This is a genomic window from Acetivibrio mesophilus, assembly GCF_004102745.1.
In the GTDB taxonomy this organism is placed as follows: Bacteria; Bacillota; Clostridia; order Acetivibrionales; family Acetivibrionaceae; genus Hungateiclostridium; species Hungateiclostridium mesophilum.
The window spans coordinates 1-115343 of sequence record NZ_RLII01000002.1; the positions used below are offsets into that span (position 1 = coordinate 1).

93 protein-coding genes, 3 tRNA genes, 1 pseudogene and 1 riboswitch are annotated in these 115343 nt (G+C 37.7%); of the genes and pseudogenes, 21 read left to right on the forward strand and 76 right to left on the reverse strand.

What is annotated here, in order from left to right; all coding sequences use genetic code 11:
- Positions 1-432: 432 nt before the first annotated feature.
- The 3 genes from EFD62_RS02295 to EFD62_RS02305 form a co-directional block, all read right to left on the reverse strand.
- Positions 433-1368, reverse strand: coding sequence for a hypothetical protein (locus EFD62_RS02295; RefSeq protein ID WP_128705686.1), 936 nt, complete (start codon positions 1366-1368; stop codon positions 433-435).
- Positions 1369-1389: 21 nt separating this feature from the next.
- Complete coding sequence (locus EFD62_RS02300; protein ID WP_069193801.1) at positions 1390-1986, reverse strand: papain-like cysteine protease family protein; 597 nt, start codon at positions 1984-1986, stop codon at positions 1390-1392.
- 882 nt (positions 1987-2868) lie between these two features.
- Positions 2869-4302, reverse strand: coding sequence for an IS66 family transposase (locus EFD62_RS02305; protein ID WP_069193802.1), 1434 nt, complete (start codon positions 4300-4302; stop codon positions 2869-2871).
- A 174-nt stretch (positions 4303-4476) separates the two neighbouring features.
- Here EFD62_RS02305 and EFD62_RS02310 point away from each other — a divergent pair, with 174 nt between their 5' ends.
- Entirely contained in the window at positions 4477-5901 is a 1425-nt protein-coding gene (locus EFD62_RS02310; protein ID WP_069193803.1) for a C25 family cysteine peptidase, read from the forward strand.
- Between the two features lie 300 nt (positions 5902-6201).
- A complete protein-coding gene (locus tag EFD62_RS02320; RefSeq protein ID WP_069193804.1) occupies positions 6202-6525 on the forward strand; it encodes a hypothetical protein in 324 nt (107 codons plus the stop codon).
- 127 nt (positions 6526-6652) lie between these two features.
- Here EFD62_RS02320 and EFD62_RS02325 read toward each other — a convergent pair whose 3' ends face one another.
- The 8 genes from EFD62_RS02325 to proC form a co-directional block, all read right to left on the reverse strand.
- Complete coding sequence (locus EFD62_RS02325) at positions 6653-7867, reverse strand: D-alanyl-D-alanine carboxypeptidase family protein (protein WP_083225105.1); 1215 nt, start codon at positions 7865-7867, stop codon at positions 6653-6655.
- Positions 7868-7962: 95 nt separating this feature from the next.
- Entirely contained in the window at positions 7963-9264 is a 1302-nt protein-coding gene (locus EFD62_RS02330; RefSeq protein ID WP_069193805.1) for a pyrimidine-nucleoside phosphorylase, read from the reverse strand.
- 31 nt (positions 9265-9295) lie between these two features.
- Positions 9296-10462, reverse strand: a complete 1167-nt coding sequence (locus tag EFD62_RS02335) for a phosphopentomutase (protein WP_128705688.1) — start codon at positions 10460-10462, stop codon at positions 9296-9298.
- A gap of 182 nt (positions 10463-10644) precedes the next feature.
- Positions 10645-11529 (reverse strand): site-specific tyrosine recombinase XerD, encoded by an 885-nt coding sequence (gene xerD / locus EFD62_RS02340; protein WP_069193807.1) that lies wholly within the window; start codon positions 11527-11529, stop codon positions 10645-10647.
- 357 nt (positions 11530-11886) lie between these two features.
- Complete coding sequence (gene spoIIM, locus EFD62_RS02345; protein ID WP_069193808.1) at positions 11887-12516, reverse strand: stage II sporulation protein M; 630 nt, start codon at positions 12514-12516, stop codon at positions 11887-11889.
- A 190-nt stretch (positions 12517-12706) separates the two neighbouring features.
- On the reverse strand, positions 12707-13255 hold the full coding sequence (locus EFD62_RS02350; RefSeq protein ID WP_069193809.1) for an NUDIX domain-containing protein: 549 nt from the start codon (positions 13253-13255) through the stop codon (positions 12707-12709).
- 27 nt (positions 13256-13282) lie between these two features.
- Positions 13283-13723 carry a ribonuclease HI gene (gene rnhA / locus EFD62_RS02355; protein WP_069193810.1) on the reverse strand — a complete coding sequence of 147 codons (441 nt, stop codon included), beginning with the start codon at positions 13721-13723 and terminating at the stop codon, positions 13283-13285.
- Positions 13724-13759: 36 nt separating this feature from the next.
- Entirely contained in the window at positions 13760-14575 is an 816-nt protein-coding gene (gene proC / locus EFD62_RS02360) for a pyrroline-5-carboxylate reductase (RefSeq protein WP_128705689.1), read from the reverse strand.
- A 139-nt stretch (positions 14576-14714) separates the two neighbouring features.
- On the opposite strand from proC, the gene EFD62_RS02365 reads away from it, so the two are divergent.
- Positions 14715-14790 (forward strand) — tRNA-Trp (locus EFD62_RS02365).
- A 325-nt stretch (positions 14791-15115) separates the two neighbouring features.
- Here EFD62_RS02365 and EFD62_RS02370 read toward each other — a convergent pair.
- The 8 genes from EFD62_RS02370 to EFD62_RS02400 form a co-directional block, all read right to left on the reverse strand.
- Positions 15116-16219 (reverse strand): GerAB/ArcD/ProY family transporter, encoded by a 1104-nt coding sequence (locus EFD62_RS02370; protein WP_128705690.1) that lies wholly within the window; start codon positions 16217-16219, stop codon positions 15116-15118.
- Between the two features lie 15 nt (positions 16220-16234).
- Entirely contained in the window at positions 16235-16411 is a 177-nt protein-coding gene (locus tag EFD62_RS17725; RefSeq protein WP_170176834.1) for a hypothetical protein, read from the reverse strand.
- A gap of 3 nt (positions 16412-16414) precedes the next feature.
- The gene (locus EFD62_RS02375; RefSeq protein ID WP_128705691.1) at positions 16415-17725 is read right to left on the reverse strand and encodes a Ger(x)C family spore germination protein; all 1311 of its coding nucleotides are present in this window, start codon (positions 17723-17725) and stop codon (positions 16415-16417) included.
- Positions 17715-18824: a GerAB/ArcD/ProY family transporter gene (locus EFD62_RS02380; protein ID WP_128705692.1), complete on the reverse strand. Its 1110-nt coding sequence runs from the start codon at positions 18822-18824 to the stop codon at positions 17715-17717. The genes EFD62_RS02375 and EFD62_RS02380 overlap by 11 nt, the downstream gene beginning before the upstream one ends.
- Before the next feature lie 33 nt (positions 18825-18857).
- Positions 18858-20627 (reverse strand): spore germination protein, encoded by a 1770-nt coding sequence (locus EFD62_RS02385; protein WP_069193815.1) that lies wholly within the window; start codon positions 20625-20627, stop codon positions 18858-18860.
- Positions 20628-20820: 193 nt separating this feature from the next.
- Entirely contained in the window at positions 20821-21690 is an 870-nt protein-coding gene (gene hflC, locus EFD62_RS02390; protein WP_069193816.1) for a protease modulator HflC, read from the reverse strand.
- A 1-nt stretch (position 21691) separates the two neighbouring features.
- A complete protein-coding gene (gene hflK, locus EFD62_RS02395) occupies positions 21692-22660 on the reverse strand; it encodes an FtsH protease activity modulator HflK (RefSeq protein ID WP_069193817.1) in 969 nt (322 codons plus the stop codon).
- A gap of 152 nt (positions 22661-22812) precedes the next feature.
- The gene (locus tag EFD62_RS02400; protein ID WP_128705693.1) at positions 22813-23625 is read right to left on the reverse strand and encodes a 3D domain-containing protein; all 813 of its coding nucleotides are present in this window, start codon (positions 23623-23625) and stop codon (positions 22813-22815) included.
- Between the two features lie 134 nt (positions 23626-23759).
- Here EFD62_RS02400 and EFD62_RS02405 point away from each other — a divergent pair.
- Positions 23760-23837: transfer RNA gene (locus EFD62_RS02405), tRNA-Pro, on the forward strand.
- Positions 23838-24121: 284 nt separating this feature from the next.
- Positions 24122-24679 (forward strand): DUF4352 domain-containing protein, encoded by a 558-nt coding sequence (locus EFD62_RS02410; protein ID WP_069193848.1) that lies wholly within the window; start codon positions 24122-24124, stop codon positions 24677-24679.
- Between the two features lie 46 nt (positions 24680-24725).
- Here the strand turns inward: EFD62_RS02410 and EFD62_RS02415 are convergent, their stop codons facing one another.
- The 7 genes from EFD62_RS02415 to EFD62_RS02445 form a co-directional block, all read right to left on the reverse strand.
- Complete coding sequence (locus EFD62_RS02415) at positions 24726-29147, reverse strand: coiled-coil domain-containing protein (protein ID WP_069196260.1); 4422 nt, start codon at positions 29145-29147, stop codon at positions 24726-24728.
- A 4-nt stretch (positions 29148-29151) separates the two neighbouring features.
- A complete protein-coding gene (locus tag EFD62_RS02420; protein ID WP_235832540.1) occupies positions 29152-29868 on the reverse strand; it encodes a DUF6063 family protein in 717 nt (238 codons plus the stop codon).
- Positions 29865-31442, reverse strand: coding sequence for a hypothetical protein (locus EFD62_RS02425; RefSeq protein WP_069193850.1), 1578 nt, complete (start codon positions 31440-31442; stop codon positions 29865-29867). The genes EFD62_RS02420 and EFD62_RS02425 overlap by 4 nt, the downstream gene beginning before the upstream one ends.
- Positions 31420-32466 (reverse strand): Wadjet anti-phage system protein JetD domain-containing protein, encoded by a 1047-nt coding sequence (locus EFD62_RS02430; RefSeq protein ID WP_069193851.1) that lies wholly within the window; start codon positions 32464-32466, stop codon positions 31420-31422. Before EFD62_RS02430 ends, EFD62_RS02425 begins: the two co-directional genes overlap by 23 nt.
- Positions 32467-32497: 31 nt before the next feature.
- The gene (locus tag EFD62_RS02435; protein WP_235832541.1) at positions 32498-34195 is read right to left on the reverse strand and encodes an RICIN domain-containing protein; all 1698 of its coding nucleotides are present in this window, start codon (positions 34193-34195) and stop codon (positions 32498-32500) included.
- Positions 34196-34346: 151 nt separating this feature from the next.
- Complete coding sequence (locus EFD62_RS02440; protein WP_069193852.1) at positions 34347-36800, reverse strand: glycosyl hydrolase; 2454 nt, start codon at positions 36798-36800, stop codon at positions 34347-34349.
- Positions 36801-37087: 287 nt separating this feature from the next.
- Positions 37088-37639 (reverse strand): zf-TFIIB domain-containing protein, encoded by a 552-nt coding sequence (locus EFD62_RS02445; protein ID WP_069193853.1) that lies wholly within the window; start codon positions 37637-37639, stop codon positions 37088-37090.
- A gap of 287 nt (positions 37640-37926) precedes the next feature.
- Between EFD62_RS02445 and EFD62_RS02450 the strand changes: the two genes are divergently transcribed.
- On the forward strand, positions 37927-38526 hold the full coding sequence (locus EFD62_RS02450) for a hypothetical protein (RefSeq protein ID WP_128705694.1): 600 nt from the start codon (positions 37927-37929) through the stop codon (positions 38524-38526).
- A 90-nt stretch (positions 38527-38616) separates the two neighbouring features.
- Here EFD62_RS02450 and EFD62_RS17730 read toward each other — a convergent pair whose 3' ends face one another.
- The 9 genes from EFD62_RS17730 to EFD62_RS17975 form a co-directional block, all read right to left on the reverse strand.
- The gene (locus EFD62_RS17730) at positions 38617-38784 is read right to left on the reverse strand and encodes a hypothetical protein (RefSeq protein ID WP_170176835.1); all 168 of its coding nucleotides are present in this window, start codon (positions 38782-38784) and stop codon (positions 38617-38619) included.
- A 222-nt stretch (positions 38785-39006) separates the two neighbouring features.
- Complete coding sequence (gene pilM / locus EFD62_RS02455; RefSeq protein WP_069193855.1) at positions 39007-40113, reverse strand: pilus assembly protein PilM; 1107 nt, start codon at positions 40111-40113, stop codon at positions 39007-39009.
- 261 nt (positions 40114-40374) lie between these two features.
- Positions 40375-41520: an aminotransferase class V-fold PLP-dependent enzyme gene (locus tag EFD62_RS02460; protein ID WP_128705695.1), complete on the reverse strand. Its 1146-nt coding sequence runs from the start codon at positions 41518-41520 to the stop codon at positions 40375-40377.
- A gap of 162 nt (positions 41521-41682) precedes the next feature.
- On the reverse strand, positions 41683-43059 hold the full coding sequence (hydG, locus tag EFD62_RS02465) for a [FeFe] hydrogenase H-cluster radical SAM maturase HydG (protein ID WP_069196262.1): 1377 nt from the start codon (positions 43057-43059) through the stop codon (positions 41683-41685).
- Positions 43060-43362: 303 nt separating this feature from the next.
- Positions 43363-43626 (reverse strand): TM1266 family iron-only hydrogenase system putative regulator, encoded by a 264-nt coding sequence (locus EFD62_RS02470; protein ID WP_069193857.1) that lies wholly within the window; start codon positions 43624-43626, stop codon positions 43363-43365.
- A gap of 113 nt (positions 43627-43739) precedes the next feature.
- Complete coding sequence (locus tag EFD62_RS02475; RefSeq protein ID WP_069193858.1) at positions 43740-43973, reverse strand: tautomerase family protein; 234 nt, start codon at positions 43971-43973, stop codon at positions 43740-43742.
- Positions 43974-44056: 83 nt separating this feature from the next.
- A complete protein-coding gene (locus tag EFD62_RS02480; protein ID WP_128705696.1) occupies positions 44057-45205 on the reverse strand; it encodes a YcxB family protein in 1149 nt (382 codons plus the stop codon).
- Positions 45206-45235: 30 nt separating this feature from the next.
- On the reverse strand, positions 45236-45763 hold the full coding sequence (locus EFD62_RS02485; RefSeq protein WP_162302499.1) for an AAA family ATPase: 528 nt from the start codon (positions 45761-45763) through the stop codon (positions 45236-45238).
- Positions 45764-45773: 10 nt separating this feature from the next.
- Entirely contained in the window at positions 45774-46430 is a 657-nt protein-coding gene (locus tag EFD62_RS17975) for a C39 family peptidase (protein ID WP_235832542.1), read from the reverse strand.
- Between the two features lie 192 nt (positions 46431-46622).
- Between EFD62_RS17975 and EFD62_RS02495 the strand changes: the two genes are divergently transcribed.
- Both EFD62_RS02495 and gltX read left to right on the forward strand, forming a co-directional pair.
- Positions 46623-46697: transfer RNA gene (locus tag EFD62_RS02495), tRNA-Glu, on the forward strand.
- Between the two features lie 80 nt (positions 46698-46777).
- Positions 46778-48418: a glutamate--tRNA ligase gene (gene gltX / locus EFD62_RS02500; protein WP_128705698.1), complete on the forward strand. Its 1641-nt coding sequence runs from the start codon at positions 46778-46780 to the stop codon at positions 48416-48418.
- 70 nt (positions 48419-48488) lie between these two features.
- Here the strand turns inward: gltX and EFD62_RS02505 are convergent, their stop codons facing one another.
- The 5 genes from EFD62_RS02505 to EFD62_RS02525 all read right to left on the reverse strand — a co-directional run bounded on the left by EFD62_RS02505 (position 48489) and on the right by EFD62_RS02525 (position 55982).
- On the reverse strand, positions 48489-49178 hold the full coding sequence (locus EFD62_RS02505) for an anaerobic ribonucleoside-triphosphate reductase activating protein (RefSeq protein WP_069193861.1): 690 nt from the start codon (positions 49176-49178) through the stop codon (positions 48489-48491).
- Positions 49175-51265: a ribonucleoside triphosphate reductase gene (locus tag EFD62_RS02510; protein ID WP_069193862.1), complete on the reverse strand. Its 2091-nt coding sequence runs from the start codon at positions 51263-51265 to the stop codon at positions 49175-49177. The genes EFD62_RS02505 and EFD62_RS02510 overlap by 4 nt, the downstream gene beginning before the upstream one ends.
- 210 nt (positions 51266-51475) lie before the next feature.
- A riboswitch (cobalamin riboswitch) is annotated at positions 51476-51666 on the reverse strand.
- A gap of 109 nt (positions 51667-51775) precedes the next feature.
- A complete protein-coding gene (locus EFD62_RS02515; protein ID WP_069193863.1) occupies positions 51776-54190 on the reverse strand; it encodes a homocysteine S-methyltransferase family protein in 2415 nt (804 codons plus the stop codon).
- The gene (locus EFD62_RS02520; protein ID WP_128705699.1) at positions 54183-54827 is read right to left on the reverse strand and encodes a vitamin B12 dependent-methionine synthase activation domain-containing protein; all 645 of its coding nucleotides are present in this window, start codon (positions 54825-54827) and stop codon (positions 54183-54185) included. Before EFD62_RS02520 ends, EFD62_RS02515 begins: the two co-directional genes overlap by 8 nt.
- 81 nt (positions 54828-54908) lie before the next feature.
- Complete coding sequence (locus tag EFD62_RS02525) at positions 54909-55982, reverse strand: YkvI family membrane protein (RefSeq protein ID WP_069193865.1); 1074 nt, start codon at positions 55980-55982, stop codon at positions 54909-54911.
- Positions 55983-56213: 231 nt separating this feature from the next.
- Between EFD62_RS02525 and EFD62_RS02530 the strand changes: the two genes are divergently transcribed.
- Entirely contained in the window at positions 56214-56399 is a 186-nt protein-coding gene (locus EFD62_RS02530; protein WP_069193866.1) for a DUF1657 domain-containing protein, read from the forward strand.
- Positions 56400-56415: 16 nt separating this feature from the next.
- Complete coding sequence (locus tag EFD62_RS02535) at positions 56416-56661, forward strand: spore coat protein (RefSeq protein WP_128705700.1); 246 nt, start codon at positions 56416-56418, stop codon at positions 56659-56661.
- A gap of 162 nt (positions 56662-56823) precedes the next feature.
- Here the strand turns inward: EFD62_RS02535 and EFD62_RS02540 are convergent, their stop codons facing one another.
- Together EFD62_RS02540 and EFD62_RS02545 are read right to left on the reverse strand one after the other, a co-directional pair.
- The gene (locus tag EFD62_RS02540; RefSeq protein WP_069193868.1) at positions 56824-57009 is read right to left on the reverse strand and encodes a hypothetical protein; all 186 of its coding nucleotides are present in this window, start codon (positions 57007-57009) and stop codon (positions 56824-56826) included.
- Between the two features lie 316 nt (positions 57010-57325).
- On the reverse strand, positions 57326-59074 hold the full coding sequence (locus EFD62_RS02545; RefSeq protein ID WP_069193869.1) for a glycosyl hydrolase family 28-related protein: 1749 nt from the start codon (positions 59072-59074) through the stop codon (positions 57326-57328).
- 218 nt (positions 59075-59292) lie between these two features.
- Here EFD62_RS02545 and EFD62_RS02550 point away from each other — a divergent pair, with 218 nt between their 5' ends.
- The 6 genes from EFD62_RS02550 (at position 59293) to EFD62_RS02575 (ending at position 69129) form a co-directional block, all read left to right on the forward strand.
- The gene (locus EFD62_RS02550; RefSeq protein WP_128705701.1) at positions 59293-60495 is read left to right on the forward strand and encodes an isoamylase early set domain-containing protein; all 1203 of its coding nucleotides are present in this window, start codon (positions 59293-59295) and stop codon (positions 60493-60495) included.
- Positions 60496-60530: 35 nt separating this feature from the next.
- A complete protein-coding gene (gene essC / locus EFD62_RS02555) occupies positions 60531-65213 on the forward strand; it encodes a type VII secretion protein EssC (protein WP_128705702.1) in 4683 nt (1560 codons plus the stop codon).
- Between the two features lie 130 nt (positions 65214-65343).
- Positions 65344-65646, forward strand: a complete 303-nt coding sequence (locus tag EFD62_RS02560) for a WXG100 family type VII secretion target (RefSeq protein WP_069193872.1) — start codon at positions 65344-65346, stop codon at positions 65644-65646.
- Positions 65647-65786: 140 nt separating this feature from the next.
- The gene (locus tag EFD62_RS02565; protein WP_069193873.1) at positions 65787-66035 is read left to right on the forward strand and encodes an EsaB/YukD family protein; all 249 of its coding nucleotides are present in this window, start codon (positions 65787-65789) and stop codon (positions 66033-66035) included.
- 60 nt (positions 66036-66095) lie between these two features.
- Positions 66096-66926 (forward strand): PP2C family protein-serine/threonine phosphatase, encoded by an 831-nt coding sequence (locus EFD62_RS02570; RefSeq protein ID WP_069193874.1) that lies wholly within the window; start codon positions 66096-66098, stop codon positions 66924-66926.
- A 97-nt stretch (positions 66927-67023) separates the two neighbouring features.
- Complete coding sequence (locus EFD62_RS02575; RefSeq protein ID WP_128705703.1) at positions 67024-69129, forward strand: DUF5050 domain-containing protein; 2106 nt, start codon at positions 67024-67026, stop codon at positions 69127-69129.
- 32 nt (positions 69130-69161) lie between these two features.
- Here EFD62_RS02575 and EFD62_RS02580 read toward each other — a convergent pair whose 3' ends face one another.
- From EFD62_RS02580 to EFD62_RS02635, 12 genes are all read right to left on the reverse strand, one after another.
- Positions 69162-69647 (reverse strand): hypothetical protein, encoded by a 486-nt coding sequence (locus EFD62_RS02580; protein ID WP_069193876.1) that lies wholly within the window; start codon positions 69645-69647, stop codon positions 69162-69164.
- An 18-nt stretch (positions 69648-69665) separates the two neighbouring features.
- Positions 69666-70079 carry a hypothetical protein gene (locus tag EFD62_RS02585; protein WP_069193877.1) on the reverse strand — a complete coding sequence of 138 codons (414 nt, stop codon included), beginning with the start codon at positions 70077-70079 and terminating at the stop codon, positions 69666-69668.
- A 56-nt stretch (positions 70080-70135) separates the two neighbouring features.
- Positions 70136-70354, reverse strand: a complete 219-nt coding sequence (locus EFD62_RS02590; protein WP_069193878.1) for a hypothetical protein — start codon at positions 70352-70354, stop codon at positions 70136-70138.
- A 55-nt stretch (positions 70355-70409) separates the two neighbouring features.
- Positions 70410-71294, reverse strand: a complete 885-nt coding sequence (locus tag EFD62_RS02595) for a hypothetical protein (protein ID WP_069193879.1) — start codon at positions 71292-71294, stop codon at positions 70410-70412.
- A complete protein-coding gene (locus tag EFD62_RS02600; protein ID WP_069193880.1) occupies positions 71288-72265 on the reverse strand; it encodes a hypothetical protein in 978 nt (325 codons plus the stop codon). Before EFD62_RS02600 ends, EFD62_RS02595 begins: the two co-directional genes overlap by 7 nt.
- Positions 72243-73700, reverse strand: a complete 1458-nt coding sequence (locus EFD62_RS02605) for an ATPase, T2SS/T4P/T4SS family (RefSeq protein WP_069193881.1) — start codon at positions 73698-73700, stop codon at positions 72243-72245. The genes EFD62_RS02600 and EFD62_RS02605 overlap by 23 nt, the downstream gene beginning before the upstream one ends.
- 20 nt (positions 73701-73720) lie before the next feature.
- Positions 73721-74557 carry an ATPase gene (locus EFD62_RS02610; protein ID WP_128705704.1) on the reverse strand — a complete coding sequence of 279 codons (837 nt, stop codon included), beginning with the start codon at positions 74555-74557 and terminating at the stop codon, positions 73721-73723.
- Positions 74527-75411 (reverse strand): CpaB family protein, encoded by an 885-nt coding sequence (locus EFD62_RS02615; protein ID WP_069196264.1) that lies wholly within the window; start codon positions 75409-75411, stop codon positions 74527-74529. The genes EFD62_RS02610 and EFD62_RS02615 overlap by 31 nt, the downstream gene beginning before the upstream one ends.
- 176 nt (positions 75412-75587) lie before the next feature.
- Entirely contained in the window at positions 75588-77000 is a 1413-nt protein-coding gene (locus EFD62_RS02620) for a P-loop NTPase family protein (protein WP_069193883.1), read from the reverse strand.
- A gap of 247 nt (positions 77001-77247) precedes the next feature.
- Positions 77248-79395: a glycoside hydrolase family 9 protein gene (locus EFD62_RS02625; protein ID WP_069196265.1), complete on the reverse strand. Its 2148-nt coding sequence runs from the start codon at positions 79393-79395 to the stop codon at positions 77248-77250.
- Between the two features lie 508 nt (positions 79396-79903).
- Complete coding sequence (locus tag EFD62_RS02630) at positions 79904-84754, reverse strand: glycoside hydrolase family 9 protein (RefSeq protein ID WP_128705705.1); 4851 nt, start codon at positions 84752-84754, stop codon at positions 79904-79906.
- 639 nt (positions 84755-85393) lie between these two features.
- Entirely contained in the window at positions 85394-86032 is a 639-nt protein-coding gene (locus EFD62_RS02635; RefSeq protein WP_069193885.1) for a TraR/DksA C4-type zinc finger protein, read from the reverse strand.
- 225 nt (positions 86033-86257) lie between these two features.
- Here EFD62_RS02635 and EFD62_RS02640 point away from each other — a divergent pair, with 225 nt between their 5' ends.
- Positions 86258-87064 (forward strand): S-methyl-5'-thioadenosine phosphorylase, encoded by an 807-nt coding sequence (locus EFD62_RS02640; RefSeq protein WP_069193886.1) that lies wholly within the window; start codon positions 86258-86260, stop codon positions 87062-87064.
- Between the two features lie 31 nt (positions 87065-87095).
- Complete coding sequence (mtnA, locus tag EFD62_RS02645; protein ID WP_069193887.1) at positions 87096-88124, forward strand: S-methyl-5-thioribose-1-phosphate isomerase; 1029 nt, start codon at positions 87096-87098, stop codon at positions 88122-88124.
- Between the two features lie 64 nt (positions 88125-88188).
- On the opposite strand, the gene EFD62_RS02650 is transcribed toward mtnA, so the two are convergent.
- Entirely contained in the window at positions 88189-88563 is a 375-nt protein-coding gene (locus EFD62_RS02650) for a metal-dependent transcriptional regulator (RefSeq protein ID WP_069193888.1), read from the reverse strand.
- A 305-nt stretch (positions 88564-88868) separates the two neighbouring features.
- Between EFD62_RS02650 and EFD62_RS02655 the strand changes: the two genes are divergently transcribed.
- The 3 genes from EFD62_RS02655 (at position 88869) to EFD62_RS02665 (ending at position 91493) form a co-directional block, all read left to right on the forward strand.
- A complete protein-coding gene (locus EFD62_RS02655) occupies positions 88869-89099 on the forward strand; it encodes a FeoA family protein (RefSeq protein WP_069193889.1) in 231 nt (76 codons plus the stop codon).
- Positions 89100-89166: 67 nt separating this feature from the next.
- Positions 89167-91332 carry a ferrous iron transport protein B gene (feoB, locus tag EFD62_RS02660; protein WP_128705706.1) on the forward strand — a complete coding sequence of 722 codons (2166 nt, stop codon included), beginning with the start codon at positions 89167-89169 and terminating at the stop codon, positions 91330-91332.
- Positions 91329-91493 carry a FeoB-associated Cys-rich membrane protein gene (locus EFD62_RS02665; protein WP_083225111.1) on the forward strand — a complete coding sequence of 55 codons (165 nt, stop codon included), beginning with the start codon at positions 91329-91331 and terminating at the stop codon, positions 91491-91493. The genes feoB and EFD62_RS02665 overlap by 4 nt, the downstream gene beginning before the upstream one ends.
- Positions 91494-91529: 36 nt before the next feature.
- On the opposite strand, the gene EFD62_RS02670 is transcribed toward EFD62_RS02665, so the two are convergent.
- The 21 genes and pseudogenes from EFD62_RS02670 to thiS form a co-directional block, all read right to left on the reverse strand.
- Entirely contained in the window at positions 91530-92822 is a 1293-nt protein-coding gene (locus EFD62_RS02670) for a replication-associated recombination protein A (protein WP_069193891.1), read from the reverse strand.
- Positions 92823-92856: 34 nt separating this feature from the next.
- Positions 92857-93288: an ACT domain-containing protein gene (locus tag EFD62_RS02675; protein WP_069193892.1), complete on the reverse strand. Its 432-nt coding sequence runs from the start codon at positions 93286-93288 to the stop codon at positions 92857-92859.
- A 54-nt stretch (positions 93289-93342) separates the two neighbouring features.
- The gene (locus tag EFD62_RS02680) at positions 93343-94644 is read right to left on the reverse strand and encodes a phenylacetate--CoA ligase family protein (protein ID WP_069193893.1); all 1302 of its coding nucleotides are present in this window, start codon (positions 94642-94644) and stop codon (positions 93343-93345) included.
- A 92-nt stretch (positions 94645-94736) separates the two neighbouring features.
- Entirely contained in the window at positions 94737-95312 is a 576-nt protein-coding gene (locus tag EFD62_RS02685; RefSeq protein ID WP_069193894.1) for an indolepyruvate oxidoreductase subunit beta, read from the reverse strand.
- A 2-nt stretch (positions 95313-95314) separates the two neighbouring features.
- Entirely contained in the window at positions 95315-97051 is a 1737-nt protein-coding gene (gene iorA / locus EFD62_RS02690; protein ID WP_069193895.1) for an indolepyruvate ferredoxin oxidoreductase subunit alpha, read from the reverse strand.
- A gap of 233 nt (positions 97052-97284) precedes the next feature.
- Positions 97285-98796: a sodium:solute symporter family protein gene (locus EFD62_RS02695; RefSeq protein WP_128705707.1), complete on the reverse strand. Its 1512-nt coding sequence runs from the start codon at positions 98794-98796 to the stop codon at positions 97285-97287.
- Between the two features lie 147 nt (positions 98797-98943).
- On the reverse strand, positions 98944-100569 hold the full coding sequence (locus tag EFD62_RS02700; protein ID WP_128705708.1) for an MBL fold metallo-hydrolase RNA specificity domain-containing protein: 1626 nt from the start codon (positions 100567-100569) through the stop codon (positions 98944-98946).
- Between the two features lie 102 nt (positions 100570-100671).
- Positions 100672-101739 carry a histidinol-phosphate transaminase gene (gene hisC, locus EFD62_RS02705; RefSeq protein WP_128705709.1) on the reverse strand — a complete coding sequence of 356 codons (1068 nt, stop codon included), beginning with the start codon at positions 101737-101739 and terminating at the stop codon, positions 100672-100674.
- Between the two features lie 223 nt (positions 101740-101962).
- Positions 101963-102940 carry a M42 family metallopeptidase gene (locus EFD62_RS02710; protein WP_128705710.1) on the reverse strand — a complete coding sequence of 326 codons (978 nt, stop codon included), beginning with the start codon at positions 102938-102940 and terminating at the stop codon, positions 101963-101965.
- Positions 102941-102988: 48 nt separating this feature from the next.
- Positions 102989-104026, reverse strand: coding sequence for a M42 family metallopeptidase (locus EFD62_RS02715; RefSeq protein ID WP_069193900.1), 1038 nt, complete (start codon positions 104024-104026; stop codon positions 102989-102991).
- Positions 104020-105066 carry a M42 family metallopeptidase gene (locus tag EFD62_RS02720; protein WP_128705711.1) on the reverse strand — a complete coding sequence of 349 codons (1047 nt, stop codon included), beginning with the start codon at positions 105064-105066 and terminating at the stop codon, positions 104020-104022. Before EFD62_RS02720 ends, EFD62_RS02715 begins: the two co-directional genes overlap by 7 nt.
- 184 nt (positions 105067-105250) lie before the next feature.
- Positions 105251-107587 carry a DNA internalization-related competence protein ComEC/Rec2 gene (locus EFD62_RS02725; RefSeq protein WP_069196266.1) on the reverse strand — a complete coding sequence of 779 codons (2337 nt, stop codon included), beginning with the start codon at positions 107585-107587 and terminating at the stop codon, positions 105251-105253.
- 72 nt (positions 107588-107659) lie between these two features.
- The gene (locus EFD62_RS02730) at positions 107660-108793 is read right to left on the reverse strand and encodes a C40 family peptidase (protein ID WP_069193902.1); all 1134 of its coding nucleotides are present in this window, start codon (positions 108791-108793) and stop codon (positions 107660-107662) included.
- A gap of 384 nt (positions 108794-109177) precedes the next feature.
- The gene (locus EFD62_RS02735) at positions 109178-109702 is read right to left on the reverse strand and encodes a GNAT family N-acetyltransferase (RefSeq protein WP_069193903.1); all 525 of its coding nucleotides are present in this window, start codon (positions 109700-109702) and stop codon (positions 109178-109180) included.
- A 474-nt stretch (positions 109703-110176) separates the two neighbouring features.
- Entirely contained in the window at positions 110177-111475 is a 1299-nt protein-coding gene (gene thiC, locus EFD62_RS02740; protein WP_069193904.1) for a phosphomethylpyrimidine synthase ThiC, read from the reverse strand.
- Positions 111476-111480: 5 nt separating this feature from the next.
- A complete protein-coding gene (gene thiE, locus EFD62_RS17980; protein WP_235832557.1) occupies positions 111481-112143 on the reverse strand; it encodes a thiamine phosphate synthase in 663 nt (220 codons plus the stop codon).
- 24 nt (positions 112144-112167) lie between these two features.
- Positions 112168-112584, reverse strand: a pseudogene (locus tag EFD62_RS17985) (thiamine phosphate synthase); the annotation flags it as partial.
- Positions 112538-113185 carry a sulfur carrier protein ThiS adenylyltransferase ThiF gene (gene thiF / locus EFD62_RS02750; RefSeq protein ID WP_069193906.1) on the reverse strand — a complete coding sequence of 216 codons (648 nt, stop codon included), beginning with the start codon at positions 113183-113185 and terminating at the stop codon, positions 112538-112540. The pseudogene EFD62_RS17985 and the gene thiF, both read right to left, overlap by 47 nt.
- Before the next feature lie 18 nt (positions 113186-113203).
- A complete protein-coding gene (gene thiH / locus EFD62_RS02755; RefSeq protein ID WP_069193907.1) occupies positions 113204-114307 on the reverse strand; it encodes a 2-iminoacetate synthase ThiH in 1104 nt (367 codons plus the stop codon).
- A 41-nt stretch (positions 114308-114348) separates the two neighbouring features.
- Positions 114349-115116 carry a thiazole synthase gene (locus EFD62_RS02760; RefSeq protein WP_069193908.1) on the reverse strand — a complete coding sequence of 256 codons (768 nt, stop codon included), beginning with the start codon at positions 115114-115116 and terminating at the stop codon, positions 114349-114351.
- Between the two features lie 5 nt (positions 115117-115121).
- On the reverse strand, positions 115122-115322 hold the full coding sequence (thiS, locus tag EFD62_RS02765) for a sulfur carrier protein ThiS (protein ID WP_069193909.1): 201 nt from the start codon (positions 115320-115322) through the stop codon (positions 115122-115124).
- Positions 115323-115343 lie beyond the last annotated feature (21 nt).

The following is a 115343-nucleotide window of genomic DNA, read 5'->3' on the forward strand; positions in this document are numbered from 1 at the left end:
TTGACCTGCTTTTTATTTGCTTTTTTTCCGGTAGTATTATGCGTATAGAATTTTATTTTGCTGTTTTCACTGGTATTAAGAGAATTTTAATTTGATTTTTGCTCCGATTTTAAAGTGCTGAACTACAGTAAAAAGACACACAAAAAGAAAAGACTAGAAAAGACCATTTGCAATTCCCCCAATGTTTGCAAAAAGTAGTAAAAGTGATTGAACTTATACTAACACTCTACACCTATTTTGTTGGTAATGCAAGGCCGTGGATACAATTACCTTATCATCTATTTCTTATTTGTTTAGTCTTATGTCTACTATACACATATTTAGAAAACCCGATGAAATCTTCTATTAATTGTGATAACACAGGCACCGCCTAGAGGTGGAGATGCCCTATGTAGAAACCAACTTTTCATAATATAATTAAACTTCAATTCATTAATTGATGCCTTTTTTAAAAAATACAACACCTGCAATAAATATAATAATAAAAAGACTACTTATTGAAATAATAATAGTGTTGTTATTATTATTTGTTAAATTACTATTCAAAGTGCCTCCTCCTGCTTTTACATCAACAGGATTAACCTGTGTTTCATCTTCTGCAAAACTTATCTCAAATATATTAAGTAAGTCACTCATAGAGTAAAGCTTTCCATTGTTAACACCAACAAGGTCTTCTCTCTTCGTAAACGGAACACCGTATTCTTCACTTCCGTCATTTATATATACCACATATGTAAAATAAGTTGGGAATATAACCATTTTGAGTTGAGTTACATTTTCTATATTATTTTCCTTGAGAAGACTTAACAAACTGTCGTCGTTTAAATAAGTTTGGATTCCATTTATATGGCATCGGTTTCCAACTACTGCCAGTTGCCATTTACCTTGATTCTTTTCTATTAATTCAATGGCTTCATCATTCAGTTTATCTTTATGTTCTATTTCACTTAACAATGGATTTTTTAAAATAGTACCCGTTGAAATTAAAGAGTCGTCATTTTTGTTAAATATCGGAACTTCCCACTCGTACTTATCTGTAATTAAACCAGAAAAAGCTTTATTTGATTTGTATTGATTAACTACATCATTACTTACATAATATACTTTATACATTTCATTAAAACCAATCTTAATGTCATCCTTTTTTATGTCTTTAAAATCCATACTTTTTAAACTTTCTGAAATTTCATCTATACTATTATCACATATAGCTAAAAGATCATCTTTTTCTGAATGTTTTAAAATAGAACCGCTCTCTTTTAAATCTTTTATCTTTTCACTTACATAAGAATCAGCAGAAACAATAGTTGTCAAGGAGAAAAGGATTGTAAATACTACTAGTAATAACCTAGATATACTTTTCATCATAATAACACCCTTTCTTATTTTTTATGACCAATTCCACCAATAAACTGAGTAACCCCAAAAATAATTAGGCATCCATCCGTTGCAAAAAGTAGTATAAGACATAGTATATTTATTACCATCGAATGGATCACAATAAACTACATTTTGATATCCTGTACCATCGCTATAACCTGTCACTAATATATTGTGAGCACTTGATAAATCATTATAAACCTGAGTCACCGCAAGGGGTTTTCCTTGTTCTATATATGCTTTTATTGTAGAATAGCTAAGCGAACCAGTGCCTGCAGTTAAATTAGCTTTTGAATGGTCATATGCTCCATATTTATTAGCATCTACTTGCTCTGAGCCGTTAGCACCTTGGTTTACTATCCCTCCCTTTACATGAATTACAATATCAGTTTGAGTTCTTGGATACGACGTTATGGGTTCATTATAATTTGCCCACCAATAACCATTTTGGCGAGCGACAGAAGCCCAGCACCAATTTGTTTTCTCTTGAACTTGTAAGGAACTAAACAATGTTTTTGACGCAGCAAAAACAGATACTGAAGAACATATTACTATGGAACATAGTAATATCAATGAAATTAGAATTCTCTTAGGATATTTCTCCATATTCTAGCCTCCTTTTATAAATTTGATAAATTACTCAATTAAATAATAACAAATACATTCGTTATTGTCAAGTGTTTCCACATGAAATATAAATTAAAATTTCCAGCAAATTCATGATAGCATTAGTTTAGCGATCGACGTAATAAGTATCCCTTCAGGGTCATGCCCTACATTAGCAATAAGCCTATTTTCTGCTGTGGATACAATTACCTTGGAGAATCTAATAACTTATACATTTTTTTGCGTATGTTCTCAGTAAAAGGAGCAATTGCATTTCTTGTTATATGGAATTTATAGTCACTAAATACAGACGATTAATTGATTGCATTGCTAGTAAAAGTTATAATAAAATACCTTATGTTAGCAAATATCATATCTATATGAAATTTTACCGAATGAAGTTATTGAATATATAATTTGTATCTGTAGGCTATTTATAAGCTTTTTCACAATTTAAGACTATAAGTTTAAAAATTAATTTTGTTGATTTACTATTACAAAGAGAGGGGGTGCTTATTTCTTAGTTAAAAAACGCTAGCATATCTGAAGAACTAATGCAATGAAGAAAGTCTGCTACAAAAGAAAAATGAATTATTAACTTGAGATTTGAAAATCTACAAAAATGATAGTGTAAAGTAGCATATGAAAAATGCGGCCTGGCACTATCGAGAAAAAATGCACCTTGAAAAGTGAAGAATATACCAAAATTCCGCATTTATTCCACGGTCCTCTTGACAATGAGCCTCTGCCGGCATGTTGCAGGCATCAGAGGCATCCCCCACACTGAACAAGGCAGAAGGGCTCTGAAGGTAGTTGATGCCGGCACGATACCCTAACATGCCGGGCACTCATTATCAAGAGGCTTTCGCGGCATAAACGCTGCTACGAGACTTGCTTGGATAAAATCAATTGTTGAGAAAGCTCAATTAGTTTCTGCCACTTGCCCGGCATATTAGGAATGGATTCAAGTTCCGGGATAGAATTCAGGGGCTGCCAGTAGGTGTATGAATGGGGACGAAGGAAATTGTAATAGGCCACAAAGAGTGCAACATGAGTATTTGAGCCTTCCCCGCTACCATAGCCATTAGTGACCTGATAGGAGAACTTGAAGGTTCTGTTGAGGCGTTCAATTATCTGCTTGAGCCAACGATATTCAGTAGAAACCGGATCATCATTGGTAAGACCGATAACCTGGAACAGATTGAAGTCCATGTTCTGCAACATGAATTGTTGTTGAGCAAGCTTGTAAGCAGTATAGCCGTCAGATGCAAACTTAAGAGCCATGCCTGGGAACTCTTTAAACTTGGCAAAGGCCATACGCATTGCAAGGATGCATGGACCTACATCACGGGTATTGGATATCTGGTATCCGAGTATGGACTTCTTAAGAGCATCCATGATAAACCAGACATAGTGACGAACACCTTTAACTTTGGTGTAGGTTTCATCAGCGGCCAGATAGTTGGTGGGCTTATAATCGTAGTTATCAACGAAAGGCTTCACAAAAGCTGCGGCTGTCTTGGCATAATTTGCTACGGTGACGTGAGAAATCTTTACCCCGTGAATTTCCTGAAGAGCTCTGGCGGTAGCCCGGGTAGAGAGACCAAGGTTAACGTTGTAAGTCAGGCAAAGCCCCATAATGTGAGAGGAGAAATTCCTGAAAGTCAGATTGGTAGAGCCTTTGGGCAAGCTAGACAAATCCGCTTTGAAGAAGTCAATGGTAAATTCTCTATAAATGTAGTGGAGTTTGAATTTGTGTTTATCCTGCTGATATTCAGCCTTTTCTTCTGGTGATAACCTGTTGAGGGCATCGAGGTAGAATGAGCAGCTCTTATTGACACACTTATGTATGTTAAAATGCTTACGATCCTTCTTTTTGGTCAGGGCATGACCACAATAGGGACATATGAGAGTAATTGACTTGAAATCAGTCTTTCCTTTGGCAAACCTGTTGTTACAGACTTTACACAACAGTTGGCCGCGACCGCCGGTATTATCGTAAAGGTAGTTATGAGGAGCTCCACAGTAGGGACAGATGCAATCAGAAGGAACAGGGTTCTTCCCACGTGACTTAACAGGCTTGAGGCTCTTGCCATGTTTGGCCTGGTATTCCTCCATCAAAAGTATGTAGTTCAGAGGCTCAACCTTCTTGATGACGGGTAGTTTGTCAACAGTAAGTTTGTTGTACTTAGGGCTTGTAATATCGTACTTAGGAAACTTTAACGGTATGTTTTTCGCAATGAAAACCCGCAATTGCTGGTTTTGAGAAAGTAAAAATTGATTATATGCTACTAAAAATGATATAATTGAGTTCAAACGATGACCAACCTTTCTGTGTTTTTTGTCTATGGTGAACTCAATTATACCAGAAAAAAGGGGGTCATTGTTTTTTTATATCAAAAAACTTTGAAACCCTTGATAAATAGCATATTCAATATATAACTAGTGTAATTTACTTTACACTAACACAAAAAATGCAGAGGTATTCAAATGAAAAAATTCAAGCTATTAACATCTGTTTCTTTAGTTTTATGCCTTGTTTTTCAACTTGCAGGATTTCATGTTCCACCCTTTGGAATTACTGACGTGTATGCAGCATCATCAGGAATTGTAGACGGAAATGACACCAGTATATATTATGCTGGAAATTGGAGTGAAGTTAGCAACCAAAACTATTATAACGGGTCAACGAAAGTTTCATCTAGGCTAGCTGACTTCGTTTACTTCACCTTCACCGGAACGGAATTTACCTGGATAGGAACAAAGGGCAATAATATGGGAATCGCACGTATTCATGTTGATAACATAACTCAACCAATAGTTGACTTATATTCCCCTACACAGTTGTATCAACAAGAACTATTCAAAATAACAGGTCTTCCCTATGGTGAGCATGAAGTACTTATTGATGTGATAGGAAACAAAAATCCAAGTTCATCGGGCTATAATGTGGATATAGATGCTTTTAAATTCGGAGGCATGCCCATATCTCAGGTAAACAACGGGTTCCTTGTGGTTGTAGCTAGTGGGCTTTATAATATTTCTTCAGTAAAAACAGCTATTGACGCTTATGTAGATGATACCATAAATATAGAGAATTATAATACAAAATTAATTACTGTTAATACTGTTCCAGATGCCACTGCCGACTATATCTGTGAGACTCCCTCAAAACTTAAGACAGTGATAAAAGACCATTATGATAAAGGCTATGTTGGTTTTGTATTAATTGGATCTAGTCCGTATATACCTACTCCATATGTGGTAGCGAATGGTGATGGTGCCGGAAGTGTATATCCTTCTGACCTCTTTTATGCGGATATGGACGACTGGGGTCAACAGGATAGTTACGGAAGATACAGTGAAGCTACAGTGGGCAACCTTTATAAATATGCTCCCGAAATGTTTTACGGTAGAATCTCTGCAGCAGGGTCAACAAATGGAAGTTTATACGCCGAGGCCATTAAAGTTATAGACTACCTCAATAAACTACATGACTTCCGGATAAATCAAGGGAATTTAACACCAGAACAAAATTCCAGATCTCTTGTTTTGAAGGATGATGATTGGAGCATGTTTAAAGAGAACAATACAATGTCTAATCTTGGCACAGAAATGTATACAGTTTATGATAACAGTCTCTCATCAAGTGAAACGCTTGTTTCAGAACTACAAAGAGGTTATAAGTTTATTTATGAGTGTTTTCATTCAAGTAATATAAAGCATTATATAGATGAATATTCAAATGACCAATGCTATACAGATACTTCTTTTGATTACAATGTAGTAAGAAGTATCAACCCTAAGGTAAACTACATAAACCTTTTTAACTGTTCATCATGCAAAAACATAGACAGTAACGATAATCCAATGGACAACCTGGGGGAAGCATATCTTTTGACAGCGATTATGTAATTAATGTAACAGGAAGCTATGATATATGGGGACTCATTCCTGACTATAAGTATTGGGATCAGATTGCAGGAAATGAGTCTATCGGTTCGGCAGTTCGAGATCTTCTGATAAGAGAAAGTCAAGTTACAAACCCGTATTGGTACCAGCTAGACATGCAAAGATGTGCTGTGCTCGGAGATCCGACAGCAAAATATTACGTGTCACAGCCGGATGACAAACCACCGTATATTCAAACGAACCTTTCTGCTTCAAAATATTATCCAAGAATTAACGTGGCAGCCAATACAGAATTAAACATTTATGCATACGATCCCGATAGCTCTTCCCACTGGGTTGCCTAATGGTTCTAATATTACTAAAAACGGTGGAAATATAAAATGGATACCTTCAAGCAATGATATTAATAATGTTTACACAATCACTATAAAGCTATTTAATACAGATTCATATAATAACCCTGTTAATAAGTATGAAGAAACCTTTACTGTGAAAGTGACCGACGGCTCAACACAGCAAATGACAACCGGCAAATCTGGCTTGATAATAGATAAAGAAGGAAACGAATTTGACAGGTTGCCAATTATTGAAGAGTTATTTAGAGAAAGATCAAATCGAGATAATTGAGCATGTAATAAATCTTGTGTTTGAATGACCAATCAACCTCCTTTTTGGCAAGAATTAATATGCCAAGAAGGAGGTTGTAATAATCCCATCACTCTACAACTTATGAATTATTTCATATATAATTCACTCACGTTCTTCCGACACTAAACCAGCTTGAGAGCATAGTTACAAACAACTTTCCAAAGGTAGCTTTTTCTATCTCCCTGTCAGAAACAAGATCCACCTTTGCGATTTCCCTTTCATCGATTTTATATACTACTTCGCCTATTTTCTCACCTTTGGACACTGGTGCCGTAAGAGACCCTTTTAACCGTACCTCCCGAATAACCTTGGCTTTCTCACCTCTGGCAAGAAGAAGCTTTACATCATCACTGTAAAGAGCCTTTGTCTTAGGAATCAATGCTTTCTTAACCTCTATTTCGTTAACTTCTTCCCCTTTTTTGTTCACCTGCGTAGATTCGTAATTGGCAAATCCGAAGTCTAAAAGCTTTCTGGTTTCTGCAAATCTGGTGTTTGAATCCGGTTCACCCAATACTACCGAAACGAGTCTCATGTTATTTCTTGTGGCGGTTGCCGAAAGACAGTGACCTGCTGCACGGGTAAAGCCTGTTTTTAGACCATCACACCCTTCGTAGAAATGAACAAGCTTATTGGTATTAACCAGTTCAAATTCTCCGTTTCTGAAGGAATCCATCCAGATGGAAGTGAACTCAAGAATTCTCGGATGATTTACAATAAGCTCCCTTGACATAATTGCAACATCATGTGCAGTGCTGTAATGGCCTTCGTCCGTAAGTCCGGTACAATCAAGGAAATTTGTATTCTCCATGCCGAGTTCCTTTGCCCTTTCGTTCATGAGCACTACAAATCCCTGCTCACTTCCAGCTACCAGTTCGGCCAACGAAACGGTTACATCATTGGATGAGTGGGTGGCAACTGCTTTTAGAGCATCCTTTACGGAATACTGTTCGCCCGGTTCTATATAGGCCTGAGAACCTCCCATTCCTGCAGCATACTCTGATGCTGTCACTATGTCATCCATGTTAATTTTTCCGGAATCAATTGCTTCCATTACCAATAGCATAGACATGACCTTGGTTACACTTGCTATGGGGAGCTTCTCATTGCTCCTGTTTTCCAAAAGGATCTGCCCAGTTGTGGCATCCATCAGAACAAAGCTTTTTGCTTGCAATTCAAATACATTAGTATTCGTCATTATATCGGCAACAGTTTCGACATCGTATACCGGCTCGTCATTAGCCGGGGCTGAAAGAACAGATATTGTCATTATGTTTAACAAAAAAACTGCTGCTATAACACAAATTAAACCCTTTTTCAACACTTAAAGACCCCTCCAAGCATTTATCATTAATAGATTTTTATGCTGGAAACAGCCTATATATACTTAATTTAAAAAAGTTTGTACGTTTCTTTAATTTAATCAATAATACAGTGAACATATTTAATAGGTTCGGGTTTATTATCTTTTATGACAAAAGCATTTTGGGAAAGCTCTTCTGCATCCCTGCAGTCGGAAATATTGGTATGAAGTATACACAGAGTATCTCCTTCATCAACCCAATCGCCAACTTTCTTTATCATTGTGATACCTGCAGAAAAATCTATACTGTCATCCCTAGTCTTTCTTCCTGCGCCAAGAAGCATTGCCGAAACACCTATGTCTTCTGCATCAATGGAATTTACATAACCTGCTGTTAAAGACTTAATTTCTATATGCTTTCTTGCCTGAGGCAGCAAATTCGGATTGTCTACCACCTCGGGATTGCCTCCCTGTATTCTAATTAACTCCTTTAGCTTTTCTACGGCCTCTCCGGATTCAATCAATTTGCGCATTTGAGTATAGGCTGATTCATAATCCGAAAATGCACCACCTAGAACTGCCATACGGGACGCAATTGTCAATGCTACGGTAGTCTCATCCTCGGCGCCGTATCCTTTCAATATCTCTATTGCTTCCTTTACCTCGTTGGCATTTCCTACTTCATGCCCTAAGGGCTGACTCATATCCGTCACAACAGCAACAGTTTTTCTCCCTAGAGACTCACCTATTTCTACCATGGTCTTTGCCAGAATTACAGCTTCGTCCACGGACTTCATAAAGGCTCCGGAGCCTACCTTGACATCTAGCACAATACAATCGCAACCGGACGCGATTTTCTTACTCATTATTGAGCTTGCTATAAGAGGTATGCTGTCTACCGTACCGGTAACATCCCTTAAGGCATATATTTTTTTGTCCGCAGGAGTAAGATTTGGCGATTGGCCTACTATAGCCATTTTATATCTGTTTACATTGTTTATAAAGTCCTCTTTTGAAATTTCGGTTTTAAAACCTTCTATAGACTCTAATTTATCAATTGTTCCACCAGTGTGGCCCAGTCCCCGGCCGGACATTTTTGCAACCGGTATTCCCACGCAGGCACAGAGTGGAATTATTACAAGGCTCATCTTATCTCCCACTCCGCCAGAAGAATGCTTATCAACCTTGATACCTTCAATCATAGACAGGTCAACTGTTTCACCTGAATTAACAATGGATAAAGTGAGATTTGCAATTTCCTCCTTATTCATTCCTTTAAAATATACAGCCATCAAAAATGCCGACATTTGATAGTCTGGTATGTCCCCCTTTGTATAACCTTGAATAATATAATCAATTTCAGCGGCAGACAAAGCCTCTGCATGCTTTTTTTTATTTATAAGATCAACCATTCTCATAATTTTGACCTCCAAAAATAATCATAATGCTCTACAGGATGCTATTAAGAAAGCTTTCTCCCATTAAGCTGTTGTTAATCCCAAGATAGTGGGCTATGGTCTTTGATACATCAGAAAAAGTACTTCTGGTACCTAAGTTTACATTGCTTTTAAATTTCTTTCCGTATACAAGCAAAGGTACATACTCCCTGGAATGATCGGTACTGTCCGTAAATGGATCACAGCCATGGTCAGCTGTTATAATAAGAAGATCATCCTCCGATAATTGCCCTAATATTTCGGGTACTCTTTGGTCAAACTCCTTTAAGGCGTTGGCATAACCTTCGATATTATTGCGATGTCCATAAAGCATATCAAAGTCCACAAGATTCGTAAAAAGAATACCTTCAAAATCATCCCTCATATACTCAAGGGTTCTGTCTACACCATCCATGTTATTGTGAATATGGACCGAATCGGTAATGCCGTTTTTATTAAATATATCTTCAATTTTGCCAACTGCTTTAACTCTGTATCCGCTTTCAACAGCATAGTCCAAAAGAGTCTTTCCTATAGGGTCAAGGGAGAAGTCTTTTCTCCTGTCAGTTCTTTTATAGCTTCCGGATTCACCGACGAAGGGTCTTGCTATTACTCGTCCTACAGCATGTTCTCCGGCAAGAATTTTTCTTGCTGTTTGGCACATCTCATAGAGCGCTTCTATCGGTATTACATCCTCGTGGGCTGCTATTTGAAACACACTGTCAGCCGATGTGTATACGATTGGATAGCCTGTCTTTACGTGCTCATCTCCTAACAACTTGATTATCTCTGTTCCTGATGCCGCAACATTTCCCAGAGTCTTTGTTCCTATACTTTCTTCAAATTTTTTCATTACATCCTCGGGGAATCCCTTTGGATATACAGGGAAAGGTTTATCCAATATTAGGCCGGCAATCTCCCAGTGCCCCGTTGTAGTGTCCTTACCGGCAGATTTTTCTGCCATTCTTCCATAGCAGCCGACAGGATTCTTTGAAGGCTTGTAGCCTATTATACCGTCAATATTCCCCAGCCCCAGCGATTCAAGATTTGGAAGACAGAAACCCGGTACATTTTTGGCGATGTTTCCCAAAGTGTTGCTGCCTATATCCCCGTATTTTCCTGCATCGGGGAGCTCTCCCATACCTACGCTATCCAAAACAATTATTATAGCTCTTTTCATAGATCAATTCTCCTTTGCGGTAAGAATAAAAGCTCGGGACATCGAGTCCCTTCGCTTTTGCCTCTTTCATTCACTCCAAGAGGCTAAAATAAGAAAGGCAGGATATTATTTATCCTACCTTCTTATTATATTACAAATATTAAGTTTAATAAATCATTCTTTATTTGCTTAAATCTGTTTAATCATGCTCTTGGATGAGTTTTTTTATAAATTTCCTTTATTCGGTTTTTCGCAAGTTGGGCATAGACCTGTGTGGAAGATATATCAGAATGTCCGAGCATTTCCTGGATTGACCTTAGGTCTGCACCATTCTCCAAAAGATGTGCGGCAAAGGAGTGCCGTAAAGTATGAGGCGTGATATCTTTGCTGATCTTTGCCTGATTCTTATACTGCTTTATTATCTTCCAGAATCCCTGTCTGGTGAGCCTTTTTCCGTTTACATTAACAAACAAAGCTGTTTCATCAGCTCTTTGTATCAAGAGATTTCTTGATTTCGACAAATATTCACTCAGAGCACTTACGGAGAGAGAACCGATGGGTATAATTCTTTCTCTCGAACCTTTATTGCATCTAATGAATTGCATTTCAAGGTTTACATCGCTCAAATCAAGGGAAATAAGCTCCGATACTCTTATTCCTGTTGCGTAGAGAAGCTCAAGCATTGCCTTGTCTCTGTATCCTTTTAGATCATCGCATTTTGGCTGATCCAAAAGAAGCTCCACTTCTTTTGTAGAGAGAATCTGCGGAAGTTTCTTTTCTACCTTCGGTGACTCCAGATTTTCAGTGGGATCCTGAGATATTATGCCTTTTTTAGTCAAATATTGATAAAAGGATCTTATCGATGCAAGATTACGTGATATAGTAGAAGTTGCCCTGCCTTTTTTTTGCAAGTGCAAAAGATACGCTATAACAGTAGTCTTATTTGTATTTGCGATAATTTGGATCTTCATATCTTTTAAATATGTAATGTACTGCTCTATGTCTCTTTTATATGATTGCAAGGTATTAAGAGACAATCGTTTATCATTTTTCAAAAAATCCAGAAAATCCAACACTAAATCTTCCATTGCATTCTACTCCTTCTTATTTACAAAATTTATTTTAATATAATACTTTAACAAATTTACAATTCATTAAATCACCCTATACATCACATCAGACAGTACCTATATTGAACATTTCGGTCAACTACATATTTACTTATCCTTTACATTATATAAAAATTTCTAGTTACAATGCAATATTTTCCCATGTTATGTAGAATAATTCGGTACATTGAATAATTTTCTTATTTTTTTTTTGTGCATAACTTACAATATAACAGTATTTATGCAATTATATAACCATTATCATAATTAATTGTCACCATTGAATACTATTCTATGTAGAAGATTTAGTCTATTGCTTTGTTTTTGTCTTAGCTCTCAAGAAATCATCATCCTCATAAAAACCGGTGAAATGTAGGCCTCTACGAGTATTCCTGCTAGCATAAAGCACGAGAAAAACAAAGTAACAAAGCAATAAGCAAAAAAGTTTGTTTTTAGGCTATCCTTTGACATTTGTTTAGTTGATTTGTTTTTGACAATGTTAAGTGAGAATTTGATGCCGTTTACGCCAAGCGCAATAATACATGGGACTATAATTACTTCCTTTGGGAGAATTGTCAGCAATGTAAATACCGCGCCTTTAAACCCCATAATGTAGATAATAAATCCCGATGTAAATCCGGTGATAAAGCCCCTTATACCAATTAGAAGATATATAAAAGGGATACCGATGATAGTTACTCCCAGAACCCATAGGGCGATCACCAATCTTGCGTTATCCATAATGGAGATTCTTAGTATTTCGTTGCTGTCAACCCATTGATGCTCGAAAAGTTCTAAGAATCCTTGAAAGTAATTTATCAGCTCATTTCTTTGAAGTGAGCTTAATCCATTAACAGTAAAAGCTCCTGCGGATATTCCTCCTATATACATCAGTAGAAGAAAAAAATAAGTATTTATGTTGTTTTTTATATGCGAAGTAAGAACCTCATGTATTTTCTTTATCATTTTATCCCCTCTTAGTGTTTATTTCATTACAGCTTTATTCAAAACCATCAGGCAATTGCCTCATACATTAAAGATTCTATGCTGTAAAATAAAAAAAAATTACAATACATCAAAATGTATTGTAAACTTTACTTAAGAACAACGCTTGTTTATTTGCTTATGATCTAATACAGCAATTTATATCCTTCTTTTATATCTTTATTTCTCCCTTTATTATTTTCTCTGCCAAAAGTATACCTATTATGGATTTGGCGTCGGTTATCTCTTGGTTTAGGATCATTTCCACCAAGTTATTTACCGGAACCTTTTTAGTGGAAATAAACTCATCCTCATCGGCACAGGCTTCTCCCTCATGAAGTCCAACAGCAGCATATATATGCAATACTTCATTGGTAAAACCCGGTGTAGTGTAGATGCTCGAAATATGCTTTAGTTTCGCAGCTTCAAGTCCTGTTTCCTCTTTTAATTCCCTTCTTGCACAAACCTCAGGGTCTTCACCCTTATCTAGCTTTCCGGCAGGCAATTCAAGCAGTTCTTTTTCAACAGGCTTTCTATATTGTCTTACCATATAAAGCTCATTGTTATCGCTTATGGGAATAATAACCGATGCTCCCGGATGCAAAACCACATCGCGGGAGGCTTCCTTTCCGTTGGGTAGCAAAACATTAACGCTCTCTACACTGATTATATTGCCGCTGTAAATATGCTTTTTTGACACAGTCTTTTCTTCATAGTTCATTAATTGTCATCCTCCTAAAATCATGATTTATTGCCGATTTTTCCTAATTTCATCTGTAGCAAGCTTGTCACACCTGTTATTGTATTCATTGTCACTGTGTCCCTTTACTTTAATCCATCTAATTTTATGAATACCGCTTAGTCTATCAAGCTCCTTCCACAGCTCAACATTTTTTACATCCTCTTTGCCGGAAGTCTTCCAGCCGTTGTTCTTCCAATTCTTAACCCAGTTCATCAAAAAACCGTTTACAAGATAGGCACTATCACTGTAAAGGTCTACTTCACACGGTTCCTTTAACATCTGAAGAGCATAAATGGCAGCCTTAAGCTCCATCCTGTTGTTTGTAGTGTCTTTCTCAAAGCCGGATAGTTCCTTTTCATGCTTACCGTATATCAGTATTGCACCCCATCCTCCGTCTCCCGGGTTGCCGGAGCACGCACCGTCAGTGTAAATACTTACTTTTTTCATAGAAGCTCCTTATGTATTTTGCATTATTTTGCAAGCTTAGTCGTACAGCTTGCCAATATCTAAAGCCTTTTTGGTACATTCATTCATTGCTTCGATTATCGCATATCTGAATCGGTTTTTTTCAAGAGAGCTTACAGCTTCAATGGTAGTTCCGGCAGGTGAGCATACTTGGTCTTTTAACTCTCCCGGGTGCTTGCCTGTCTCAAGGACCATTTTTGCAGATCCCAGAACAGCCTGCGATGAGAGCTTGTACGCCAAATTTCTTGGTATCCCCGAAAGAACTGCAGCATCTGCCATTGCTTCAATAAACATAAAGACATATGCGGGACTGCTGCCGGTAACTGCAGTTACTTCACTCATTAGCTTTTCTTCTAAGAACTCTACTTTTCCGAAGCATTCGAATATCCTTTTTACCTGTTCTGCTTCTTTTTCGTCAACATTTTTATCACAACACATCAGGGTCATTCCTTCACCTACCAATGCAGGGGTATTGGGCATTGTCCTTATAAACTTTTTATCCTCTCCGATTATTCCCTTGTAGAATTTAATCGGAATTCCCACTGCAACAGAGACCAGTATTTTTTTGTTGTCAATAGCCGGCTTTATATCATTAAGAATAGTCTTAACCATATTTGGCTTTACTGCAAGAATAATTATATCTGCTTTTTGAGCAGTCTCAAGCGCACTATCTAAGATGGTTATTCCTGTATTTTCTCTTAATATGGACAGCTTATTTTTATCAACATCGAAAACTAAAATGTTTTCTGCCGGAAGAATATCGGATTTTGCTATACTGGTTATCATAGCACTTCCCATATTACCTGCACCTATAAAACCAATTACATTATTCATTGTTCTCCTCCTTTAACAATAGCTGAGGTAAGTTTATCCTTTTCTATCTTACCACAAACAAGAGTAAAAATTACACAAAAAAATTTCTAAAAACCCATTGACATAAAAATAAAGCTGTTGTATACTATAAAAGCGTCGAAGGGGTATAGCTCAATTGGTAGAGTAGCGGTCTCCAAAACCGTTGGTTGCGGGTTCGATTCCTGCTGCCCCTGCCACCGCCTGTTTCATATGTGAAACAGGCTTTTTCATTTTGGCCTCTTTCATTTTCAAATCCTTCATTATCAAAATAGATTACCTCAATAATGCAAATAAATAAGGTGCACTTAAATATGCACCTAGCAGAGTTTAAAGGGGGTAACCTATGATTTTATATACACTTTGAAGCTAAATACTGAAACCATTAAAGGGTAAGCTACATAATAGCCTCACATGCATTCTTGTTAAACTAAGAATATAATTAATAACACTTTTTGTCAATAGTTGTAACATCACTGTAATATATTTTTTATATTGAGTAAGAAAATGTAATATAAACTTAATTTAAGGGGAAGTTTTTCTTTTCTTTCTACTGACAGCAGCCCTTGCAATAATTAAAAGCAAAACAGGCAAAACAAACGCTATCAGCCATGCAAGATTCCTGAAAGTCTCAGCTTCCAATAAAATGGAGTTCATTAACCTAGGCGGTATAAGGCTTATACTCATAACCACCAGTGCAAATGGCAATATGAGTGGCTTGTAATAGTAAAGGTCGAAGGTCTTTCCGAATACGTGCAGTAAAAAATAAAATACTGTGCTCAAATACATAAAACCTATAGTTGCCCAGGTTATGACCAGAATACTTTCTGCCCTTTCGAAGAACCGTCCAAATTTTATGATGCGCGCAAGCTCATATGCCGGCAGCAGATCATCCGTGGAAACCGGATAGGGATATACGCTTACAAACGAAAAGGTAAGGCTCACCAATACCATTGAACAGATTGTCAGGCCAGTAAACCCCACTTTGTTAAAAACATCGCGTTTTTTTATAAAGGGCGGTAGTAGGAATAGAAAGATTATTTCAGCAAAATCCGATATTCGAAGAGCCCCTTTTACAAAAATGTTGTAAGGTCCTGTACCCAATATAGGCATGATACTGTCAATACTCATAGATGGTATCAAAGCAATAACAAATAATGTAAAGCTGATTACAGTAATAGGAACGAGTATCGACTGAAACCTTATTAGAGGTTCAATTCCATGATAGGCGCTTATAACCATGCCTAACACAAAAAATAACATAATGAACCCTATTGGGGACATTGCAAACCCCATTGTTTTCATTTCCTCGCTGAAATTCCTAAGGTAGAATGACAGTAAAGCGGTCAAAAAAATTATTATGAGAATGCCCAACAGGATTTTTAAAGTTTTTCCGCCCAAAATCTCACCTATATCAATAATATCTTTTCCTTCAAATTTAGAATACAGCTTGCTAATTATATAGAAAGCTATGATGGCAAGAACTGATACATATATTGCCACGAACCATGCAGCTGGGCCGCCTATTTTTGCCATAGTACTCGGAAAATTCAGTATGGCTTTTGTAGAAATCATAGTAATTAGGAGGCATATAGCTTCATGGCTTCCAAAAGTAATGTTATTATTCATAATTAAAAACCACCTTTAATACCTTATATAGAACACAAATATCGGGAGGATAACAGCGGCCAGTGCAATAACGAAAATCATAATAGCACCAAGCCTGTTTTTTTTATCCCATGTCCACTTTCCGTAGCCTATTGTCTTTATAAATACCCATAATAGAATTATCGCCAAAATAAACCGCAAAAAGAAAATCATGATTTATTGCTCACCTTCCTCAGTACCGGTTGCCGGATTCGTTCTTAGCATAAGCCCTGGTCTTCTTATTTTAAAATCAACTTCCACTTCAAATTTAGAATCAGGATACTTTTCTATCCACTTGAAATCTGTCCACTCATCCCAAGTAAAAAATTTACCTTTCATTTCTTTTCCAAATCCCGCAGTATCACTACGAAGCTCTTGGGCTGTCTTTTTCAGCATTCTCATAAGACCCTTCTCAAAAAATTTTTCAGCTGAAGTCTCGAGTATGGTTACCTTATCAATACTTTCATAATTAATTCCGCTTTGTATTGAAAGGATATCTGCTTCGAGGAAAACCTTTACTTTTATATTGGGTTTTCCATCTATTATTTCAACCTTTCTCTTGGGATTTCTGTTTTGTCTTATATTAAGGGGAACAACATTATCTGCTGAGAGAGGGTCAGGTATTGTTACAAACGAGTAGCCGAAATTTCCCTCCAGCATTAGCTGTAATTGCGTTTCTTCCCCATCAAACTCACCCACCATTTTTGAGCCGTTAAAAACAGCAAGCCCCATTATTTCCGACTTTATTGTGCCTACTTTGGGCATATCTCCGGCTTTGAAATCGCCTTCTAACGGATAATCTCTTCCTTTTTCCCTATATGTGGAATTGTCTGTATTTATGTCATCTGAATTTTCAAATTGGCTTATATCAGCTAGAACCGCCAAAGGTTGAGTAGATTCACTAACCATATTTTTGTAAAAATTTATGATGGATGTGTTTGCTGAAAATCCTGTATATCTATATGCACTCAGTACCATCTCATAGTACTTCGCAGGATTTGATTCAAGCTCCGGCTCTACGGCTCTTAAATATCTCTCTGCAACATTTCCAGTGCCTCTAGCTACTAACATGTAAGAATTTGGTCTGAATTCTCTTCCTCGTATAAGAGCATTTATATATTTCTCAATGCCTTCCCTTGCCAGCTCCTCAGAAAAAACAACAACCTTTATCTGTGACATGTTCAACTGCTTGCTGACATAGGTGTTTATCATATTCAAACCGGAATAAATTGATGGAGCTTCAACGGTTGTAAAGGATACCGATTCTCCACCGCCACCTCCTCCACCTCCATCTCCTCCGCCCGCTACTTTTGTCGGAATTGCAATCTGAAGAGTCATTCGAATAGAATTACCTTCTCCTTTGTCAAAGCCAATAGCTATAGGATTAACCAGATCGTCAACCTCTCTTTTGTCAAAACATCCTGTCATGGAAAGGCACATAACAAAAGCAACAATTACTATAAAAGGCTTCTTTGCTTTACTTCCCATTTTTAGTAATACCTCCCCTTTTTCTTTTCATAAGCCTTGCAATTGTTAAAAGAACGAGTGTCATACCAAAGGTAACTATCCAAGAATAATACCTAATTATTCTGTTATCAATGTACATTATTTCTATTAAGCTTTTAGGTATTAGGCTTAGAGTAGATAGTATTATGGCAACAGGCAGTATAAGCGGTCTATAGTACTTAAGCTTAAAGGCCTTTGAAAATACATATACTATAATAAACAATCCACAACTAAGATATATTAGACCTGTCAGTGACCATATAAGCAAAAAGATCGACTCAATCCGTTGAAAGAACCTCCCATATTCCAAAACCCTTGACAATTCAAAAAAAGGAAGAGCGGTATTTGAAGAAGTAGGATATGGAAATACAAGTAAATAAGCAAGAATTCCTAAGGTCAAGACCGTCCCGGATATCGTAATTACTAATATGCCAATTCTTTTTATGTTTTTGATATCTCCCATAAAAGGAGGTATAAATAAAATAGAAATGAGGCCTGAATATATTGATACTCTTGGCAGACCTCCAACAAATATGTCATAAGATCCTGTACCAAGGATTGGCATTATGTTTGAAAGCTCAAAATTCTGAATAGAGCCTGCAACAATTATTATTATTCCTATTGCAATAAATGGAATAAAAATTGCTGCGCTTCTTGCCAAGGGTTCTATCCCAAAGTAGACACTAATAATCATGCCTAAAGCGAAGAACAGTACTAAAAAATCAATGGGAGATTGCGTAAAACTTATTATCTTTATATGCTCAGCATACTCTCTTAATTTAATTGAAATAATGAAAGCAATATCAATCACAACTATCAATCCAACTATGATTCTACCAATGTTACCGCCAACAAATTCACCGATATCCAATAAATCCTTTCCCTCAAACGCAGAGTAAAGTTTTGATATTATTAGAAAAAGGCATAACGCAATTATGGAAACATAAATTGTCATGATCCATCCTGCAGTTCCGGCACTATTCGACATAATACTCGGAAATCCTAAAATTAGCTGATTGCATATGAATAATAATAGAAGTGATATTACCTCTCTTTTTCCGAAAATTACTTTATCCTCCACGAAAGTCCTCCTATCTCAATGTCTCGATGTTTATTACTTGCCTCTTTTCTTATCACTTTTTGCCCATTGGCGTGATATTTTAGGTTGTTTTTTTGTATCCTTGGTATTTAAAAAGTCTGGCCTATTTTCCTGTTTCCAGATAGGTGCCCTAAAGAACTGGTCTTCATAACCACTATTGGTTTTTGGTCCAAAGGGAGCCATAAAAGGAACTCCAAAGGATTTTGCATTGCACAGATAAATGCTCTGTACAAACAATCCAAAGGTAATACCTAGAAAACCGGCTATAGCTGCAAGAAAAACATAAACGAACCTTAGAATTCGGAAGGAGAAGCCCAGCGAGAAATTTGGTATAGCAAAGGAGCCAATACCGGTAACAGCAACTACAATTATGAGAATAGGGCTTACAATATTTGCTGCCACTGCTGCCTGTCCCAATATCAAAGCACCGATTATTCCAAGGGTGGGGCCTATCGGGCTAGGGACCCTTAGACCTGCTTCACGGATAAGCTCAAAGGCAAATTCCATTATGATTATTTCTACAACCGATGGGAAAGGTACTCTTTCCCGGGAAGCTTCTATGGCAAAAAGAAGGTCCGTCGGGATCATTTCATGATGGAAATTGGTTATCGCCACATATAGCCCCGGTAAAAGCAGCGACATAAATATGGCTATTACCCTCATTACCCTTAACAAGTTTGCATAGGGGAATCTTACATAGGCATCTTCTGCCGATTGAAGGAAATCATTATTGGTAGTAGGCATTACAAGCGCAAAAGGACTTCCGGACATAATCACAGCCACTTTTCCCTCTGTAAGCATGGACGCCACTCTGTCAGGTCTTTCTGTAGCTATTATTTGAGGAGTAGGCATTATTGTATTGTCCTCTATATACTGCTCTAGCTCTCCAGTATCGAATATGTAATCTGTTTTAATATTCTCAAGGCGTCTTCTCACCTCATTTACCAAAGAGTCATTTGCAATGTCCTTTATATACAGCATTGAACAAGGGGTTTTACTTCTTTCTCCTATTGAAACACTTTCTGCCACCAAATCTTCGTCCTTAAGGATTTTTCTGATAAGGGCAGTGTTTACTCGAAGTACCTCATTGAAGCTTTCCTGGGGACCTCTTATAACAATCTCGTTGTTAGGCCTGTCTACCGATCTGTGTTGCCAGCCCTTTACATCACAGGCATAGGCAATATCTATTCCATCGACAAAAACTCCGCAGCCTCCAAAATTAATTTCATCAATAATCTCATCAAACTCGCGGGATACTTTTACCTGATTATGAGTGACCAAATTTTTATGAATATACTCTGAAATATTTTTATTTTCAGTACCCTTATCCTTTATGTCCAGATTGGAAAGAAGCATAAGCGGCTGGAGTATATTAAGATTTATGAGCATACCGTTAACCATTCCGTCATAAAAAATAAGACATGCGGAAATTGTTTTATCCTTCACTAAAATATCGAACTCTCTTAGAACTATATCTCCATTGGTAGGAATAGAAAACCTTTTTTTGAGATAATCAATATTCTCAGTAATGTCTTTGCTCACATATACCATTTTTTCAAGCTTATTATTTTTTTTGTCCGAACTACCGCTATCTTTTTCGTCATTGGAAGAGCGTGTAAAAAGGCTTCTTATGAAACCCTTTTTTTCTTTAACAGGAGACTTTTCATTTTTGTTCGATACGTCATCGATTTTTTCGGATTCCTTTTCCTTCAATATGAATTCTTCCTGGGGTTTAGGTTCTTTAAAAGCAAAAATATCTTTGATTAGTTTCTTGAAATTCGCCATATATTACACTCCTTAAGGAAATCTAAGTTATAATTCAAATATCTATTAGCTTTGGATACTATATCTAATCATATTATGGTTCGCAAGGATTCTAAATATACAAAAAAAAGGATTGGTGCTTATTATAAATTAAAGCATCAATCCTCTTCTAATCTTTTATCTATTTTTTTCTGCATCTATATCCTTAAGAGGTCTAATTGTCAATATCTTTAAAATACTTTGTAATAGGAGAATCTATAGGCAGTATCAGTGTCTTTTCTCCCTTGAGAGACTCTTTCATTGCTTCAAGCGTTATTATATACTCATAGAACTCTTTTTTCTCACCTGAATATGCATCGGAAAGAATCTTGATATATTCGGCTTCTCCTTCACCGATTAGCTCTTGGGCACTAGCTTTAGCTTCTGAAATAATAATATCTACCTGTTTATCCACTTCATTTTTTATCTTGTTTGCTTCATATTGACCTTCCGCCCTGTACTGCTCTGCTATTTTTTCTCTTTCGGATATCATTCTTTGATATACAGTCTCTTCGTTTTCAATAGGTAAATCCAGCTTTTTTATTTTTACATCATATACCGTAATGCCATAACCGCTAAGTTGTCTGGCTACTTCTTCAGTCACGATTTTATCGAATTCCCCTCTTCCGGACAGTTTTTCATTGATTATGCTGTTTTGCTCAAGGGTACCCATTGTATTCTTTACTGTATTGTAAACCGCAGCATCAATTCGTCTTTCTGCTTCTGATATAAAGCCAATGGACTTGACAAATTCTACAGGGTCGGATATATGCCAGATAATATAGTTGTCGATTACCATATCCTTTTTGTCCTTTGTCAATACATTTGATGCTTCAAGGTTATAAACTATTTTTTTATTAGGAAGGGTCAATTTGCTGTCAATAAATGGTGCCTTGAAATATAACCCGGCAGAGTCTTTTGTATCAATAATTTTTTCAAACCTTTTTATGCAGACGTATTCTCCTTCTGTGACAATAAACATACTTGATAACAGTATAATTAGTGCAAATCCTAAGACACAAGCTGCTATTATCTTTTTTATCATTCTATTCGCCTCCCTCCGAGTTAAATGGTTTTAGTGGAACAATCTTTTGAACGCCGGAAGAATCGTCTTCGATATAAACCGTAATACCTGGGAGTATCTCTTCCATAGTCTCAAGATAAAGCCTTGTCTTTGTAATATCTTTAAAATTCTTATACTCATCATACATTTTCAGAAACTTGGCCACCTCTCCCTTAGCCTCATTTATCTTTGTCTGTTTTGCCGATTCTGCATTACGCAATATTCGGTCAGCTTCTGCTTGAGCCTTTGGGAGCTCTGAATTTTTGTACTTATTTGCCTCATTCATTGCTGTCTCTTTGCTCTGTTTCGCATTCTCCACATTTTTGAATGCCTGCTTTACTTCTTCTGTGGGTGGTTCTGAATCCTGTATTTTTACATCCATTACCTGTATTCCTATATCGTATGTGTCAAGGCTAGATATCAGCTTTTCCTTAATTTCATTTTCAATTGCAATTTTGCCGCTGGTAAGAACATCGTCAATTGACGTCGATCCTACAACGGAACGGGCAGCACTCAAACTCGAGTTTCTAAGGATACCTTTGGGATCCATTGAACTAAAAAGATACTTTTTTGGGTCAGAAACCTTCCATTCGATGAAGAAATCAATTTTTACAATATTAAAATCTCCTGTAATCATTTTTGATTCTTCATCCACAGTTGAATATTTGCCATTTCCCTGATCTCTATAGCCCAGCTCAAGCTTTTGAGTCATTTGTACCGGCACTTTTATAACCGATTGTATTGGATATGGAAATTTAAAATGAATTCCTGCGCCCTCTACATTTGTGACCTTACCAAAGGTAAGCACTACAGCCTGCTGCTGATCGGTTACAGTATACCAGGAGTTAAAAAAAACAATTACAAGAACTATTGCGACAATTACTCCAATGATTAATTTAAATGGAGGTTTCTTAGGTCTCTTATAATCTGCCTTCATGTTTATTACTTCCATTTTATTACCCCCTTATCTAAAATAAATACTATAGATCTATGGTCCCGTCAAATTACTCCTATTCTATTATAAAGCCTTAAATTCCTTTAATTTAATAAAAAATTAATAAAAAAAAAGAAGTGTGCTATTTCACTTCTTCTTTTTAGAACTTTTTATAGAGAGATATCTTCAACATTTCCATCACCCAGCTTAACCAGGTAGACATCCCAATAATTAGTTCCTAGCTGATTTGCAAAGTCTTTGTCGAATACTGCAAAGTCGAATCTATATTTACCTTTAATTGCACTGCCCGTATCCATAGCTATTGCATAACCCAATCCCTTTATATAAAATACAGTTCCAAAGGGCCAGTAATTTTTATCGATGGCAACGGTTATTCCAGGAACAATCGGTTTGCCGGAGTTGGTTATGCCAATATCATTTCCGCATTCCTCTTTAGATGGCGTATATGCTGTTCCTAAAAACTTTCCGATGTATTGTCCTTTATCAATAGAGCCTCTTGAGCTTATTCCTTTAAATTCCGTATAGTTCTGAGGCTTTATGCCCACTGATGCTGCCAATTTTAATGTGTTTTGAAGCTCTATATTATCTTCCACCAATTCCTTGTTTATTCTCTCCATATCCGCACTTTTTGTTTTAAGCTCTTCAAACTCTTTTTTTATACTCTCATGCTGACTTAAAATCCTGCCGTAATCTTCCTTTAACAAGGCATAGTCATTTCTCAAGGATTCATTAAGGGTCTCTAAACTGACGTTTTCTTCAGATATGGTTTGTACCCTCAAAAATGTGTCCTTAAACTGCTTTTTTGTATTATTATACCAGTTGTATATTATAATGTTATTTACTATCAGACTGATTATAACAACAAACAGAAAATATATTATTATTCCGTATACCTTGCTTACCCTGTTAGTTTTATTGCACTTTTGAGGCTCAGTTGATGACGGTACATCATCGCTAAGCATATATTTGTCCTCCTTAAAAAATCTGGTTATTTTTATTTTAATTATCATCATATTTTAATATTTTTATACATAAAATTTTTTTAATTTGGATATTTACATCTGAAAAGAAGTGTGCTATAATTATAAATCGTTATCGGGGTGTAGCTCAGTTTGGTATGAGTGCTTGCTTGGGGTGCAAGAGGTCGCTGGTTCAAATCCAGTCACTCCGACCATAAAAATAAGCAACTTACGTGTATTTTGGTAAGTTGCTTATTTTTATGTTTTTTACCCCTATTTTACCCTATTATTTTCTCTTTCTACTCCAAAATCTTGTCGCCCAATTGAATATGTGCCTTTGTGTATTCATAACATAAACACAGCAAAGGTATATATTATCGTGTAATTAACAAAAATATGTACATGATACAACTAAAAAAATATGGAGGTTGAAAGAAAATGAATTATGACATTCATAAAACGGGTGGTTATGATGTTTAATTAAACAAGGAGTGGTAATTTGAGAAGGTTCATAGCTTTACTGATTTTTGCCGGTGTCATGCTGCTCGTTGGATGTAATGATTTCGTTCCTCAAAAGCCAGGAGAAAGCACAGCTCCCCCAATCAATAGCACCAATGCGCCAACAAAAACAAATGCCCCGAAGACTCCTGAAGTTTCGGCTGAAGATACTGCAAAAATATTTAATATAGGTGATATTGCTCAGATAAATGATGTAACATATACTGTAAATGGCACAAGAGAAGTTCCTGAAAATAGATATCTTTCCCCCGAAAAAGGTAATATATGGTATGCAATTGATATTACTATCGAAAATAAAGGTGGCGAAAACTTTAATTTTAGCTCAATGTTAATGTTTACATTAATGGACGATGAGTCCAATAGTTATGATGTGGCAATTGTTCCTGATTTAAAAGGATCCGTTGACGGTGAAATAGCTCCGGGTAGCAGTCTTAGGGGCGAAGTGGCTTTTGAAATACCGCAAGACGCAAAAGACCTTAAGCTAGAGATAGACCCAATCCTCTTTGGAGATGAAGTCATTATTAAATTAGATCGTTAATATGTAAAAAATCCTCAGGATTAGACCCGAGGATTATTTTTTGCATTTAGAACAGTGTCATTTGCTCATGTTTCACTTTGTAAGCAGCCGATTCAAGTCCTGCATTGGATTTAATAAGGTTAGACTGTATTACACTCATGTTCATTCCTGTAAGCATCCTGTGCAGTAGGCTATACACCACATCAAACTGCATGTATATGTCCACCTGCATATGCCCTGTAAGGCATATCAACTGGGTATTTGTCGCTTTCGCAAGCTCGAAAATATACGACAGTAAATAGCTTGCATTTGCCTGCCCAAAAGGGTTGTCTATCCATATAACCTTGCTTGAACCCTGCCATCCGGTTTTTTTATACCTTAAATATGAAATAATCGAGATAAACATGGCAAAAAATCCTGCCAACTTCTCTCCTCCAGACCAGCTTATAACTACCTCCCATGGGATATAGCGGGAAGCTCCAACAGTTGATTCGGGTTTAAAGACCTTAATTGAGTATTCGTTGAGGCTTGTAACAGCATCTAAAAGCCTTACAGGCGACATTATTTTTGCTATTTCGCTGTCAATTCTCGCTACATCATATTTACCTTCTGCCTTCATCTTCTCAATTTCACTGATGGATTCCTCAATATAACGAGCCATCAGGGCTTTTCCTTCTTCTGGGTGCAGGGAGGGCATTTCTATTACTATGGTCTTTTTTGTGGTGTCATTTATTTTTATTTTTGAAAAAGTATCAACGGATTTCAATTCCTCGTATATCGCTTCTGCCTTACTATAACAGCGTTCTACAATTTCTTCCTTATCCTTTAAGGATTCATTCAATTGAAATTCCGCTGCTTTTTTCATGTTTTCAACGCTATCGAGTATATCCTCAAATAGGCCCTTCACATATTTATAGTTATACATATCACTTTTCATGATTTTATCCAGAATCAGCTTGATTGTCATGTTTTCGGTCCAAGTAGCCTCACCATACAATTCATTATAGCTTTCTCTAATATCTGACTGCATCGTTTTTAGATTGTTAGTAGCTTCGCGATAGTAATTCTTTATTTCATTTGCAATAATGGAAATCTCTTCAACGGGGTACTTTAAAATATCCCAGAGAGAAATGGATTCTCCTTTATACACAAGGCTATCCATATTTTCCCTCGAAGAGGCTTCGATGCTTATATTATTATAATTAATATACTCTTCCAGCCTTTCCTGGTATTCCACCAACTTGCCTCTTCTTATTTCGACTTCCTCCAGCTTTTTTGCATTCTTCTGTTTTTTCTTTCTGTATGCATCTATTTGTTCATTAAAGGAAATTTTATCAATGCCTTCTATCGATTCAAACTCAAAAGGCTGCAGATTGTATTTTTTCTGTATCTCCTTTCTCTGTATTTCTTCCTTGCCTTTTAGTTTTTCAATGTTTCCAAAATATTTCCGTTCTATGCCCTCAAGTTCATTAACCTCTGACTTTAGCGAAGTATGTATTTTCCTTTCTTCTTCAATTTCTTCCTCTGTAAAGAATGTAGTCATTCCTTCAAAGTCGGACTCATCAAATCCCTTTGAACGAATCTTGCTTAAGCCATTTTCTTCGGTTTTTCTGCTTTTTTCAATAAACTTCCTTATATGTTCGCCGTCTCTGTCAGCAATCTTTACTTCAAGTCCCCGAGCTGTTGAAAGGATTTCTTCTAAAGTTCCGGTTATTTGCATTTCAGGCTTTTGAATGCTTAATTTAGCTGCTATTTCACTATAAATTCTTCTTTTATCCTCATACAGTCTTGAGTTTGCATTTAAGCTGTTTTTAACATTCTCAATATTTTTTAATATCGAATCAATTTTTTCCTTGAAAATCCTTATTTCATCATCAATTTGAGTGAGCATCTGCTCTTTCGCTCGAAGATCTTTATTAAGCTTTGCCACTTCATCTTTTAGCTCCATATACAGCGTAAGATTTTCAATGTCCTTCTCCTTTTCCTTTATAAGTTCATTCGTTTGCTCAATAACAACACGATTTTCTCTGCTCTTTTTATCAAAAAGCTCCCTTTTTTCTTTGATATCATTAAGGGTATCATCATTTTTCTTAATATTTTCTAAAATAGCATCAGAATGAGATTTAGTCTCCTTCAGCCAGCCTTCGGGATAGGACTTTACAAATTCACGACATCTTTCCATAAGCCCAGTTATCTTTTCAACATCTTTTTTCATTCCTTCATACTCAGCCTTTAAGCCGGAAATATTCTGATCCATTCCCTTAAGATAAGCTTTAAAAAGCTCGGAATCTAAAGCAAGAGCATTATTTTTGGAATAAACCACATACATCTCCATGGAGCCTAATCGGTCAATTCCCTTTGATAATTCCGGACTGTCCTTTGGAGCCATTATTCCCTCTTCTGAGTCCACTATAAAAGTAACAGGGTAGCTTTCAACCAGTTCCGGCATTCCATCAAACAGAGAACCGTCCCTTGTTTCAAGCTCCTGTTTATCTATTATTATGGAATGGCACAAAAGGGGATTTTGGTGCAAAAGAGCCTCTCTCAAATCCTCACGTTGGTTCCTTAGCCATAATGATCCCGGTATGCACCTTATACCCTGGTCTTTCAAGTACTCACAAACCTTTTTCAGCTCCATATCCGGAATGTAGTATTCGCTGCCATCAAATAGATACTTTCTCTTAAGAAGCTCGTGGTACCGTCCTAAAACATCACTTAGAGAGTTATCCATTTTTATTTTAAGAGCATTAAGGGCCTCATAAGCTTCTTTGCTGTAGACATCCTCAGAAATCTCATACATGGATATTTCCTTGTTTATTTTTGAATAATCCTTTTCAAATGCGCCAATTTTTTCATCCAGATTGTCTTTTTTCTGACGCAAAGCCGCAGTGCTTTCTTTTATCCTGTTCTCCTTAATTGATAAATCTTCCATCAAGTTGCTTATTTCTTTGATTTCTTTCTCAAGACTTTCTATTTTATTTATAAGCTCATCTTTGTCTTTGGTTAAATTTAATAGGCCTTCCGAAGGAGCAGCCAAAAGTGTGAGATCTTTTGCAAAATATGAGGTGATTTGGTCTAGTCTTTCTTTTTTATCTTTAAGCCTTGTACGAATAGAGGAAATAAGGTCTCTTACACTGTCTCTTTCAATATTCTTTTCCTTAACTTTTATCTCAAGCTCTACCTTCTCCTTTGACAACGCATCCCGTTCGTTCTTTAAATCATCTAGGTTTTTTTCTATTTTCTTTATCTCTTCCTCAAGCAGAACTTTTGCATAATATATGTAATTTTGGTACTCTCTATCAATATCATTCTTCTCTTTTGAAAGCGTATCAAGCTGCGCTTTATATAATAAAATCTCATTTCTTGCCTTAATAACTTCCTCATATATAACAGCAGATTCCATGAAATTGATTTTTTCTTTGCACTTTTTAATTTTATCCTCCAGCGACATAATTTCTTTTGATACTTCTTCGTGCTTTACTCCTATAGATTCAAGTTCTATAAGTACATTCTTATAGTCAAGACTTTCCCTTTTATATGAAAGCTCTTCAATTCTTGCGGCAAATTCATTATCGTTGTGTTTTAGATTTCCACTTTCGGTATAAAGCCTGTCCGATGCAATGGTGATAAGGTTGGAAAGGGTCAGTATATCCCGGCTGATGCTGTTTATCTCATCGACAGTTACACCATAGTTATATAGCTCTGAAAGGAGCTTTGATGCCTTCTCGCAAAAAGCCTCATACATCTTTATATTATGCTGATAAGTAGGTATATTCTTTAAGTTTTCAAGATGCTTTTTGAAGGTCTCGGCCAGTATCCCGGAAACATCCCCTTCTTGCTGAGGAATATTTGGGATAATAAGCTTCTCAATGACATTCCTTGACTTTCTGGCATTTTCAAAAAATTTGTCAATTCCGCCCTCGGATTGATTTATGACCTTTATAGCTTCATATTCCTCCTTGAAAAGATTAAAGGTGTAAAGCTTGTCCCTGTACTCTCTTTGGCGGTCACGGGAGTATACATTAATATTAAGCCGCATTTCTGATGACAGTTTCTTCAAATAGCTCTGGTATTCTGAAAATCCAATAACTTGTTTTTCTCCGTTTATTGCCTCAAGGCCATTTATATCCAGATCATGGGGTAAGGTGTATTTGTGAGTATAAGTAAAAAACCTTAGTCCATCAGCATTTTTAGATACACAAATACCTGTAAGAAGATATTCGCCCATGATACCGTCAAGCTTCCATTCGACCATAATATGGGTGGGAGAAGCTCCTGGCTTAAAATAATCGCTAAAGTTTCTGCTCCCCATACTTGTATTGGGCAGCACAACCTGAAGAGCCAATTGAAGTATGACACTCTTGCCTCCACCGTTTTCAAGATTCAGGAGAGCATTTTTTCCATCGAACTCGAAAATCTCGTTTGCAATATATTTTTTATCGTCATCATATCTGAAATTAACAATTCTAAATCTGTTTATCTTTGGCATAAAATCATATCCTTTCAATAAAAGAGAGGACTTCTCTCTTCCTGGTGCTTTCGGGGTAATAGCTTATTACAAGGGTATCTAGCTTGTCCGTGGTATAAATCTCACTGTCATTATCCAAATTTACAAGCCCTTGTTCCTGAAGGAATTTAATTGTTCTATATATGAAACTTATTCTTGTGCCTTTAGATTGACTAAAGCTCTTTATTTTTTCATCATACGCAGGCATGTCAAGCCATAGCTTTGATACACCCCTGAAATTAAAATTCAGTGTTTCATCGACTTCCTCATTGTTCTCCAAGGCATCAACAGCATCAAGTTTTGATGTTATATATGCTTCAAGCTCTTCAACCTTCAGCATGGTGCGAACCTTGTTGTTGTAATTTTCGCCGTTGAAAAATTTGATAACAATAGATAGAATTATTACATAAGCCAAATAGAGCTCTGTGTTGTTTGCAAAGCCCATTTTATCCCTCAACTCTTCGTTGGTAAAGCCCAAGAATTTGTTATCCGTTCTGGGTGTATAATAGAGGGTATCTGAAGAATGAAGCACCATTATCCCGGATTCTTCTTCAAATATCCTCATAATATATGATATCTCAGAGTCTTCGTAGGACATAAACAGTTCAGGATCATCCTTTTTTGATATTTTAGACTTTTCGATCAAGTTCATAAACAAAGAAAATGCCTTTCTTACCGAATCCGGTGACAGATTTTCCATCATTTTTCCCCCTTAATAATAAAATCTGTTATCTCATTTCCGTTTTGAAAACTCATCTTTTTATCTGTGGATATTAAAATCAGGGTTTTTAAAGCTCTAAGCTCGGGTTTTTTAGTAAATATCCTATCAAAAAGGTAATAAATATTTATGTTGTAGGCGGAAGTATCCCTAACCATCCTGCTTAAAATATCTTCTAAGTCTTTAAAATCAATTAGCTTGTTTTGATGAAGGATTATAACCAGACTATAAAAATCAAAATCGAAGGACGCCATATCATACAAGTCTGCATCAAGCCTTTCAGTTGCACAGCTAAGATATGATTCACCTGCATAAAAAGCTTCAAAAAGTATAGCCTCAAGGTAAGCCATGACCTTCTGGTCCCGTCTTTCCCTTTCTTCCCTCAGTTCCTTTTCCTTTATTTCCATCGCAACTTCAATATCTATGTTCTCCCGTTCATCTTCCTGGGCTTCAGTCTTTATCCGCTGCGGATCTAAGGCTTTGAATGGATTAAAAACCTTAAGGGATGCATTGTTTGTAAAAAGCGGAGACAGTATGCTTTTTAAGGGCTGCGGATTTAAATTCTTTGAAATCAGCATATCAAAGATACTTTTTTCAAAATCTATAAATTCACTTACTCCCTGGCGAAGCCTTATTTCTATAGTTTTTAAGTATTCGCCCACAATGTCAAGCTTTTCGTTAAAAAGTCTGTCATGCTCGGAGGTTGTTATATTGAGTTTTTCTGTCAGTATTTTTATTTGCTCAAGGCTCTTTAGCTCATTTTCTTCAAGGTCAAAATAATTAATTTTTTCAAGGTTTTCTCTCTGCTCTTTAAGTATCCTCTTTATATTATGAAATTCCCGTCTTTCAACCTCAAACTGCTCCTTTATCCTAGAAAAAAGCTGTTTTAAATCTTCAAAATCAATCCCCAGTACGTTTTGGCGTATATTTAAAAGCAGGCTTTCAAGCTTTTCGCGAAGCTGCCTTACTTGGAGATTCAGCTCGTTTACAGTTTGCAGAGCTCCTGAAAATACTCCTTTTTCAATCTGTTGCTTTAAGTACATCTGAGTTATGTTTATCCTAAATTCCGAATATATTTCCCTTGTCTTAAAGAGGAGCTCCATCCCTCGGTCTGTAAGTTTGTACCTTGCTGATTTCTTAATCTCGTAATATGAAGTATCAATGAGCTTAAGTGAAATACTTTCATCTCTGTTGGTTTCTAGATTTCGAAAGCTAAATTCAAATACCTCACCGCCGCTTCCGGCTATTGAGTCCCTTATATAAAACGCCATTTCCCTCGACTCTTCCTGAGTCATATTAATATCATAGGACCTTCTTAAAATGGTCTGTAAAAAATCTGCAATGTCCTCAATACTGCATTCTTCACGCCCGATTAACATGTTTTCCAGTATAAACAGCAAAACAGAAAACCCTACAGAAATCATGTCAACCTCACTATATTTCTGAAAACCTATGAGCTTTCGCGACAGGTGTATAAAAGGTGCTAAATTATTCATTCTCTGCCTAAAATCCTTCAGGCAATCTAAAGCTGTGCCTTCATAGGCTTTTGACTGGTGCAAATTTCACCGCCTCCTGTGGAATATACTTGCCATTAAAAAGTATGATGGATATTTCCCTTCTGCTCTCTTCATCAAAGTGCATGAGAAACAGGTCAAGGGGTACCTCCGACTGGTTCGTCCTAAGCTTAGGAGGCTTTCTTGCTGCCTTCACAAGCATCTGATACAGTCTAACATGCGGTACTATCAAATCCCTGTCGTATTTTGATGCCAAAGAGTTGTATATGCCTATACCTTCAAAATCAATGTCGCCAAAATAATATACTTTCTCTATCTTTGTACCCACTGCCACTTCATTTAAAAAGCTGTAGCTATTTATTATCTTTTTGCCCTCACCGTAAATGAGCATATCTACATTAATCCCATACAGTTCCCGATCAGGCTTTCTTTCCAGATACTTTACAACAGAATAAAAAGTGTCCTTGTTTTCTATAATTAATATGTTAAGACTATCCTTTGGTTCGAACAATATATAAAAGAAAGCCTCTAAAGTCTTGTAGCAATTCAGGTCCTCAAAGGAGAGGCCCAATCGTTTTAACAAAGTCCTTCCGTGGGATTCAAGGAATTTTTCATTATTGAAAATTTCAAAAGACCTTTCATTCATAGTGCATCTATATTCTAATGATCTGCTTGAAGCGCTGTCAAGAAGATATTGAGACAGCATCAGTATATATTCCCTGTCCTCCTTGTATGCCTCAGGGTTTCTAAAATAATAACTCTTATCAAGCTTTGGGTTAAGTGATTGCAGCTCTAAAATAAGCTCGTCGCTGAGTTTGTTTTCATTATCTATTAGTATTCTGTATTTGTTGTATAGAGGAGGATTGCGGCCATTGATCCCTGATGCTTTTACCGGAGAAAGAATTCCCTTGTCGCAGAAAACATTAATAAAAGCTGCAAAAGACCGGTATCCTCCCTTAAGCTCAAAGCCATCTACTCCAAATTGCTTTTCAGCTTTCAGAAGAATGTCATAAGTTTCAATCACCTTTTTGGTATGTTTTTCTAGTGCTTGGTAAATAAGTCTTTCCATTGTAATATCCTTTCGATGTCAGTTGAATAATTTATTGTCCCATAAGCAAATGCCTTTTTAACATTGTCATGTCTATAGAATTTATTTTAGAATCGCCATTTAAATCGGCAGCCCATTTTCCGTTTTCATGAGGAAATTGGTCAATAATCTTAAGCAAATATCTTTTTAACAGTGTTAAATCCGTTGAATTTACTTTGGTGTCTCCGTTGATATCTCCTTTAATTAATTTGGGTGAAGGTTCGGGATTGGATACAGGTACTAATTTCCAATGTTGATTTGAACCTTCAGCATCGGACCACTGTTGAATTATTCCGCCGTCGGCCGTTGACCATTTTTGCACATCTACCAGCTTTTCGTTGCTTCGACTGGAAATCTTATAATATCCGTCCCCTATGTCTATGAATTTCCAATGCTGATTGTATCCGCCGTTGCTGGTATACTGTATTAAGACTCCACCATTTTCCTTGGACTCGTCTTTTACATCCAAAACTCTTCCGCTTTTAGCGTTTACTATCTTTTTGTAGCCGCCGCCCACGTCGACAAGATACCACTGCTGACTTAGGGAGTCATTGTCGCTCCATTGAACTATTTGAGCTGCGTTTTCGGTGGAACCATTTAGGACATCCAAGAGTTTTCCGCTGTTTTTGTTTACCAGTTTGTAGCGCGTAGAATCCGGTATGTACTCGTAGACTTTCCCTAAAGAAGCATCAATCTTTATAGATTCATAATAAGGAAGCTCAAGCTTTGTGTCGGATATAAAGTTTATTGGAAGCCATACATATTGGGAGTCATTTACCTTTCCTCCCCATGCGCCAGCCCAACGGTCCCCAGTATACAGATAGGTGGTCTCCAAACTGCCCTGAACAGGAACAATAAATGTCGGCTGCGATCTGTATGTAGTTGAATTTCCGAGATTATTGAGTGAAGACCAACCACTGGCCAAATCTTTGGAATAGGCATATTTAGTCTGATTGGGATTCCATCCCGTACAACCGGAGGTAATCAGGTAGTAGTATCCGTTTCTTTTTATAAGGCAGGGAGCCTCTCTTTGCTGTCCCACAAATAGCTTTGCTTTTAGGGATGCGATATTTTTGTAATCGGGGGTTAATTCGTAAAGATGCAGGTCCATATTTTCATTGGCTGAGGATATAAAATACCCCTTGCCGTCAGTATCTACAAATACATTACAGTCTCTTGACATATACCCCGGCAGGCCGTGGTCTGTAACTCCTGTATTTTCCATGGGGCGAAAGCTTCGAAGATATGTGAAATTGCCGTCAGGAGTTTTACAGTATGCCACAGCCGCCCTTGCCTGACCATAGTTTATACCGTTTTCCCAGTGCATCCACATGACAAACTCGTCAGTTGATGCGTTATACATAACTTTTGGTCTCTCAATATTGCATCGATTTAGCTCTGGGGCAGAGTTCGGAACGAGGACCTCTCCTCTGTATTCCCAGTTTACAAGGTCTTTCGACCTATAACAGCGCACACCTAGAAAGTAGTTGGAACTATCCCGGTATTCACCGTACCAGTAGTAATAATCGCCATGCTTCAAGAAGCCTCCTCCATGGGCGTGTATCACATTTCCTGACGTGTCTTTAAACTGTGTTCCGTTGGTAATGGCTTCATCCGCTCCTAATACAGAGAAATTTCCGATAGTTCCGATTAGAAATGTCATAAAAACCAGTGTTAAAAGCAACCTAAATCTGACGGGTTTTGTCTTCAATTCCTATCCCTCCCCCTAAAATGATATTACTCTAAATAACAGCATTCCGATGCTGTGCGCTAGTATTGAAAATCTATATAAATTAACCGAATTGCACAAGGAGATCAAGTTTAGTATATAATATATATTTTCTCATATTATGCCTGGGAGTTCAACTGGAAGCAGGAAAAATTTTCAATACAACTCTTTTAATAATCGTCATATCAGTAGAATTAACTTTGCCATCCCCATTAAGATCCGCAGCTGCAATATCATCTTCTACCGGCAGATCTACAATTATTTTCAGAAGATACCTTTTCATAAGGGTCACGTCTGTGGAATTTATTTTACCGTCACCATTTAAATCGCCGACCAAAACCTCATTACCCTTGCCGACTGAAACTGACATGGAGTGTGGTGGAATTGTTATTGCTTTTCCATCGGAAAATGTAACCTTTTTTGTAACCGATGAAGCATTATAAGCAACATAGGTTCTGGTGCTGTCTTTATTAAATACCGAGTATAATGGTGTGTCTGCAGTAATGCTAAAATCAGGAAGCCCTAAGCCATCAAGATTGCAAATCCAGTGATAGGTATGAGCCCGGCTTTCCCCATCTTCGGGCACAATGCTTTCGTTCCACATGCTTTTAGCTGCCGCGGGATTATAAAGAGCATAATACATGTACTGTATATCTTTCCAGTTGGGAGGTTCCGATGTTCCGCACTCTTTTAGCATCTCGTCATAGTTTTCCTTTACATAGCTGGGGTCTTTTCCAAGATACAATGAGGCAGCCGTAATTGGAAGAAAGTTTATACCGTGCTTTTCCGAATTTGTACCATCCCACCAAATTTCATGACAGTATTTGCCTCCCCATACCATAGAAGCGTAGTTATGCCCGTAGGAAGGCGCAAATATATCCTTATACAGATCGAACCAGTAATTGTTGATAGCTTCAATCTCAGTGGTATAAAGATAAATTCCCAGATCCCTTATCGTTTTATTTCCCGTTGCTTCTCCCCATAGAATTATTGCCTGCCATGCATTGATTGCCTCCGATGATGACTCCTGATTGTTGCCGTCTGCAAAGCCTGCATGGCCTGCTGCCCAAGAATGCCCTTCATAGGGGTCAAAGTTTCTTAGAAACGGAAATCTAGTGTCGTTTCTGTCCCAGTTTGCAATTTCCTTGATTAACAACTCCGTCATTGCACCCCAATTATCTTGAGATGCCCATTCCCGGTCTCTTAATGCTATTTGGGCTGCAGCGTGAAGAAAATAACCGTAATGGAAATGGTGGTCATTTAGTTGTTCGTCACTTCCGTAGCTTGAAGGATAGCCTATCAGAGTTCCCCAATTACTGTCGTAGTAAAATAGTTTTGTTGTTTCTCCTTCCTCTGCAGTGAACCAATCTTCAAGAGATGATTTCATGAAGCTTAAAAAACGGTCGGAGGCAGAAGTATTTCCAAGCTGCTCTGCAATGGGAAGAGCGCATGAAAGCTTGCCAAGATGCTTTCCATACCAATAGGTATCATTGGCAAGAGGAGAGGTTGCCTGTAGAGCCAGTTCATTGATATATGCATTCAATGCTGCTCTGTCATAGGTTCCTTTATCGGGAAGGTTTGGCAAAATCCCGTGGTAGCGATACACAGTTTTAAAACTTGTACCTTGTACAGTTTTCATTGTGCCTCTCAGTGTTGAATAATTATATGGAAGAGGTGAAATAAGCGGGTTGTTGCGCCATTGATGAGGATAAAGGGCAAAAATTGTGCCTTTGTTTGCTCCTTCCTTTAAAGAAAGTTCTGCTGTAAAAGTAGTAGTAAGAGTGCTTTCAATCTCATTGTAGCTCCAGTCTACCTTCGTATCTGTCACGAAGGCATAGGCATAGTCTTTATAGTATGTAAGGGTGGAAACTTTATTGTCGGGTAAAACCGCAATGGAAAAATAGTTTTTTCCTGTCGGAAGAATGCAGGTTATTGTGCCGGTTCCAATCCCGTGCCATGTAGAACCGGACGGAGCAAAGAGACCATAATTTTCACCGTTTATTGTAATACCAAGATATTGGGTGGTAGAATCTCCATAAAATACTGTCGGAGTACTGGAGAAATCAAGCCTAGGGTTTCCGCCGGTGAAAGCAAAATAGGAGTACGGACTTCCCTTCATCAATGTTGACTTAATGCTACTTGAGCCTGATGCCATAACTACATCGGTGGCAAAATCGGATATTTTGTCTGCCCTTGCATCAGGAAAGTTTCGAACCGATGAGTGCCCAACGGTAAAATCATTTTTATGGGCACCGATATAAGCTATTCCCGATCCGCCTAATGCTGGCTTGCCTATTTCAATACCTTCACCCTTAAATCTAAATGTCAAAGGGTGAGCAAATATCGGAAGTGAGTACTGTTGCCATAGAATTGAGCTCTCCCAACTGTTGGTAGGAATTGCTCCTTGTAAATTCGAAGTCTTATAGATTTCTGTCTGAGGCCCCTTGGATCCCAAAGGCAAAACACTGGTATAGCTCCCGACACCCTCACGGTAATACTGGGCACTGACAATTCCGAAAGGTTGTATAACACAAAACAACATTATCGCTGCCAGTATAAATGATATTGCTACTTTTTTCTTCGACATAAGTTTTCTCCCCTTAGTAAGCAGTTTCTATACTTATAATTTACATTAGTAGTTTTACTTAAAGCAATCCATACATTCGATTGCAGCTATAACCACAAATTGCCATAGATAATATATAGAAACTGCCCCATATGTATATAGGTTGAGCCATGGATAAATACTATTTGAATCAAAAGAATTATATATTAATACTTATTGAAGTGCAACTTAGAAGCAACCATGCTTATGGAGATTGATGATATAATTAAAAAATTGTGTGGAGCAGTGCTTTTACTGGGCTCGGACCTTTATATTTTATACGGGTCTTCATCAAGAAGGTAGGAGAGCATTTCGTTCTTTTTCTCCTTTTTGTATATCCATTCCCTCATTTCTTTGAGCCTTTCATAATCCCAGCGTCCAAACTTTTTTATGTATTTATCTTGAAGGTTTTCCCTTGCTGCTTCTTCACGAATTCTCTTTTGCCAAGGCTTTGTAAAAAAGTTGTGTATTTGTCCATGCAAATTGTTAAGCTTTATATTTTCCCACTCGTTTTTATCAAACCACATTCCGTTACAGTTACCACAATGCTCTACATAAAAGTCCAGCCTATTGTCAACCCTGTATTTTATGAGTATTCTGCCGCAGTCCGGGCATATTTTTGCCTGGGTGGTGTCCTCCACCGGCAAATGGCTTTTTATATTAAAGGGTTTTCTTATTTGACTTGAGTTGTTTATATGCCACCTCCAATAATCCTCATACCTCATCCAGTTTCCGCCACAAGATTTGCAAGAATATGCATATAGCTCATCAATCAAGCCTGTTTTTTCAAGGAATATGTTTTTGCATATAGGACATTTCATATAATTACACACCTCCCTTAATATACTCTCATTTTCTTAAATATCTTCGATATTCAAAGTAGTTCATTTTGATTTGTCTGAGCTTTACTCCCTATATTATTTTTATTTATACTTGTACATAAATATTCTTATTTAGACAGCCAAACAAAGCCCAATATATAAATTGACTTAAAAGTAAAATATGATATTATAATACTGCGTATTTTTTCAAATAAAGGTCGATAATAAAAATTAAATATAAGCTCAAAGACAGTAAGCTTTGGGCGAACGGAGGGATTGATGTTAAAATGAAAAGGTATATTACTAAAGAAGATATTGCGCAGCTTACCGATGCTCAAAAAATGCATCTGAATGAAATGTGGTATCCTGAAAAGTATGACATTGCCGTTGCCAATATATGCACCAATGCGGAAACGGAGGAGTATGAGCAAATTGAATTTGTTCTGGGAGATGTCAAGGTCTATAATACTCATTTTATTCTCTATGATCTAATGTTCTTAAGCAATATGAATAACAATGATATTTCCAACCAAGAAGATTCAGCTGACGGTGATTTTAATCCCGAAGGAGCCGATTCCGATGAGAACTATGACAGCGAATATGAAATTGACGAGGATTCAAATGAGGATGAAAACTTTGATTATTCGTTTATCCGCCCCACTACCTTTTCCAAAGAAGAATGCCTTCCACTTCTAAGTATTGCTCAAATGATTGAAATTTTAAATAAGAATAGATCCAAGAGTTACGATTTTTATGTTCTTGCGGACAATGGTGAATTTGCTACAGAAATGGGAAGCAAGGACTTCAATCTTTCCGGTTATGGAAGTGACTTTGAATCAAAGGAACTATGCGATGTTCTCTGGGATTGTGTTAAGCTCATTCTTTAAGAATTCCCGAGCCGTTTAATAAGCTTTAGCAACCTTGGGTATATGCCCGGTGCTGGAAAACTAACCAAGACCGGGCATTGTTCTTCTCAATTATTTTTTCCTTCCTGTTACGACCCTGTATACTATGTATGCAGCAATTATAACTATGGCTATAGGCAAAACCTTGTAAACAGCCCATGAAACTAATTTAAGGGCTATAACAAACAGTAAGATGGCAACAATTATTGTTACTATTGATCTAGCTGTACTATTTTGCATATTAAATCACCTCAATTAATATTCTTAATTTATTATACGATATAAATTAATTTTTGTCTAATAAAAATTAATTTATTTTAGTTTAAATATTAATTTGTTTAATTTGACATAGGACAAAAATAAAAACCCCAGTAAATAATCACTGGAGTTTATTAATCAATTTTAATTCTGAGTTAGTTAAAATTATGCTGAAGAAATAAAAACCTAATCCCAAACTTTTAATTAAAGAGATATCCCTACTGAGTTTATCAGGTAGTTGAGTTTTTCCTTATCAAGGTTTTTCTTAAGCTCAACTCCCTTGAGGTTCAATAGTCCGACAGGATAAACCGGCACATTGAAGGTTGAAAACAGATATTGATTCAATCCGCTCAGTTGTGAACCTCCGCCAATGATAAAAATCTTTGATATTGGTGTACCATAGCATCTTTCCAGATAAAACTCAAAACATTTTGCTATCTGGCGGGTTAGTCTTTCAATAAATCCGCTAACCTTTCCATAAGTAATAACATGCTCCCTCTTAGAAAGATTGTTGGGAACAGTCATCCCATACGTTTTCTTAAGCCTTTCAGCTTCTTGAAGACTTATGTTCATTTCTCTTGCAATATGTTCGTCAATATTTGAACTTCCGGAGAGAATAACCTTGTTGAATTCAAGCACCCTATCTTTTAGAAAATTAACAATTGTCGTCTCCGAACCAAAGTCCAACACAGCGAAGGTATCGCTTTCTACTTTCTTATACCTTCTCTTGGAGTAATATTCATCCATATCCCTTGTAAGGATTTCTCTATTGAAAAATTTTGCAGTACTGTTCGCTGGTATATCAACAGCTAGGGGTTTTAAATCCAGACCTTGCAACACATCGACATAACTTTGAAGAATATTTTTAGGTACTGCGGTCACAAAAACCTTATACTTCTCTGTTTCCTTTTCCTTTATTGTCTGAAGAATTTTGTAGTCAACTCTATAGCTGTCTATATCTATCGGAAGAAACTGAGGCATACTGTTCTTTACAGTGAAATCTTCACTTTCACCGTGCACTTTATTAATCAAATAAATCCTTGTGATTATATTTGTTCCCGACATTATAATCTTGGCATTTTTAGCTTTCATATTCTGCTCTCTAATAACACTCTTGACCACACTTAATACTCTGTCAACGTCATATATTGCACCATTTTTAATGCAATCGGGCGGGGTCGGAACAATACCATAGTTCTCGATAAAAATACTATTGTTCTTTTTCACGGAAACTTCAACAACTTTTATATTCCGATACCCAACATCTATACAGACCATCGAAGTTTTTTTCATTAATAAATCTAGTAGCATTTACGAATCTATCCCCCTTATAAAGTGCACACTTAATGATTTAAATAACATAAGACGTTGTATTGTGTATAAAATGGGGTGTAATACCAGTCATAAAAACTCATTAATTTACATAATACAACTCCAGCATATAATAATAATAACTTGTATGATAAATAATTATAGCATAATAGTTTTAAGATTTCCAGCATATTAAAATTAATTCATTTTATTTTTCTATATTTCCCTTTTGTTTAAAATATGCTAATAGAAGTAAACTTTTTATAACATCTGTGAGATTCGCTTTAATGCTTCAATTGTAACATCTATTTCTTTAATAGTATTGAAGCATCCTACACTCAGTCTGACTGTTCCAGATGCTTTTGTCCCAATGGTCTCATGGGCCAAAGGTGCACAGTGAAGACCTGACCTCGAAGCAATGCCGCACATACTATCAAGCATAAAACTAACTTTTGTAGAATCTATACCAATAAAATTAAATGAAATGATACCGGAGTTTTTATTTATGTCATTAAGGCTGTAAAGCTTTATTCCGCTTAAATTCTCTATACCTTCGTATAACCTTTTTACAAGCATGTGTTTGTAAATTCTAATATTATCAATTCCAAAGCTCTCAATAAATTTAATTCCAAATCCTAGACCAACTATGCCGGGAGTATTTAAGGTTCCGCTTTCAAGCATGTCAGGGAATATCTCTGGTTGGTAAAAGCTTTCAGAACGGCTTCCTGTACCTCCCCGCATTATTGGAGTTATTTTTACCTTTTCGCTTACATAAAGAGCTCCTATTCCCTGCGGACCAAGCAAGCCCTTATGCCCCGGAAATGCAAACATGTCTGCCTTTATTTCCTGAACATCAAGTTTCATAGAACCAGCCCCTTGGGATGCGTCAACAAGGAATAAAATACCTTTATCCTCGGCAATTTTCCCGATATCTATTATAGGCATTATTATACCATTTACGTTGGAAGAAAGGGAACATATAATCATTTTTGTATTCTTTTTGATACTTCTTTCTATATCCATTATATCAATTTCGCCGAAATAATTTCCCCTCACAATAGTAAGCTCAATAATGTTTTCTTTCTCCAACGTTTTTAGCGGCCTTAGAACAGAGTTGTGCTCCATGCTTGTAGTAATTACATGATCGCCTGTTTTTAAGACCCCGTTAATTGCAATATTCAGAGCCTCTGTTGCATTTTTGGTAAATACTACTCTCATGGGATTTCCAATATTAAAAAACCTTGACACAATCTCCCGCGTCTCATGAACAGCTCTGCCCGACTTTATTGCCAGCTCATGTCCTGCCCTTCCGGGATTTGCACAAAATTCCTTCATACATAAAAGCATTTCATCATAAACTCTCTCCGGCTTCGGATATGAAGTTGCTGCATTGTCAAGATAAATCATATTACTCCATCCTTATGAGTTAGTATAAATAATTCAAAAGTGACTTATCAGATGTTTATATTAAATAATGTTATAAACTCTATTATAAGCCACTTAAGATTCTTTTTTATATATACAATATATTCAGTTTTTCACTTATAATATCACTTTTATTGTAGTTTATTAAAAATAAAGATCCCTTTTTCCTTTCTCAATTTCATCAAGCTTAGCTATAGTAAGTGTTCTCATTTTATCATCATCTATTTCTTCAAGAGCCTTAAGTATTATTTCCTCACCCATTTTTCTTAAGGACTCATCGGCATAATCCATCAGATTTTCCTTGAAGGTGAGAATAGCATTTGGCTGACAGAATTCATGTATATCTCCAGCCTTTGCATATTCCATGAAGTTCTCTCCTGTACGGCATCTTCTGTAGCAGGCAGTGCAAAAGCTAGGAATATAACCCTTTTGACATATTGTCTCCATCATCTTTGGCAAACTTCTGTTGTCGCTAATTTCAAACTGATCTGCATGGTCGTCATCTTCCTCATATCCTCCGGGATTGGTTTTTGACCCTGCGCTTATTTGGGATATTCCAACACTTAAAAGTTCATCTCTGAATTCCGCCCTTTCCCTTGTAGATAATATAATTCCTGTGTATGGAACGGCAATTCGGAATATAGCCACGATTTTCTTGAAATCCTTATCGGAAACGTTGTATGGAACCTCTTTCAAAGCACCACCTAGTGCCGGACGAAGCCTCGGTACCGATATAGTGTGAGGTCCAACACCAAATTTCTCTTCAAAGTGCATACAGTGCATCAAAAGCCCTAAAACTTCAAACCTGTAATTATAAAGACCTAAGAGCGCTCCTACACCGACATCATCAATGCCAGCTTCAAAAGCCCTGTCTATAGCTGTTATACGCCAGTCATAATTGGCTTTCATACCTACAGGATGCATTATTTTATAGGTTTCTCTATGATATGTCTCCTGGAATATTACATAAGTTCCTATACCGGCCTTTTTAAGCTCCTTATAGTCTTCTACCGTCATTGGAGCAGCCTCAATATTGATTCTTCTGATATCCGTAGCTTTATATATCGCATCCATTGCGTCGGTAAAATGCTTTACGTTTGTCTTTCTTGGATCTTCTCCACAAATAAGAAGCAGTCTTTTGTGTCCCTGTCTCTCGAGTGCCTTTGCCTCATTCACTATTTCCTCAAGGCTAAGAGTCCTCCTGTGAAGCTCCTTGTTGTCATGTCTAAAACCGCAATAAAGACAGTTGTTTGTGCACTCATTGCTTGTATATAGGGGTGCAAATAAAACCACTCTTTTTCCGTATATTCTGTCTTTTATATATTTTGCTGCATCATAGAGCTCGTTTAATAGCTCTTCGTCTTCTAAGTAGAGTAGCTTTGCAACCTCTTCTAGATTTATACCCCTACAATCTCTAGCCTTTGCCAGTATTTCTCTTATCTCATTCTTGTCGGTAATTTTACCCTTTTCAAGAAGTGAAAAAATCTGATCTTCCTTTATAAAATTAACCTTTTCAATCATTGAATATCCCTCGCTTTCAATAACATGCCCTACACAAATACCCATTGTATAAATTTACTCTTACTCATTTCCCAAAATAAAATAACGGAATAATAAAACTCTTCGTGACATACAAAGTCAGGAAGAGTTTATAGACAAAACACACATATCTATTCCCCCTTCGATTAGATCCTTCATAGTTACCAAAAATAGTAATCCATCTCGTCAGGTATAAGTTATCAATATATTCCTCGACGTCAGAATCTTAATTATTCCTACATCTTAGAGACTAATATTAATTTTTACAGTTTGATTTCAACACCTTTAATTTGTTAAAGCAACCTTTGCCTTAACCCCATTTATGTTGCCGAGCTTGCCGGTGAGGGCACCTATTTTGTCATTTGAACCATCAACAATTATGGATATTACAGAAATGCCCTTTTCCTTATACGGTACACCCATCCTCCCAACGATTATTTCGCCATAATCGGTTAATATATCGTTGACTCTTTTCGAACTCTCTTCACGGTTATTTACTACAATACCTATAACAGCTATCCGATTTTCCTTTCTCTTTTCGTTCTCCATAGTATTTACCCTCGTTAAAAAATTAACTATATTATAATTATACCAAATTCTAAAGGAATGTAAACAGAAATTCATCCCCGTTTTTGCCTCTTTAATTTCAAGGGGTCCTATTATTAGTCTTCCGGTTTGTATCCCGGCTTTATATAAAGTGTTTCTCCTTTTTCCATTATATCAGGCTTATACACTTCAGCATTCCACTTTTCTCTTGGAACCTCTTCGATACTTACAGAAACACTGGTTTCAGAGGCATTTAACGTTTCAACAACATCCCTTGCTATCCTGTTTGCAAGCTCTATCTTTTGATCTTCTGTCCTTCCGGGCCATAATTTGACAATGACGTGGGGCATTTCGTATTCCTCCTTGACAATTAATTATTCATATTTTATTCCTTAAGCAGATTACTTTCAAGCTATTATTCCAGTTCTATGTATTAAATTTTGGGTCGAGATTTATAACTTCGGTATTTATGTATAAGCTGTCTGAATTTTTCCAACTCATCTTCTTTTCCCGCAAAAACCCTTTTGGGTATCATGTGAAATAATTTGGGGCTTATATACAGAAGAAAAGAAGATTTTATCTCAACGATTTTCTCTAGATTCGCGCATTCAACACGATTTGTCCCTGCAGAATAATCAATTGTATAATGATTTGTGTAAAAACTGTATTTGAATGGCTTTTTTAACGTAGCATCATTATTATACATCCTGTTTACATTTATTAGTAACATTATAGGTAAAAGAAATGCAAAAAAAGCTCCAAGAAGTATAGTAGCTAAATTAATTCCCGAATCAAGATTCAAGATTCCAGATATAAAAAACAGTAACCCCAATAATGTAATAATAATTATTATGGGATTTTTATATAATACTATAAAATTCGTTATTAAAAGATCCTTTTTTTCTATTGTAACATCAATCACTATCTCAGGGTTTTCTTCGTTATCGACTTCAAAATACTCGGTCACAGGCTGAGTTATCAATTCTATTTCTCCATAATCAGGAGATGAACTTTTTAATTTATAGTTTTTAAGTTTAAGTTTTCGTTTATTTAAACTGCTGCTATACAAGATTCCCCTAAAATCAACCAAATGTTCCTGTGAAGCAAAACACCTTTTTGGAATCATAAGCAATTTGAAAGGTGAAAAATATATCAAGAAACACGGCCTCAGTTCCTGAACCTTGTATATGTCATTCCAGGAAAAAGTATTAGTACCTTCAGAAGTGGAGAGAGTAATCTTTTCTTCTGTTACTTCGATACAATTAAGAATTTGCAATGAACGGTCATTAGCAAATTTATCTTTACGAATTGAGTAGTCTAGCAAAAAAGGAGCTAACCTAAATAGTACAAAGAAACCCAAAGCAAAAATAATTGAAAAAATCAAAAATAATATCGTTTCGGTGTCTTCGTGTTCAATGAGTATATAAATCATTGTAATTAGCACTAGTAGACTAATTATCAAAATAAGAAAAAAAGATATTATTAAACCAATTTTTCCCATTATACCTTTATATCTTGTAGCTAGATAAAGATCCCTAAAGTCTTTTAATCTGTATTTTACATTAACTTTTATACTATTCATATTACATTTCCCCCCAAAACAGATATTGGTTTACTCCACTATAAAGCGCTTTGCCCTTTTAATTTCTAAAACAATATCTTCAATGCTCTTGTCAGATGTATCAAGAATATATTTACTATCAATTTCCTTGTCCTTAAACTCATTCAAAACTTCTATAGCCCTGTCTCCCATAATCTCTTCCGGAGCTCTTTTGCCATCTCTTATCCTTATAGTATCTTCATTTGCCATCAGAACTACATATTTTAGCACTATATTATATTCACATCTCAATTTTTCAAGGTACTTCAATTGCTCTGGAAATACGATGTAGTCTATAACTACATCAAAGTTATTCCCAATGTAATTAAAAGCCAAGGCGGAGACATTCGACCACAGCAATTCAGTTAAATTCCCATCGTCCTGCCATGGAAACACATATCCACCAACCACCATTTCATAGATTAAATCCGCATTTATGTGAGAGCTTTTATCCAAGGTTTGTGCCAGATTATGAGAAATTGTAGATTTACCCACCCCGCATGGTCCTGTGATTATAAATATATTTTTTTCCTTATTCAATAAAATCACCTCATTGTGTTCTTTCGATAACCCTATAAGCATAAACCTTTCCATGTTCTGAAAGCAATCTTGTCTTAGTTCCGTCATCCATTGGGTCACAGATAATAAACTCCCCGTCTTTTGCCCCGACAATCAGTACCCAATGAGTTATACCCGTTTTAAAGTAGTGAACATTTACAATGGGTAATAGTCCCCTTTCAAGATCCTTCTCTATGGTTTTGCTACTAAAAATACGACTATATCTATAGTCCACTTCGGGTATGGATTCGTTTATTTTATACCAAATTAAATCCGCACCTTGAAAACCGCTGTTTTGAGTCAGTGTAGCATTTAATTCCTTTGGTGTTATTGGCACATTCAGATCGGATATAGCTGTTGCAACGCAGGAAATCAGGCAACCGGTATTTCCCATCTTTCTAACGGAATTTCCGATAGTATCGTCCTTCCACTGAGGATCATTTTGCCTATAATATCCCGTTATAGCGACAGGATAGTCTTTTGACGGAGTAAGTTCTACTCCGAAATTCTTTATGAAGTACACCCTTCCTGCATAGATTAAAAATGGTGTTGCAAACAATAGCAGAATACAGCATAATATCAGCATTGAATAAAACACGCGCTTTTTCCAAGGTGAAAAACTCTTTATAGTTGTAAGTAATCTACTCATATATCATGCTCCTTATTAAATCTAGGTAATTTGCTTGTGTTTAAAAATATGCTTGAAACATAAAAATAACTATCTTTGCCCTACGCCCCATATTTTATCAGATTATATATGCCTCAGTCTACTGCTCAATTTTTTTTTAATTTAATATTGAAAAAGCAATTTGAAGAGTGTATAATATATTCATTGTAATTTGGCCCATTGGTCAAGCGGCTAAGACGCCACCCTCTCAAGGTGGAAACAGGGGTTCGATTCCCCTATGGGTCACCAAAGTAATAACATGACGGTTCTTTGTTAAAAATAACAAAAGCCGTCTTTAATTTTGACTATTAATAATAATGAGGTGAAATATGGATTATAAGAAGTTAGCTGATATGCTTTTTCCCAACATATCAAAGTCAATTTCCTATTATGAGGATACAGTATTTCCTGACAGAAACTTAAGTGATGGGGCGAAAGTTACCCGATTGGCGCCAAGTCCAACAGGCTTTATTCACCTTGGAAACCTTTACGGAGCCTTTGTCGATGAACGTTTAGCTCATCAGAGCAACGGAGTATTTATTCTTCGCATAGAGGATACCGACGAAAAGCGCAAGGTTGAGGGAGCAGTAGAAACCATTATATCCTCTCTGGAGTTTTTTGATCTTAGGTTTGATGAAGGAGCCGGTATCGATGGAGAAACAGGTAACTATGGACCGTATTTCCAGAGTAATCGAGCTGAGATTTATCAGACTGTGGCAAAACACCTGATTGAAATGGGCAGAGCCTATCCTTGCTTCTGTTCTGAAGAAGATCTGGAGAAATTAAGAGAGCAGCAATTAGCCGAAAATGTTAATACGGGATATTACGGCAAATGGGCTGTGGACAGGGATTTATCCTTGGAAGAGGTTCAAAAACATCTAGAAAACAACGATAGCTTCGTTATTCGTTTTAAGTCTATGGGAAATCCTGAAGAAACCTTCGAAATTGATGACGCTATAAGAGGTCGTCTTTCCTCACCGGTTAACTTTCAGGATATAGTCATTTTGAAGGCTAACGGTATACCTACATACCATTTTGCCCATGTGGTTGATGATCATTTGATGAGAGTAACCCATGTGGTAAGAGGCGAAGAATGGCTTTCAACCCTGCCTATTCATTATGAATTGTTTAAAACATTGGGCTGGGATTTGCCGGTATACTGCCATACTGCGCATTTAATGAAGATAGACAATGGCGTAAAAAGAAAGCTCTCAAAAAGAAAAGATCCGGAGCTGGGATTGGAGTATTACATGAAATTAGGATATCATCCCGCAGCAGTAAGGGAATATCTTATGACAATTTTAAATTCCAACTTTGAAGAATGGAGAATTCAAAACCCTGACGGCAATATAAATGATTTTCAGTTTACTCTTGACAAAATGAGTAATTCCGGTGCTTTGTTTGACTTAGATAAGCTTAATGATATAAGTAAAAATGTTCTGGTTAGAATTTCGTCAGAAGATATTTATGATTTTCTGCTCAAATGGGCCAAGGAATATAAAAAAGAAATAGTTAATATCTTAGTAGAATATAAGGACTCGGTAATAAAGCTTCTGTCGGTGGGTAAAAATTTCGATAAACCGCGTAAGGATTTGATTTATTGCGAACAGATATTTGAGTTCATCAACTATTTCTTTGATGACTATTTTGCAATCGTTGATAAATATCCCGAAAACATAGATGAAGAGGAAGCAAAAAAGATACTTAGGGCATACCTTGAAACCTACAATCATAACGATGATCAAACCCAGTGGTTTGATAAAATCAAAGTAATTGCGACAGAGAACGGATATGCGGCAAAGCCAAAGGATTTTAAAAAGAATCCAGATATGTATAAAGGTCATGTAGGTGATGTAAGTACTGTTATAAGAATTGCCATAGTAGGCCGTAGCACTTCGCCGGACGTCTGGGAGATTCAACAGATTATGGGAGAAGAAAAAGTAAGGGAAAGAATTCAAAATTTGATATAAAGAGATATAAAGAGTTGTAAGAGGTGTTATAAAAGCGATGGAAATTGTATCCATCGCTTTTATGATAATATTACGCACAGAATGCTGCTCCTCTTGTTTCCACCTGTCTAACAATTCCCTTTATCTTTACTGCTGCATCCAATAGGAATTGCGGACTATGGGAATCTTTTGTCGCCTTCCCGTTCACGTCACGATATTTTTGCAGTACATACAACCTTGCTCCTGCAATACCTTTTGCTATTTCGAAGATATCATCCATTTCAAGTCCGGGAGCAACAGTAGTACGAAACTCATAGTCTACTGCGCTGTTTTTCAAAACCTCAATGCTTTTCTTAATGCTCTCAATGTCTACATTTGTGCAGCAAACCTCATTGTATTTAGTAAATGGAGCTTTCACATCCATTGCAATATAATCAACCAGTCCTTTATCGATTAGGTTTTCAATCGCATAGGGATTTGTCCCGTTGGTATCCAATTTTACTGCATATCCCAAGGATTTGACCTTTTCCATAAAACCTTCTAAGTCTTTCTGGAGTGTGGGTTCCCCTCCGCTTATAACTACACCATCTATAAATCCTTTTCTTTTAGTAAGCAATTGAAAAAAATCATCAGTATCGATAAACTCCTCGCTACTGCCGGAAATCAAAGTTCTATTGTGGCAATAAAAGCAATTCATATTACAGCCCGGTGTAAAAGCAATAATTGCCAGTTTTCCCGGGAAATCTACAAAGGAGTTCTTATGTATTCCTGCAATTTTCATGACACTTTCTCCGCCAGTCTAAATTTCTTCCTGGTAAAATACTCTTCCTTTTTACCGATGTTATAATTTGCTACCGGCCTCAAATACCCTGTTACCCTTGACCACACCTCTGTATTGCTGCCACACTCAGGACAGGTGAAATGCTCTCCCTTTATGTATCCATGGTCCTTGCAAATGCTAAAGGTCGGAGTAATTGAGATATATGGCATTTTATAATTAGTGAACACCTTTCTTATAAGGTTTTTGCACACATTGATATCCTCTATGCTTTCGCCCAGATAAAGGTGTTGAACCGTACCTCCTGTATAGAGGGATTGGAGTTCGTCTTGAAGATCTAAATTCTCAAAAATATCATCCGTGTATTCCACCGGAAGCTGGGTTGAGTTTGTATAATATGGAGTATCATGTCCTGCTGTAATTATCTCTGGATATCTTTCTTTGTCAATTTTAGCAAGCCTGTAGGAGGTTCCTTCTGCGGGAGTAGCCTCCAGGTTGTAGAAGTGTCCGGTTTCGTTCTGGAATTCCAACAAAACATCTCTCAAATAATTCATTATATCAATAGCGAACTTCTGACCTTCCTCAGTGGTTAAATCCTTCCCCATAAAGTTTTTGAGTGCTTCATTCATTCCAACGATTCCAATAGTATTGAAATGATTGAACCAGTACTGTCCCGTCCTTTGCTTAACATTTCTAAGGTAATGGGTAGAATAAGGGTAGAGCCCTTTTTCCGATTGCTGCTCAATTATCTTTCTCTTGATTTCGAGAGAAGTTTTGCCTATATTCGCGACTCTCCAGAGCCTTGCTTTAAATTCGCTTTCAGACTTTGAAAGATAGCCGATTCTTGGCAGATTGATTGTAAAGACTCCAATGGATCCAGTGAGGGGATTGCTTCCAAAAAGCCCACCTCCTCTTTTTCTTAGCTCAGAAGTATCAATTCTTAGCCTGCAGCACATAGAGACAGCATCCTCTGGTGATAGATCCGAGTTTACATAGTTTGCAAAATAAGGTATGCCGTATTTGCAGGTTATTTGCATAAATTTGTCTACCACGGGGTTATCCCAGTCAAAATCCTTTGTGATATTGATGGTAGGTATCGGGAAGGTAAACACTCGCCCCTTGGCATCACCCTCTAGCATTACATCACAAAAGGCCATATTAAATATATCCATCTCTTTTTGGAATTCTTTATAGGTTGCATCCATATATTTTCCGCCAATAATGACCGGTTCATCTTTTAGAGTGCTTGGAACCTTTATATCGAATGTAAGATTTGAGAAAGGACACTGAAATCCTACTCTTGTGGGTACATTTATGTTAAAAACAAACTCCTGAATGCACTGTTTTACTTGTTGATAGGTCATGTTGTCATAACGTATGAACGGCGCACAATATGTATCAAAGCTGGACCATGCTTGTGCTCCTGCAGTCTCTCCCTGGGTTGTAAAAGTAGAATTTACAACTTGCCCCAAGAATGACCTTAAGTGTTTTGCAGGATTGCTTTCCACCTTGCCGTCAACACCACCGAATCCGTCTAAAAGGAGTTGGCGCAAATCCCATCCCGCACAGTAGGGACCAAAGAATCCAAGGTCGTGTATATGGCATTCTCCACTCTCGTGAGCCTCTCTTACTTCAGCAGGATAAATCTCATGGAGCCAATATTTCTTTGTAAATGTCTCTCTAACATAATTGTTAAGGCCGTTTACACTCTTTTGAGTGTTGGCATTCTCCTGAATATGCCAATCCTTATCCCCTAAGTAGTCGGAAAACATATTAATAGTGGCTCCCACCAAGGCATTTAAGTCTCGGGCACTTTTTCTCTTCTCACGGTATAATATGTATGCCTTTGCGGTTTTGGCATGACCGTTTTCAATCAAGACCTTTTCTACAATGTCTTGGATATCCTCCACGCCGGGTATCCTATTTTGAAACTCTCTGTTGAGTATTTCATTTACTTGACGGCAAAGCTCTTCAGCACGGCTGAAATCATTTCCTCCGCATGCGGTTGCAGCGTTAAAAATAGCCCAGGTTATTTTCTCAGGCTGGTACTTCTCAAGTCTTCCATCCCTTTTCGAAATTTTTGCAATCATTAAGACATCTCCTATCCGATTTTTTTCATAAAAACAAAAATATTCTGTATATTTGACAAACCAATACTCCCAAAAAAGTAATCGTCTTGACAAAATAAATTCGATATTATAAAGAAATGATTATTGAAACAACCTCTCAAGCATAGATTATGAGGCCGTTTTAGAAACAGAAAAATATCGACACCTCCCTATCATCCGTAGAGCAATGCCACGCTCATAAAAATATAGGCAGGTTTTCTGACTCAGAATCATCGACATTTCAAGCCTTCCCAAACTATCATTCAGTGGCATATATTGAAACATCTACTCATTACAGCGGCGGGACCGTGCAGGATTCTCACCTGCTTCCCTTTTAACCTGAAACACGTACTATCTCAGGCACCTATACCATTTTCAATATGTTGTTGTGGTTAATTATACCATGTACTATATGTTGTGTCAATAGAATTTTTCATTTCAGAATCATTACTTATTATGTATCAATTGGAATATCTGCCGATACTTGGGCAGTTAAGTTTCTGAGAGCTTAGATGCAAGCTTCACAGCAGCATAAGCATCCTCGGAATATCCGTCTGCACCTATTTCTTTTGCATAATCAGCATTTACTACAGCGCCACCAATCATTACCTTAGCGCTAAGTCCCTCTTTTCTCACAAGGTTTACAACTTCCTTCATTTCAAGCATTGTTGTTGTCATCAGCGCAGAAAGGCCGATTATCGGTGCTTTTGTTTCCTTTACCTTTTTTACTATTTCTTCGGCACTTACATCCTTTCCAAGATCATACACTTCAAAGCCATAGTTTTTGAGCATCAACCCAACTATATTCTTTCCGATATCGTGTATATCTCCCTTTACAGTAGCCAGTACCACTCCTACCTTGCTATTTTTTTCACCTTCTGATTCTTTCTCAAGAAGAGGCTCTAAAATTCCAAAGGCTTCTTTCATTGTCTCTGCACTTTGTATCAGCTGAGGCAAAAAATATTCCTTTTTGTCATAGAGGTCGCCTACATGAGTTATGGCAGGAATAAGATGTTTATCAACAATTACCGAAGGCTCTATTCCATCCTTTAATGCAATATCAATGAACTTCCGAACATTCTCTCTGTCACCCTTTACTACTGATTCATAAATTTTTTCTACGGGACTTGCTGTGTCCTTTTTTTCAGGAATTACAGGCTTATCACTCACTAGTGCAGCAAAATACTCAATATATTTCTTGCTGTTTTTATCCTTTGCCTTCAATACATCTGAAGCCATTTTTATGCTCATAAGCGTATCACTGGACGGATTTAATATTGCCATTGTCAGCCCGTATCCAATTGCCATGGCAAGAAAAGCCGAGTTAATCCAAGCTCTTTCAGGCATTCCGAAGGATACATTTGAAAGTCCCACTATTGTTCCGCAACCAAAATTATTGGTGCACCATTCTATGACATTTAATGTCTCAAGGGCAGCTTCTTGATCAGCCGATACAGTCATAACAAGCCCATCAACTATGATATCTTTTTTTGTATAGCCAAATTTCAAAGCTTCATTGAAGACTTCTTCAACTATATGACACCTCTCCTTGCCGCTTTTCGGTACTCCTGCATCATTCAAAGGCAGGAGAATAAACGCTGCTCCGTATTTGGCCGCAATAGGAAGAAGCTTCTCGAGTTTGACTTTTTCTGCCGAGATAGAGTTTATGAGGGCTCGACCGGGATAAATCCTAAGAGCAGCCTCAAGAACCTCCGGAGAAGATGAATCCAGACAGAGTGGTGCGTCCGACATGGAGGACAAAAGCTCAATCACCTTTACCATTGTCTCTTTCTCATCTATTCCGGGCATACCCACATTAACATCCAATATGTTTGCGCCTTTTTCAACCTGCTCGATAGCAAATTGCCTTACCAATGATGTCATGCCCTGTCTCAATTCCTCTTGCAGCTTCTTTTTTCCGGATGGGTTAATTCTTTCTCCCACCACCACGACAGGTTCATTAGCATCTACAAAAACCGTTTTTCTAGCAGAAGCAACGGCACAAATCTCTTTTGGTTCTGGGGGTATAGGGATTAGTCCATTTATATTTTTTCGAATCTGCGCAATGTATAGCGGGGATGTACCGCAGCAGCCGCCCAAAAGATTTACTCCCGCTTCTATAAATTCTCTTATGTAGCTTCCGAACTCTTCCGATTCCATGTCAAACTGGGTTTTCCCGTCAATTAGCCTGGGAAGTCCTGCGTTTGGCTTCGCAAGCAGTGGAACTTTTGCATAGGGTTTCATAGAACGGATAATTTTTATCATATCTTCCGGTCCTGTAGAGCAATTACATCCGACAACATCTGCCCCAAGATTTTGAAGAATAATGAGGGCTGATACAGGATCAGTTCCTGTAAGTGTCCTGCCGTTTTCGTCAAAGGTCATGCTGACGCACACAGGAAGATCACAGCTTTCCTTTACGGCCAGCAAGGCCGCCCTTGCTTCCTGTATATCCATCATGGTTTCTATTACAAAAAAGTCTACACCGCCTTCTAAAAGGCCCTTTACCTGTTCCTTATAAATATCCACTGCTTCTTCAAAGGGCATGTCCCCAAAAGGTCTTACAAACTGTCCGGTGGGTGCAAGATCGCCACCAACAAAACCGTTTTCCCCGACAGCCTTCCTCGAAAGCTGTGCCAGTTTTCTGTTTATTTCAACCACCTTATCGCCCAATCCAAATTCGGAAAGTTTTATTCTATTGCCTCCAAAGGTGCATGTATAAACAGCATTTGCCCCTGCATTTATGTAATCTTTTTGTATATCTACAATCACATCCGGATTCTCAATTGCCCAACTCTCCGGACATACACCGTTGGGCATTCCCCTTTTTTGAAGCTCGGTACCTGTAGCACCGTCAAGAACCAGTATATTCTGTTTCAAAAAATCCAAAAAATCCTTCTTATTCATTATAGCCAACCCCTTCCACACCTGCTATAGCAATGACCGACTTTTCGGGCACTAGCATGAATCTTTCGGTAATATTAATACCAAGCCTTTCTAAATTTAACACATCAAAAATCAATTTTTGATTCGATAAAGGAAGGTCTCCATAACCGGGGCTGTATCGCATTCCGGTAAGTTTTTTACCTTCTCTTCTTATCATTTTATTGATAAAATCAACCATCCAGTCAAGCGCAGCGTCTGCCGTTTCAGAAGCTACAGCATCCAATATTACTCCAAAAGCGGCATCTTTATTTTTTATCTCATCTACTATCCTGTCCACAATATCCTTTCCCACCGTTGATGCCATTAAAACGACATCCATACTGTTTGAAAGAAGTTTTGACAGGCTTCTGCTCTTTAGAGTCACACCATTCTCGAGCTCAACGGATTCTTCATCTCTGTTTATTATGTCAAATGTTCCGAAAACTCCTTTTGTGTTGCACAGCATCAAGCCTTTACTTATATTCTCCATAAGATTCTTTCTATAATCATCATCCATAACCGTTGTAGTCTTCTTGTAGCCCAATCTTGTAAGAATCATTCCCTTATCCGGTGTTGCCGGAATGTGCTCAAAGAATTTAAGTCCTCTGTATTTTTCCATAATATCCACCGCGCAATTTTAATAGTATAATTATTATATATTATGAGAAAAAAAAATCAACCGTAAATAAGTTGACTTTATTTATGCATTCTTTACAGGCTTAAATCTTGTGATAACAAGGCATACAAGGAGTACAACACCTCCATACCCCACAACAGGATAAAGGTATTTTACCATATTTGAAAATCCCAACTGACTTGCGGCCAAGGCCAAAATAGTTGCTCCAATTATATAAAATTTTGCTTTATTTGAATTTATGTCGGTAATCCTGGCTGAAAATCCATAGAGACTCCCAACAGCTGTAGTATATATTTCTCCTATAAGAACTAATGCATATAGTATTTGCAATACATAGGACAGGCTGCCGGCAAGATAAATCATAGGTATCTCCATATCCTTTACAGTTTCAAGATTTCTTTCCATGGCAAAATAAATTGCTATCGCCGATCCCCCAAGCCCAATTCCTCCAAGTATTGCCCCATTTCTCAATGCACTTTTATTTTTTGCCTGTACTCCCAGAGGTCCCAATACGGAAATTGCCAGCACCATATTGTATGAAACATAGAGAATGGCAGCCCAGAGCCAGTTACTGATTAGTCCGCTCGTTGATGCCGGCGCTGTTGCAGCAACAAGCTCATAGGTCCTTGACTTTGGCTGTATAAAGAGAATTGATGCAAAGCTGATGCCTACAGCTGAAGTAACCAAAAAGGGAACCACCGCACTAATAGAGTTTATTACTCCCTTGATTCCTGTAAGCACAGTTAGTGCTGTAAAGGTGGCCATAATCAAATTACCCCAAAGAGGATTTATTCCAAACTGCTGTTTTACCAAAGCTCCTGACCCTGCAATCATTGCAGTAAGCGCGCCAAACAGGAAAAAAGTGATTAGATAGTCTATTATCGGACTTAAAAACCTCCCGCCGGAATGCTTAATTATTTGAAGGTGAGATTCTGTTTTAAGGCCTCTTCCGATTTCCATGATAATATAGCCAAATACCATAAATAAAGCTGTAACGATAAGTAATCCCCAAAGACCCTTTGCTCCGAAAACTGCGAAAAACTGAAGCATTTCCTGTCCGGAGGCAAATCCTGCCCCTACTACAGTTCCAATATATGTTGCTGCAACTTTAAAGGTTGATATTTTACTATTCTCCATTGCCATTCATCTCCTTACACTACAACTGCTTTTAAAATAAATTTCAATATTTAATGTGCCCTTTATAAAATTTCTTATAGTATGTAATAAATACTATAGAAATTAACAGTGGTGCATTTATGTTGCGAAAAAGCTTTGCATAAGCTAATCTTAATTCTTTGATTTTTTTTGAATATTTTATTTGATTTAAAAGAAACTAATAGTGAAATACAAATGAGAGGAGTGTTGTATATGACTCAAATAAACCAGTTAGAGCTTCAGAATTTAAGACACCTTATCTATTCTCATGAGACTTCAGCTAAAAAACTGGAAACTTATGCTCAGCAGGCGACAGATCCGCAGGTGAAACAAATGTTTCAAAAATCTGCCCAGGATGCAAGAAACACTAAGCAACAATTAATGTCATTCTTAAGCTAAAGGAGGTAAAAAAACAATGCAAGATAAAGAAATGGTAAATGACATCTTATCACAGATCAATAGCAGTCTTACTGGTTATGCAAATGTTATTACACAATCATCCAACCAACAGTTAAGGCAGACAATACAGCAAATAAGAAACAACTGCGAAACTTTTCAGTATGACCTTTACAAATTGGCAGAACAAAAGGGATATTATCAGGCAGCTCAACTGGCCGATCAAAGTGATATTTCACAGGTAAAATCCCAGTTTGCACTATAAATATAGCAATAATACAATAGGTTGTATCAAGTAACACACGAAAACGGCTTCTTTAATTATGAAGCCGTTTTTGTATTAGCCTCTTGGAGTGAAATGAAAGAGGCAAAAGCGAAAGGACTCGATGTCCCGAGCTTTTATTTTTTGTTGTTGGTATTATAAAAATCACCACATACCAATTCCCATTATAAATTGATCGTACAATTCCCTGACTCTGTCATATACGGAATTATCCGAATCCTTTTCATCATTCAAAAAATGCGTCAGGTCCATAAGTCCGTTAATCCTCGTTTCGTAGCCGTTTTCTTTTAGCACGTCATTAATCTGATTGAAAATTTCTCTTTCACCCATTTTATTACCTCCACATTTTATAATACTAAGGTCAATATTGGATTAATCAGTAATAATTATTGACATAAGCAAATATAATTATTCAAATAAAAGCTTGGAACATGGAGTCCTTTTGCTTTAGCCCCTTTCATTACACTCGATGAGAATAAATAAGGAATATGTCTGAATCTATTAGGTTCAGACATATTCCCTGTGAAAAAGGTAATAAAATGAGTAGAATATATAAACTTTCTACGTCCAGGTTTAAAATTACCAGGAGTGCTTAGTTCAAAATAGTATATTCGAAAGATAAATTAATTTTTATGTACTTTTTTCGTCAAATCTCCTCGACAGGAAACTTATCAATTATTTTTAGGACATATCTTTTCATCAATGTAAGATCGGTGGAATTTAATTTTCCGTCTCCGCTTACTTCGGCGCTTATCCTGCCATCCGGATGCGGGAAATCACTGATAGTTTTCATCAGGTACCTCTTTAACAATGTCAAATCCGTCGAGTTGACCTTATTATCACCATTTATGTCACCATACCTTATGGGGTTATCCGGGGTCGGCGAGACAGTGGGTATTGTATTGCCATAATACCTTTCCCTTGCAGGGTTGGTGCCGCTTATTCTGTCCCATCCGGTTGATGGCCACTCCATAGCTCCAAAGAAAACCGGCTCTTTGTCAAGATAATAAGAATCTGGTATTGCATGATCTTGAGTTTGTTGATTCCACTGAATTGAACCAGATATGAGATTGCCATGTAAAAACAGCGTTGAAGGGTCAATTTTATGCGGATATCGGTCATCGGTATCCCAAAGAATATTGCCGCTTACAATTTCATTGCCAATAAAATTCTGATAGTTTGATGAGTCCTCCACACAAATATTCTCTGACTCTACCCTGTTCCTAAAATACGTGTTGTACGGTCCGGAGGGTCCCCAGTAATCGGAAACAGTTATTTCTTGCACTATATTTCCTTCAAACAAATTGGAATAGGCATAGTGTCCATGAACTGAAATATCGGCTGGTGTCCAGTTGCCTCCTTCGTTCTGATATGGTTCTATTGAATAATTGTACCCAAAAACATTTCCATTTGCACCAAGGTGCACCATCATCGAGTGTCTCAGATGCTTGAATATGTTATTTTCAATCAGGCAGTCCGATGAATGAAAGCCCAGTTCCACACCATATCCGTGTCCGCCTCCACCCCAATTTGTTGCATCGTCAAAAAAGCTGTCCCGTACTTCAATCCTGTATCCTGTTGTAACACTGACATGGGCTTTTGAAGGTTTAATGCTGTGAACATTGCTAATCCAGCAGTTTGCTGCATTCTTAAAATAAAACATTGAGGTATCGCTGGTATCAATACGTTTCACAGAAAAATCTTCAAACCCAATATATTCTGCAAAGCCCTGCGTCCTAATTACAGGATTCAATTTCGACTTATATGTAATTCTAAGAGGTTCATCAATAGTCACAGTATTGCCCGAAACCGAAACCACCTTTGCTATTTGCCCTACGGCGCCGTCTGCCCACCCTTGATTCCATGTCGGCAAAGTATACATCACGGCAGGATCATTATCCTGTTGTATTTCAACATATTTGCCGGCGACAAACCCTGTCGGATCGGATACCACCAATTCCCTCGATCCACGGGTATAGCCTCCGGTGAGATTCACCCAGTTTCCCCTTTTGTAGGTTATAGCCTCAAAAGCATCGGATGAGTGATCTATCAAAAGGTTTGTTCTGCCAGGGCCTTCTCCTCTTAAAACAATCGGTTTATTCAATGTAATTTTTGATTTTAAAAGATATTCTCCCGACGGAATCAGAACAGCACCTCCATCTTTTACAGATTCAATAGCCTTTATGAAAGCATTGCTGTCGTCGGTTAAACCATCGCCCTTTGCTCCAAAGTCCATAACATTGGCTACAACAGGCCTTGTTGGAATTCCGCCTCTAATTCCTGGGTTCCACACAATAACCTCACCGTTTATTTCTGCGTTATAAGCATTTGATTTTAAGACAAAACTCATCAGTAGCATAATAATCATGGTAACGCATAATACTATTTTTGGCATATATTTTCCCCCAATCAAGTATCCCTTATATAATAATTTTATATAAGAACCAAGCAATTTACAATCTTTTCACTGAAGGGATAAACTATAGGATATTCAAGGTATAAATATATGGCAACCCGCTATAAAAAAGCTGGTGCAATGGGAAAATTTATGGTAAGATTTTATAGTGACTATAGTATTAGTTATATTTCACTTATAAAGGGGTTAATGATTTTATGAAATTTCCATTTTTCTATTGTACCAACAGTTTTGCTATCAAAAGTATATCTGTTATCGGAGATTTCAATAACTGGGATAGCAGCAGAAATTCTTTTAAAAGGCATGATGACGGTACCTGGATGACAGAAATTGAACTTTCTCCCGGCAATTACAGATATAAATTTTTAATAAATGATAGCATATATTTTAACGATCCAAATGCCCTAATCTATACACATGATGATAAGGGTGGCACAGCATCTTCTATTATTATTGGCGAAAACAATAAAAGGATAATCAATATCAAACCGGCTTCTCTCAATATCGAAAGCTACAGCTTTTTATGTGTTGACAAGGACCTTTTATCTTGTGAAAATAGTGGAAAAAAATACTATAAGGACAAACACAGTAGCCTTACCTTAAAAATCGTTTTTTCCGACATAATTGGTTTGTGTGCTGTAAATGCAATATGGTATACTCCCAATAATGAAATCTATGAGGTTCAGGAAAGTGTTTTAGAAGACAGAGTCAAAGATGAAGTTAATGGAAACGAAGCGTTGTTTCAAATCGATATAAATGATGATACTCCGGAAGGCGACTGGAAATTGCAAATATTTATAAACGGTACCTTTGCGCTAGAGGACAGCTTTACAATAGAATTAAAGCAACCGGAAGTCTTGGATAATGCAGTATCTTATGGTGCTCCAATACTGGCGGTAGACTCGGAGCTTCCCGATTTCTTAATCGATCAGGCCTCACAGGACGGATATACTCCATCTGAATCTGAAATCAAAACCAATTCACAAACCGATGCCGAAAAAGAAGAAGAGCTTTCAGGTGAAGAGTTATTGGGTCTCTTTGATGATATTAAAGAAATAAATATATCCCACAACCCAAAGACTTCAGTCCCGGACGAAGTTGAAGTGCCCAACGACAGCAATATTATTAATTTGTTCGACGAAATTCGAGAATCCGAAGTCAAAGATGAAAATCCATTGGATATGTCAAATGCCCCTGCTACGGCTTCCAATGAGGACGTTGAATCCGACAGCAGTATTGACGAACTGCTTGAACTTAAAGATTTTATTAATTTTTCCCAAAGCTTGGACACCAAACCGGAAGCTAACGAGGCCGATGTCATTGAATCCGATGAAGCAAGTATAGATGAAATACTTAAAGATATAAAAGATATAAAAGATATAACTGACGAAAACTCTTAAGGTATTGAAAGTATTTTCTTTGTGAGGTAATCTTTATGGGAAATAAACATGTTTTACATATATACTTTGATAATTTTTTTAGAATTGTTGAAATTGATTCTTTCAATAAAAATATAATATCTATCGGGCGCTCTAATTCAAACGATATAGTGATTGATTCCTCCTGCATTGATGAAAACCATTGCTCGCTAAAAAAAGAGGATAACCAGTGGTATATTTACAATCACAGTAAATCAGGTATTTTTTGCAATGGAAGCACTATAAGCAAGAAGAAGCTTGTTCCCTTTGACACATATATAATTGGAAATTCTCCCGAAACCATGAGTAGGTCTGCCATAATGGTAAAACCGGAAGATCCCTATGATAACGTTCTGGAAAACTTTGAAATACGGGGAGTTTCCGAGATCACCATAGGAAAAAGTGAATCCTGCAATATAGTTTATTCTGACAAACTGATTTCAAGTGAGCATGCTAAAATATATAAATCTATTGACGGAAGATATCACATTGCAGATCTGGAGAGCCTCAACGGCACCTTTTTAAACGGGAAAAAGGTTTATGACAGTACATTAAGTCAAGGTGACATAATCCATATCTGCGGATATAAAATAGTATTTGAGGGACCTATTATTTCAGTATACCACATAGGAGATGGAGTCTTTGTCAACGGCTTGAAAGCAGCCTTAAAATCCACAAAACCTCCCTACCCCTATATTCAACGCTCCCCAAGGCTTATTCCTGAAATGCCGGGAGGTGAGAAGGCAATACCAAATCCTCCGGCGGCAGCAAACAAGCCTACTATGTCGTTGTTACCTATTTTATTGCCTCCGGTAATGATGTCTTTAATAACAATTATTACAGCAATAGTTGGAAAATCATCCTATATGTTACTTTCAGTCTCCATGACGTTTGTATCTGTATTTGTATCAATATCTCAATATATATCTCAAAATAAAAAATTCAAAACTGACACTGATTTGAGAAACAAAAAGTATGGAGAAATCCTTCACTCAATACGTAAAGAACTTGAAATAGCCCGGGAACAGCAAAAAAAAGGTATGCTGATTATGAATCCTGATCTCAACGAATGCATACGTCGTGTTGAAAGCATAGACAGAAAACTTTGGGAAAGAACCCCTCAGTTCAATGATTTCCTATCGGCACGTATAGGTATAGGCACCATGCCTCTTGCAATGAAAATTCAGGTTCAAAACCAGACACTGAGCATTGAGAATGACCCTTTAATGTCAGAACCTCAAAAGCTGCATGATGAATTCAGTCAGGTTTCGGATATACCTGTTTGTGTTCCTTTGTTTCATTTAGGCACAGCAGGAATAATAGGATCTAGAAGTGAAGTTCTAAAAAACGTCAGAGCTTTAATTATGCAACTGGCAACCTTTCATTCCTATGAAGAGGTAAAAATCATACTGGTTTATCCAAAAGAGGAGGCAGATGAATGGGAGTGGATTCGCTGGCTACCCCATGTATGGAATGAAAATCGTCAAATCCGTTTTTTGGCAAACGATAAAGAAACAGCCCATCAGTTATTTGGTGCATTCTATGATATTATAAAAGAGCGTGAACAACGCACCAACAAAGATAAAATCGATACACCCCTTACTCCTGTGAATTTACCTCATTATGTATTTATTCTAGCCGACATCCGTTTGATTGAGAATGAGGCAATTATGAATTATTTGGCTCACAACAACCAAATCCTCGGGGTATCAACTATTTATCTTTTTGACAGGATTGAGTATCTTCCAAAAGATTGTCAGGTTATTATTGAGCTGGCTCCCAAATCCGGTCATATGGTGCAAAGAAGCCAGGGGTCATCCCCTATCCCCTTTTTGCCGGATATAGCATCTATAAAGGATGCAGAGCATTTTTCCAGAAGCATGGCTCCTATACGCATAAAGGAATTGCTGACTTCGACCAATCTGCCTTCTGCAATAACGCTTCTTCAACTGTATTCAGTCAGAACCGTCGAGGAATTGAATATATTGGGAAGATGGAAAGAAAACAAAGCTTTCCGTTCATTGGCTGCTCCCCTTGGAATCCGTACCGGCAATGAAATGATTTCCCTTGACCTCCATGAGCGCGGACAGGGTCCCCATGGATTGGTTGCAGGTACTACGGGTTCCGGTAAAAGTGAGCTTCTCCAGTCCTTTATAATTTCTGTGGCAATAAACTTTCATCCCCATGATGTGGTTTTTGTTCTGATAGATTATAAAGGAGGAGGTATGGCAAACGCATTTCTCGATATGCCTCATCTGGTTGGAACAATTACCAACCTTGGAGGAAATCAGACAACCCGTGCCCTTGTATCAATTAAGAGTGAGCTTAAGAGAAGACAGACAATTTTTGCCGAACATGGAGTAAACCATATAGACAGCTATCAAAAACTTTACCACAGCCAGAAAGCCAAAGAACCCCTTCCTCATCTTGTCATAATTGCGGACGAATTCGCAGAGTTAAAAAGTGAACAGCCGGATTTTATGAGAGAGTTGGTAAGTACTGCGAGGGTTGGGCGAAGCCTTGGTGTGCACCTTATTCTTGCAACGCAGAAGCCGGCGGGTGTAGTTGATGATCAGATATGGAGTAACGCTCGCTTCCGTATTTGTCTTAAGGTTCAAGGGCCTCAGGACAGCCAGGATGTTATCAAACGTCCCGATGCTGCAGATATCAAACTGCCTGGAAGAGCCTTCATACAAGTTGGAAACGATGAAATATTCGAGCTTTTCCAGTCTGCATGGAGTGGAGCAGGCTATACTCCTGACGCCAGCGAAGAAATCAATACACAGAATGATATTTCAGAAGTAGCCATAGATGGTAAACGTCACCAACTTTATACAAGATCCACATCACGAATCAGCAAAGCTGAATTTACTCAGCTTGAAGCTACTGTCGCTCATATAGCAAGTGTGGCTCAGCATGATAATATAGTTCGTCTTAAAGGACCATGGCTTCCGCCTCTTCCTGAGCACATCTATCTTGAAACCCTCCTTACTGATGTAAACGGGTGCTGGGATGGTGAAAAGTGGACAAAGGCAGATACATGGTTAAATCCAGTCATTGGACTATTAGATGATCCGGAAAAACAGCTTCAGGCTCCATTGACAGTTGATCTTGGAAAAGAGGGACACTTAATCGTATATGGCTCACCGGGATATGGCAAAACCACGCTTTTGCAGACTTTAATTATGTCCCTGGCATTAAACTACTCTCCTTCCGATGTAAATATGTATATACTGGATTTTGGTGTTAGAACTCTAGGTATATTCTCAGGGCTTCCCCACGTTGGAGGAACAGTAATGGTTGACGAGGAAGAGAAGCTAAATAAGCTCTTCAAATACATATTAAAAGAAATGGATACACGAAAAGATCTCTTCTCCGAAAAAGGCGTCAGCAGCTTGACAGCCTATAGAGATGCCAGTGAGGAAACACTTCCGGCAATTGTAGTTATCATAGATAATTTCTCTGCCTTCTCCGAGATGTATCCCGAATATGAAGATTATCTTATTCAGATTTCCAGAGAAGGAGGTAATTTAGGCATACATATAGTAGTGACATGCAGTAGCACATCAGCGATTCGCTACAAATTGAGTTCCAATTTCAAGCTGGCTATTGCACTTCAGATGTCCGATAAAGGTGACTATTCACTTATTGTAGGAAGAACCTTTGGTTTGGAACCTAGCCCTGTAAACGGACGCGGTCTGGTAAAGGGTAATCCTCCCCTTGAATTCCAGACAGCCTTGCCAACGGAAGGCGAATCGGAAATTGAACGAACAATAAAACTTAAGTCAACTATAAGTGAAATATCAAAAAGCTGGACAGGCTCCAAAGCCAAGCCTATTCCTGTTATGCCTGAAATCGTATACTACAAGGATCTTATTACGAGAGATGAAGTCAAAAAGACCCTTGCTCGTAAACCTGTGTGTGTACCTCTTGGAATTGAAGAAAATGAAATGGAGTTAAGCTTTATTGACTTGCTGGATACGCCCCATTTGTTGGTATCTGGAGATATTCAAAGCGGTAAGACAACATTCCTTCAAGCGCTTACTATTACCCTTGCTCTTAAATTCTCTCCGGAAAAGCTGGCAATACACATCTTTGACTCAAGCTCTCTCGGGCTCTATGCATTAAGCCAGCTTCCCCACACCAAAACCTATACCAACGATGGGGAGAATATAGCCGACTTTGCAGAATCCCTTAAAAAAGAGATTGATGATAGAAAATCTGACCTTAATAAAGAGAGGATTCGTGCGGGAGGATTGATTAATGATAAGGATTTCATTTTGAACCGACAACTCAGCCTTATTTTGATTGACGACTTTAATGATTTTATGCAGTATGCCGACTCTACTACCAAAGACCTACTTGAAATACTGGTAAAAAAGGAACGAAATCTTGGTATAAGTACGGTCATGGCAGGTTACACCCAAGATGTGGGCTCTAGTTGGGATAATTTAGCGAAGGCTTTTAAAGACATGCAAACAGGTATATTACTGGGAAGTATCTCCGACCAACAACTGTTTTCCATCAGGCTCCCCTATGGAACAACCGAAAAGGCAATAAACCCCGGTGATGGCTATCTTGTTAATCGAGGACGTTTTTGCAGAGTTAAGACGGCTATGCTGGAAAACAATATCCTAAAGGCATGGATAACACAGATTAAAAAGAGCTATAGCAATAAAGATAATAGGCCTGTCGAATAATTAAAGCTGACTACTAAATTAGAATTCTCTATTGATTTTTGCTTATTTTTCTGAGATAATAATGTTGTTTGGTACAGACTTCATATAGTCGAAATTAATACCAATATTAATTTAAAAAGGGGGAATAAAAATGGCAGGTATTATTCGTATTACACCAGAAGAGGTTAAAAGCGCTGCTAGGAGAATAGGTCAAAAAACTACTGAAACTACGAATTTTCTAAATAATATCCAGACCGAAATAACCAACCTTCAAAGCATCTGGGAAGGTAATGCTGCTCAGGCTTATGTTGAACAGTTTCAGGCATTAAGAAAAGAACTTGAGACAAAGCTAAATCAATGTCTCGCTGACCTTCAAAAATCACTAGAATCAGTTGCACAAGCTCTTGATCAGGCTGATAAAGATGTAGCTAGTAAACTTCGTAGCGGTAAGTAAAATTTTCTACTTACATAAAAATAAAAACTTGGAACACCAAGTTCCATCGTTTTTGCCTCTTTCATTTTACCAAGAGGCCAAATTCGTAAAGAGGCTATGTAAAATCTGCATAGCCTCTTTTAAAGTGAGGTTGAAAAAGTATGAACAATGTAATTGTAACAGTTAAATCCAAGAACAAAAAAGATACCCGTGATTTAGAGCTCCCCACTGATATACCGGCAAAGCATCTATCATCATTGATAGCTTACGCTCTTCGCCTTGACGATGATTTGACCAGTGTCACTTCAAAGTTTCATTTATATGCTGAGCCATTAGGACGAGTTCTGCGGGATGATGAGACCCTTGAAGATGCTGGTGTATGGGATGGCTCTATCTTAACAATTCTATAACTTCTATTTAAATAGAATATACTGTTATCTTTTATATAATTTATTATGAAAGGATAAGCCATGTATAGTGAAAAAAATATTATTTTGCGGGCTTCAGTTGCCAGTGATACCGGCTCTGTACGCAGTGTTAATGAGGATAATTTTTATCTTAACGGTATCTTTATTTCCTCGTCTATGAATGAAAAATCTATTCCTCTTGATATTAATGAAGCTGACTCCTTTTTCCTGTTTGCAGTAAGTGATGGCATGGGTGGAGAAACCCATGGTAATAAAGCTTCTTTTACTGCTATGAATGAGCTAAAGAAGGCACATAACCTAATTAGGAGCAATAATGATGGCAATATTGAGGAATGTATTAATAGGATTAACTCCTATATTAATAACACCAATAAATTAATATATAATTTAAGTCTTGAATATGGTGCGAGGATAGGAACAACCTTTGCTGCTCTTTTGCTATACGACGGCCGGGCACAGGCATTGAACTTAGGTGACAGCCGCGTCTACCATTTTAGAGACAATGAAATAATCCAACTCACCAAAGACCATACAGAGGCCGAAAGGCTCATAAGACTAGGTATTTTAAGCCCGGAAGAAGCATCAAACAGCCCGCGTAGGAATATGCTTTCTAGATATCTTGGCATATCTCCGGAAGAAGGAACTGTCGAAGCAGATGTTTCGGATAGCTTTTCCGTTGAAAAGGGCGATGTATTCCTTCTTTGCACTGACGGCCTTACAAGTATGGTTAAAGATGAACTCATAAAGAATATTATTAGTTCTGAAAATTTACCTTCGAAAATCGCGCCAAAACTTATAGATGAAGCGCTAAAAAAAGGTGGGTTTGATAATATAACTTGTATTGTAGTCAAAATAGAAGATATCCTAATCTAAATCAATCTATAATACATATTTCATTGGCTATATACCGTATTTGATGCTATAATTATAGAATAATTATAAGATATAATTAACCTTGGAGGTCCGAAAAATGCATGTTTCTTCCAATGATTATATAAAAAAATATGAGCCTCTATGGGGGGCGTGGTGTGTAGAATCCTTTATTGGTGAAGGAAGCTATGGAAAGGTATATAAAATCTTTAAAGAGGAATGGGGTTTTAAATACCAGTCTGCCCTAAAGCTCATAAGTATTCCCACCCAAGAACAGCACCGCGAAGCCGTTGCAACCATTGGCAATGATAATTATTCCCTAGAGCAGTACTTTGAAAGTGCTGTTAAAAATATCGTTAACGAAATACATATGATGTATACCTTGCGAGGCAATACGAATATAGTAAGCTATGAAGACCATTTGGTGCAAAAAAGCAGTGAACGTTTTGGTTGGGATATACTGATACGAATGGAGTATCTTACTACGCTTAACAAATACATATCCCAAAACGGTCTTACCCGAGCAGGCGTGGTAAATATTGCTCTGGATATCTGTTCTGCTTTGGAAATTTGTGAGCAAAAGAATATAATCCATAGAGATATAAAAGACGAGAATATATTTGTTACATCCGACGGTAAATTTAAGCTCGGTGATTTTGGTATTGCAAAGGAATTAACTCGAGCCTCGCTGGCCTCATCTATACGAGGTACACCTCTATATATGGCACCGGAAGTATATAGAGGAAAACCTTATGATTTAAGGTCCGACCTGTATTCCTTGGGTATTGTGATATATAAGCTTTTAAATCATGGAAGATTTCCTTTTATGCCTCCCTATCCTCAGGAGCTAAAGTATAAAGACAGTGAAGCAGCCTTGGACAAAAGGCTTTCCGGAGAAGCGGTTACACCTCCCTTGCAGGCTGGTGAAAAGCTCTCACAGTTTATATTGAAAATGTGCGCCTACGATCCTGATGAAAGGTATTCTTCAGCCGTTGAGGCTAAAAAGGTGCTTTTTAGCATTTTATCCGAGATGAGCAATGAAGAACGTTCATATTTGGTTATTACACCGTCTGCAATTGACAATGCTGCAAAGGACACTGAGCCCAAAGCTGACTTTCCTTCCCAGCAAGTCGACATTACGCCACAGGTCAATAGTGAAAACAAAGACGATAAGAATATGGACGATGATTGCATGGATACCGTGCTTTTAAATATCTCAAGTCCGCCGGATGATGTACCAAAAAAGCCTTTGGATAGGACAGTTAGCATATTTGGAAGTTTACTAAAAAGAGAAATGGTTTATAACCATATCGGAAATCAATCAGGAAATATATTAAACGGAGGATTGGTGTGTACTCAGGGCTCCTGGCTTTACTTTTCCAATGCCGGTTCTGACTATAATATTTATAAAGTAAAGTTTGACGGTAGTGACCTTCAAAGGGTAAACGTTGATGAATCTTGGTTTCTTAATGTTTGTGGAAACTGGCTTTATTACACTGATCCCAATAATAATGACAATATATTTAGGATCGACCTAGAAGGAAATGGTAAGACCCAACTCAACGATGATCGTTCCTGGGACATAACAGTTAGTGGAGATTGGATTTACTATATAAATGAAAGTGATGGATACAAGCTCTACAAAATAAAAACTGATGGTACAGACAAAACTAAGTTGAACAATGACTTCACCCACGGCCTGTCTATTAAGGATGACTGGCTTTACTACAGCAACAAAAGTGATGGAGGCAAAATATACAAGATAAACACAATGGGTAAAGGCAGAACAAGGATTGTCAACGACGAAGCCAGCTATATTAATATTTCCGGCGAATATATCTTCTACTGTAATAAAAGTGACGGATTTAAGCTTTATAGGGTGAGTATTGACGGTCGATCCAAAAACAAGCTGAATGATGATATTTCCTACAATATAAATGTATTAAATGGCTGGGTATACTACTGTAACAAGAGCGATGGCGGCAGCATTTACCGAATCAGAATCGAGGGAAGCGATAAATCAAAGCTTAATAATGAAAATTCCGAATTTATAAATTTAGCCAACGAGCACATATATTATTGCAGCAAATCCAATGGTAGCAAACTTTATAGTATGTCTCTCGGTGGAAGTAACAGAACAAAAATAAGTATAGATAGGCAGGAAAACAATGATGAGGATAATGATGAGGGCTGGTTCTACCTGTAAGCCCTTCCTCTATTCCCTCACCATAAAAAATATTAATTTTCCATACGAGCAAATAGTGTTCTTTCTCTTACTAATTCAAAGGAATTATCTCCTACAAATTCTTTTAGGTAATTCCTTTTAAATTTGTACTCCGTTGTAACAATAATGTGGCATTCATCAGGATAATCGGCATCATATTGGAATTCAACCACAAAATCGTTGTACCTTACATTATTTGATCTAAAGTATGCTTTATTATCACTCACATATAGATAATCCAACTTAAGGGTAGCAGAAAAAACTTCACAAAAAACGCTGATGAAGTTCTCGTCCTCGCTATACATATCAAAATTAAACTTCTTTTCCAGATCCCTGATATCCGTCAATTTAAAACCGGTCAATCGAGCAGATTTTGCTGCCGACTCTACAGCAGAATCTATCTGTGCCTTCTCCGAAAAAATCTCAACCATTTCAAAAAAAGGCTGGAATAAAATTGACGCAAAGACTATAACCAGAATCATTATCGCTAAATTCTTCATAATATCACCTTTTTGCCGTCATTTCGGGTCCAGATCCTTATTAAAATACAGGCATGTTGTCTCTACAGTAAAGGAGACAGGCCAGTCACGCTCTATCTTAAAAAAGCTCATATCCATACGGATGGGATACTTTGCATTTATAGTAACACTGAACTGATCTCCCCTTTGTAAAACCTCAGGTTCAAACTGTCCTTCTATATCACCTAAGCTAATGGGATTCTCCTTAAAAAAAGGCTTTTTGTTCAGATTTTCAATTATCATCCATGCTTCATCTTCATCAATATAGTTGTGCTGTGCTGATAAGGTTGATAAGTTGTATGTCTCATAAGCTAAGGTCATGTACCAGGGAAAGAAAAAAATGAAGTTAGTAGTTATCAAAAATACAGCACAAACCAGAAGCACTATTACTATACTTTTTGCAAAACCAGCCATAGAAAATCACCCGGTTCTATTGATATCGCCGGGTATACCTCCTTAAATACAATGTATTAACCCATCAGATTCTGAATTTGCTCCCATAGGAAGTCCCATACTTGGTTTACTATACCCTCGAGCAATCCACCCTGCAATATAGTAAGAATAAGGCCCACAACTACTATCACCGCTACAGTAATAGCAATCTGCTTTACTCCAAATTCTCCCCTCTCATCTTTCAAAAACCTTTTGATTGATTTTTTCATTAACTCCTTTTTTATTGCTTTCTTCATTTAATTAACCCCCTCAGTTTTAATTTATTCTTAATATATACTTAGTAATTAATTACTAGCTAAACATTTTGATGGCATCAACGAACATAAAGTAATAGTAAATTGCAATATAAAGTGCCAATACAACAATCAATATAAGCTGCATTCTTGAGTTTTTCTGTTCTCTTTTGTTCAGTTCATCTTCAAGGGACATAACTCTTAAGTCATAAAGCTCATTTTTTAAATATGTCATCTGAGAGATATTGTCATATCCCCTAAGCCTTGTCTCCATTATATCACAAAACTTAATAATATGTCTTAATGGAACTCGTTTTTTTAGTTGCTTTAATGCATATTCTTCTCCATACTCAATATTGTCAAGAAAAACTTCAAGCTCAGCGGCCATATCCTCATTGGCATTAGGAAGATAGTCTTTCACCACATCCGCTAGATATATGTTTATAGATCTTGAATACTGGTAGTAAAGCATGTTATAGAATGAAGGAAAATCTGCCAGTATGTTATTATTCTTCTTTTCTATCATCTTCTCCAGTTCATCAACCGGATAAATCCATCCTAATACAATAAATATTAAACATGCGTAGCCTATCAGAGTATTAATATTCATGGCAATCATGGATATACCTATAGCGCCTAACACATACAATACCTGCTTTAGCCTTATTTCCTCCGGTGTTATTCTTAAGTCCAGCCTTTTTATCAAAAAACTGTACTCATTTCTTTTTATGTCACTAAGAAGCAGTTTATTCGAAAATCTTCTTAGCACTATATCTTTAAAGTACAAATACTTTTCGGCTTTCTTCTGATCCCTCTTTCTCTTTATGAAATCCCTGGAGTGTTCTTTTCTTTTGCGGGTCATAGGCTTAAAAAGAGGGTATATTAAAGTAAACACAAGATAAATTACCGCTGCTAAAGCACAAAGTTTAGAAAGTATTACCATTTGCTTTCCCCTCCCAAACTTCCAATATCGGACTGCAAAGCCTGACATCTGGCAAAGCTCAAACAGATAGCAACTATGGTCAGAGTAAGGATAAAGCGTCCCGGTGTACTCTCTAACATAAAGATTCTCAATTCTGAAATTGTCATCGAATAGGCAACAAATATCACTATCAATGCAGTTTTCATTATAAAATTCATATTCATCTTTTTGAATATTCTATTCTTTCTAGCGTTTATCTCCCTTAAGGCTGCATTTTCTTCAACTATATCAAGGAAAATATCGGCCATACCTTTACGTTCATTATACTCAAAAATAACTGCTTTTTTTGCAAAGTTGTCAAATTTCGGACCAAGCTGACGATTTAGTATTTCCATTGCTCTTCTGAAAGAATAGCCGTAGCTTTCACAGTTTTCTACGAATTGAATAAAAAACGGCCTTATATCAGCGCTGAGATACTCATCGGACTCCAGGACCTTTTTTATTGCTACAAGGACTCCGTCCCTTGCCAATGGACAAATCAAATCCTCGGCATCCATAATGCTCTCAATTTTAGCCGATTTTATGTTTCTCGACCTCATAGTAAAGTATGTAATAACACCAACCAGCAGGGAGATAGCAACCAATGCGGATAGTGTAACATCCTTTAAAAAGAACACAATCACCAAAACTAAAGCCGCAAAAAGTATGCTGATGAATGAGTTAAATCCTTCTAAGGTTAGAGGCAGGTTATAGTCGAAAATTATATTCTCAACTATCCTGTTGTATTTTGATATTATATTCTCATTGGACTTAACTATTTTATTTCTTTTTATTCTCCCAAGATATTTCTTAGTGTTATGATCGGCAATGGCATCAATTACATAACTAAAAAAATTCTTCAAATCACTAAGAAGCCTGAGGTTTAGCACTGTATTCAATATGTATAACAGCAATAGTCCAATAACTATGCTAAATATTGCGTTTAACAGCATCTATATCGTAAACCTCCTCTTCATCGTCATTAACTGGAGACGTGAGGAATTCAAATTTGCTCCGCTTAATTCCTGCTTTCATCATTCTGTCAGTGAGTTCTTCCGAAATACAGCCCACTCTTTTGTGCCTACCTACTATTGCTCTAACCTGACCAGTAACAGGGTCCTCATCAACATCTTCAGGAACAAATTTATATATTTGATTAATAATAGGCTTTAAGCCTTCGGATCCTTTAACCTCTGAAATCGATGTAACTTTACGGGTTCCGTCAGCCAGTTTTTCTTGAAATATGACAAATTTTACAGCAGTACATATATTTCTCAGCGCCAATTCCGCAGGTTCTTTGGATTTTATAAGGTATGCTGTGAGGAACCTGTAAATAGCCTCCTTATCACCTTCTGCATGCAGAGTTGTGAAGAAATAGTGTCCTGTCTGGGCAGCACGCAGAGCAGTCTCAAACTCACCAGGAGAACGAAGCTCTCCTGGGCCTATCCAGTGTGGAGATTGTCTCATGGCATTTATCAATAGGTTTTCCATTGTCGCAGGACTGCTGTCGTCATCGTCAGGAACGCACTCATACTGAAGTACGTCATTTATAACCCTTTCATTAGGGTCGTCATTTTTATGCCTTAGGAGCCTATACTCCGCAGGATTTTCTATTGTTATAATACGGCACAGAGGATCAATCTGCTTTATCAAAACTTCATTCAGTGTGGTCTTTCCGCTTCCGGTAGGTCCCGCTGTCATCCAAGAAAGATTGGCCCTAGGCATTAGCGAAAGAAGCCTGAACATATTCACTGAAAATGACTTCTCCTGTATCATCTCCAGCGGAGTCAGTGTGTACTTCTTAAACTTTCTTACCAGAAATGCAGGATTGCCATAGGGAGAAATATCCGCATGGGTAGCATTAACCCTGTAGCCTTCTATGGTACGAGCATTTACCATTGGAGTCCTTGGGGTCAGCCTCACTTTAGATACGCCGATAAGCTTGGCAATTATTCTTTCCATATGCTCTCTGTCGGTAAAGCACTTGTCCCAAATTTCGGTCTTACCTCTTTTTTCCACAAATATCTGCTGCGGTCCATTGGCTCTAATTTCGTCTATCAGAGGATCCTCCATTGCATCTGTTATAGGACCATATTGTGTAATTTCATCTATAAGAGCATTCCTTAACGTAGAAAGATCTTCAAAACCTTCAACTTCAGGCTTTTGAGTTTCAACATAGTCAATTATGTATCTTTCTGTTATTTCTCTTTTTTTACTTGGATCTTCAATCCTTCTGTAGAAATTTGTCGCCACATTGCTTATATACTGTTGACACTGCTTTAGACACTCCTCAAAGGTCATGGATGTCAGTTTACTGCCTGAACTATTGGCCCTATGTATATATTTTGCTTTCTTTTGAAGCTCACTTACAGTACTTCTTGATAACATTTTAAGCCCTCCAAAAACCTTTACTGTTTAGTCAATAAATTAACTAATAAATTCATTGATTCCTTGTATTTCTTATTAATTATCAAGCTATCAGTAATATATACTCTTCCCTCAAGGGAGAGATCAATGGCACCTGATACGAACGGAAATTCAGCAATAAGCTTCAATTTCATATCTTCTATTATTGTTTTGTCATACTTAATGCCATATAAATTATTCATAATTACATTCATAAGCTTTGATACACCAATTCCCAAAGATCCGATAAACTCTAAAAGCCTATTGGTGTTCTGAGGGCAATCAATCCGTTCACCCCATATAAAGAATCCTACATTGCAATTCTTTATGGAGGAAACACAAAACTCCAACGGTGGAATATTGGGAATATCTATAAGTACAAAATCAAAAGCCTCTTTAAGAGAATTTATCACCCTATCGACATCGTCCATTTGAAAGTCAAAGTAGTCCTCCATTGGATCGGATGGACTTGGAGACAACAGATATAAGTTCTTATATCTGGTCTCATTTATCACATCTTTTATATCAACCTTGTCACTTCTGCAAATCCTTATAAGTCCTTTTCCTGCTGCATTTGCTTCACAATCGAGCAGCTTGTATACTCTCGGATAGAAAACATTTGCATCTAAAATACATGTATTAAACCCCTTTTGAGCTATTGCCACAGCAAGATTAACAAGCAGAATGGAAGAATCCGAGCAATCCGAAGCAGGAATAAAGCCTATAACATTGTCAATAATTTTATTTGTCTCCAGCTCGTTGTATATCTTATCCCTTGGAGACAACTTCCCAAGAAAGGATTTGAGCTCTAGTCCCTCGTTCCGCTCTCTGTTATCCATGACTCTACCTCCTTTTCAATTACAGGAAGCTGGTCTAGTACCTCATCATTTCCATCCCTGCTTAGTATGGTAAAAGTAAATACGGCATCCTGTTGACCATTTAATTTCGCATACTTATTTACCTGTTCCTTTGTAGCTGCAAGAAGCAATGATTCAGCTTTAACACTCTGCAAAAACTCACGGCTTTTCATTGTCTCCTGTCTTTGCTTATCATTCAGCTTCAGAACCTCTTTTATGACTTCATATATAGAATGTCCCGAGGAGTTAATAAGGTCCTTTACACGAATACTATCAAATAATATTTCAGTTTTCTTAGTCTTTTGCGAACCGCCATACACCATACCGTTTGCAGGCTGTTGCATCGGATTTTCTTCAGTATATGTAACCCTTACCCTTACCAAATCTCCCGGACGCAGTATATCTCCACCGCATTCAAGATAATCATACCTTACCGTAAGAACTTCATAATCCTTTTCCAGCTCATACAGCCATTCATTTTGAAGCGGTTTTTCATCTGTAATCTGATCATAATAAATGGGGTCTCCATTTCTTATATAATACAGGCTGTACTTATCGAGAACAGTATCCACTTTGTCATAGGTAATCATATCTTCTTTGAATTCTTTTTTGATAATGGAATACTTCATGATATTATCTTTAGTTATTTGTGTCTTGGCAGGTAAACCGCCTGAAGACTTAATGACAACAATATCAACGGTATCCTTCGCAGAATTGTTTAAATTATTTAGAAAAATAAACGCTCCAATAATAACTGCTATACTAAAGAATATTGCCAGCAACTTTTTTGGCAGTTGATTGCCGGGTTTTATACTCTTAATACTGTTAATATCCATAATTGCACCCCCAATTAAAAATACCACTTAAATCATCTTAAGCAAATTAGCTTTTTTTCTTAAAATAATGACATAAAATAACAATCTTTATGCCCCATAATATTGATTATACTAACTATGCAAATCTTTTTCAATACAAATAAAAAACTTTTATGTTCATTCAACTCGCTGTAGCTTTATAACAAATTTTTGAGTATTGTGAAATAATGATTTTTATAAACTTTATTTATCGAAGCAATTTTTTGCCCCGAGTCAATTTGAAGATCAAATTCTCTTGAATACGGAACAATTCCAGCCGGATTCAAATCATCACCGTATCCTCCCAGTTCACATATAATTTTTGAGGTTAACTCCGGAGAAAAGGTTTTACCGTTATGTCTGTTTGCTTCATTGTATTTGGTCAACACCGGTCTGGACTTCACGTTGAACAAAACCAGGTCCTCCTTCATAAAAAGCTCTTCTACAGTCCTTACGGTACTGATTATCGAATACAGATTGTTGTTTAAACACAAAGCTATACTATCTATCTGAGTTAGCAACTGAGAATACTTGCCTAATGTACTTATAGGCATATCTATTAAAACTACATTGAATTTAAGTCTTAAAAAGTTGATAAACGCCGATAGTCTTTTAATATCAATTATTTCCAGCAATTTATCCTTAGAGGATATTGAATAGGCTAAAGTGGTAACAAATAAATTGTCATTAATTCTACAAGAGTTAATATCATAGGAATCCGGCTTTATAATACATCTAATCAATGAATAGGACAGATCCGGATTATACTCAACTTCATCTCCGAATTTGGAGAAATATAAATTTATGCCCCTATACTCGATATCCATATCTACTACTATTGTAGAAAGACCCTGTGCACTCGACTCTATAGCCAGATTAGCTGCTGTACTTGTAGCCCCAGCCCCTCTGCATCCGGTGACTATAACTACCTTTCTGAAATCTTTGGACACCAGAGAAATTTTTTGCTTAGGCTGCGCAGAAGTACTGATTATTGAACTATTTGTCGCATCGCTCTCAATATTATCCTCTTTTGTATTTGATTTTGAGAAGAAAGGCAATTTTCTACCGAATATGGATTTTGACCTTTCCGATAATGTTTGAGTCAGTTTGCCTTCAGAAGCTTTGGAAGTATCTGCCGGTGATTGGGTTTCTGCATGGTGAACTTTTTGGGGTTTTTTATTCTGGTTCTTTAAGCAAACTTCCTGAATATATGATATTGGAATGCGCACATTGTCAACAAAAAATACTTCAAACCTACTGTCACCCGATACCACGTTATTAAATTCATTAAGATAAGCTGGATCCTTTGTAATAAACTTTAATGTAATCTCCGGATATGAGCTGTTCATTAATTCTTTTAGACTGTTTAAAGTGTCTATAAAATTTTCATTACTTTCGACAATACCGGCATCCATCAATAATATGCTGTCAAAATCCAAGCTGTTCCTTATTAAGTAATTAAGAGCATCCTCGAAAGTATTTTCAATATGTATCACCTCGATATCCCGGTTCTCCTCCAAGGATTTCTTAAGCATCTCGCTTTTTGAACCAGCAATAAGGTATAACTTCATTACAATCACCCTTCATATTGTATTTCATGTTATTCACATAACTTCGGTAAACTTAAAAATGAAATCGTTAAATTCGTAAAAAAATCACCAAATATAATGAAAAGTATACCATGATAATTATTCTATTTCAATTCTTAGCATTAATAATAAAATAAAAGCCCCTTTCATTTCATTCCAAGAGGATAAATAAAAGAGCCATCCTGTTTTTCAGGACAGCCCTTATTAAAAGTATACTTCAAATGATAGTTTATTTTACCGGAAAAGTATTTATTATTCCAAGTAGATATCTATTCATTAATGTAACATCGGTGGAATTTACATTGCCATCTCCGTTTAAATCAGCAGCCAACAATTTATTGCTATCGGTCAATATAGTAACCTTGAGCACATGTCTTTTTAGGATTGTAAGGTCTGTTGAATTAATCTTACCATCACCGTTTATGTCCCCTACTTTATTTTTATTATCAGGAGTTGGAGTCGGCACAGTCTGTGTAGGTGTTGGATTTGGGTCAACACCACCGGGAACCTCTCCAAAAATTCTTGTTGTTCCGTCATAAACAGGCATATATATAGTCTTTGTCACCTCTTTGGTAAGTCCCTGGAATGAGAAGTCGTTTGATGGATCCCAGAATTTAGTACCCGGAGGTGCTGCAATACGGAACTGAAGCTCTGCGGAATACTGCTCCTGTCCTATCGGGCAGATATTAGTTCCATCAACATAGGATATATTAATATAGTATATATTCCCTTCCAGCTTGGTAAGTGGTGAAATTTCGACATCCATACCACTCTCACAATAACCTATTGTTACTTTAATATCATCAACAGTATAACCCGCTTCAAAAACCTCAGTTAAATCTACATAATAGTTATATGAAAGATCTTTGATAAGTCTTGCCGGCCAAGATGAGCGGTTATTGAGCAATGCTTTTATTTCGGTATAATGTTCTCCGTTCTGGTTTATAGATGCCTCTACAAAAAACTCATCTTCTCTTTCTTCCGGTGTAGGGAAGTTTGCCAGAGGAGTTCCGCCATATTCCGCAGTCATCCTGCAGAGCACACCCACAAAACCTGCATTATAGTCAGTTGCAACCTCGTTCTTTACATAATCTTCTATATCGTCTTTGTAGCTGTCATCTTTTCCCGGACCTCCAACCAAAGCACCGTAAAGGACATGTCTGTGCTTATCAGGAATATCTCTCTTATCCAACCATGTTCCATGGGCGGTTCTGTGGTGAGGACGCTGCGGCGGATTATTTCCAAATCCTATCACATAGCTTCTCTTGTCAGGATTTGAGCCCAAGGCATAGTCAATCTGGCTTTTTGCAAAATTATAATATTTTTGCTTAAGAGCCGTATCAGTTATTGAATCTGAATACACCAAAGCCAGGAAAGCAGCAGTTGTAGCATATCTCAATGGTCCCCAAGTGTCAAGGTGTGCAAGCCCTCCGGCAGTATATGAAACACTCTTGCCGTTATGTCCTTGAGGTGTCCACCAATCCAGATGCATCTGAGCAAATCTATGATACTCCTCTTTGCCGGTAGCCCTTGCAAGCAAAATCATAGCTCCATAGTGACAATCATCCCAGCAATGTGCCCATTGGTATTCGATATCTGTAGTCTGATTTTGACGATTTAATTTTGGAATATAGGATTCCGCTTTTTCAAGATAGAATTCATCACCTGTCGCCAGATAAAGCCATGTAGCGGACCATAACAGTTCATCCCAAAATCCGCTGTGAGAACTGTAAAAACCATCTGCTTCAGTATAAGTACTATCGCTTCTTGTGGTATCTGCAAGATTAAATAGACTCTTGGCATGCTTAAGGTATGTAGGATTATCCAGTACAATAGAACCTACAGCCAAAGCTGCAGCCATCTGACCTACCACACAGGATCCCTTTCCTACATAATAAGGTCTTTCCATTTCTTTTTCAATAACTTCTGCAGAACCCCACCATTTATGGTCAGGATTACCTGCACCAATCTGATAAACAACGCTGTCTCCCCTATCACAAGCCACAAGATAATCAAGTGCAAAGGCAAGGTTTCTTTCGAGGTACTCCCTCTGTCCTGATGCTTCAATGCCATCACCGTACTCATAAAGAGCCCAGCCAAGCATTGCTGCAGAGTATGCCATTGGTAGATTAAACTTAACGTGGTCACCTGCATCATACCATCCACCGAGGACTTCGTCATTCATTGTTGCATCACCGCGCCACTCAACACGGTTCCACTCAGGAAGTGGTCCCGCCTGCTGGCACTCATAAAAGTAAATAGCTTTCTGAAGTGCTTCTGCATAATTATAGGTTCCTGCTGCGGATACAATCCCTTGTGGAAGGATAAATGCCGTCAGCATAACCAAAGTCAGTGCAAAGCATAATGTTTTTTTCACTAAAATTCCTCCTTTAAAATAAAATAATATATTAAATATATTTATTATTTCAGTTTCAAAAACCACCTCCACTAGGAAAAACACCTACACAATATATCAAAGCATATATAGCTTTAGTTCGGGATATTTTCACTGCAGAATTTGCTTCAACGATAATAATAGCTTATTGTAAATTAGAATTGGTATATAAAAAATAAATAACGTCGAAATTTGTTGGTGCTTCGCATACTACTTTATGTAAATGTTTATTTAATATTATTATATCATAATTATACTTCCTTGTCATAGTATAATCTTTATAAGCTTTTCAAACTTACAGAGGATTTTACTTTCCTCTAAATAAAAGATTTCGAGTCCATATATCTTTTTAAGTGGGTCAAATCCCCCTTTTTCTCCTTTTTAGAAAACCCTAAAAACAACAAGGCAAAAAGGAGAAACCTTTGCGGCTTCTCCTTTAATATCAATTCAATTCAAAATCCATTCTATTTTAATTTATCTAATTAAGCTCTTACCAATCTATAGCATCTACATAGATTGTAAATTCGCCTTCACCTGAAGTCTGTATCTGTATACCCATCTGCTGAGGCCAATCCGGGTTTATATCTTCCGGAAGCGTCAGTGTGATTTCATTCCATTCATCTGTTTTAACCATGGTGTATCCCTTCCATGTTGAATTCCAGAGCGCTTCGGACCAATCAGCTGTATGGGGCATAATATATGGTTGTATAGCAGCAATAGGTGCACCTGAAGGTATCCATATTCTGTATGTTACAGTAGTGCCGGGAGCTACGATAGCATCTCCGTCTAATTTCAACTCAGCAAATCCTTCATCTTCGCTCGTTACAATCCATTTAAGAGCTTTTTCTCCCTTAAAGATCTTTTCGGTGGTGTTTTCTATAATAGCTGTTGTGCTTGTTCCTGATGTTGAAAAACCTCCAAATGTACCGTCTTCAAAGTTGAATTTGGAATTATCTCCAGTAGCAGAGATTACTGTTACTACACTTGTAAATAAGCTTGAAGCCCCCTTATTATCTGTAGCAATTAGTTTTACTTTATATGTACCTGGATTTTTATACTTATGAGTAATGGTTGCAGTCGTTGAGGTTCCTTCCAGTCCATCACCAAAATCCCATACATAGTAGGCAATCCTGCCATCAACATCTATTATATTTGATGCATCAAACAATACAGATTCGTCGGTAGTCGGTTCCTTCGGAGAGAAGTTAAATGTAGCTTGAGGTGCCTCGTTTTGGGGAACATAAGGAATAACTCTTATTATCCTCAACAAATATCTCCACAAAACAGTGTAGTCAGTTGAGTTTACAACTCCATCCAGGTAAACATCAGCCGCTGCTACATTTACATCTTCTGTTATTCCCATTATATATCTCTTGAGTAACATAAGATCTTTCGAATTTACTTTTCCGTCATTATCCAAATCTCCATGCAGTACAGGTCCAGCAGCTTCAAGAACTATATGACATGCTGTCAAAGCTGGCACTGTATATGTGAAAGTATTATCATTTATATCTACTATAGGAGTCCTTGGTGTTATATCAGCACTTCCTCTGTCAAATGCCCATACATTTCCTACTGTATACTCCTTGCTGCTGTCAATAGAGAAATTGAATGTTGTTGGCTTGTCATAGCTCTTATTTAAGAGAATAACATGGAGTTTGCCTTCATCTTCACCAACAATAGATGCATAAGCAGAACTTACTTCTATGTCGGATGTTTCACATTTAACAGAAGTATCTCCAAACTTGCCGCCTTTACCATCGTAGTTGGTATAAAGGTTTATACCGGCTTCAGTATAATTATTGCTTGCGTCTCCCCAAAATGTAGCAAGATATATGCCATATTTACCGAATATACCGAGAACATCGGCTTCGGCAATACCTCCGGTAATGTGTTGTCCTCCACCGTAATCATATTCGGTTATTGCAAGCTTTGTTCCTGGATAATACTGTTCAATGGAGTCGAAAATATTCGGCAATAACGGAAGGAAATTTTGCTTCCATTGTCCAATCCAGCTATTTTCAATATATGTTGGATCCCATAATGTTCTAGGTGCCTGCAGCCTTGCTTTGTTGGTCTCAATATTTCTTATGTCCTCTCCAAAGCATATTCTTGCACCGCCTCCTGTTGCTTCCGGATACCAGTGTACGTCGAGTACATCCAGAAGTCTCTTGCCTTCATCTTCGGAAGCCTCTTTCATTTTATCAAGGTAATAGTCTAAGAACCACCTGTATCCTTCTCCTTCAGTCTCCCAGTCAGAAGCTGACTGCAAGGATTCATATGCAGCAAAACCATATAAAGCAGGTCCAAATATTTCTGCATACGGATCTACATTTTTAACTGCCTTAGAAAGTTCTACAGATTTCTCAATAAGCTCTTCACAAGTTACATTATTTGGATGGATCCTTGAATGAGTATGACTCCACAATGCCGGTTCATTATCAATTGAATATCCCTTTATTCCAGTTTTTGTGGATGCATTTCCGTACTTGTTTACGAGGAAGTTTACAAACTCGTCCATGTAAACATAATCATCATCTGTATCCGGTGTAAGCGAGAAAGGTGCACCCTTTTCAAACTTAACTTCCTTCCATCTTGCAGATGGTGCAGTATCAGCCTCTGCAACGGCACCGTCTCCGTCTGCAGAAACATAACCTGCAGCCTGAAGAGTCACAATTGAGTAAGGAATATTCTTATTAAGTGCCTTATCATGGAATGTAGTAACTACAGAAGCAGGTGTATCCCATTCTTCCTTAGGTACCCCTCCATCTTGTAAAAGGTACGTATCGCTGAAATGCAACCAGTCGCTTCCGGCATTTGAGAAGTTGTTTTCCCAGTTATATCCTGTTGTTCTGTTTCCGCCAAATCTTTTTGCAGTTACTGTTGCATCAAGATCCTGATTGCTACCATAGATATATGGGCTGATGGCCTTTCTTTCAGCTGAAGTATCTATCTTGACATTAACTACCTTAGCAGATTCCGTAGGAGTTGGAATATCAATAGTCGGTGTCGCAGACGGAGTTGCTTCTGGTGTAGGTTCTGGAGTTATTACCGGTGTAGGTTCCGGGTTTACATCCACACCTTGATTTGCAAAAGCAGACATAAATACCAATGCTGAATTCCAGTATACTGTATGTTCATTAGCTACCCAGTCACCGCTGCTTCTTGTGTAGCATTTAGCTGCAAACCTTGACAGGCCGGCACCTTCATAAGTATTTGGTCCCCCTGGCATGTAGCCTTTTGGAATTCCTTGTTTACCGTCCAAATTGTAAATGTTGCTAAATACCCCTTTAACGGAATCCTCTCCATATCCCGATACAAAGCTGAAACGGAGCGGATTGGTACCAAGCAACCAGTTAAGTGATCCAAAACCTAATTTTGATACTCTGTCACTGTATTTATCAAGAAGCTGCGAACCTATAATCGCGTCCATAGGAGTATTCATAATCTGCATATTAATTCCCCAGAAGTAATTTCCGGGAACAATTGCATTTTTCCAAGGATTGTTCTCGTATCTTGAAAGTGTATTGTCAAGCCAGATTCCAAATTCTGTATCAATCCAATTTTCAACTTCTGCATCCCTGTTTTCCGATTTCAAGTATGAAAGGAACGCTGTAAGCCACATATCACCCCATGTATGAGCGTATGAATACTGATCTTCAAACTTTTGAGCAAAAGACTCATAGTTTTCTTTAAAATATGTATGATATACTTCTTCACCGGTAGCTCTGTAAAGAGAAGCTGCCGCCCAGAGCCTATCACCGCCGTCATCATGTACATTGTACGGACCCGCAGGTGAAACAATGTTTTTCGGATTGTTTTCAAGGAAAGTCCATGCATCTATTGCTGCTTCCAAACACTCTTGGGCAAAGTCAGCGTCAATATCTCTGTAAATCAAGTAAGCATGAGCAAGTACTCCAGCAGCACACGCAGTATCATCAGTAGTACAGCCATTTTGATCTCTAATTATTCTTGATGTTATGTTTTCGTCATTATCCGACTGAACTCTAGGATAGAATCCTCCACTTTCCTTGTCCTGCATTTTCAACATCCATTCAAGCTCCCAACGAGCTTCGTCAAGAATGTCCGGTACTCCGTTTCCGCTCTCTGGAATGTTGAACTGACCGTCAACAAACTGAGAAGGGAATGTTTCATATGCCCAGAATAAGTCAGAAACAGCAGTTGCTCCAGCGTTTACATACTTACCGAAGTCTCCTGCATCATACCATCCTTTTGTAATGTCTATCGGATCCTTTTTGCCGGATGCAAATACTGCCTGTGCATCTTGAGGCGTAATGTCCTTACGAGGATATCCGAGCGCATAGGGTTCTTCGAGCTCTATACCCTGACGTTGATAATAGAAATACCTTGCAGAATCGGTAATCAGAGATTTGTAAATATCTTCACCGATTTCAAACTTTGGTGAGTTATCAACACCTTCTATACTGATGTAGTATTTGCCCGGTTCAGTCAGACTGCTAAAGTCTGCTTTTAGTATTTTTTCACCGGAATCAATAGGCTCATACTCTGTTACAAGAGTTAATTTTCCAGTATATGCAGTAGAATTGTCTGCAGCATTTATTACAGTAAATTTGTCACCTGCTGCTGCAGCAAGTTCACCTTCAAAACCAGTAACCAAAGCGTATTTTTCCGATTCAGGAATAAAGCCCAGCTGGTTAACCTTGATTGCAGGCGCTGCCTTTTCATTATCTTCCGATGTAACCTTTATGTCACTAAACCATACTGTAAATGGGTCACCATGTCTTTTGGAGAACACTAGACAGGTAACTGATGAAGGATCAAATCCATTATTAATAAGCATAAAATCCCTCAAAGGAATCTTAACATGCTGCCATTCTGTGGTTATTTCTACATAATTTGAGATTACTGTAGAGACATCAATCTCAAGTCCTAGGGAACGTTCGTAAACCTTATCCCTAAAACCTATAATAAACTCTTCTCCACCTTCTTTACCCTTAATGTCAAATTCAAGATAACCGTTTTCAACATACTGTGAAAGATCGTGGGTGTTCCATCCTCTTACAGTCAGAAGGGAAATCCACCATGCGGATTGAAGCGGGGTTTGAACGCTCAACCTTAAAGTCGGCAAACCATTGTATTTAACAGTTGTATCAAGGGGAAGGGTATCATTGACAGTTTCAAGCTCGCCCATACCGCTTCCTGACCAGCCAACCACAGGAGCATCCTTGAATATCTGTACATCTTGGAGCTTCCTGTAGCCTTCAGGCGCAACATTCTCGGCACTTGCAGCAAATTGCGGAGCAATCATTGTAAACATCATAGCAAGTACCAAAAGTAGTGATAAACTTCTCTTTGCCATATTTCACACTCCTTAAATTTTTTTTATATTAAAATTTACGCAGATGTTGACATGCAAAAACACCAACAATTACAAAGTAATGTTTTTGGGAAATACTCTTCATGCAAACTGGAAATATTGAAATGAAAATAGAGCAAATTCATTGAATGGAGTCAACTTTAATAAAAATGAGCTTCATAAAAAAACGTTATCTGTCACAAGCCCATAAAATCATCGAGCTTATGTCAAGGATATTCAATGCTGCAAAGCATAATTCGAATATTATCAGGTAGCTTTTAAGATAGTTTATACACCTTGTCTATAAATCTCAATAATAACCAGTTGCTTTCAAGTAACCTGCCAAAAACACATTTTTAATTGAGGATTAAGTTAATGTCAACATAGTGCGCAAGTTTTTACCTGCAAAGCAATTGATTAATATGATTTTCAAAATTCAAGTAAATATTATCATAATTTCAAAAAATAATCCATACACTGCGAAGAATAATTCGTATTTATATTTTTTTTGAGGGGGCAAAATAGTTGAATGATAAAAAACATAATACAAAAGCCTTCATTCATCAAATATGAGATCATAATAGCAATGTATATAAATATGTGCATCGGATAAATGAAGGCTGTAAGTGTAAAGAACAACACTTAAGGCAATTGTCTCTTATATTCCTCATTGGAAATGTTGTCCATTCTATCAACTACGCCTTGTTTGTCAATCTCATTCGTAAAATATTCCTCAAAGTCGTGATATCCCCCCATATCCTGGGGCGTATCCGATGAACCGTATTTCAAAAGGTCGTTAAACTGATCCATACCCTCATTTTCATCATCTTCTCGCCGATTAAGATACTTTCTGCCAAAAGGTGCATCCCATATCAATTCCTCAACCGGCCTTTGTCTATCCAAGTTTTCTATTGTTATCTCTTTACTGGTTTCACAATCTATGCAAAGTCTTGTATAAGGTAATACCTCAAGCCTCTCTTCATCAATTTCCTTGGCACACAATTCACATTTTCCGTAGTTCCCTTTATCTATCCTTATTAAAGCATCATGAATATCTTTTAGCAAATGTTCTTCATGGACCTTCAGCGCATTATTGAGCTCTGCATGGAAAAGATCTGTTCCCAATTCTGCAGGGTGGTTATCATAGTTTGATAGCTCGTCGGGAGCTTCCATATCCTGCTCAGCTATATCATGTTCCTTCATAAGGTTTATAGTTTTCTCTATGCCCTTTCCCTCTTTTATAAGCAACTGTCTGAAAAATTCTTTTCTGTTGTCATCCACTCCATTTACCTCCCTAAATAATAATTCGATGTTCAATGATTTTTTAAGATATACTAAAATAATATTTTTAATAAAACTATTGATAATATATTTAGATTGGCTTAAAAAATCGTTTTTTATTGAAGGTTTATGATGGAAGCACGGCTTTACACAATTTAATTGAAAATTTATACTTTTATAAATATAATAAAGTATATTAAAAAATTCTTTTCAGGGAGGTTTACGATGAATTATAAAGCTGATATCGGTGTTTTTGGAGGCTCAGGTTTTTATTCATTTCTTGAAAATGTTGAAGAAATAGAAATGGAAACCCCTTATGGGAAACCCAGTGACAAAATTGCAATTGCAACCTATGGAGACAAGAAAATTGCTTTTTTGCCCCGTCATGGCAAAAACCACCAATTTCCACCCCATATGATACCTTATAGAGCAAATCTCTACGCCATGAAAAAGCTTGGGGTAAAAAAAATTCTGGCTCCTACATCTTCAGGTAGCCTTCAGCCCAACATTAAGCCGGGAGATTTTGTTATCTGCGACCAGTTTGTCGACAGGACAACAGGACGTAAGGATACCTTTTATGATGGTCCTGTAACTAAGCATATTAGCTCTGCGCATCCTTATTGTCCCGAGCTTAGAAAGATTGCCATCGAGGTTGGCAAGGATCTGGGAATAACAACCCACGAAAAAGGTACTGTAGTTGTTATACAAGGTCCGAGATTTTCCACCGTGGCTGAGAGCAGATGGTTTAACAAAATGGGCTGGGATGTAATTAATATGACTCAGTACCCGGAAGCCTATCTAGCTAGAGAACTGGGCATATGCTACGCGAATATATCACTTATTACTGATTATGATGCAGGTCTTGAAGGCCGTGATGACATTGCACCGGTTACTGAAGATGCTGTACTCAAAGTGTTCGCAGAAAACAATGAAAAGGTTAAGAATATGCTTTTTGAAGTAATCGGAAGAATTGACCTTGAAAATGACAAATTCACATGTTGCAACGTTGATTTAACTGGAATAGACCTATAATGTTTTAATATATTTTTAAAAGGAGAACTCAATGAAGCCGTTAGAGTATTGTAATGGAGTATTAAAATTAATAGATCAGACTTTACTTCCGGGGGAGCAAAAGATTGTAGAACTGAAAAGCTATGCCAAAGTAGCAGATGCGATAAAAGACATGATTGTAAGGGGTGCTCCTGCTATAGGTGTAACTGCCGCCTACGGTGTAGCAATAGCTTCAAAGGCTATAAATACTGATTCAAAAGATGAATTTTTCACCGATCTTGTAAAGGTCTGCGATATAATTAAAAGCACGCGTCCTACAGCTGTAAACCTGTTTTGGGCTGTTGACAGAGTGTATAATAAAGCTGTCTCAAACCGGGACAAGTCCATTGAGGAAATCAAAAACCTTATTGAAGAAGAAGCACACCTAATGGAAAAAGAAGATATTGAATCAAACAGAAGCATAGGCCGATTTGGCAATGAGTTGATAAAGGAAAATTGGACAATTCTTACCCATTGCAATGCAGGTGCTTTGGCAACCTGTGACTACGGTACTGCTTTAGGCGTTATTCGCGCGGCTCATGAATCCGGCAAAAACATCCGAGTTTTTGCCGACGAAACAAGGCCTTACCTTCAGGGCTCAAGGCTTACTGCATGGGAGCTGATGCAGGATAATATACCCGTAACACTTATATGCGACAATATGGCAGGACATTTTATGAAAGAGGGATTAATTGATTGTGTAATAGTTGGAGCTGACAGAATAGCTTTAAACGGAGATACGGCAAACAAAATCGGTACTTATTCCGTTGCTGTTCTTGCAAAGGAAAACAATATACCTTTTTATGTTGCTGCTCCTACGACAACCATTGATTTTTCCATAGAGACAGGAAAGCAAATTCCTATAGAAGAACGAAGCCCTGATGAGATAACCCATATAAAGGGCGTCAGAATAGCTCCTGAAGGTGTAAATGTAAAAAACCCTGCTTTTGACGTAACACCAAACAAATACATCTCAGCGATTATTACTGACAAAGGAATTATTTACCCGCCATACAATGAAAATATAGAAAAATACAAGTAAATAAATTGGTCACAAAAAATTCAAAAGCCTCAAATCTACTAATGAATTTGAGGCTTTACTTTGTTTATCTATTTTGACTTTCTTTATATGCCTTTTTAATCATTTCAAAGCTCTTCGGACTAATTACATGTTCGATACGGCAGGCATCCTCCCTTGCAACATCTTCATCTACCCCTAGGGAGATAAGGTAGTCCGTCAGTACTTTGTGGCGCTCATAAATGCGCTCCGCAATTTCCATTCCTTTATCGGTCAATGTTATATATCCCGATTCATCCATTAAGATGTATCCATTTTCTCTAAGCTGCTTCATAGCATAGCTAATGCTTGGCTTGGAGAAATTCATCTCATTTACTATATCAATGGACCTAACATTTCCTATCCTTTGCCTTAGTACAAGAATAGTCTCAAGGTAATTTTCAGCTGACTCTTGGATTTTCACTGTAATATCACCACCTGACATGAGAAAACTACATTTTATATGTTATCACAAATTCAAGCTCTTAACAATAGAATTTCTCCTATATATGCCATATCTGTGAATTACAAATCAACCTGTTTTTGAAAGACCCTGATTCTATCAAGAAAATTATTGAAAAATATTTCACATAGTTATTGACAAATAAAAACTGCGTTGCTAAACTTGAAGATAGATAGTCTTGACTAACTATATTTTTTTGGTCGCAAGTTAGTCACTTCTAACCTGGTGAATATGTGGTTTGTATACCCCAAGAAAGGAGAAGGTATATGTTTAGTTTAAGAGATGCTAAGTGCGGTCAAACCGTTAAGGTTGTTAAGTTGCATGGTGAAGGTGCCCTAAAAAGACGCATAATGGATATGGGTATCACCAGAGGCTGCGAGATTTATATCCGCAAAGTAGCCCCCCTCGGTGATCCGATTCAAATAAATGTAAGAGGTTACGAGCTAAGTCTCAGAAAATCTGCTGCAGAAATGATTGAGATACAGAAATCAAGCTGATTCTATTATGTTAGTATTTATGCCCAACAGTTAGGCTAAGCTAACTAGATGCTAAGGAGGAAATTTTATGCCCATAAAAATTGCTCTTGCTGGCAATCCAAACTCCGGCAAGACTACTATGTTTAATGATTTAACGGGAAGCAATCAGTATGTCGGCAATTGGCCCGGCGTTACCGTAGAAAAAAAGGAAGGGAGACTTAAAGGTCACAAGGATGTTATTCTAACTGACCTGCCAGGTATTTACTCTCTCTCCCCTTATACACCGGAGGAAATTGTTTCGAGAAACTATTTGATAAACGAAGAACCTAATGCAATAATAAACATTGTTGACGGAACTAATATTGAAAGGAATCTGTACCTTACCACACAGCTTACCGAAATGGGTATACCTGTGGTTATCGCCCTCAATATGATTGATATTGTGCGCAAGAAAGGTGATAGCATTGATATTAAAAAGCTTTCTGAAAAGCTCGGATGTGAAATAATTGAAACCTCCGCCTTAAAAGGCACTGGCTCAAATGAGGCTGTATCAAAAGCAATCGCTCTTGCGAAGCAAAAAACAAAGACAATTGCTCAGCATAAGTTTTCAGAATTGGTTGAAGACTCGTTATCAAAGATTGCTTCTTACATTGAAAACACTATTAGCCCAAATCTTCTGCGCTGGTACAGTATCAAACTTTTTGAGCGGGATCAAAAGGTATGGGAACAGTTAGCTTTAGATGAGAAAATTAGATCTAAAATTGATAGCATTATTGCCGAATGTGAAAAACAGCTAGATGATGACAGCGAAAGCATTATCACCAACGAAAGATATAACTACATTGCTGATGTCATCAAGGACTGTTACGTGCGCAAGAATACCTCCCGCCTAACAGTATCGGATAAGATTGACAGGGTACTTACAAATCGATTGCTGGCATTTCCTATTTTTGCTGCGATTATATTCCTTGTCTATTTTATATCAGTCACTACTGTAGGAGGATGGGCAACCGATTGGGTAAATGATGTATTGTTTGGGGAGATTATTCCTCCTGCAGTAGAAGGCTTTCTAGAATCGGTTAACTGTGCCGATTGGCTGTCATCTTTGATTCTTGACGGTATAATTGGCGGTGTAGGTGCTGTACTTGGCTTTTTGCCCCAAATGATGGTACTGTTCTTATGCCTTTCAATCCTTGAGGACTGCGGGTACATGGCTAGAATCGCCTTCATCATGGACAGAATCTTCAGAAAATTCGGTCTTTCCGGCAAATCCTTTATACCGATTATTATTGGAACAGGCTGCGGTGTGCCGGGTATTATGGCTTCGAGGACCATTGAAAGCGAAGAAGACCGTAAAATGACCATCATGACGACAACGTTTATTCCCTGCTCAGCGAAGCTACCGATTATTTCACTGATAGCAGGAGCATTTTTCCCTGGATCCCTTTGGGTAGCACCTTCTGCCTATTTTATCGGTATTGTCGCAATTATTTGCTCGGGAATAATCTTAAAGAAAACCAAAGCTTTATCCAGTAGCCCTGCACCTTTTGTTATGGAGCTTCCCGCTTACCATATCCCGGGAATTAAGAATGTAGCTTTTCAGATTTGGGATAAATCCAAATCCTTCGTTAAAAAAGCAGGAACAATTATATTCCTAGCCAGCGGACTTGTATGGTTCCTGTCCAACTTTAACTGGCAGATGCAAATGGTGGATGCGCCGGATTCAATACTTGCATCCTTAGGAAGTATTATTGCCCCCATCTTCGCTCCTCTTGGCTGGGGTACTTGGGAAGCAGCTGTTGCAACGCTCACAGGCCTTGTAGCTAAGGAAAATGTCGTTGGAACCTTTGGTGTTCTTTACGGATTTCAGGAGGTTGCTGAAGACGGTGTAGAAATATGGAGTACTCTGCAAGCTTCATTCACAATGCTTTCAGCATATTCATTACTTGTTTTCAATCTACTCTGTGCACCATGCTTTGCTGCTATTGGAGCTATCAGAAGAGAAATGAAAAGTCCAAAGTGGACTTTTATAGCACTAGGCTATCAAACAGTTTTAGCGTATGCAGTTTCTCTTTGCATATACCAGCTTGGTATGTTGTTTAAAGGCAATGGGTTTAACGTATTCACTGCCATTGCAATTGTAGTTATTATAGGATTTATTTATCTGCTTCTGCGCCGACCGAACAATAAAGACAGAAAAAATAGCTCGGCCAAAAAAGTCGGAAAAGCGGTACTAGGAGGTGCCAAATTATGATTAGAGTTATAATTGAGAATCTTGCAACTATTATAATAAGTGCTATTTTGATATGCTTGGGTGTTCTGGCAGTTATAAAAATATATAAAGACAAGAAAAAGGGATCCTGCAGCTGTGGCTGTTCAGGATGCCCCCAATCTCAAAATTGTCACAAAGATTAATATATAGATTATTATTTGCTTTAAATCATTTATTTCTTACTTTTTGCTTCTTCTTTTTTGAAGCCAATCCTTAATTTTTAGTTCATAGCCATTTGCGCTAGGATTATAATAGACAGTCCCCTTAATCTCTTGCGGAAGGTAATCCTGGTCAACAATATTGCCAGGATAGTCATGGGCGTATTTATAGCCCCTTCCGTATCCTAAATCTTTCATTCCCGGTGTCACGGCATTTCTTAGGTGCATCGGGATTTCACCTGTTCGTTTGTTTTTTACATCTTCTAAAGCATGGTTGATTGCTGCATAACATGAGTTTGATTTTGGGCTGGTAGCTACCATAACTGCTGCTTGAGACAGAATAATTCTTGCCTCAGGCATACCCACCATGTGTACAGCCTGTGCCGCTGAAACTGCCAATTGCAAAGCAGCTGGATTTGCCATCCCAACATCCTCAGATGCACATATCATTATTCTGCGTGCCAAAAACATTGGATCCTCACCGGCATACAATGCTCGTGCAAGATAAAAAACCGCAGCATCCGGATCACTTCCCCGCATAGACTTAATAAAGGCACTGATATTATCATAATGCTCCTCACCGGATTTGTCATACCTTGCAGCCTTCTTTTGGACACATTCCTCAATCAGTTCCATATCAATATGTAATTTACCGTCATTTCCAATAGAAGATGTTAAAACAGCAAGTTCAAGAGCGTTTAAAGCTATTCTGGCATCACCATCGCAAATATCCGCCAAGTAGTTGATCGCACCATTATCTATTTCAATATCCACATTGCCAAGCCCCCGCTCCCTGTCTTCAAGGGCATTTCCGATTACCTTCTTTATTGCATCACTGCCAAGGGGCTTTAGCATAAATACTGAAGACCTCGAAATCAATGCCTTATTAACTTCAAAATAAGGATTCTCAGTAGTTGCTCCCACAAGAATAATCGTACCATCCTCCACATACGGAAGAAGTGCATCCTGTTGGGATTTATTGAACCTGTGAATCTCATCAATAAACAATACTGTTTTTCCTTTAGGATTCAGTATCAGGTTCTGTGTATCCGACACAATCCTCTTTATATCCGCAACACCGGCAGTGACAGCATTAAGTTTTTCAAAATTGGCCTTGGTAGTGTTGGCAATAATCCTTGCTAGAGAAGTTTTGCCCGTACCGGGAGGACCGTAGAGAATAATTGAGGAAATCCTATCTGCCTTTATCATCCTGTTTAAAAGCTTTCCTTCACCAACTATTTCTTCCTGTCCAAAAAACTCTTCTAAGGTTCTAGGCCTCATTCTATAGGCCAAGGGCTCTTTTTTTGTATCCATAACACCATCCTCTAAGGCTTGCGGCAAGTTTAGACTAAAGCTTGCAAACTGTATCGGAAGTCAATACCTTCACGCCGGCGCCTTCAAGCATATCTACAGCTTTTTCCGGATTATCAAGCCTTAATATAACCAATGCCTCATTTTCTGCTTTTCCAACAAAAGCATACATGTATTCTATCCCTATAGCTTCTGATTCCAAAACGCTTAATGCTTTAGCAAGTCCTCCCGGCTTGTCGGGAACTGAAATAGCAATAACACTGCAACAGCTAACTGTAAAACCGTTATCCTTCAAAGCCTTTTCCGCTGTCTCCGGATCATTCACAATGAGCCTTAAAATTCCAAAATCAGTGGTATCGGCTATTGACAGAGCGCTGATGTCTATATTGCTATCTGCAAGAATTTTTGTAACCTCAGCAAGCCTGCCGGATTTGTTCTCTAAAAATACGGAAATCTGTTTTACAAGCATGTCTTATCCCTCCATTTTTATTTTGGAATAATTCCAATAATCCTAATAATGAGTTTAGAACTTACGCTTGTCAATAACTCGCTTAGCTTTTCCTTCACTTCTTTCAATAGTCTTTGGTTCAACAAGCTTTACTGTTGCACTGACTCCAAGAATTTCCTCAATAGCTTTTCTTATTTTCCTTTCAATATCTTCAATTCTCTTAACCTGATCGGAGAACAACTGCTGGTTCATTTCCACCCATATTTCCAGTACATCCAAATTATCTATTCTATCCACTATTAATAGATAATGGGGAGCCGTATCTCCAAATTCAAGAAGAACAGTTTCTATCTGTGACGGGAATACATTTACCCCTCTAATTGTGAGCATATCGTCGGTTCTTCCCGATACTTTGCTCATTCTGACAGTAGTTCTTCCGCATTCACACTTTTCATAGTTTAGAGTAGAAATATCCCTTGTTCTGTACCTAATCAAAGGAATTCCTTCTTTTGTAACCGTTGAGAATACCAGCTCGCCTTTTGAGCCCGGTGGGAGCACTTCTTCAGTTACCGGGTCAATAATCTCGGGAATAAAGTGATCCTCTTGTATATGAAGTCCACATCTGCAATGACACTCGGTGGAAACTCCAGGTCCGATTATTTCACTTAATCCATAAATATCTATGGCAATTATCCCAAGTCTCTCTTCTATCTCTTTCCTCATATTTTCAGACCATTGTTCAGCCCCAAAAACACCTGCTTTGAGCTTCAAGTCTTCTTTCTTGACGCCCAATTCTTCCATTTCTTCCGCCATATATAAAGCATACGAAGGAGTACATGCCAAAATAGTAGTACCAAAATCCTTCATTATTTGGATCTGTCTTTTTGTATTACCTCCGGAGATAGGTATAACCGATGCTCCAACTCTTTCAGCACCATAGTGTATTCCCAAACCTCCCGTAAAAAGCCCATATCCATAGGCAACTTGGATAAGAGAGTTCTTGTCGGCACCGGCAGAAACCAGGGTTCTTGCTGTAACCTCTGCCCAAGTATCAATGTCTTTCCTTGTGTAACCAACTACTGTTTGTTTTCCTGTTGTACCGGAAGAAGCATGTATTCTTACAATTTCACTTAACGGAGAAGCAAAAAATCCATAGGGATAAGTATCTCTTAAATCATTTTTGTAAGTGAAAGGAAGCTTCTTTAGGTCATCCAAGGTTTTAATATCTCCGGGTTCGATACCCTTCTCTTGCATTTTTTCTCTATATACCGGAACATTATGGTATATCCTTTTTACAGTATCAATAAGCCTTTCTGTCTGAAGCTTCATCATCTCTTCTCTTGACATACATTCACACGAAGGATTCCAGTACTGCATATAACTACCCCCAATACACATAATAATTTTATAGTAACACCATAGGCCCCTGCCTATCGGTTTTATCTATTTGATTCTTGCGAATACTTATATTAACCCCTGCTATAGCCTTCTTCAAAAGCCTTTAGATTCACGTCAAGCGCTTTTTGAGGAACAATTTCCTTAAGCGACTCAATCCATAATTCTTTATCAATATTCATTGATTTTGCCAAAAGCCCAATCAAAACTGTATTAACTGCTTTTATGTTTTTACATTCTTTGGCTATTTTAAGGGCATCTAGGGAAATAACATTTTTATAGTTTTCCCTGAGCTTTTCCATTATGTTTTCAGGATATTTTTCTTTTCCTATTATAACGGGCATAGGATTAATTTTTTGCTCATTAACCAAAAGCTTGCCGTCCTCTTTTAGATATTCAGCCCACCTTAAAGCCTCAAGCATTTCAAAGGCAATAATTATATCCGCCTCCCCCTTTTCAATTATCGGAGAGTATACCTTGTCACCTATCTTTACATAAGTTACGACACTTCCACCTCTCTGTGACATTCCATGTACTTCAGAGACTTTAACGTCATAATTCTGTTTTAGTGCGACATTACCTATGACCCTGCTGGCAAGCAATGTACCCTGCCCACCTACTCCAACTATCATTATATTACATTTATCCATTTTTATTCACCAGCCTTTTCAATTGCATCAAAGTTGCATACTTTTGAACATAATCCGCATCCCACACATAAAGCATCGTTTATTTCTATATGATCTCCAAAGTCAACGATAGCAGGACATCCTATTTTCATACACATCTTGCATTTTTTACATTTCTCGTTGATTATTTTATGAGGACCTTCGAACTTCACATTTTTTAAAAGTGCACATGGCCTCTGGGAAATCACAACTGAAGGCTCATCAGCCGCAATCTCTTCTCTTACAGTCTTTTCAAACTCTTTTAAGTTGAAAGGATCTACGACCTTAACTCTGTCAACCCCAACAGCGTGGCAAAGTTTTTCAAGATCCACCTGTCTTGTGGGCTCACCCTTTATTGTAAAGCCGGTTGTAGGATTATGCTGATGACCTGTCATACCGGTAATGGAGTTGTCAAGTATTATTACTGTTGAATTTCCTTTATTATAAACTACGTTAACCAGCCCGGTTATTCCTGAATGTACAAATGTGGAATCTCCCAGTATAGCGACAGTTTTACTGCCAAACTCCTTGCCCCTTGATTTTTCCATACCATGAGCTGCACCAATGCTTGCACCCATGCAAACACAGGTATCCATTGCCTGGGTAGGCGGCAGCGCTCCTAATGTATAACACCCTATATCTCCGCTAACCGTAAGCTTTAGCTTATTGAGTACATAAAACATTCCTCTATGCGGACAGCCTGGGCACATTACAGGAGGTCTTACCGGCGTCCCGATTCCCTCGATTTTCTTTCCGGTACTTTGGTTTCCAAACACCTTTTCCCTGATAAGGTTGGCACTATATTCGCCCATAACAGGCAATACATCCTTGCCTATTACCTTAATTCCTAACTTCTTTATATGATCCTCAAAAAACGGCTCCAATTCTTCAATAACATATAATACTTTTACTTTCTCAGAAAATTCTTTAATTAATTTGTCCGGAAGAGGATAAATCATTCCAAGCTTAAGATATGAAACATCACCGAAGGCTTCTCTTGCATACTGATAAGCAATTCCACTGGTTATTACACCAACGTCCGTGTTTCCCCATTCAATCCTATTTAAAGGGGTGGTATTTGAGAACTCGGCTAAAGCTGCCATTCTATTTTCTACAGCCACATGTCTTTTGCGTGCCATTGCAGGCATCATAACATACTTGTCGGGATCCTTTTTATATTCCCTAAGCGCTATATCTTCCCTATCTCCGATTTCAACAATGCTCTGTGAATGCGATATCCTTGTTGAAAGCCTGAAAAGAACAGGGGTATCGAATTTCTCGCTTATTTCAAAGGCTTCCTTCACATATTCTTTACATTCTTCACTGTCGGAAGGCTCAACCATAGGTATTTTCGAAGCTTTTGCATACATACGGCTGTCCTGCTCATTCTGTGAACTATGCATTCCCGGATCATCTGCAACCATGATAACAAGTCCTGCATTAACGCCGGTATAGGATACGGTAAACAACGGATCTGCTGCTACATTAAGCCCAACATGCTTCATTGAGCAAATTGCTCTTCCTCCGGCAATTGATGAGCCTATGGCTACTTCAAGAGCAACCTTTTCATTTGGTGACCACTCAGAATACACTTCGTCATATTTTGCTATATTTTCTGTTATTTCGGTACTCGGCGTACCAGGGTAAGCTGTTGCAACTTTTACCCCTGCCTCATAAGCTCCTCTGGCTACTGCCTCGTTTCCGAGCATTAGTTTTTTCATCAACAATCCCCCATCTATTTATAAATATAGAATAATTTTATTTCTATCTTATCACATAATCCAAGCATATTAAACCCATTAATATTATCTTTTATCCATGAATTATTGTCAATTATTAATTGCTAATAGGCCAATAGGCTGACTTATAATTTATGAGACTATATCAAAAGTCAAAACAGCCGAAAAAATATACTCCGGCTGCTTTATCAATACTAATTCAATTTTATATATAGTTAGGAGGCCAACTTTTGCTTTTCGTCTTTATCGCCATATATCATGTTGATATGTGCTTTTGGAAGCTTTGCTGTAAATAGGCTGACCACAGGTACCACTATCAAAGATATGATCATGGCTGCGGCACCCACATTTGGTGTATTCTTCATACCAAAAATCATTGAGCCGCCTACTGCGCATAAAAATCCAACTATCATACCTGACCATGCTCCGACCTTGGTTGTACCCTTCCAGTATAAGCCATACAGAAATGGAGCAAGGAACGACCCTGCAACAGCTCCCCAGGATAATGACATAAGTGTCAAAATAGAGCTTGGTATTACAGCAACGATAAATGAGAAGGCAACAAACAATGCACAAAGCACTCTCATAAGAAACATAACCTTTTCACTTTTCATTTTTGGGAAGAATACTCCCTTTATAAGGTCCATAGAAATTGCCGAGCTTGATACAAGTACCAATGAAGAAAGGGTTGACATCGAAGCCGACAGCACCAAGATAATCACAATCCCCATCAAATAATCCGGCAATGCACTTTCGAGCATTGTAGGTACAACCCTGTCAAGGTCTCCGCCAATTTCGTCCAGTGAAACAAAGAGCCTACCGAAAGAACCTATAAAATATGCTCCACCGGATATCAATATTGCAAAAATTGTCGCAACAACGGTACCTTTCTTTATGGCATCATCGTCTTTGACGGCGTAAAACTTATGAATCATTTGTGGCAATCCCCATGTGCCAAGACTTGTGAGTATAATCATTGAAAGGAGGTTTAAAGGCTGAGGACCAAAAGGCTTAACCAGTCCTTCACCAACTTCCGGAATTTGCGAAAGTCTTGATATTCCTTCAGTAAGTCCTCCGACATTTTCGTGATTTACGACAAAAGCTATCATTAGGACAATTCCGATTATCATTATAATACCCTGTATCAGGTCATTAATTGCAGTGGCAACATATCCTCCAAGCAAAAGGTATATTCCCGTCAATGCAGCCATTACCAGCATAATTGCCTCAAAGGAAATCGTAATCCCAATGGTAGCAGCCAGCGGCTCTGCAAGTGTCTTTTCAATTAAATAGCTCAATCCCTGGTAAACCGATGCCGAATAAGGAACAAGAAATACAAAGATAATGATTGATGCCACTATTTTCATACCCTTGCTGTCATATCTTTTTTCAAAGAATTCTGGCATTGTAGAAACGTTTAAATCATGGGTCATTTTACGGGTTCTCTTTGCTAGGATAAGCCAAGAGAGAAGACAGCCTAAAACTGCATTTCCGATTCCAATCCATACTGTGGAAATTCCAAAGTTCCATCCATTTTTGCCTGCATAGCCTATAAAAATAACTGCCGAAAAATACGTCGTACCATAGGCAAAAGCTGAGATCCACGGTCCCATCGCTCTTCCGCCCAATAAAAAGTCCTGTTCGTTATTTACTTTCTTTTTGCTGTAGATTCCGACACCGACCATAATGGCAACAAAGATCGCAAGAAATAAGAACTTCATAAACATAATCCTACCATCCTCCAATAAATAAATTTCAGTACCTACCATGCTACCAGTGATTTATTTATATTCTACACTAAAGGCAAAAAAAAATAAAGAAGAATTTTCAACTTCTTTATTTTTTAACATAACATATTAATATTTTCACATATATTATTTTAGCGCCTCTAATATTGACTTTTCAATATTCTTAAGTCTTGTCAGCAATTCATCAATCTCGAGGTCAGTTTTATCCTGCTTTAAGTCTGATTTTAATATATATGTCAATTCGTCTACCTCTTCCTTAATGTTTTCAAGCTTTTCAACCACCTGAAGTCTCTTAAAGGAATTGTCCGGCCTAATTATTTCATCGGTTTCAATCACATTATATGCATTTAGTATAAAGCTTTCGCCTTTAAAAGGTATTATAGTTTCTATATTAAATCTTCTGTAAATTTCTTCTGAAAACTCAGTCATTGAATCTTCTTCGCCATGGACTATAAAAATCTTTTTTGGCTTTTTGCTAAACCTTTCGATCCAGCTTAAAAGCCCTTGCTTATCCGCATGGCCTGAAAAGCCCTCAATCATCTCAATCCTTGCTTCCACCGAAATCTCTTCGCCAAACAACCTTACTTTCTTTGCTCCGTCCAAAAGCCTTCTTCCTAGAGTCCCTTCTGCCTGATATCCTACAAAAATTATTGTGCTGTCCTTCCTCCATAGGTTGTGCTTCAAATGATGTCTGATCCTTCCTGCCTCACACATACCGCTGGCAGAAATGATTATCGAGCTGTCTTTTCTTTCATTCAATGCCTTAGACTCATCAGCTGTTCGAGTAAACTTAAGTCCAGGGAAGTCTAGAGGATTGTCACCGTTTTCAACATATTCCCTTGCTTCATCATCGTAGCAGTCCAGATTATTTCTAAATACTTCTGTTGCAGATATGGCCATCGGACTATCAATATAAACCGGCGTAGCAAAAAGTTTTTTTAATTTCTCATCGCATACTTCCTTCTTTTTATTCAACTCATATATGAGTTCCTGGGTTCTTCCCACTGCAAAGGAAGGTATTACGACATTTCCGCCTTTTTCAATTGTATTATTTATTAAGTCCAAGAAATACTCTGCTTTGTCCGCTCGCTGATTATGCAATCTGTTTCCGTAAGTCGACTCAATTACAAGATAATCCGCACTTTCAATTATAGAAGGATCCTTTAATATTGGAATATCCCTATTCCCCAAGTCTCCAGAAAATACTATTTTGGTCTCTTCGCCCTTCTCTGTAATCCACATTTCAATGATGGCTGACCCTAAGATATGTCCAGCATCGTTAAATCTTACCCTTATTTCGTCATTTATCTTGAGTATTTCACCGTAAGATACCTTCCTAAAAAGCTGCAGAGAATCTACTGCATCCTGATATGTATACAACGGCTCAACAGGCGGTTTCCCTGCACGAATTCTTTTTCTGTTCGTCCATTCGTTTTCATATTCTTGAATATGACCGCTGTCAGGCAGCATAATAGCACAAAGTTCCACTGTGGCCTTTGTAGCAATTACCTCACCCTTAAAGCCCTTAATATAAATCCTTGGAATCCTTCCACTGTGGTCTATATGAGCATGGGTAAGAAAAATATAATCAAGCTCCGATACATTAAAAGGAAACTCCTCTTCATTTAACGAATTGTCCTTAGAGTATCCCTGAAACATTCCGCAATCTACAAGGAATTTGGAAGACGCTGTCTCCACAAAGAAACACGAGCCGGTAACTGTTTTCGCAGCTCCTAAAAAGGTTATCTTCATTTTACACCTCACAAATTCTTTTTAAGAATCTATTCGACACTGGAACATTTTTTACCTCTAAAATAATTGAAGTTTTTCAAATTTCCTTTCCTTACCAAGCTGTTAACACAGTGATTCGATTATCTCCCTTACTTTTTGGCAAAAGAAGTCCATCTCTTCATCACAACCGATACTAACGCGTAAAAAATTATCAATTCTCGGACTATTAAAATGTCGAACCAGTATGTTGCTTTCTTTAAGCTTTTCAAACAGCAACTTGCCATTTATCTTTGGATGACTAATAAAAATGAAGTTGGCCTTTGACTCAATCACTTTAAAACCTAAGGCAGATAACTTGTCTGAAACCCATTCCCTTGTATTGATTATTTTATCTCTGATTTCACAAAAATACTCATGATCCTTTATTGCTTCCTCGGCACCGACCAGCGCCAGTCTGTCTAAGGTATAAGAGTTTATTGAATTCTTTACACGATCTAAGCCTTCTATCAACTGTTCGTTACCTAAAGCAAAACCCACCCGAAGACCTGCCAGAGCTCTGGATTTTGATAATGTTCCTATCACCAGCAGATTATCGAATTCCTTTATCAATTCGATGGAGGTCTGAGCACCAAAATCAACATATGCTTCGTCAATAATGACAACTTTATTTGTATTCTTTTCAAGAATTCTTCTTATACTTTCAATCGGAAGGGCTTTTCCTGTTGGGGCATTAGGATTTGCCAATATTATTCCGTCATTTTCAGTAAAAAACTCCTCCACAGGGATGTTGAATTCTTCATCTAAGGGTATTAATCTATAATTTACACAAAACATTGAGGAATAAACCTCATAAAAGCTGTAGGTTATATCGGGGAAAATTATAGTGTCCCCAGGATTGAAAAACGCCATAAAAGAAAAAGCCAAAATCTCATCCGATCCATTGCCTACAAACACCTCCGAAGCTTTAAGCCCGTGATACTCAGCAAGAGTATTTCGTAAACTGTCGCAGGTGGGATCCGGATATAATCTAAGGCTTTCATTTGCTACCTTTGAAATAGCCTTTAGAGCTTTTTGGGAAGGCTGATACGGATTCTCGTTGGTATTTAATTTTATGTATTTCCTGTCCTTGGGTTGCTCTCCCGGAACATAAGGACTTATTTTTTTGACGATATTACTCCAATACTTGCTCATAAATTAAAACTCCTTAAATCAATTTTATTAATTTTCTAAAATATCAATTCATACATTCAAAAATTTTTTAAGCGTAAATGTTTACATAAAAAACAATGGATGAATTTACACTTTCAGTATTATATCACAGGTTCCAATTAGATTAATATCCTTTAATGAAAACTTTTCCTCATAAAAATACCTCCAGCACCTAGGCAGGAGGTATTTTTATCAAATATCAATATTAGCAAATAGCTTCAACCAATAACCTGACAGCATTATTAATATCGGACATACTGGCGGTCTCTACAGGACTGTGTACGTACCTTACCGGTATGGATATTGCTCCCGATGGTATTCCTCCTGCTGTCAAATGTATTGATCCCGGATCGCTTCCCCCAGCCTCAAGTATTTCCAGTTGATAAGGAATATTTATCCTCTTCGCAGACTCTTCCAGAAGTCTTCTTACTTCCGGATGGCAAAGGACAGAGCGGTCCTTTATTTTAATTGCAGGTCCACCACCGCACTTAACCTCCATAGGATGAGATTCGGGAGTATCTCCTGTCATTGTAACATCCACCGCTATGGCTATATCGGGATTTATACTGAAAGCGGCAGTTCTTGCCCCTCTCAAACCAACCTCTTCCTGAACTGTAAACACAAAGTATATTTCATTATCCGTCTCTTTCAATTCCTTTATTGCCTTTACAACAACAAAGCAGCCACTTCTATTGTCCAACGCCTTCGATATTACGGTGTCTCCCTGCAACACCGTATCACCGACAAAGCAAGCGACATCTCCTACTTGTACCATATTCTTGGCTTCCTCTTTGCTTTTTGCCCCTATATCAATATACATTTTAGACAACTGGAGATTCTTTATATCGTCAAGCTTTTCCTCGTAGTAGACAGCGCCAACAACTCCGTTCTTAAACTTTACCCTTTGACCTATGGAGTCATAGCGGCTTACTCCTCCGATGGCTGAAAACCTCAAAAAGCCATTATCATCTATATATGTAACCATTATGCCGATCTCATCCATGTGAGCTGCCACCATGATTTTTTTCCCCTTGCCCTTTTTGACAGCAATAAGATTTCCTAAAGCATCAACTTTTACTTCATCAACACAGTCCTTAATTTCCTCTTTTATAGCTTCCCTAATTTCTTCTTCATTGCCGGATACTCCAACGATTCCTGTCAGCTTTTTTAGTAAATCGAACATGTTCTATTCCTCCGTTTTTTTATGATTAACATATTTTAGTCAATATGCTTACACGCAAAAGCTTTCAATCAAATTCTCATCGCTACCGAACTCATCTAAAACTGCTTTTACAAGCTTAAGGCAGCTTTCATAATCTTCTCGCTTCATGACCGATACCGGGGAATGTATATACCTGCAAGGAACAGATACCGACGCTACAACCACTCCATCCCGGGTCAATTGGATCTTGCCTGCATCATTTCCCCCTGTCGTAGTTTGCTTGTACTGAACCGGTATGTTTCTATTTTGTGCTGTTTTGCACATGAATTCAACCAGCTTTTTATTAGGATAGGAAGTTCTGTCCATTATGGTAAGCGCCGCGCCCTGCCCCATTACCGTCGAATACTCATGCTCGCGGGCTCCCGGCACATCAGAGCAAGTGGTTCCCTCCACAACAATTGCAATATCAGGATTTACTCTAAAAGCAGCAACGCCTGCACCTCTTAAGCCTATTTCCTCCTGAACGGTAAAGCAGACATACAAATCAAACTGGTATGTCTCTTTTAATATTTCAAGGAGTATAGCACAACCGATACGGTCATCCAGAGCCTTTGCCTTTATACAGCCATCTCCAAACTCAGTATACAGGCTATGAAAAGCTATGTATTCCCCAAGGGGCGCCAGCTTTTCGGCTTCCTCCTTTTTTTCAGCACCAATATCTATATACATATTCTTTTGCTTAATATTATTGCCTCTTTCAGCCTTCTCCTGCAGATGAATAGGTTTTGAGCCTATAACACCAGGGATTCGTTTTTCGCCCACCAGGACTCTCTTTCCGGGAAGTATTCTCTCATCAATTCCGCCAATGCTCGCAAATTTGAGCATACTGTCCTCATATCCCGTTACCATAAATCCAACCTCATCCATGTGAGCGGACAGCATTACTCGATACTTTGATGACGTACCCTTCTTATAACAGATCAGGTTTCCCATTGAGTCCTCAGTAATTTCATCGGCATACTTCTCTGCCTCTTTCTTTATAAATTCTCTTACTTCATCCTCATTTCCGGATACACCGTTTAACTCTGTCAACTCTTTTATCAGCACAATACTTCCTCCATTTCGTTCCCTGTCATTGAAATAAACCTAGCAATCAGTCTTCCGGTATTTTTTATATCATCAATACTTAAAGTCTCTATTACAGTATGCATGTACTTTAGCGGAATTGAAACCAAAAGTGTCGGGATTCCCTCTCTGGAAATCTGTACAGCCCAAGCTTCTGTGCCGGTATCCCCCGGTTCTACATCTATCTGGTACGGTATATTCTCTTCCTTTGCAACTTCAATCATCTTTCTTGAGTACTTTCGATGAAGATTCGGGCCAATAGCCACAGCCGGTCCCTTACCCACTGGAAATACCGATTCCTTCGGCGTACCGGGTATCTGCCCGTGGCAGACATCAATCACTATTGCCAAATCGGGGTTTATATTGTAGGCAGCAATATTGGCACCCCTAAGCCCCACTTCTTCCTGAACCGTTGCCACAAACCAGACATCATCATTATGATTTAACAAAGTCAAGTTTTCCATTATGTCCAGCAAAGCAGCAACACCTGCTCTATTGTCTAGGGATTTCGAGCTAAGCCTGTTATTTTGAAGTACAAAGGGGTCCACCTTAAAAGTTATGATATCTCCTATTGACACATTCTCTCTGACTTCTTCAGCCAAAAGTCCGGTATCTATGACCAAATCTTCCATTTTAACCGCCTTTTTTATCTCTTCAGCGGTCAATAAATGCGGAGGCTTTGCTCCTATAATACCGTATATCTCCTTCTTGCCATGAATTATTACCTCTTGGGCCAAAAGAACCTTACTGTCGACACCCCCAATGTTTGACACAGTCACAAATCCCTTTTCATCAATGCTTTTTACTATCAAACCTATTTCGTCAATATGGGCTGTAACCATAATCCTTCTACCTAAGCCGCCTTTGCCCTTTTTTATCCCGATAACATTATAGAATTCATCTATTTCTACACTGTCACAGTATTTTTCGAACATCTTTGCAATGTACCCGGAAAGCTTGTCTTCCCGCCCGGATACCCCGGGATATGTACTTAAATCCTTTAATATATTTATATAATCCATGTGTTCACCCCGCCAAGTCCTAGAATAATTATTTAAAACCATACTCTATAAATTATAACAAATAAAATGGGATTTATTTATTATTTAAACTGTTAAATTTTATAACACTTCAATTCAAAGAAAACTTTTCTTCAAACGAAATTTTTTCTTATATCATATTTAATAATTCACTATATTTAATAATTCACTCAACACTTTTTCTTAACCTTATTTTTTCACCATAAGTCTTTAATATTATAGCTCCCGATATATCAGTTCTCAAAACATATATATTCCTTATATCCATACGATCAAGAACCTCTTTTGAAGGATGCCCAAAATTATTCTTACCCACGCTTATAACCGCTACATCGGGATTAACCGTATCTAAAAATGCCTCCGTTGAAGATGTGGATGAACCGTGGTGAGCCACCTTCAGTACATCCGCCTCGAGATTTGCCTTATCTTCATAAAGCAGTCTCTCCGCTTCCTTTTCAATATCGCCCGTAAACAGTATGCTTACATCCTTAAAATTGAGTTTTAAAACCAAAGAATTGTTGTTTATGTTGGACTCATCGATATAAGAACCTTCCTTTGGGTGCAAAACCTCAATATATGTTCTGTTGTCAAGTGTGATGACATCGCCCTTCTCGCACTTTTCAACGGAAATCTTTCTCTTATTGGCTATTTCAACTGTATCTAACAACCCCTCATCAATATCAACATCGGGAATTATTAGACTCCCTACCTTGAAGTTTTCAAGCACAGAAAGAAGTCCTTTATAATGGTCGTCATGTCCATGAGTCACAACCACAAGGTCAATCTTCGTTGTGCCATAGTCTAAAAGGAAGGGCACAACAGTGTTTTCTCCAGCGCTTTCCGGTCCCCCGTCAATCAATACCGTCTTGCCGCTAAAGGTTCTGATAAAAGCACCATCTCCCTGTCCAACGTCCAAAAACACTACTTCCATTCCTTTGGGCCATAAGATATTAAGCACTATTAACATTATAGATACAACCCCTGCCAATGTGCAATACTTATAGTTTAGCTTTACCTTGTATTTTGGCTTGTACCAGAATAAAAACAGTATCACGATATAGTAAACTATTACAAGGGCTATGGACGGTGTTGATACGGTTATGACTGAGTAAGGCAGCTCTGCTGTCGTCTTTGTCACAAAAAGTACAAAGCTTAAAAGAGCATTGTTGCAATAACCTATCAATACAGAAAAAATGATATGTATCTGCCCCAGGAGAGCCATCAAAGACCCCATAATTGTAATAAATTCCACTACAGGTGCAACTATGAGGTTTGATAAAATTGAGACCAGTGATATTTTATTGAAGTAAAATACCGTTACCGGCAATACTCCTATTTGGGCTGCTAGTGTAGATCCCAATACATCCGTTATAAATTCCGGAAGAAAGCTGAAATTCAGCATGTTTTTCAAATTGGGGTAAAACAGAACCAGCGAAATTGTTGCTGCAAATGACAATTGAAACCCAATATTAAATAGACTTCCGGGATTGCAAAGAAGCAGCAAAATTGCTGCAAAAGCAATGCTGGTAAAAATCTCTGTCTCCCTTTTTAGTATCTGACCAACAAGGATGACTATTGCCATTATTACCGCACGCAATACGGAGGGTTCAAATCCTGTTATGAAGGTAAACATAACTAGGATGCCTATTATTATAATATTGTAGACGTCTTGTCTAAGCCTTAGCTTCTTAAAAGCAAAAATGAGAGGCAACATTATAAAGGCGACGTTGGCTCCAGAAACCGCCATTAGGTGCGTTAATCCGGAACGACTGAAAACGTCTTCTACTTCATCGGTAAGCCCTTCCCTGTAGCCTATCAACATACCGTTCAACAACCCAGCCTGCTGAGGTGGCAAACTTTGATTTATAACATTAACAATCCTTTCCCTTATGCTAAGGCCAGCTTTGACAAATATATTACCTTTAACACTATCCTGTAGGTGAATATTTCTATCCACAACAAAGATAGTGGCAGATACTCCCGAATGGTTCAGATATTTTCTATAATCAAATCCTCTGGGATTGGTCTTTCCTTTGGGAATGTTTATCTTACCCGATACTTTAATTTCCCTTCCATACTCAAAAAGCTGAATATCATTACTTTTCTGCATGGAAAGCAGAACTTTTCCCCGAACCTTCTTTTTCTGGCCTAAATCCTCCTTTGGCCAGATTTCCTCAGTCTTAATTATGTATCTAATTGTTGAATCCCTTATCTCCGGTGTCGAATCAACATATCCCTTTATTACAACATTCTTTCCGACAAACTCTTCGTATTTAGCAAGATTGCGGTTATAGCTATATAAATAATATACCGCTCCAATAATGTAAAACAAAGCAATTCCAACAATAATAAATTTGCTGTTATCCCTGTCCTTCAATAGAACAAACGCAATCATAGCAAGTATTGCACAGGACAAAAATGCAAATAAATAAGAATGCGTTAAATTGGTGCAAATAATTCCGGCAATAAGAGATAAACTAAAGCAAACTAGCGGTCTTTTCATTGTGTACCTTAAAAGCTCCTTCAAGGAAGGAGCTTTCCCTCAAATTTCACATATAGTTTTTTAGTTAAACCTCTAATTCAAAACTCTTCTTGCTGTCATGTAGCTGTTGGCATAAAATCCGCTCGTAAGATCACTTATAACAACGCCTCTTTTGCTACTTCCCGACGATGCATGAATAAACATTCCTTCACCTATGTATATACCTACATGATTAATATAATTATGTCCTCCATTAGTATCGAAAAAGACAAGATCTCCGGGCAACAAATCACCTTTTGAAATTCGTGTACCCTGATTTGCCTGGCTTGCCGCAACTCTTTCAAGACTAACACCAAAGTTGCTAAACACATATTTTACATATCCGGAGCAATCAAATCCCTGAGAAGGAGAATTCCCTCCATATACATACTTTACTCCTAAAAACTTCTTGGAATATTCAACAACCTGTCCCCGCACACTGGATACATCGCTGTTATTAGGAGCCGCCATTGTAGAATCCTCGGCAATTCCACTCCTTGAAGCAATGGCAGTATTATCAATTACATATGTACTGGAAACCCAACCTGTAGAACCGTTTGCCAGCTTGATTTGATACCAGCCGGCCTTTTCATTTACTATATTCACCTTTGTACCATTTTGAAGCTTACCAACAACACTATAGGAAACATCCGCTCCTTCTCTCACATTTAAGACTGAAGCTTTTACAATTCCTGTTTTCACAACGGCGTTTTCAGCTTTTTCTTCGGCTGTAGCCCTTTGACTTGCTTTAAGAATAGTTTCATCAATTACTTGATTGGATGAAGAATTATTTTCAGTAGAATTGATGGTAGTAGAATTATTCGATGAAGTATTAGTTGAATTATCGGTTGAAGAAGAACCCTTATTTAAGGTTGCCGTTAACGTCTCATCAACAACGGCTGACTTAGGTGTTTCTGTTATTTTAACGTAAGAACTGTAAATCCATCCTGTCTTGCCATTATACGAAACTTTATACCAGCCGTTTGAGGTTTCTATTATATCAACTTTACTTCCATTAGGAATCTGATCTATGACTTTTGTGGAAGTATTGGGATTTGCGCGCATATTAAGCATGGTTGCAGTAGTCACACCTGTCTTATTCTGTTGTGCAAAAGAAGTGCATGTCCACAAAGAAACTGATAGAGCTGAAGCTGTTATGTACACAAAAACCTTATTAAACTTTAACATACTTTATCCTCCGTTTCTCTCATTCCTACCCCTTTAACATATTTAGACAATTAAGTAAATTGTCAAACTAACACTCTGCTAATAAAATTCTGTTAATAACGTTCACATGAATACAGATATTATATATTTCTGATTTCCATTTGTCAAATAATCGGTCGTAAATTTGTAAATTATTCTTAAAAGAACACCCCTGTAGTTTAATTATAAGCAATCGTTTACGTTGTTTATATAGTCCATTATATAGTCCATATGTACCAAGCTCATGGGAGACTATATAGTATTTATCGACAATTTCCATGAGTCTCTGAACCTATCAGCAAGAAAATATGCTGATAATTTGAAATAATAAAGTATTGTTGGTGAAACTTCTACTATCTATGATGTTTATATTTCTCTACACATAATTACTATGTTCTCACATTTATTCTTAGAACTATAATCTCTTTTTATCTTTTTTACTGTCCTAAAGCTCTGTTGCTTCCAGAAAAGCATTCCTTTAATGTTCTCTTCTGCTACCGAAAGATACACACTGTCCGCCTTGCTGCATTTCTTCATATGCTCAATAAGCAGATTCACCGTTTTTCTGCCATATCCCTTTCTTTGAAATCCCGGGTCTATTAATATGGAATTAATCCATGCCGACGAATTTCCATCACTTTTCAACTGACCTTTTAGGACGCCGATCATTTCACCTGATGCTCGTATGTATATTCCCGCAAAAAACTCTTTTGAAGAAGCCCGACTTATTAAATATCTGCTTAACATTTCCCTAAGGGTTATGGGCTCATAAATACCTGTAGCAAAAGAGAAATCATTAATATTATTGTACCATTTTAACAAATGCGGCAAATCGTCTATTTTTAGATCTCTAAGGTATATTTCCCTACCGTCAATGTTTAAAGGATACATTAGGCCCCCTCAACAATCCATTAAGAATAAAAATACATATCTCCACATATTATATATTTCTTCATAATCAACTGAAAATCCTTTAAAAAATCCTTAAAAAGTGCTTTTTTTTGCGATTTGGAAATACATCTTATATAAAATACATAAAATCTTATCTTTCGATTTGTAATATTTTCACCAAAAAACAAGACCTGTTTTTCTTAATTATTGTTCAGTTTACCAGTTAACTAAAGTACATAGATGTAATATACTAATAATGTACTTAAAAAACTTTTTTAACATACTTTTTCCTCTATACATTAATATATACCTGCGGCGTAGTTAATTAGCTGCAGTTTTTTGTTTAAAACTTTAAGCAAGCTCCTTAAATTAATATAAATAGAAAAGAAAAACGATGATATGAAATAAACAAGGGGTTATCCCCCTTGCCCCCTTGATTTTTCATTCCTCGGAAAAAATTCTATATTTTTCGCTTCAAAGAATATTTATATTTTCACCTTTAAGAGCCTTGTTTGTGTTCCTTATGGCACACATCTTGCCACACATGGTGCAGGTATCTTCATCTTCAGGTATTGAGCTTTTTCGATACTTCTCTGCTTTTTCGTTATCTATCGCAAGTTCAAACATCCTGTTCCAGTCAAGGTTTTTCCTTGCCTCGCTCATCCGGTAATCCCAATCTCTGGCACCCTTAATACCCTTTGCTATATCAGCTGCATGGGCCGCAATCCTGGCCGCTATAATTCCCTCCTTCATATCATCTATATCCGGCAGTCTCAGATGCTCTGCAGGAGTAACATAACATAGAAAATCCGCACCGCTTGCAGCTGCAATAGCTCCACCAATAGCACTGGTTATGTGGTCATATCCCGGAGCAATATCCGTAACAATCGGTCCTAAAACATAGAAAGGCGCACCATGGCAAAGCCTTTTTTCCAAAACCATATTTGCCGCAATTTCGTTTATTGCCATATGTCCCGGGCCCTCAATCATAACCTGTACGTTATTATCCCATGCTCTTTTTGTAAGCTCCCCTAAAACAATAAGCTCCTGTATCTGCGCCGCATCGGTGGAATCATTTATGCTTCCCGGTCTTAATGCATCCCCAAGACTTATAGTCACATCATACTTTTCAAATATCTGAAGAAGTCTGTCATATTGTTCGTAGAAGGGGTTTTCATTTCCTGTAAGCTCCATCCATGCAAATATCAAAGATCCCCCTCGCGATACGATATTGGTAAGTCTTCCGTTTTCTTTAAATCTCCTGGCGGTTTCCCGATTAATACCGGCATGTATTGTCATAAAATCGACACCGTCTTCGGCATGCTTTTCGACAACCTCAAAAAACTCTTCAGCAGTAATGTCCCTAAGATCCTTATCATAAAACCCAACTGCATCATATACCGGCACAGTACCTATCATTGCAGGAGACATTTCCACAAGCTGCTGCCTAAACTCCCTTGTTTTGCCGTAAGAACTCAAATCCATTATTGCCTCTGCTTTAAGCTCAATTGCCTTTTTAGCCTTTTCGAATTCAGATTCAAAATTACAGCAATCTTTTGATATTCCTAGATTAACGTTGATTTTTGTCCTTAAACCTTCTCCTATCCCCTCAGGGACAAGATTTTTGTGGTTCTTGTTTGCCGGTATAATCACCTTGCCTAGGGCAACAAGCTTTAGCAATTCTTCAACTTTTATATCCTCTTTTTGTGCCACTATTTTCATTTCATCGGTTATTATTCCTTTTTTTGCAGCATCCATCTGAGTTGTATACATTTTTATTAAACTCCTCTCGAAATCTTTGATTTTACTCTGCGAATTATCTCTTCAATATCCTCTGCACCTACAATCTCGGTAACCATAGCTATACATCCTGCTCCCCGGGCCAAAACCTCACCCATGTTGTGCTCCTTTATACCACCTATGGCGACATAGGGAATCCTTATGTTTTTTATCACATAGTCAAGATACTCAAGCCCCACAGGTTCACAGACATCGTCTTTGGTATACGTTCTATAAAGAGGACCCACACCTATATAATCAGCTCCGCGCCTTGCCGCATCCTCTGCCTGCTCCGGAGAATGAGTGGATATCCCTATAATCATTTCCTCACCCACAAGCTCTCTTACCCTTTCTATAGGAAGATCATCCTGTCCTATATGCACTCCGTCGGCCTTCACCATCATTGCCATATCAATATTGTCGTTCACAATAAATGTAACACCCGAAGCTAAAGTCATTTCCCTTATTTTTAGGCATTCATTGTATTTTTCCAGAAGACTCTTCTTCTTTTCTCTATACTGAATTACTTTTACTCCGGCCTTTATCATCTTCTCAACCACCTCAATATTGCCGCGCCCCTTCGAATGTTCTTCCGACGTAATGCAATAAAGTCCGGTAATTATTTCATTCAATTTGCTCCTCAATCCATTTTTGTCAATCATGACTTTAAAATACTCCTTTTCAAGGCCATATACCTCAAACCTGTAGCCTTCATATAATTTGGAAAGCTCATTTTCTTTAAGAACCTTGAGGCTCTCCTCTATAGTCCTTAAAGCCTCCTGAATCCGCTTGAAATTGGCTTGGGCAAGCTCAGTAAGCGAATTTTTCATGTCAATATCGAGTTCCAATGATGTTTTTAAGCCCACATCATTCACCGAATCCCTGCTTTTTATAAGGTTTGGGATCAGCTTTGAGACATTCTTTCTTACATCATGCCTCAATTCCTTAAGCCTTTTTGAAAAAAGTCTGTCATTGTAATAGAACCTTGCCAGATCTTCCAAAACCCTGAGCCCCTCCGACGCTCTGTTTACATTGGCATCCAGCACCCTATAAAGATTATCCAACCCCATCACCTCTTCTAAAGTTAGAATCCCTATCATCATTAATAAAATAGCTCAAAATCAAATCTGCCTGTTTTGCAGCGGCAATATTAACTCTGGGAGAAATGGGAGGTACGCCTTCTGTAACCTCATTCACAAAATCCCCGATTATGTAAAACTTATCATTCATCTGGCGAATTCTTATTTCATCACTGTTTCCCCAACCAGCAAGTCCTGACGCACAGACAAAGAACTTTCCCGACGAAGAAAAACTCTCCACCATCATGATTTTGCACTCCACCTTGTCGAAGGCCTCCACCACAGCATCACAGTCATCAAACAGCATCCTGGCATTATTTTTATCAACCCTTTGCTGTATTGCCTCTATCCTGATATCAGGGTTGATTCTTGATAGATTCTCCTTTAAAGCCAAAACCTTGGGATACCCCAATTGGTCCATGAAGAAAAATTGCCTGTTCAGATTGGATGACTCCACCAAGTCAAAATCCACTATTTTGAAATATTTAAAACCGCTTCTTACAAGATGTAAAGCACAATTAGATCCCAGTCCTCCAGCCCCAGCAATCCCTACCTTGACTTTACTAAGTCTTTGAAGCCTTTCCTTGCCGAGATAGGACATAAGCCCTTTTTCAAATTCATTCATAAATACCTCCAAAACTCTCTATATTGCTTGCCAATCTTTAAATACCGGCTGATAACCCTTGCTGTAAATCATTTCCTTCATCTCTTCCACATTTCGCTTGTCGCTAATATCAAACTGTCCCTCGCTTTTATTCTCAAGGCTATGTCCCCCAACCTCGGTACTTGACGCTGCAGACATTTTGGTAACTCCCAGACCTATAAGATTGTTCCTCAGCCTCTCACTCTCCCTTGTGGAAATTGTTATCCCCGCCCTTGGCATAAATAACCTATAGGATATCATTATCTGTACCAGATCCCTGTCCTCCACCTTGCAGTCAGGCATAAAACTTCCACAATGAGGCCTTATTCTCGGAAGGGATAAGCTTATTTCTACATCCGTATATTTGTCTTGGAGATAATCCGCATGAATTCCTGCGTAAAATGCTTCTGTTCGCCAGTCATGAAGTCCAAACAGGGCACCGATATTTACACTTCGCATCGATGCTCTACACGCCCTTTCCGGTGCATCAATCCTGTGTAAGTAATTTCTTTTGGGACCCTTTAAATGGAGCATCTTATATTTTTCTTCGTTATATACCTCCTGATAGAGGGTAATACCATCAACGCCGGCATCTATAAGCTGAACATACTCATTTTCCTCAAGAGGATAGACCTCTATTGATATGGATCTAAAATACTTTCGAAGGATTTTGACACATTCTTTTATGTATTGAACAGAACTTTCCTTTCGAGATTCTCCTGTTAGGATGAGAATATGTCTAAGACCCGTAGATGAAATTGCCTTGGCCTCTTTTTCAACCTCTTCTAAAGTGAGTTTTCTTCTCTTTATACTGTTGGTTATATTAAAACCGCAATATACGCACTGATTTACACAATAATTTGCAAGATACATCGGTGTGTACAGGAATATGACCTTTCCAAAATTCTGTAATGTAAGCTTCTTTGCTTTTTGAGCCAGAGGTTCCAGGTAATTTGCTGCTTTTTCTGAAAGAAGCATTAGAAAATCAAGCTCTGTAAGCCTGTCTTTATTCATTATGTTGACAATATCTCGGTCGGTTACCTTATTGAAAAAACCTTCAAAATCAAAATTCTTGTACTCCAGATACCTTTCATAAAAGCTCATGATTCATTCCCCATTTACTATGCAAATAATTTATTATCCTATCATGCAAGGAACCCTGTAAGAGGCGATGAAGCTTCTGCGTATTCCTTTACCGGACCTGTGCCGGAAAGAAAGGCTTTTCTTCCAGCCATGACCGCATTGGCAAAAGCTTCGGCCATTACTACAGGGTCTCCTGCTGTGGCAATAGCTGTATTTACCAAAACGGCTGCTGCGCCAATCTCCATAGCTTCACAGGCCTCAGATGGTTTTCCTATCCCGGCATCCACTATCACAGGAATATCAATTTCATGAATCAGGATTTTCACCATTTCCCTGGTCCTAAGTCCTTTATTGGTCCCTATCGGAGCCCCCAACGGCATTACTGCAGCAGCACCTGCATCTTTTAGTCTTCTAGCATCCATAAGGTCAGGATTGATATAAGGAAGCACCGTAAACCCCTCTCGGACAAGCATCTCAGTTGCCCTTATAGTTTCCATGTTGTCCGGAAGAAGATACCTATTGTCCGATATAACCTCAATCTTAATAAAATTGCCGCATCCTGAAGCTCTGGCAATCCTTGCAATTCTCACAGCCTCTTCGGCATTTCTTGCACCGGAGGTATTGGGCATAAGAATGCAATCCTTCGGTATGTATTTGAGCATATTTTCCTCATCAGAATCAAAGTCAATCCTTCTGAGAGCTGTAGTGACAACCTGAGCTCCTGACATCTTTATCACATCAGGAATTATACTATTTGCAGGAAATTTGCCGGTACCAATGAAAAGTCTGCTGCTAATTTCCCTGCCTCCAATCGTCAATTTGTCGTCCATTTATCTCATCCTCCCCCCACAAATCTCAATACTTCAAGTTTGTCGTTCTCCTTTAGGACGACACTATCCCATTCTTCCTTTCGAAGAACCTTCCGGTTGTATTCAATTACTATACTTTCCGGTTCAAGACCTTTGCTCTGAATCAAGTCCATAAGTGCTGTCTTTTCACCTATCTCAGTTTGTTTGCCGTTTAAAGTTATAATCAATACCATCACCCCCAATAAAAT

What these genes read in the sequence shown, in the direction of transcription:
- EFD62_RS02310 (WP_069193803.1), top strand. Translation starts at nt 4,477, where the DNA reads ATGAAAAAATTCAAGCTATTAACATCTGTTTCTTTAGTTTTATGCCTT.
- EFD62_RS02760 (WP_069193908.1), bottom strand. Translation starts at nt 115,116, where the DNA reads ATGGACGACAAATTGACGATTGGAGGCAGGGAAATTAGCAGCAGACTT.
- thiF (WP_069193906.1), bottom strand. Translation starts at nt 113,185, where the DNA reads ATGAATGAATTTGAAAAAGGGCTTATGTCCTATCTCGGCAAGGAAAGG.
- proC (WP_128705689.1), bottom strand. Translation starts at nt 14,575, where the DNA reads ATGAATAATGTAATTGGTTTTATAGGTGCAGGTAATATGGGAAGTGCT.
- EFD62_RS02575 (WP_128705703.1), top strand. Translation starts at nt 67,024, where the DNA reads ATGCATGTTTCTTCCAATGATTATATAAAAAAATATGAGCCTCTATGG.
- EFD62_RS02550 (WP_128705701.1), top strand. Translation starts at nt 59,293, where the DNA reads ATGAAATTTCCATTTTTCTATTGTACCAACAGTTTTGCTATCAAAAGT.
- EFD62_RS02605 (WP_069193881.1), bottom strand. Translation starts at nt 73,700, where the DNA reads ATGTTATCAAGAAGTACTGTAAGTGAGCTTCAAAAGAAAGCAAAATAT.
- EFD62_RS02330 (WP_069193805.1), bottom strand. Translation starts at nt 9,264, where the DNA reads ATGAGAATGGTTGATCTTATAAATAAAAAAAAGCATGCAGAGGCTTTG.
- thiC (WP_069193904.1), bottom strand. Translation starts at nt 111,475, where the DNA reads ATGTATACAACTCAGATGGATGCTGCAAAAAAAGGAATAATAACCGAT.
- feoB (WP_128705706.1), top strand. Translation starts at nt 89,167, where the DNA reads ATGCCCATAAAAATTGCTCTTGCTGGCAATCCAAACTCCGGCAAGACT.
- EFD62_RS17975 (WP_235832542.1), bottom strand. Translation starts at nt 46,430, where the DNA reads ATGAGTAGATTACTTACAACTATAAAGAGTTTTTCACCTTGGAAAAAG.
- EFD62_RS02665 (WP_083225111.1), top strand. Translation starts at nt 91,329, where the DNA reads ATGATTAGAGTTATAATTGAGAATCTTGCAACTATTATAATAAGTGCT.
- EFD62_RS02595 (WP_069193879.1), bottom strand. Translation starts at nt 71,294, where the DNA reads ATGGTAATACTTTCTAAACTTTGTGCTTTAGCAGCGGTAATTTATCTT.
- EFD62_RS02725 (WP_069196266.1), bottom strand. Translation starts at nt 107,587, where the DNA reads ATGAAAAGACCGCTAGTTTGCTTTAGTTTATCTCTTATTGCCGGAATT.
- hflK (WP_069193817.1), bottom strand. Translation starts at nt 22,660, where the DNA reads ATGGAAGTAATAAACATGAAGGCAGATTATAAGAGACCTAAGAAACCT.
- EFD62_RS02720 (WP_128705711.1), bottom strand. Translation starts at nt 105,066, where the DNA reads ATGGATTATATAAATATATTAAAGGATTTAAGTACATATCCCGGGGTA.
- thiH (WP_069193907.1), bottom strand. Translation starts at nt 114,307, where the DNA reads ATGAGCTTTTATGAAAGGTATCTGGAGTACAAGAATTTTGATTTTGAA.
- EFD62_RS02320 (WP_069193804.1), top strand. Translation starts at nt 6,202, where the DNA reads ATGCATACGATCCCGATAGCTCTTCCCACTGGGTTGCCTAATGGTTCT.
- EFD62_RS02520 (WP_128705699.1), bottom strand. Translation starts at nt 54,827, where the DNA reads ATGGAAAAATACAGAGGACTTAAATTCTTTGAGCACATTCCGGCAACA.
- spoIIM (WP_069193808.1), bottom strand. Translation starts at nt 12,516, where the DNA reads ATGATAAAGAAAATACATGAGGTTCTTACTTCGCATATAAAAAACAAC.
- EFD62_RS02700 (WP_128705708.1), bottom strand. Translation starts at nt 100,569, where the DNA reads ATGAAGATAACCTTTTTAGGAGCTGCGAAAACAGTTACCGGCTCGTGT.
- hisC (WP_128705709.1), bottom strand. Translation starts at nt 101,739, where the DNA reads ATGAGCAAGTATTGGAGTAATATCGTCAAAAAAATAAGTCCTTATGTT.
- EFD62_RS02640 (WP_069193886.1), top strand. Translation starts at nt 86,258, where the DNA reads ATGAATTATAAAGCTGATATCGGTGTTTTTGGAGGCTCAGGTTTTTAT.
- EFD62_RS02440 (WP_069193852.1), bottom strand. Translation starts at nt 36,800, where the DNA reads ATGTCGAAGAAAAAAGTAGCAATATCATTTATACTGGCAGCGATAATG.
- EFD62_RS02670 (WP_069193891.1), bottom strand. Translation starts at nt 92,822, where the DNA reads ATGGATACAAAAAAAGAGCCCTTGGCCTATAGAATGAGGCCTAGAACC.
- EFD62_RS02510 (WP_069193862.1), bottom strand. Translation starts at nt 51,265, where the DNA reads ATGATTGCAAAAATTTCGAAAAGGGATGGAAGACTTGAGAAGTACCAG.
- EFD62_RS02350 (WP_069193809.1), bottom strand. Translation starts at nt 13,255, where the DNA reads ATGAACTATGAAGAAAAGACTGTGTCAAAAAAGCATATTTACAGCGGC.
- iorA (WP_069193895.1), bottom strand. Translation starts at nt 97,051, where the DNA reads ATGAAAAAACTAATGCTCGGAAACGAGGCAGTAGCCAGAGGAGCTTAT.
- hydG (WP_069196262.1), bottom strand. Translation starts at nt 43,059, where the DNA reads ATGATTGAAAAGGTTAATTTTATAAAGGAAGATCAGATTTTTTCACTT.
- essC (WP_128705702.1), top strand. Translation starts at nt 60,531, where the DNA reads ATGGGAAATAAACATGTTTTACATATATACTTTGATAATTTTTTTAGA.
- EFD62_RS02565 (WP_069193873.1), top strand. Translation starts at nt 65,787, where the DNA reads ATGAACAATGTAATTGTAACAGTTAAATCCAAGAACAAAAAAGATACC.
- EFD62_RS02730 (WP_069193902.1), bottom strand. Translation starts at nt 108,793, where the DNA reads ATGTTAAAGTTTAATAAGGTTTTTGTGTACATAACAGCTTCAGCTCTA.
- mtnA (WP_069193887.1), top strand. Translation starts at nt 87,096, where the DNA reads ATGAAGCCGTTAGAGTATTGTAATGGAGTATTAAAATTAATAGATCAG.
- pilM (WP_069193855.1), bottom strand. Translation starts at nt 40,113, where the DNA reads ATGCTACTAGATTTATTAATGAAAAAAACTTCGATGGTCTGTATAGAT.
- EFD62_RS02710 (WP_128705710.1), bottom strand. Translation starts at nt 102,940, where the DNA reads ATGTTCGATTTACTAAAAAAGCTGACAGGAATCGTTGGAGTATCCGGC.
- rnhA (WP_069193810.1), bottom strand. Translation starts at nt 13,723, where the DNA reads ATGAAAAAAGTAAGTATTTACACTGACGGTGCGTGCTCCGGCAACCCG.
- EFD62_RS02475 (WP_069193858.1), bottom strand. Translation starts at nt 43,973, where the DNA reads ATGCCCCACGTCATTGTCAAATTATGGCCCGGAAGGACAGAAGATCAA.
- EFD62_RS02530 (WP_069193866.1), top strand. Translation starts at nt 56,214, where the DNA reads ATGACTCAAATAAACCAGTTAGAGCTTCAGAATTTAAGACACCTTATC.
- EFD62_RS02735 (WP_069193903.1), bottom strand. Translation starts at nt 109,702, where the DNA reads ATGTATCCTTTAAACATTGACGGTAGGGAAATATACCTTAGAGATCTA.
- EFD62_RS02695 (WP_128705707.1), bottom strand. Translation starts at nt 98,796, where the DNA reads ATGTTTATGAAGTTCTTATTTCTTGCGATCTTTGTTGCCATTATGGTC.
- EFD62_RS02620 (WP_069193883.1), bottom strand. Translation starts at nt 77,000, where the DNA reads ATGAAGTTATACCTTATTGCTGGTTCAAAAAGCGAGATGCTTAAGAAA.
- EFD62_RS02540 (WP_069193868.1), bottom strand. Translation starts at nt 57,009, where the DNA reads ATGGGTGAAAGAGAAATTTTCAATCAGATTAATGACGTGCTAAAAGAA.
- EFD62_RS02430 (WP_069193851.1), bottom strand. Translation starts at nt 32,466, where the DNA reads ATGGAAAGACTTATTTACCAAGCACTAGAAAAACATACCAAAAAGGTG.
- EFD62_RS02295 (WP_128705686.1), bottom strand. Translation starts at nt 1,368, where the DNA reads ATGATGAAAAGTATATCTAGGTTATTACTAGTAGTATTTACAATCCTT.
- EFD62_RS02420 (WP_235832540.1), bottom strand. Translation starts at nt 29,868, where the DNA reads ATGATGGAAAATCTGTCACCGGATTCGGTAAGAAAGGCATTTTCTTTG.
- EFD62_RS02685 (WP_069193894.1), bottom strand. Translation starts at nt 95,312, where the DNA reads ATGGATAAATGTAATATAATGATAGTTGGAGTAGGTGGGCAGGGTACA.
- EFD62_RS02680 (WP_069193893.1), bottom strand. Translation starts at nt 94,644, where the DNA reads ATGCAGTACTGGAATCCTTCGTGTGAATGTATGTCAAGAGAAGAGATG.
- EFD62_RS02525 (WP_069193865.1), bottom strand. Translation starts at nt 55,982, where the DNA reads ATGGAGAATAGTAAAATATCAACCTTTAAAGTTGCAGCAACATATATT.
- EFD62_RS02370 (WP_128705690.1), bottom strand. Translation starts at nt 16,219, where the DNA reads ATGAATAATAACATTACTTTTGGAAGCCATGAAGCTATATGCCTCCTA.
- EFD62_RS02580 (WP_069193876.1), bottom strand. Translation starts at nt 69,647, where the DNA reads ATGAAGAATTTAGCGATAATGATTCTGGTTATAGTCTTTGCGTCAATT.
- hflC (WP_069193816.1), bottom strand. Translation starts at nt 21,690, where the DNA reads ATGATAAAAAAGATAATAGCAGCTTGTGTCTTAGGATTTGCACTAATT.
- EFD62_RS02600 (WP_069193880.1), bottom strand. Translation starts at nt 72,265, where the DNA reads ATGCTGTTAAACGCAATATTTAGCATAGTTATTGGACTATTGCTGTTA.
- EFD62_RS02615 (WP_069196264.1), bottom strand. Translation starts at nt 75,411, where the DNA reads ATGGATATTAACAGTATTAAGAGTATAAAACCCGGCAATCAACTGCCA.
- EFD62_RS02300 (WP_069193801.1), bottom strand. Translation starts at nt 1,986, where the DNA reads ATGGAGAAATATCCTAAGAGAATTCTAATTTCATTGATATTACTATGT.
- EFD62_RS02460 (WP_128705695.1), bottom strand. Translation starts at nt 41,520, where the DNA reads ATGATTTATCTTGACAATGCAGCAACTTCATATCCGAAGCCGGAGAGA.
- EFD62_RS02400 (WP_128705693.1), bottom strand. Translation starts at nt 23,625, where the DNA reads ATGCTTAGCGATGATGTACCGTCATCAACTGAGCCTCAAAAGTGCAAT.
- xerD (WP_069193807.1), bottom strand. Translation starts at nt 11,529, where the DNA reads ATGGAAGATTTAGTGTTGGATTTTCTGGATTTTTTGAAAAATGATAAA.
- EFD62_RS02505 (WP_069193861.1), bottom strand. Translation starts at nt 49,178, where the DNA reads ATGAAAATTGCAGGAATACATAAGAACTCCTTTGTAGATTTCCCGGGA.
- EFD62_RS02570 (WP_069193874.1), top strand. Translation starts at nt 66,096, where the DNA reads ATGTATAGTGAAAAAAATATTATTTTGCGGGCTTCAGTTGCCAGTGAT.
- EFD62_RS17725 (WP_170176834.1), bottom strand. Translation starts at nt 16,411, where the DNA reads ATGATTTTCTTTTTGCGGTTTATTTTGGCGATAATTCTATTATGGGTA.
- EFD62_RS02445 (WP_069193853.1), bottom strand. Translation starts at nt 37,639, where the DNA reads ATGAAATGTCCTATATGCAAAAACATATTCCTTGAAAAAACAGGCTTG.
- EFD62_RS02470 (WP_069193857.1), bottom strand. Translation starts at nt 43,626, where the DNA reads ATGGAGAACGAAAAGAGAAAGGAAAATCGGATAGCTGTTATAGGTATT.
- EFD62_RS02590 (WP_069193878.1), bottom strand. Translation starts at nt 70,354, where the DNA reads ATGAAGAAAGCAATAAAAAAGGAGTTAATGAAAAAATCAATCAAAAGG.
- EFD62_RS02675 (WP_069193892.1), bottom strand. Translation starts at nt 93,288, where the DNA reads ATGCTTGTAAAACAGATTTCCGTATTTTTAGAGAACAAATCCGGCAGG.
- EFD62_RS02655 (WP_069193889.1), top strand. Translation starts at nt 88,869, where the DNA reads ATGTTTAGTTTAAGAGATGCTAAGTGCGGTCAAACCGTTAAGGTTGTT.
- EFD62_RS02585 (WP_069193877.1), bottom strand. Translation starts at nt 70,079, where the DNA reads ATGGCTGGTTTTGCAAAAAGTATAGTAATAGTGCTTCTGGTTTGTGCT.
- EFD62_RS17730 (WP_170176835.1), bottom strand. Translation starts at nt 38,784, where the DNA reads ATGCAAAATAGTACAGCTAGATCAATAGTAACAATAATTGTTGCCATC.
- EFD62_RS02385 (WP_069193815.1), bottom strand. Translation starts at nt 20,627, where the DNA reads ATGGCGAATTTCAAGAAACTAATCAAAGATATTTTTGCTTTTAAAGAA.
- EFD62_RS02450 (WP_128705694.1), top strand. Translation starts at nt 37,927, where the DNA reads ATGAAAAGGTATATTACTAAAGAAGATATTGCGCAGCTTACCGATGCT.
- EFD62_RS02545 (WP_069193869.1), bottom strand. Translation starts at nt 59,074, where the DNA reads ATGCCAAAAATAGTATTATGCGTTACCATGATTATTATGCTACTGATG.
- EFD62_RS02335 (WP_128705688.1), bottom strand. Translation starts at nt 10,462, where the DNA reads ATGAAAAGAGCTATAATAATTGTTTTGGATAGCGTAGGTATGGGAGAG.
- EFD62_RS02630 (WP_128705705.1), bottom strand. Translation starts at nt 84,754, where the DNA reads ATGGCAAAGAGAAGTTTATCACTACTTTTGGTACTTGCTATGATGTTT.
- thiE (WP_235832557.1), bottom strand. Translation starts at nt 112,143, where the DNA reads ATGATTGACAAAAATGGATTGAGGAGCAAATTGAATGAAATAATTACC.
- EFD62_RS02480 (WP_128705696.1), bottom strand. Translation starts at nt 45,205, where the DNA reads ATGAATAGTATAAAAGTTAATGTAAAATACAGATTAAAAGACTTTAGG.
- EFD62_RS02560 (WP_069193872.1), top strand. Translation starts at nt 65,344, where the DNA reads ATGGCAGGTATTATTCGTATTACACCAGAAGAGGTTAAAAGCGCTGCT.
- EFD62_RS02415 (WP_069196260.1), bottom strand. Translation starts at nt 29,147, where the DNA reads ATGCCAAAGATAAACAGATTTAGAATTGTTAATTTCAGATATGATGAC.
- EFD62_RS02610 (WP_128705704.1), bottom strand. Translation starts at nt 74,557, where the DNA reads ATGGATAACAGAGAGCGGAACGAGGGACTAGAGCTCAAATCCTTTCTT.
- EFD62_RS02375 (WP_128705691.1), bottom strand. Translation starts at nt 17,725, where the DNA reads ATGGGAAGTAAAGCAAAGAAGCCTTTTATAGTAATTGTTGCTTTTGTT.
- EFD62_RS02515 (WP_069193863.1), bottom strand. Translation starts at nt 54,190, where the DNA reads ATGAATAAGAAGGATTTTTTGGATTTTTTGAAACAGAATATACTGGTT.
- EFD62_RS02535 (WP_128705700.1), top strand. Translation starts at nt 56,416, where the DNA reads ATGCAAGATAAAGAAATGGTAAATGACATCTTATCACAGATCAATAGC.
- gltX (WP_128705698.1), top strand. Translation starts at nt 46,778, where the DNA reads ATGGATTATAAGAAGTTAGCTGATATGCTTTTTCCCAACATATCAAAG.